This is a genomic window from Oceanobacillus luteolus (assembly GCF_023715655.1).
In the GTDB taxonomy this organism is placed as follows: domain Bacteria; phylum Bacillota; class Bacilli; order Bacillales; family Amphibacillaceae; genus Oceanobacillus; species Oceanobacillus luteolus.
In genome coordinates, this window is record NZ_JAMBON010000006.1 from 1 (window position 1) to 115,343 (window position 115,343).

General features: G+C 38.0%; 115 protein-coding genes, 2 tRNA genes, 1 pseudogene, 2 riboswitches and 1 other annotated feature. Of the genes and pseudogenes, 74 read left to right on the forward strand and 44 right to left on the reverse strand.

The features are described from left to right. Positions 1-230: 230 nt before the first annotated feature. From M3210_RS05995 to M3210_RS20375, 4 genes are all read left to right on the forward strand, one after another. Positions 231-1,430 (forward strand): ornithine--oxo-acid transaminase, encoded by a 1,200-nt coding sequence (locus M3210_RS05995; protein ID WP_251512435.1) that lies wholly within the window; start codon positions 231-233, stop codon positions 1,428-1,430. A 137-nt stretch (positions 1,431-1,567) separates the two neighbouring features. After that, complete coding sequence (rocF, locus tag M3210_RS06000; protein WP_251512437.1) at positions 1,568-2,467, forward strand: arginase; 900 nt, start codon at positions 1,568-1,570, stop codon at positions 2,465-2,467. A gap of 126 nt (positions 2,468-2,593) precedes the next feature. Further along, positions 2,594-2,774, forward strand: a riboswitch (Lysine riboswitch). Positions 2,775-2,863: 89 nt separating this feature from the next. Further along, positions 2,864-3,745: a 4-hydroxy-tetrahydrodipicolinate synthase gene (dapA, locus tag M3210_RS06005; protein ID WP_251512439.1), complete on the forward strand. Its 882-nt coding sequence runs from the start codon at positions 2,864-2,866 to the stop codon at positions 3,743-3,745. 174 nt (positions 3,746-3,919) lie between these two features. Then, on the forward strand, positions 3,920-5,173 hold the full coding sequence (locus tag M3210_RS20375) for a PcsB-like coiled-coil domain-containing protein (RefSeq protein ID WP_285853600.1): 1,254 nt from the start codon (positions 3,920-3,922) through the stop codon (positions 5,171-5,173). Between the two features lie 67 nt (positions 5,174-5,240). On the opposite strand, the gene M3210_RS06015 is transcribed toward M3210_RS20375, so the two are convergent. The 4 genes from M3210_RS06015 to M3210_RS06030 are packed head-to-tail and all read right to left on the reverse strand — an operon-like array spanning position 5,241 to position 8,731. Next, the gene (locus M3210_RS06015; protein ID WP_251512634.1) at positions 5,241-6,248 is read right to left on the reverse strand and encodes an SPFH domain-containing protein; all 1,008 of its coding nucleotides are present in this window, start codon (positions 6,246-6,248) and stop codon (positions 5,241-5,243) included. Positions 6,249-6,276: 28 nt separating this feature from the next. After that, a complete protein-coding gene (locus M3210_RS06020) occupies positions 6,277-7,059 on the reverse strand; it encodes a TPM domain-containing protein (RefSeq protein WP_251512441.1) in 783 nt (260 codons plus the stop codon). Then, a complete protein-coding gene (locus M3210_RS06025) occupies positions 7,059-8,090 on the reverse strand; it encodes a TFIIB-type zinc ribbon-containing protein (protein ID WP_251512443.1) in 1,032 nt (343 codons plus the stop codon). The genes M3210_RS06020 and M3210_RS06025 overlap by 1 nt, the downstream gene beginning before the upstream one ends. Before the next feature lie 14 nt (positions 8,091-8,104). After that, complete coding sequence (locus M3210_RS06030) at positions 8,105-8,731, reverse strand: PspA/IM30 family protein (RefSeq protein ID WP_251512445.1); 627 nt, start codon at positions 8,729-8,731, stop codon at positions 8,105-8,107. A gap of 204 nt (positions 8,732-8,935) precedes the next feature. Between M3210_RS06030 and M3210_RS06035 the strand changes: the two genes are divergently transcribed. The 3 genes from M3210_RS06035 (at position 8,936) to M3210_RS20575 (ending at position 11,260) form a co-directional block, all read left to right on the forward strand. Further along, positions 8,936-9,247, forward strand: a complete 312-nt coding sequence (locus tag M3210_RS06035; protein WP_251512447.1) for a hypothetical protein — start codon at positions 8,936-8,938, stop codon at positions 9,245-9,247. A 411-nt stretch (positions 9,248-9,658) separates the two neighbouring features. Beyond that, complete coding sequence (locus M3210_RS06040) at positions 9,659-10,561, forward strand: hydroxymethylglutaryl-CoA lyase (protein ID WP_251512449.1); 903 nt, start codon at positions 9,659-9,661, stop codon at positions 10,559-10,561. Positions 10,562-10,729: 168 nt separating this feature from the next. Next, positions 10,730-11,260, forward strand: coding sequence for a helix-turn-helix domain-containing protein (locus tag M3210_RS20575; protein ID WP_349774325.1), 531 nt, complete (start codon positions 10,730-10,732; stop codon positions 11,258-11,260). Between the two features lie 49 nt (positions 11,261-11,309). Here M3210_RS20575 and floT read toward each other — a convergent pair whose 3' ends face one another. The 5 genes from floT to M3210_RS06070 all read right to left on the reverse strand — a co-directional run bounded on the left by floT (position 11,310) and on the right by M3210_RS06070 (position 17,272). Beyond that, complete coding sequence (gene floT / locus M3210_RS06050) at positions 11,310-12,839, reverse strand: flotillin lipid rafts scaffold protein FloT (RefSeq protein WP_379596190.1); 1,530 nt, start codon at positions 12,837-12,839, stop codon at positions 11,310-11,312. 68 nt (positions 12,840-12,907) lie between these two features. Continuing rightward, positions 12,908-13,450 (reverse strand): NfeD family protein, encoded by a 543-nt coding sequence (locus M3210_RS06055; RefSeq protein ID WP_251512452.1) that lies wholly within the window; start codon positions 13,448-13,450, stop codon positions 12,908-12,910. Between the two features lie 268 nt (positions 13,451-13,718). Next, positions 13,719-14,393, reverse strand: a complete 675-nt coding sequence (locus M3210_RS06060; protein ID WP_251512454.1) for an RluA family pseudouridine synthase — start codon at positions 14,391-14,393, stop codon at positions 13,719-13,721. A 158-nt stretch (positions 14,394-14,551) separates the two neighbouring features. Next, positions 14,552-15,769, reverse strand: a complete 1,218-nt coding sequence (locus M3210_RS06065) for a CynX/NimT family MFS transporter (protein ID WP_251512456.1) — start codon at positions 15,767-15,769, stop codon at positions 14,552-14,554. Between the two features lie 60 nt (positions 15,770-15,829). Further along, positions 15,830-17,272, reverse strand: a complete 1,443-nt coding sequence (locus M3210_RS06070) for a SulP family inorganic anion transporter (protein ID WP_251512457.1) — start codon at positions 17,270-17,272, stop codon at positions 15,830-15,832. A gap of 327 nt (positions 17,273-17,599) precedes the next feature. Between M3210_RS06070 and M3210_RS06075 the strand changes: the two genes are divergently transcribed. Together M3210_RS06075 and M3210_RS06080 are read left to right on the forward strand one after the other, a co-directional pair. Continuing rightward, positions 17,600-18,157 carry a maltose acetyltransferase domain-containing protein gene (locus M3210_RS06075; protein ID WP_251512459.1) on the forward strand — a complete coding sequence of 186 codons (558 nt, stop codon included), beginning with the start codon at positions 17,600-17,602 and terminating at the stop codon, positions 18,155-18,157. A gap of 147 nt (positions 18,158-18,304) precedes the next feature. Next, positions 18,305-19,111: a DUF6612 family protein gene (locus M3210_RS06080; protein ID WP_251512461.1), complete on the forward strand. Its 807-nt coding sequence runs from the start codon at positions 18,305-18,307 to the stop codon at positions 19,109-19,111. A 91-nt stretch (positions 19,112-19,202) separates the two neighbouring features. On the opposite strand, the gene M3210_RS06085 is transcribed toward M3210_RS06080, so the two are convergent. The 8 genes from M3210_RS06085 to hmpA all read right to left on the reverse strand — a co-directional run bounded on the left by M3210_RS06085 (position 19,203) and on the right by hmpA (position 27,193). Next, positions 19,203-20,882: a putative bifunctional diguanylate cyclase/phosphodiesterase gene (locus M3210_RS06085; RefSeq protein WP_251512463.1), complete on the reverse strand. Its 1,680-nt coding sequence runs from the start codon at positions 20,880-20,882 to the stop codon at positions 19,203-19,205. A gap of 128 nt (positions 20,883-21,010) precedes the next feature. Next, on the reverse strand, positions 21,011-21,643 hold the full coding sequence (locus M3210_RS06090; RefSeq protein ID WP_251512465.1) for a peptidylprolyl isomerase: 633 nt from the start codon (positions 21,641-21,643) through the stop codon (positions 21,011-21,013). A gap of 81 nt (positions 21,644-21,724) precedes the next feature. Further along, positions 21,725-22,975, reverse strand: coding sequence for a DNA polymerase IV (locus M3210_RS06095; RefSeq protein WP_251512467.1), 1,251 nt, complete (start codon positions 22,973-22,975; stop codon positions 21,725-21,727). A 307-nt stretch (positions 22,976-23,282) separates the two neighbouring features. Next, complete coding sequence (locus M3210_RS06100) at positions 23,283-23,843, reverse strand: pirin family protein (RefSeq protein ID WP_251512469.1); 561 nt, start codon at positions 23,841-23,843, stop codon at positions 23,283-23,285. Between the two features lie 90 nt (positions 23,844-23,933). Then, complete coding sequence (locus M3210_RS06105; protein WP_251512471.1) at positions 23,934-25,235, reverse strand: serine hydrolase; 1,302 nt, start codon at positions 25,233-25,235, stop codon at positions 23,934-23,936. 19 nt (positions 25,236-25,254) lie between these two features. After that, positions 25,255-25,560: a hypothetical protein gene (locus tag M3210_RS06110; protein ID WP_251512473.1), complete on the reverse strand. Its 306-nt coding sequence runs from the start codon at positions 25,558-25,560 to the stop codon at positions 25,255-25,257. Next, positions 25,557-25,787 (reverse strand): helix-turn-helix transcriptional regulator, encoded by a 231-nt coding sequence (locus M3210_RS06115; RefSeq protein WP_251512475.1) that lies wholly within the window; start codon positions 25,785-25,787, stop codon positions 25,557-25,559. Before M3210_RS06115 ends, M3210_RS06110 begins: the two co-directional genes overlap by 4 nt. A gap of 179 nt (positions 25,788-25,966) precedes the next feature. Continuing rightward, entirely contained in the window at positions 25,967-27,193 is a 1,227-nt protein-coding gene (gene hmpA, locus M3210_RS06120) for an NO-inducible flavohemoprotein (RefSeq protein ID WP_251512477.1), read from the reverse strand. A 270-nt stretch (positions 27,194-27,463) separates the two neighbouring features. Here hmpA and M3210_RS06125 point away from each other — a divergent pair, with 270 nt between their 5' ends. The 5 genes from M3210_RS06125 (at position 27,464) to M3210_RS06145 (ending at position 33,512) form a co-directional block, all read left to right on the forward strand. After that, complete coding sequence (locus M3210_RS06125; RefSeq protein ID WP_251512479.1) at positions 27,464-27,913, forward strand: RrF2 family transcriptional regulator; 450 nt, start codon at positions 27,464-27,466, stop codon at positions 27,911-27,913. Positions 27,914-27,932: 19 nt separating this feature from the next. Next, positions 27,933-30,107 carry a type IA DNA topoisomerase gene (locus M3210_RS06130; protein ID WP_251512480.1) on the forward strand — a complete coding sequence of 725 codons (2,175 nt, stop codon included), beginning with the start codon at positions 27,933-27,935 and terminating at the stop codon, positions 30,105-30,107. A 139-nt stretch (positions 30,108-30,246) separates the two neighbouring features. Further along, complete coding sequence (locus tag M3210_RS06135) at positions 30,247-30,969, forward strand: hypothetical protein (RefSeq protein WP_251512482.1); 723 nt, start codon at positions 30,247-30,249, stop codon at positions 30,967-30,969. Positions 30,970-31,163: 194 nt separating this feature from the next. Next, positions 31,164-32,372 (forward strand): NAD(P)/FAD-dependent oxidoreductase, encoded by a 1,209-nt coding sequence (locus tag M3210_RS06140; protein ID WP_251512483.1) that lies wholly within the window; start codon positions 31,164-31,166, stop codon positions 32,370-32,372. Positions 32,373-32,642: 270 nt separating this feature from the next. Further along, positions 32,643-33,512 (forward strand): VanW family protein, encoded by an 870-nt coding sequence (locus M3210_RS06145; protein WP_251512485.1) that lies wholly within the window; start codon positions 32,643-32,645, stop codon positions 33,510-33,512. Positions 33,513-33,612: 100 nt separating this feature from the next. On the opposite strand, the gene M3210_RS06150 is transcribed toward M3210_RS06145, so the two are convergent. Beyond that, positions 33,613-34,146, reverse strand: coding sequence for a YceI family protein (locus M3210_RS06150; RefSeq protein ID WP_251512487.1), 534 nt, complete (start codon positions 34,144-34,146; stop codon positions 33,613-33,615). Positions 34,147-34,407: 261 nt separating this feature from the next. Between M3210_RS06150 and M3210_RS06155 the strand changes: the two genes are divergently transcribed. From M3210_RS06155 to M3210_RS06165, 3 genes are all read left to right on the forward strand, one after another. After that, positions 34,408-36,186, forward strand: a complete 1,779-nt coding sequence (locus tag M3210_RS06155; RefSeq protein ID WP_251512489.1) for a M3 family oligoendopeptidase — start codon at positions 34,408-34,410, stop codon at positions 36,184-36,186. Positions 36,187-36,243: 57 nt separating this feature from the next. Further along, a riboswitch (TPP riboswitch) is annotated at positions 36,244-36,349 on the forward strand. Between the two features lie 92 nt (positions 36,350-36,441). After that, positions 36,442-37,017, forward strand: a complete 576-nt coding sequence (thiT, locus tag M3210_RS06160) for an energy-coupled thiamine transporter ThiT (RefSeq protein ID WP_251512491.1) — start codon at positions 36,442-36,444, stop codon at positions 37,015-37,017. 165 nt (positions 37,018-37,182) lie between these two features. Continuing rightward, a complete protein-coding gene (locus M3210_RS06165; protein WP_251512494.1) occupies positions 37,183-38,166 on the forward strand; it encodes a zinc-binding dehydrogenase in 984 nt (327 codons plus the stop codon). Positions 38,167-38,212: 46 nt separating this feature from the next. Here the strand turns inward: M3210_RS06165 and spoVAE are convergent, their stop codons facing one another. From spoVAE to M3210_RS06195, 6 genes are all read right to left on the reverse strand, one after another. After that, positions 38,213-38,563: a stage V sporulation protein AE gene (spoVAE, locus tag M3210_RS06170; RefSeq protein ID WP_251512496.1), complete on the reverse strand. Its 351-nt coding sequence runs from the start codon at positions 38,561-38,563 to the stop codon at positions 38,213-38,215. A 7-nt stretch (positions 38,564-38,570) separates the two neighbouring features. Next, positions 38,571-39,575 (reverse strand): stage V sporulation protein AD, encoded by a 1,005-nt coding sequence (gene spoVAD / locus M3210_RS06175; protein WP_251512498.1) that lies wholly within the window; start codon positions 39,573-39,575, stop codon positions 38,571-38,573. Between the two features lie 2 nt (positions 39,576-39,577). Then, positions 39,578-40,051: a stage V sporulation protein AC gene (gene spoVAC / locus M3210_RS06180; RefSeq protein ID WP_251512501.1), complete on the reverse strand. Its 474-nt coding sequence runs from the start codon at positions 40,049-40,051 to the stop codon at positions 39,578-39,580. A 25-nt stretch (positions 40,052-40,076) separates the two neighbouring features. Next, positions 40,077-40,526 carry a YhcN/YlaJ family sporulation lipoprotein gene (locus M3210_RS06185; RefSeq protein WP_251512503.1) on the reverse strand — a complete coding sequence of 150 codons (450 nt, stop codon included), beginning with the start codon at positions 40,524-40,526 and terminating at the stop codon, positions 40,077-40,079. A 160-nt stretch (positions 40,527-40,686) separates the two neighbouring features. Continuing rightward, positions 40,687-41,421 carry an oxygen-insensitive NADPH nitroreductase gene (gene nfsA / locus M3210_RS06190; RefSeq protein ID WP_251512504.1) on the reverse strand — a complete coding sequence of 245 codons (735 nt, stop codon included), beginning with the start codon at positions 41,419-41,421 and terminating at the stop codon, positions 40,687-40,689. A 23-nt stretch (positions 41,422-41,444) separates the two neighbouring features. Continuing rightward, complete coding sequence (locus M3210_RS06195) at positions 41,445-42,179, reverse strand: hypothetical protein (protein WP_251512505.1); 735 nt, start codon at positions 42,177-42,179, stop codon at positions 41,445-41,447. Positions 42,180-42,348: 169 nt separating this feature from the next. On the opposite strand from M3210_RS06195, the gene M3210_RS06200 reads away from it, so the two are divergent. Continuing rightward, positions 42,349-42,759, forward strand: a complete 411-nt coding sequence (locus tag M3210_RS06200) for a YwpF family protein (protein ID WP_251512506.1) — start codon at positions 42,349-42,351, stop codon at positions 42,757-42,759. 27 nt (positions 42,760-42,786) lie between these two features. Beyond that, positions 42,787-44,154, forward strand: a complete 1,368-nt coding sequence (locus M3210_RS06205) for a TrkH family potassium uptake protein (protein ID WP_251512507.1) — start codon at positions 42,787-42,789, stop codon at positions 44,152-44,154. A 77-nt stretch (positions 44,155-44,231) separates the two neighbouring features. On the opposite strand, the pseudogene M3210_RS20390 reads toward M3210_RS06205, so the two are convergent. The 4 genes and pseudogenes from M3210_RS20390 to lepB all read right to left on the reverse strand — a co-directional run. Further along, positions 44,232-44,309, reverse strand: a pseudogene (locus M3210_RS20390) (YjcZ family sporulation protein); the annotation flags it as partial. A gap of 144 nt (positions 44,310-44,453) precedes the next feature. After that, complete coding sequence (locus M3210_RS06215; RefSeq protein WP_251512509.1) at positions 44,454-45,590, reverse strand: S1C family serine protease; 1,137 nt, start codon at positions 45,588-45,590, stop codon at positions 44,454-44,456. Positions 45,591-45,622: 32 nt separating this feature from the next. Continuing rightward, on the reverse strand, positions 45,623-46,774 hold the full coding sequence (locus M3210_RS06220) for a zinc ribbon domain-containing protein (RefSeq protein WP_251512510.1): 1,152 nt from the start codon (positions 46,772-46,774) through the stop codon (positions 45,623-45,625). A 281-nt stretch (positions 46,775-47,055) separates the two neighbouring features. Continuing rightward, positions 47,056-47,577 carry a signal peptidase I gene (lepB, locus tag M3210_RS06225; RefSeq protein ID WP_251512511.1) on the reverse strand — a complete coding sequence of 174 codons (522 nt, stop codon included), beginning with the start codon at positions 47,575-47,577 and terminating at the stop codon, positions 47,056-47,058. Between the two features lie 417 nt (positions 47,578-47,994). On the opposite strand from lepB, the gene M3210_RS06230 reads away from it, so the two are divergent. Next, positions 47,995-48,165, forward strand: a complete 171-nt coding sequence (locus M3210_RS06230) for an FbpB family small basic protein (protein ID WP_251512512.1) — start codon at positions 47,995-47,997, stop codon at positions 48,163-48,165. 46 nt (positions 48,166-48,211) lie between these two features. On the opposite strand, the gene M3210_RS06235 is transcribed toward M3210_RS06230, so the two are convergent. Next, on the reverse strand, positions 48,212-49,114 hold the full coding sequence (locus M3210_RS06235) for a DMT family transporter (RefSeq protein WP_251512513.1): 903 nt from the start codon (positions 49,112-49,114) through the stop codon (positions 48,212-48,214). 129 nt (positions 49,115-49,243) lie between these two features. On the opposite strand from M3210_RS06235, the gene M3210_RS06240 reads away from it, so the two are divergent. After that, on the forward strand, positions 49,244-49,576 hold the full coding sequence (locus tag M3210_RS06240; RefSeq protein WP_251512514.1) for a hypothetical protein: 333 nt from the start codon (positions 49,244-49,246) through the stop codon (positions 49,574-49,576). Between the two features lie 68 nt (positions 49,577-49,644). On the opposite strand, the gene M3210_RS06245 is transcribed toward M3210_RS06240, so the two are convergent. The 3 genes from M3210_RS06245 to M3210_RS06255 form a co-directional block, all read right to left on the reverse strand. Continuing rightward, entirely contained in the window at positions 49,645-50,106 is a 462-nt protein-coding gene (locus M3210_RS06245; protein ID WP_251512515.1) for a YkyB family protein, read from the reverse strand. Between the two features lie 674 nt (positions 50,107-50,780). Then, positions 50,781-51,356, reverse strand: coding sequence for an SCO family protein (locus tag M3210_RS06250; protein WP_251512518.1), 576 nt, complete (start codon positions 51,354-51,356; stop codon positions 50,781-50,783). 102 nt (positions 51,357-51,458) lie between these two features. Next, positions 51,459-52,319: a metallophosphoesterase gene (locus tag M3210_RS06255; protein ID WP_251512521.1), complete on the reverse strand. Its 861-nt coding sequence runs from the start codon at positions 52,317-52,319 to the stop codon at positions 51,459-51,461. Between the two features lie 782 nt (positions 52,320-53,101). Here M3210_RS06255 and cbpB point away from each other — a divergent pair. The 4 genes from cbpB to M3210_RS06275 all read left to right on the forward strand — a co-directional run bounded on the left by cbpB (position 53,102) and on the right by M3210_RS06275 (position 58,153). After that, positions 53,102-53,551, forward strand: coding sequence for a cyclic-di-AMP-binding protein CbpB (gene cbpB, locus M3210_RS06260; protein WP_251512523.1), 450 nt, complete (start codon positions 53,102-53,104; stop codon positions 53,549-53,551). A 155-nt stretch (positions 53,552-53,706) separates the two neighbouring features. Continuing rightward, on the forward strand, positions 53,707-55,458 hold the full coding sequence (locus M3210_RS06265) for an ABC transporter ATP-binding protein (RefSeq protein ID WP_251512526.1): 1,752 nt from the start codon (positions 53,707-53,709) through the stop codon (positions 55,456-55,458). A gap of 14 nt (positions 55,459-55,472) precedes the next feature. Beyond that, positions 55,473-57,308: an ABC transporter ATP-binding protein gene (locus M3210_RS06270; protein WP_251512528.1), complete on the forward strand. Its 1,836-nt coding sequence runs from the start codon at positions 55,473-55,475 to the stop codon at positions 57,306-57,308. 182 nt (positions 57,309-57,490) lie between these two features. Continuing rightward, positions 57,491-58,153: a potassium channel family protein gene (locus M3210_RS06275; RefSeq protein ID WP_251512530.1), complete on the forward strand. Its 663-nt coding sequence runs from the start codon at positions 57,491-57,493 to the stop codon at positions 58,151-58,153. Positions 58,154-58,214: 61 nt separating this feature from the next. Here M3210_RS06275 and rnjA read toward each other — a convergent pair whose 3' ends face one another. The 3 genes from rnjA to def all read right to left on the reverse strand — a co-directional run bounded on the left by rnjA (position 58,215) and on the right by def (position 61,294). Next, on the reverse strand, positions 58,215-59,882 hold the full coding sequence (rnjA, locus tag M3210_RS06280) for a ribonuclease J1 (protein WP_251512531.1): 1,668 nt from the start codon (positions 59,880-59,882) through the stop codon (positions 58,215-58,217). 2 nt (positions 59,883-59,884) lie between these two features. After that, positions 59,885-60,094 carry a DNA-dependent RNA polymerase subunit epsilon gene (locus M3210_RS06285; protein ID WP_251512532.1) on the reverse strand — a complete coding sequence of 70 codons (210 nt, stop codon included), beginning with the start codon at positions 60,092-60,094 and terminating at the stop codon, positions 59,885-59,887. A 648-nt stretch (positions 60,095-60,742) separates the two neighbouring features. Continuing rightward, positions 60,743-61,294 carry a peptide deformylase gene (gene def / locus M3210_RS06290; protein WP_251512533.1) on the reverse strand — a complete coding sequence of 184 codons (552 nt, stop codon included), beginning with the start codon at positions 61,292-61,294 and terminating at the stop codon, positions 60,743-60,745. A 227-nt stretch (positions 61,295-61,521) separates the two neighbouring features. Here def and M3210_RS06295 point away from each other — a divergent pair, with 227 nt between their 5' ends. The 8 genes from M3210_RS06295 (at position 61,522) to M3210_RS06330 (ending at position 69,608) form a co-directional block, all read left to right on the forward strand. Continuing rightward, positions 61,522-62,184, forward strand: a complete 663-nt coding sequence (locus M3210_RS06295; protein WP_251512534.1) for a YkyA family protein — start codon at positions 61,522-61,524, stop codon at positions 62,182-62,184. Positions 62,185-62,607: 423 nt separating this feature from the next. After that, positions 62,608-63,651 carry a pyruvate dehydrogenase (acetyl-transferring) E1 component subunit alpha gene (pdhA, locus tag M3210_RS06300; RefSeq protein ID WP_251512638.1) on the forward strand — a complete coding sequence of 348 codons (1,044 nt, stop codon included), beginning with the start codon at positions 62,608-62,610 and terminating at the stop codon, positions 63,649-63,651. A 3-nt stretch (positions 63,652-63,654) separates the two neighbouring features. Further along, complete coding sequence (locus M3210_RS06305; protein ID WP_251512535.1) at positions 63,655-64,632, forward strand: alpha-ketoacid dehydrogenase subunit beta; 978 nt, start codon at positions 63,655-63,657, stop codon at positions 64,630-64,632. Between the two features lie 24 nt (positions 64,633-64,656). Next, positions 64,657-65,931, forward strand: a complete 1,275-nt coding sequence (locus tag M3210_RS06310) for a dihydrolipoamide acetyltransferase family protein (protein WP_251512536.1) — start codon at positions 64,657-64,659, stop codon at positions 65,929-65,931. 4 nt (positions 65,932-65,935) lie between these two features. Next, complete coding sequence (gene lpdA, locus M3210_RS06315; protein WP_251512537.1) at positions 65,936-67,342, forward strand: dihydrolipoyl dehydrogenase; 1,407 nt, start codon at positions 65,936-65,938, stop codon at positions 67,340-67,342. Between the two features lie 137 nt (positions 67,343-67,479). After that, complete coding sequence (locus tag M3210_RS06320) at positions 67,480-68,328, forward strand: polysaccharide deacetylase family protein (protein WP_251512538.1); 849 nt, start codon at positions 67,480-67,482, stop codon at positions 68,326-68,328. Positions 68,329-68,373: 45 nt separating this feature from the next. Next, the gene (locus M3210_RS06325) at positions 68,374-69,339 is read left to right on the forward strand and encodes an NAD(P)H-dependent flavin oxidoreductase (RefSeq protein WP_251512539.1); all 966 of its coding nucleotides are present in this window, start codon (positions 68,374-68,376) and stop codon (positions 69,337-69,339) included. Between the two features lie 2 nt (positions 69,340-69,341). Continuing rightward, entirely contained in the window at positions 69,342-69,608 is a 267-nt protein-coding gene (locus M3210_RS06330) for a UPF0223 family protein (protein ID WP_251512540.1), read from the forward strand. A gap of 27 nt (positions 69,609-69,635) precedes the next feature. On the opposite strand, the gene M3210_RS06335 is transcribed toward M3210_RS06330, so the two are convergent. Further along, positions 69,636-70,253, reverse strand: coding sequence for a YktB family protein (locus M3210_RS06335; protein ID WP_251512541.1), 618 nt, complete (start codon positions 70,251-70,253; stop codon positions 69,636-69,638). A gap of 222 nt (positions 70,254-70,475) precedes the next feature. Here M3210_RS06335 and M3210_RS06340 point away from each other — a divergent pair, with 222 nt between their 5' ends. After that, a complete protein-coding gene (locus M3210_RS06340; RefSeq protein ID WP_251512542.1) occupies positions 70,476-70,676 on the forward strand; it encodes a YkzI domain-containing protein in 201 nt (66 codons plus the stop codon). A gap of 132 nt (positions 70,677-70,808) precedes the next feature. Then, positions 70,809-71,615: an inositol monophosphatase family protein gene (locus M3210_RS06345; protein ID WP_251512543.1), complete on the forward strand. Its 807-nt coding sequence runs from the start codon at positions 70,809-70,811 to the stop codon at positions 71,613-71,615. A gap of 14 nt (positions 71,616-71,629) precedes the next feature. Here M3210_RS06345 and M3210_RS06350 read toward each other — a convergent pair whose 3' ends face one another. Then, on the reverse strand, positions 71,630-71,806 hold the full coding sequence (locus tag M3210_RS06350; protein WP_251512544.1) for a DUF5325 family protein: 177 nt from the start codon (positions 71,804-71,806) through the stop codon (positions 71,630-71,632). A 222-nt stretch (positions 71,807-72,028) separates the two neighbouring features. Next, positions 72,029-72,158 (forward strand) — a sequence feature (ribosomal protein L20 leader region). Positions 72,159-72,215: 57 nt separating this feature from the next. On the opposite strand from M3210_RS06350, the gene infC reads away from it, so the two are divergent. From infC to M3210_RS06375, 5 genes are all read left to right on the forward strand, one after another. Next, complete coding sequence (gene infC / locus M3210_RS06355) at positions 72,216-72,731, forward strand: translation initiation factor IF-3 (protein WP_349774326.1); 516 nt, start codon at positions 72,216-72,218, stop codon at positions 72,729-72,731. A gap of 43 nt (positions 72,732-72,774) precedes the next feature. Next, positions 72,775-72,966, forward strand: a complete 192-nt coding sequence (gene rpmI / locus M3210_RS06360) for a 50S ribosomal protein L35 (protein WP_251512546.1) — start codon at positions 72,775-72,777, stop codon at positions 72,964-72,966. A gap of 55 nt (positions 72,967-73,021) precedes the next feature. Further along, positions 73,022-73,381, forward strand: a complete 360-nt coding sequence (gene rplT / locus M3210_RS06365; protein ID WP_251512547.1) for a 50S ribosomal protein L20 — start codon at positions 73,022-73,024, stop codon at positions 73,379-73,381. Between the two features lie 585 nt (positions 73,382-73,966). Beyond that, positions 73,967-74,239, forward strand: a complete 273-nt coding sequence (locus tag M3210_RS06370) for a DUF1294 domain-containing protein (protein WP_251512548.1) — start codon at positions 73,967-73,969, stop codon at positions 74,237-74,239. 61 nt (positions 74,240-74,300) lie between these two features. Continuing rightward, positions 74,301-74,897 carry a TVP38/TMEM64 family protein gene (locus M3210_RS06375; protein WP_251512550.1) on the forward strand — a complete coding sequence of 199 codons (597 nt, stop codon included), beginning with the start codon at positions 74,301-74,303 and terminating at the stop codon, positions 74,895-74,897. Between the two features lie 29 nt (positions 74,898-74,926). On the opposite strand, the gene M3210_RS06380 is transcribed toward M3210_RS06375, so the two are convergent. Further along, positions 74,927-75,319 carry a sigma-w pathway protein ysdB gene (locus M3210_RS06380; RefSeq protein WP_251512551.1) on the reverse strand — a complete coding sequence of 131 codons (393 nt, stop codon included), beginning with the start codon at positions 75,317-75,319 and terminating at the stop codon, positions 74,927-74,929. A 109-nt stretch (positions 75,320-75,428) separates the two neighbouring features. Between M3210_RS06380 and M3210_RS06385 the strand changes: the two genes are divergently transcribed. Together M3210_RS06385 and M3210_RS06390 are read left to right on the forward strand one after the other, a co-directional pair. Further along, on the forward strand, positions 75,429-75,914 hold the full coding sequence (locus M3210_RS06385) for a dUTP diphosphatase (protein ID WP_251512552.1): 486 nt from the start codon (positions 75,429-75,431) through the stop codon (positions 75,912-75,914). Between the two features lie 80 nt (positions 75,915-75,994). Then, positions 75,995-77,080: a M42 family metallopeptidase gene (locus M3210_RS06390; protein ID WP_251512553.1), complete on the forward strand. Its 1,086-nt coding sequence runs from the start codon at positions 75,995-75,997 to the stop codon at positions 77,078-77,080. 44 nt (positions 77,081-77,124) lie between these two features. Here the strand turns inward: M3210_RS06390 and M3210_RS06395 are convergent, their stop codons facing one another. The 3 genes from M3210_RS06395 to sspI form a co-directional block, all read right to left on the reverse strand. Next, positions 77,125-77,748 (reverse strand): lytic transglycosylase domain-containing protein, encoded by a 624-nt coding sequence (locus M3210_RS06395; RefSeq protein ID WP_251512554.1) that lies wholly within the window; start codon positions 77,746-77,748, stop codon positions 77,125-77,127. A gap of 115 nt (positions 77,749-77,863) precedes the next feature. Next, positions 77,864-78,343, reverse strand: a complete 480-nt coding sequence (locus M3210_RS06400) for a DinB family protein (RefSeq protein ID WP_251512555.1) — start codon at positions 78,341-78,343, stop codon at positions 77,864-77,866. Between the two features lie 178 nt (positions 78,344-78,521). Beyond that, on the reverse strand, positions 78,522-78,746 hold the full coding sequence (gene sspI, locus M3210_RS06405) for a small acid-soluble spore protein SspI (RefSeq protein ID WP_251512556.1): 225 nt from the start codon (positions 78,744-78,746) through the stop codon (positions 78,522-78,524). Positions 78,747-78,834: 88 nt separating this feature from the next. Here sspI and M3210_RS06410 point away from each other — a divergent pair, with 88 nt between their 5' ends. The 15 genes from M3210_RS06410 (at position 78,835) to uvrC (ending at position 97,301) form a co-directional block, all read left to right on the forward strand. Then, a complete protein-coding gene (locus tag M3210_RS06410; protein ID WP_349774324.1) occupies positions 78,835-79,581 on the forward strand; it encodes a TrmH family RNA methyltransferase in 747 nt (248 codons plus the stop codon). 430 nt (positions 79,582-80,011) lie between these two features. Further along, a complete protein-coding gene (pheS, locus tag M3210_RS06415; RefSeq protein ID WP_251512557.1) occupies positions 80,012-81,046 on the forward strand; it encodes a phenylalanine--tRNA ligase subunit alpha in 1,035 nt (344 codons plus the stop codon). A gap of 13 nt (positions 81,047-81,059) precedes the next feature. Further along, positions 81,060-83,489 carry a phenylalanine--tRNA ligase subunit beta gene (gene pheT / locus M3210_RS06420; protein ID WP_251512558.1) on the forward strand — a complete coding sequence of 810 codons (2,430 nt, stop codon included), beginning with the start codon at positions 81,060-81,062 and terminating at the stop codon, positions 83,487-83,489. 202 nt (positions 83,490-83,691) lie between these two features. Continuing rightward, complete coding sequence (gene zapA, locus M3210_RS06425) at positions 83,692-83,955, forward strand: cell division protein ZapA (RefSeq protein WP_251512559.1); 264 nt, start codon at positions 83,692-83,694, stop codon at positions 83,953-83,955. Between the two features lie 3 nt (positions 83,956-83,958). Beyond that, positions 83,959-84,510, forward strand: a complete 552-nt coding sequence (locus M3210_RS06430) for a CvpA family protein (RefSeq protein ID WP_251512560.1) — start codon at positions 83,959-83,961, stop codon at positions 84,508-84,510. Positions 84,511-85,175: 665 nt separating this feature from the next. Continuing rightward, on the forward strand, positions 85,176-86,894 hold the full coding sequence (polX, locus tag M3210_RS06435) for a DNA polymerase/3'-5' exonuclease PolX (protein ID WP_251512561.1): 1,719 nt from the start codon (positions 85,176-85,178) through the stop codon (positions 86,892-86,894). 10 nt (positions 86,895-86,904) lie between these two features. Further along, the gene (locus M3210_RS06440) at positions 86,905-89,247 is read left to right on the forward strand and encodes an endonuclease MutS2 (RefSeq protein WP_251512562.1); all 2,343 of its coding nucleotides are present in this window, start codon (positions 86,905-86,907) and stop codon (positions 89,245-89,247) included. A 20-nt stretch (positions 89,248-89,267) separates the two neighbouring features. Continuing rightward, positions 89,268-89,678, forward strand: a complete 411-nt coding sequence (locus M3210_RS06445; RefSeq protein ID WP_251512563.1) for a DUF350 domain-containing protein — start codon at positions 89,268-89,270, stop codon at positions 89,676-89,678. Between the two features lie 194 nt (positions 89,679-89,872). After that, on the forward strand, positions 89,873-91,570 hold the full coding sequence (locus M3210_RS06450; RefSeq protein WP_251512564.1) for a long-chain-fatty-acid--CoA ligase: 1,698 nt from the start codon (positions 89,873-89,875) through the stop codon (positions 91,568-91,570). A 108-nt stretch (positions 91,571-91,678) separates the two neighbouring features. Further along, complete coding sequence (gene fadR, locus M3210_RS06455; RefSeq protein ID WP_251512566.1) at positions 91,679-92,263, forward strand: fatty acid metabolism transcriptional regulator FadR; 585 nt, start codon at positions 91,679-91,681, stop codon at positions 92,261-92,263. Between the two features lie 103 nt (positions 92,264-92,366). Continuing rightward, a complete protein-coding gene (locus M3210_RS06460) occupies positions 92,367-93,140 on the forward strand; it encodes an enoyl-CoA hydratase (RefSeq protein WP_379597457.1) in 774 nt (257 codons plus the stop codon). Positions 93,141-93,161: 21 nt separating this feature from the next. Next, complete coding sequence (locus M3210_RS06465; RefSeq protein WP_251512570.1) at positions 93,162-93,935, forward strand: electron transfer flavoprotein subunit beta/FixA family protein; 774 nt, start codon at positions 93,162-93,164, stop codon at positions 93,933-93,935. Between the two features lie 26 nt (positions 93,936-93,961). Further along, a complete protein-coding gene (locus tag M3210_RS06470) occupies positions 93,962-94,942 on the forward strand; it encodes an electron transfer flavoprotein subunit alpha/FixB family protein (protein WP_251512572.1) in 981 nt (326 codons plus the stop codon). Positions 94,943-95,089: 147 nt separating this feature from the next. Next, a complete protein-coding gene (trxA, locus tag M3210_RS06475) occupies positions 95,090-95,404 on the forward strand; it encodes a thioredoxin (protein WP_251512575.1) in 315 nt (104 codons plus the stop codon). Positions 95,405-95,489: 85 nt separating this feature from the next. Then, positions 95,490-97,301, forward strand: a complete 1,812-nt coding sequence (uvrC, locus tag M3210_RS06480) for an excinuclease ABC subunit UvrC (protein WP_251512577.1) — start codon at positions 95,490-95,492, stop codon at positions 97,299-97,301. A gap of 55 nt (positions 97,302-97,356) precedes the next feature. Here the strand turns inward: uvrC and M3210_RS06485 are convergent, their stop codons facing one another. After that, on the reverse strand, positions 97,357-97,794 hold the full coding sequence (locus tag M3210_RS06485) for a DUF2507 domain-containing protein (RefSeq protein WP_251512579.1): 438 nt from the start codon (positions 97,792-97,794) through the stop codon (positions 97,357-97,359). Between the two features lie 466 nt (positions 97,795-98,260). Between M3210_RS06485 and M3210_RS06490 the strand changes: the two genes are divergently transcribed. The 4 genes from M3210_RS06490 to M3210_RS06505 all read left to right on the forward strand — a co-directional run bounded on the left by M3210_RS06490 (position 98,261) and on the right by M3210_RS06505 (position 101,982). Further along, a complete protein-coding gene (locus tag M3210_RS06490; protein ID WP_251512581.1) occupies positions 98,261-98,881 on the forward strand; it encodes a succinate dehydrogenase cytochrome b558 subunit in 621 nt (206 codons plus the stop codon). A 30-nt stretch (positions 98,882-98,911) separates the two neighbouring features. Continuing rightward, positions 98,912-100,663 carry a succinate dehydrogenase flavoprotein subunit gene (gene sdhA / locus M3210_RS06495; RefSeq protein ID WP_251512584.1) on the forward strand — a complete coding sequence of 584 codons (1,752 nt, stop codon included), beginning with the start codon at positions 98,912-98,914 and terminating at the stop codon, positions 100,661-100,663. 16 nt (positions 100,664-100,679) lie between these two features. Then, the gene (gene sdhB / locus M3210_RS06500; RefSeq protein ID WP_251512585.1) at positions 100,680-101,444 is read left to right on the forward strand and encodes a succinate dehydrogenase iron-sulfur subunit; all 765 of its coding nucleotides are present in this window, start codon (positions 100,680-100,682) and stop codon (positions 101,442-101,444) included. 82 nt (positions 101,445-101,526) lie between these two features. Further along, positions 101,527-101,982: an acyl-CoA thioesterase gene (locus M3210_RS06505; RefSeq protein WP_251512586.1), complete on the forward strand. Its 456-nt coding sequence runs from the start codon at positions 101,527-101,529 to the stop codon at positions 101,980-101,982. A 53-nt stretch (positions 101,983-102,035) separates the two neighbouring features. On the opposite strand, the gene M3210_RS06510 is transcribed toward M3210_RS06505, so the two are convergent. Next, positions 102,036-102,260, reverse strand: a complete 225-nt coding sequence (locus M3210_RS06510; RefSeq protein ID WP_156857869.1) for a helix-turn-helix domain-containing protein — start codon at positions 102,258-102,260, stop codon at positions 102,036-102,038. Positions 102,261-102,555: 295 nt separating this feature from the next. Between M3210_RS06510 and M3210_RS06515 the strand changes: the two genes are divergently transcribed. The 13 genes from M3210_RS06515 (at position 102,556) to yihA (ending at position 114,769) form a co-directional block, all read left to right on the forward strand. After that, complete coding sequence (locus M3210_RS06515; RefSeq protein ID WP_251512588.1) at positions 102,556-103,014, forward strand: MarR family winged helix-turn-helix transcriptional regulator; 459 nt, start codon at positions 102,556-102,558, stop codon at positions 103,012-103,014. A 16-nt stretch (positions 103,015-103,030) separates the two neighbouring features. Next, the gene (gene racE, locus M3210_RS06520) at positions 103,031-103,846 is read left to right on the forward strand and encodes a glutamate racemase (RefSeq protein ID WP_251512590.1); all 816 of its coding nucleotides are present in this window, start codon (positions 103,031-103,033) and stop codon (positions 103,844-103,846) included. Between the two features lie 272 nt (positions 103,847-104,118). Further along, positions 104,119-105,189 (forward strand): GerMN domain-containing protein, encoded by a 1,071-nt coding sequence (locus M3210_RS06525; protein WP_251512593.1) that lies wholly within the window; start codon positions 104,119-104,121, stop codon positions 105,187-105,189. Between the two features lie 124 nt (positions 105,190-105,313). Next, entirely contained in the window at positions 105,314-106,081 is a 768-nt protein-coding gene (gene rph, locus M3210_RS06530; protein ID WP_251512595.1) for a ribonuclease PH, read from the forward strand. Further along, entirely contained in the window at positions 106,078-106,677 is a 600-nt protein-coding gene (locus M3210_RS06535) for an XTP/dITP diphosphatase (protein WP_251512597.1), read from the forward strand. The genes rph and M3210_RS06535 overlap by 4 nt, the downstream gene beginning before the upstream one ends. Before the next feature lie 47 nt (positions 106,678-106,724). After that, positions 106,725-107,234 carry a metallophosphoesterase gene (locus tag M3210_RS06540; RefSeq protein ID WP_251512599.1) on the forward strand — a complete coding sequence of 170 codons (510 nt, stop codon included), beginning with the start codon at positions 106,725-106,727 and terminating at the stop codon, positions 107,232-107,234. Positions 107,235-107,380: 146 nt separating this feature from the next. Then, positions 107,381-107,454: transfer RNA gene (locus M3210_RS06545), tRNA-Gly, on the forward strand. Between the two features lies 1 nt (position 107,455). Continuing rightward, positions 107,456-107,529, forward strand: a tRNA-Arg gene (locus M3210_RS06550). A 213-nt stretch (positions 107,530-107,742) separates the two neighbouring features. Further along, the gene (locus M3210_RS06555; RefSeq protein WP_251512601.1) at positions 107,743-108,711 is read left to right on the forward strand and encodes a tetratricopeptide repeat protein; all 969 of its coding nucleotides are present in this window, start codon (positions 107,743-107,745) and stop codon (positions 108,709-108,711) included. A 112-nt stretch (positions 108,712-108,823) separates the two neighbouring features. Next, positions 108,824-110,113: a trigger factor gene (tig, locus tag M3210_RS06560; protein ID WP_251512603.1), complete on the forward strand. Its 1,290-nt coding sequence runs from the start codon at positions 108,824-108,826 to the stop codon at positions 110,111-110,113. A gap of 260 nt (positions 110,114-110,373) precedes the next feature. Then, positions 110,374-111,651 (forward strand): ATP-dependent protease ATP-binding subunit ClpX, encoded by a 1,278-nt coding sequence (gene clpX, locus M3210_RS06565; RefSeq protein ID WP_251512605.1) that lies wholly within the window; start codon positions 110,374-110,376, stop codon positions 111,649-111,651. A gap of 219 nt (positions 111,652-111,870) precedes the next feature. Continuing rightward, positions 111,871-114,219: an endopeptidase La gene (gene lon / locus M3210_RS06570; RefSeq protein WP_251512608.1), complete on the forward strand. Its 2,349-nt coding sequence runs from the start codon at positions 111,871-111,873 to the stop codon at positions 114,217-114,219. Beyond that, entirely contained in the window at positions 114,188-114,769 is a 582-nt protein-coding gene (yihA, locus tag M3210_RS06575; protein WP_251512609.1) for a ribosome biogenesis GTP-binding protein YihA/YsxC, read from the forward strand. The genes lon and yihA overlap by 32 nt, the downstream gene beginning before the upstream one ends. Positions 114,770-114,824: 55 nt before the next feature. Here yihA and M3210_RS06580 read toward each other — a convergent pair whose 3' ends face one another. Next, complete coding sequence (locus M3210_RS06580) at positions 114,825-115,307, reverse strand: LiaI-LiaF-like domain-containing protein (protein WP_251512612.1); 483 nt, start codon at positions 115,305-115,307, stop codon at positions 114,825-114,827. Positions 115,308-115,343: the final 36 nt, after the last annotated feature.

Here is a 115,343-nt window from a genome sequence, read left to right on the forward strand (position 1 = left end):
AATTTTATCAAAAGGTGTCCTTTTTGTTTACTAAAATAACGATAGCAAAAAGCGTAGGGCCTACACATTTTTTGTGTGAACTCCTACGCCTTATTTTTTATTTACTGGGGTTTTGTCCCAGCCTCTTTCAATTCTTCAGAAGTTTTTCCTTCGATAATGATATATGATATAATTAAACAAAATTATCATTCTTTTTGAAAATGTATGTTAATACATAGGGGGATTGTCTTATGACGGTAAAAACAACGGATGATATCATTACATTAACGGAAAAATATGGTGCAGAGAATTACCATCCACTGCCTATTGTTATTTCCGAGGCTGAAGGAGTTTGGGTAACGGATCCAGAAGGAAACAAGTATATGGATATGCTTAGTGCCTATTCAGCATTAAACCAAGGACATCGACACCCAAAGATTATTCAAGCTTTAAAGGACCAGGCAGACAAAGTGACGCTGACTTCCCGAGCGTTCCATAATGATATATTGGGAAAGTGGACAGAAAGGGTAGCCAAACTAACGGGCAAAGATAAAGTATTACCGATGAACACCGGTGTTGAAGCAGTAGAAACTGCAATTAAAGCTGCACGCCGCTGGGCTTATGAGGTAAAAGGTGTAGCAGCTGATTCTGCAGAGGTCATTGCAGCAGATGGAAATTTCCATGGCCGTTCGATTAATTCCATATCATTATCTACAGACGAGACTGCGACGAAAAACTTTGGGCCATTCGTTCCTGGTATTATAAAAGTTCCCTTTGGCGATGCAGAAGAGATTCGCAAGGCAATTACTCCGAATACAGCAGCAGTGATAGTAGAGCCGATTCAAGGAGAAGCTGGTATTATTATACCTCCTGAAGGGTATTTACGAGAAATACGGCAGATTTGTGATGAGAATCAAGTATTGTTTGTTGCTGATGAAGTACAGACTGGATTAGCTCGTACCGGAAAGATGTTTGCCTGTGAATGGGAATCGATCGAACCAGATATTTATGTGATGGGTAAGGCTCTTGGAGGTGGTGTCATACCAGTCTCTGCAATTGCAGCCAACAAAGAAATAATGGATGTATTCACACCTGGTTCACATGGATCGACCTTTGGTGGCAATCCTTTAGCGTGTGCTGTTTCCATTGCAGCTATTGATGTTATTGAGGAAGAAAAATTGGTGGAAAAATCACAGCAACTTGGCGAGTATTTTGCAGAAGGTCTTAGAAAAATAAATAATTCTGACTTAGTAGAAGTTCGTGCCCGTGGTCTTTTCATAGGTGTGGAATTTAACCATCCTGTTAGAGAGTTTTGTGAAAAACTGAAATTAGAAGGAGTCCTCTGTAAAGAGACCCATGAGAATACAATTCGTTTTGCTCCACCACTCATCATCACAAAAGAGAACTTGGACTGGGCATTAGAGCGAATCTATAACGTGTTAAATAAATAGTAGAAAAAGGTAACGGAACATATACCACAGTTTTCTGACTGTGGTATTTTTTTATCCTATGACATGTAAATTGACAGTTTAATAGATTTAATGCAAATTATAAGAAAGATACATATTTTTTGGCAGGAGGAGTATACATGAAAAAAATATCGATTATTGGGATGCCGATGGATTTAGGGCAACTGAGACGTGGTGTAGATATGGGTCCAAGTGCCATTCGCTATGCCGACATCGTCGAGCGTCTTGAAAATAACGGTTTCCATGTAGATGATTTAGGTGATGTTCAAATTGGAAGAGATCGTTTGGAGACTGATCCACAAACGGGAATAAGGAACTTGACAGCTGTTGTAAAATCAAGTGAACAATTAATGGCAAAAGTCGAAGGGGTGATGAAGGCGAATTCATTTCCATTGATACTTGGTGGCGATCACAGTATTGCAATTGGAACATTAGCGGGTGTTACTAAATTTCGGAAGCGGTTAGGGGTTATTTGGTTTGATGCCCATGGGGATTTAAATACACCTGAAACATCGCCTTCTGGAAATATCCATGGAATGCCACTAGCCGCATCAATCGGATTAGGTGAAAAGAAGCTTACAGATATAGGTGGATTCACTCCAAAGGTTGAACCGGAAAATGTAGTGATCATTGGAGCGCGTTCATTAGATGAAGGTGAAAAGAACCTAATCAAAGAAAAAGGAATTAAAGTTTATACGATGCATGAAATCGATCGTGTTGGCATGTCATCGATAATTGAGGAGACCATTGCTTATTTTAGAAACAATGGAGTGGATGGGGTGCACCTATCATTTGATCTGGACGGTTTAGACCCTCTATATGCGCCTGGAGTTGGTACCCCAGTTGCAGGTGGTGTCACAACCCGAGAGGCACATTTGGCAATGGAATTATTAGCAGAATCACAGATGATCACTTCTGCTGAGTTTGTGGAAGTCAATCCGATTTTGGATGAACGGAATAAGACAGGACAACTGGCGGTTGATTTGGTCGGTTCATTGTTTGGTGAGCGAATCTTATAAATTATAGGCACAACCGAATTACTATTGACATAACATAGAGGGAAAGGGATAATCAGCTGCTACTGCTTGTTATTTTTCCCTATGTTTGTTATAGTAGGGTAACAATTAAATATCTCTTATTTCTTATAATAAGATAGAGGTTGCAAAGACCATCAGTACTTATGGGGAGGATGAATGAGATCCGTCGAACCATAAGGAAAGGGGAATTTGCCGAAGCAGAAGGAAACTCACTCTTCCCGATGCTGGGTCTATGTCGAAAAGATATAGATCTGTCATATAGGTAACTATATGGTGCGCTATCAGGCAGAAAGAACTAAAATGTTCAACAAGCAATAGCGGCCCACCGTTATTGCTTTTTATTTTGACTAGATATGAAAAGAAAGGGTTGTGAGTGACATGAATTTTGGAAGATTACTAACAGCGATGGTGACACCATTTGATGAACAAGGAGAAATCGACTATTCCAGAACTTCAGCTTTAATTGAACATTTAATAGCTACTGGTACGGATGGCTTAGTAGTAGCGGGTACTACCGGTGAATCGCCAACCTTAACGAGTAAGGAGAAAGTGGACTTATTCAATGTTGTTGTAAAAGAAGTAGATGGCAGGATTCCGGTACTCGCAGGAACGGGTTCAAACAACACAAGAGAAACAATTGAATTAACGAAAGAGGCAGAACAAGTTGGTGTAGACGGTATTATGCTCGTGACCCCTTATTATAATAAACCTTCGCAGCAGGGTTTATATGAGCATTTTAGCCAAATTGCAGCAAGTACTGCATTGCCCATTATGCTCTACAATATCCCAGGGAGAACATCTGTCAATATGACACCGGAAACAATCATTCGTTTAGCTGAAATTGAAAATATTGTATCCGTCAAGGAAGCAAGCGGAGATCTTGATGCAGCAGCAGAAATCATTCAAAAAACTGCGGATGACTTCAGTGTGTATAGCGGAGATGACGGCATGACGGTTCCAATGCTTGCAATCGGTGGAATGGGAGTAGTATCTGTTGCAGCCCATGTTATTGGTAATGAAATGAGGAGTATGATAAATAGCTTTTTAGCTGGTGAAAATGAACAAGCGGCAAAGCAGCATCGACGTATTCTACCGGTAATAGATGTCTTGTTCCAAGCACCTAGTCCTGCCCCTGTCAAGTCAGCATTGAATGAGGCGGGAATAGAGGTAGGCGGTGTACGTTTGCCATTAGTTGAGTTAACGGTAGACGAAAAGCAAAATCTAACTAATGTGATGGAAGAATTCAAGTCGGCAAATTGATTCTTTTAATAACAACTTCAGCCACGTATATATATAATATGCGTGGCTTTTGTCATTTTTTGTCTTGCGCTGAAATCTAATTGTAATATAAGCATAATCAAATTGTTATTTTCCAATGTTATACTTCATACCATAGATTCCTAACAAGAAATCTATGGAAATGGGGGAAAAAGTTTGCGGAAGAAAACTAGGATTTTTACCTTAATAGCTTCTCTAATTTTATTCCAATCAATATTTACAGTTGATGTCTTTGCTACGAATGGGGCTGAATTGGAAGAGATACAGAAAGAAAGAAAAGAAATAGAGAAAAATTTATCAGTACAAGAGCAAAGAATTAATGAATTATATGATGAGTTGCAAGCATTAAATGAAGAAGTCATCCGATTGGACGAGCTATTAAGTGAAAAACAAGCTAGGGTAGATGAAATTACATATGATATAGAAGTGACAATAGAAGAAATCTCTACCTTGCAAGAAGAAATTGAAGAATTAAAATTAAGCATTGAACAACGATTTGATATCTTAAAGGATAGAGCAGCATCGTATCAAAAGTCTGGTGGTCTAGTAAACTATATCGAAGTGCTCTTTGGTGCTAAAAGTTTTGGTGACTTCATCAGTCGTTTGACCGCTGTCAATCAAATTATGGATTCTGATACAAGTTTAATGGAAGAGCTTGAATCAGATATGGAATTAGTAGAATCTCATCAGATGACCAGAATGGAAAAGTTAGATGAATTGAATGCGATGCATGCCGAGCAAGAAGAAAAACTGGTAAGCATCGAAAAAGAGAAGCGTGTACAGGAAAATGCGCAAGAAGCTGTCGAAGCCAAACAACAAGAGTTGATTGCTTATGTAGAAGAGCTGGAGACTGAGGATAGTCAACTGAAATCAATGGAAGAAAAAGTGTTGGCAGATATTGCAGAAGCAGCTAAAAAAGAACGTGAGGAAAGAGAAAAACGTCGCTTAGCAGCGATTGAAAAACAAAAAGCGGAAGAAGCTAAAAAGGAAAAGCAAAAGGATGGCTCTAAGCTTGTTCAGGTTGCGAAAGTTGAACAAAAAGTTAGTAATGCAAAAAGTGACTCTTCCAAGCGATCCAGTAATGAATCGGCCAAGAATGTAAAAAAGGAAGAGAAGGCTGAGTCCAAAAGCTTCACCGTTACAGCAACTGCTTATACGGCTGATTGTAAAGGATGTTCCGGTGTAACAAGCACGGGAATTAACTTAAAAGATAATCCGGACGCAAAAGTAATTGCAGTTGATCCAGATGTCATCCCCTTACATTCACTTGTTTATGTGGAAGGCTATGGCTATGCTATAGCCGGGGATACAGGCAGTGCGATTCGAGGAAATAAAATTGATGTATTCCTCTCATCAGAAAAAGCCGCAAAAAATTGGGGCGTACGCAAAGTGAAAGTTACCATACAATAAAAAAACAAGTCAGCTTTACGCTGACTTGTTTTTTTCTATATTGATGCAACGAAACGTGAGAGATTTGTTATAATTTTTGTCCACAGTTCGGACAGAAATTGGCACCAGCGACTTTTTGGCCACAATTTGGACAGAAGTTTGGTTTGCTAGAATTACCGGAATTACCGGAATCCGGTGAAGCTGGGGCTTGTTTGGCTTGCTGCTGTTCCGTTCCTGGATCTTGATTTTGCTTCATATTTTTCATCATTTCGTTGGCTACATTCATGCCCATCATCATTCCGACCATATCAGAAGCGGTACCACTACTTTTCACTTTACCTGACGCAATACCATCGGTCATTTCTATTTGTTGGTATTTACTGACATCGCCAATCATACCGAGCGCTGCTGCTTTCTGAACTCTATCCTGAATTTCTTTAGGATAATTAAAGCTGCTGACATTGAATCCAGTGATTGTAAGTCCAAGATCATAGATTTCCATATCAAGATCTTCTTTAATACCTTGGGATATTTCGGAAGCGTTGATTTTCAGATTAAATAAATCCTTACCTTCTTTAACGATCCATTTCATCAATAATTGATCAAGTACGGATGTGATTCGAATTTTGACATCTTCTACTAAATAACGCTTCTTCACACCTGCAACATTCTCAATCAATCGCACATAATCATTCACCTTAAAATTAAACGTACCATTTGCACGAATAGGAATTCCACCTGGCATAGCAGGGGAAGGGGATGGAATATTAATCGGATTTTTTGTACCCCATTTTACAGTGAATTGTTTCGTGTTCACGAATAGAACTTCCACTCTTAGCCCAGTTCGAAAGCCAAATTTAAATCCTTTCAATGTAGAAAGGAAGGGAATGATTTCCGATTCAATGTTGTACTCTCCATCATCTTTGAAGATTCCTTCTATTTTTCCGTTATTAATAAAAATTGCATCTTGACCAGGACCAATCATCAAACGGCTTCCCCGTTTTATTTCTCGGTTCGGCCATTTCCAAAAGATCATATCGTCTCTAAATTCTTGCCATTCTACTATATCCGCTAATTGATTTCTAAAAAAAGACATCACTCTCATCCTTTCGATTTTTTTCCGTTTAAAATCCTCTTCTACCGCCACTATGTGATCTACCAGCGCCGGTGATTCCGCCACCACCGCCACGGAAACCACCTCCACCCCCGTTATTATTTGCAGATGGCTTTTTCCTTCTAGTTACGGTTTTTCTTAAATACCGATCCCGCTTACTGATTATTCTAGAGCTACTGCGATTTAAATAAGTTCCACTTGTTACGGTAACTCTTCCACCAGAAGTATAGGCCATTAAAAATACGATAATTGCTGCCAAGACAACTGCAACTGCAAGTTGGAAAAAGGTATTAAAAAAGACTGACTCTGGATTTACCCCAGGTCGAATATCTAAATATTCATCTGCTTTTTCAAAAAAGAGTTTGAATGCTTTATAATAGTCGCCCTGAGAGAAATAAGGCGTAACATGATCAAGAATCAATTCGATTCTTTCGTCATCAATATATTTTTCTGCGATACCAAATCCAGCAATATCTACCATACGAGAATCCATATCTATTGTGATGACGGCCATATTATCCTCTTGGCGATTAAATTCATCTTTTAATTCATCAGTAAAATCCTGCATATACTTCATAATTGTCTTCCCGTTAGTATCTTCTGTCGTTATGATGATAAAATCCGTATTCCATTCTTCAAAGTAGTTTGCTGCTTGCTTCTCTAATTCTTGCACTTGTTCATCTGTAAGCAGATCTGCGTGATCATAGATTCGCTGTACATCGGCAAGGGCAGGAGAGATTAATAGGAAAAATAGAAATGTAAACAAAATAGAAGTTTTCCATAAAAGTTTCATTAGAGAATGCCACCTCCCGTTACAATAAAGGAGATGATTTTCATCAGCAAGAACGATCCACCAGCAATTCCACCAAACCAGGCTGCAATTTTTCCTTTACTTAACGGAGGCTTCCCGACAACTTTCCCTGTTTGGCCGTTCATGGCAAAAATATGTTCTGATTGATCGTAATCATAGTATACCATCCAAACTGGGAGCATCGTGTAAAGACTTTTCCTGCTTTTTGTAGTGATGTTTTTATTTTTGTACCTTACAGATGTATAGCCGCTGACAGTGGAGCGGATGAAGTCGTCCAAAGGTTTATTCATTTTTTCCTTTACTCGGGGAAACAGTTCTTTTGCATCGTAATTATATTTTTCGGCAATGTAGCCGGCAAGGTAAGGGGTCTTAAAATCTTTAAGATCACTATATTGATAAGGTTCCAGTTTATCCATCAATTTGTCATCCATTTTCTCAGAAGCGTCCACCGGCACGCGGCTAAAATCAATTCGTAAATCTCGGTATACATCATAATATTTGGTTTCTGTATAAATATATTCCCCTCTTGAATACGTTCTAACTCGTGTTCCTACAGCATGAACCTTAGCTTCATTTTTTAAATCGTATAGCCAAAAAGGAACGTATATACCAGTTATCTTTTTAATACGACTTGCTGACATGAAGCCACGGGGAGTCAATAGCCCCTTGCGGCACCACTTGATAAAGGCTTCTTCTGCTTGGCGCTTGGAAATGGTAAAAGGAATGACGAGGGAGGGGGCAAGGATTCCTGATACACGGTCAGCTAGAACGACTGCAGCTCCACAAAAACTGCAACTGGTCGCTGTCGTATCGGCATCCGTCACGATGTTTGCGCCACAGTTATTACAATGATATTCCTTTGCTTCATCCTCTTCAAAAACGGTCTCGATAAATTCATCTGAAAAATCTTCAATATTGTCCTGCCTGCCACAATTCCCGCAGGAAAGGGCGCCGGATTCTGCATCAAAAGCCATATCACTCCCACAGTTCGGACATTTATAATGTATAACCATTTTTTATTCCCCCATTAGTTACTTTCCTGATCTTTATTCGGTATCAACTTACTGATCTCTGCATCAATATTTTCTATTTCTTTTGTTTGATTTCTAAGTTTAGCGAGAGCTTCAGCCTCATCTATTTTAAAATTCAATTCTTCCTCGTAACTGGAAAAGCCGCTTGAAACATGGGAATCACTAGTGTTTATTTTTTCCTGCTGGTTTAGTAATGCGGTTTTTTCTCTGATAGAATAGCTTCGTAATTCCAATTGTCTTAGATCCAGGGCTAACTTTTCTTCCAATAGTTTTAACTGTTTTGCATCAACGATAAGTTGGTTGTAGGTTGAGACTAATTCCAACTTTTTTGTTTCCAATTCTTCTTGTTTATTGGCAAACATCATTGCTTTTTCATAGTCACGCTCTTCAACCCGTTCCCGGTATCGTTCCAGCTTTCTAATTTCAGCTTCACATTCATCGACTGCTTGTTTAGCACGCTTAACATCCGATTCCAATGCATTCCGTTCAGAATTTACTGTTCGAAGGTCTAGATTAATGTCACGTAAGGTCTTTTGTACGATTTTATCAGGCTGTTTCATTACATCTAGGTGATGGTTTATATTTGCTTTCATTAACGTACTGAATCTGGATAATATCCCCATGGTCATCCTCCTCTGTTTTCGATTATCTTCAGTTTATCTTAATATATATTACTGGACAAATAAGAATTAGGTTTCATTTCAACAGAATGTCAAAAGAGTAAAATAATTTTACAGTTGTTATTGTTTTGTAAACCCTTCTTAAGATTTGTAATGGCTAATAAAGGATATACATGTATTAGAAAGCTAAGGAAAGGAATGAGTATGATGAAGAAAAAACTAACAATATTTGCTTCCACTTGTCTATTGTCGGGATTCCTTGTAGCTTGTTCAGATGGGGAAGAGCAAGAGCCAGAACAACCAATTGCACCGGATGTTCCTGAGGAGCAAGCTCCTCAAGACGGTAACGAAACAGATCCAGGAACAGAACCAGGTGGTGAATCAGGAACAGAACCTGGAACAGAACCAGGCGGTGAATCAGAAACAGAGCCAGGAACGGAACCAGGCGGTGAGTCAGGAACAGAACCAGGTACTGACCCAAGCACTGATTCCGAAACAGAAACTGACGAAGGATTATAATTCAAAACATTTAAATATGACGTTTCCCAAAAACGAACTCACTAACTCTGAGTTCGTTTTTTATTATTTTGATTTTATTGGATTTCTCAGAGCAGTATCCTTCATCACCGGAAACTGTAGCAAAGAATTCTATCAAAACCAGACCGAGAACAGTGTATGGATGGAAGTTCGTTAACACCGAAATAAGGAACAGTGTATGAATCGATTTATTTATCAAGTATGTCATCGACTAATTTTTTACAAATAAAATGATTGCATTATTTGAATATTTATTATATACTTTATTCAACAATGTTGAGTAAAAGTAAACTAGATTGAATTATTTATTATTTAAGTATTTTTTATAGAAAGCGCTTTGGAATATAGTCCTTAATTCAGTAGAATGCATACGATAGAATGGAGGGATAAGGAATGAGAAATTTACCGAGAGAAGTAATTATTAAGGAAGTCGGTCCCCGAGATGGATTGCAAAATGAAAAAGAGTGGATTCCTACTGATCAAAAGATTGCTTGGATTAATATGCTTTCCAATACAGGGGTAAGGGAGATTGAATACTCATCCTTTGTAAATCCAAAAATGATCCCAGCTTTGAAAGATGCAAGGGAAGTAGGACGTAAAATTAAACGGAATCCGAATGTAGTCTATTCTGCATTGGTCCCAAATATGAAGGGACTGGAATTTGCGTTAGAGGCTGGAATTGACGGGGCATCCGTGTTCATGTCAGCGAGTGAAATGCATAATCAAAAAAATATAAATAAATCCATTGCCGAAACGTATCCTGTACTTGAAGAAGTTATAAAAGAAGCTAAAGCAGTGGGAAAACGGGTCACGGGGTATGTTTCAACTGTTTTTGACTGTCCATATCAAGGGAAAATTACTCCAGAGCAGGTTCTTGAGGTTTGTCAGCGTTTAGTGGATGCTGGAGCAGATGATCTATCTTTAGGTGATACGATCGGTACTGCTGTACCGACCGATGTGGAAAAACTGCTAGAGGTTTTACTGAAACACTTTCCCAAAGAAAAATTAATTCTGCATTTCCATGATACAAGGGGGATGGCTATTGCAAATATCATGACTTCACTCCATTATGGGGTAACTCGTTTTGATGGATCGGTTGGAGGACTAGGTGGATGCCCTTACGCAAAAGGGGCGACGGGTAACGTAGATACAAATGATGTTTTATATCTTCTGCATGGAGTTGGAATACAGACAGGAATCAGCGAACGGAAGATGCAGCAGGCAGGCCTTTATATCCAAAATCTTCTAGGAAAACTGTTACCAAGCAGATCGTTAGCATATATATCGAACGCCTGATAGGTATAAAGCCATGTAGACAACCATTCATAGTTGTCTACATGGCTTTTACTTTGGAAATAGTCCCCGGTTCTTGACTTGAATCAGTCCCTAATATACGATTAATAACGAACATAGGAATTTAGAAGGGAATGAATATCGATAGATCTACATAATATTGGTAAGAAAATTAAACAAATTCGATTACGAAAAAAACTGACTCAACAACAAGTGGCTGATCAATGTGAGATATCAAAGAGTATGTTGTCAAAAATTGAAAACGGTCAAACTGCCGCTGCTGTAGCAACACTCTCAAAAATCAGCGATACGTTAGAAGTCCCACTTTCATGGATCCTCGATGAAGAAAAAGAAGAAGAGCTTATCATACAGAAGAAAAGTGAACGTCCATCTAAAGTAGGGGATGAATCCATGGGATATTCTTACGAGCTGCTTGCTAACCGGGCCCACTATAGCGGACTGGAACCAACGATTGTGCATGTCACTCCGAAAGAATTTAACAAGCGGACAGAAGGGTATACCCATTCACAGGATGAATTTATTTTTATCTTGGAAGGCTCCATTATCTTATTTTACAACGGAGAAAAGCATGTGATGGAAAAAGGAGATAGTGCGTATTTCCAAGGCCATAAACCACATTTATTTATGCCTGTGGACAACGAAGAAGCAAAAGTGCTTACATTATTTATTGATAAAGGATAGCCACGGAATGGTTCACATTTTTCATGAACCATTCCGTGGCTTTCAAGTTTTAGTCTGTTTTTTCTACCGTAGAAACCTCTTCTGTTTCTCGAGGGATCTTGATTGGTTGGTTAGCTTCCGGAAATGCTTGCTTACCAGCAATGCCCTCCAGTAATTCTTTTACATTAATACCAGATGTTTCTTTTAATGACTCTTGTAGAGTGGCCATCAAATTGGTTGCATAGCTGGATACTTTATTAGCACCACTATTGCCTTCGCTTCCTCCTGTATCAACGACAGTAATTTTGTCGATATTGCCAAGCGGACGAGCAATTTCTTTAGCATATTCAGGAAGCATTTTGATAACCATATCCAAAACTGCTGCCTCTCCAAACTGTTCGAAAGCTTCTGCGATTTTCTGTTTCGCTTCTGCCTCCGCAATACCTTTTAGACGAATGATTTCTGCTTCCGATTCCCCTTGAGCCTTTAGAGAATCTGCTTTTGCAAGACCATCGATCCGTACTTTTTCCGCTTCAGCTTTTGCTTGCGCTTCAATGCGGTATTTATGTGCATCTGCTTCAGCCATTTGTTTTGCTTTATCCGCAACGGCCGCTTGTTCAACAGAATAGCGGTCAGCATCTGCTTTTTTCTTCACTTCAGAGTCGTATTGTTTTTCACGACGCAGAATTTCTTTTTCTTCAAGTTCAATTTGTTTCTGTCTTTCGATAATCTTAATTTGCATTTCCTGTTCTGTAACTTGTTGCTTCGCTCTAGCAGTTTCATAGTCATAAGCTTGGTCAGCTCGGGCTCTTGCTATATCTTGTTCCCGGCGGAATTCTGCTACCTTCAATTGATTTTCTTTCTCTGCTTCCGCAATTTCAGTGGCACGTTCGAGTTCGGCTTTTTGGGCTTCCTTTGCAGCTTCCGCACGTTTGATACGTGTGTCTCTTTCAGCGTCTGCGGTAGCAATATCCGCATCTCGTTTTACTTGGGCAATTCGTGGTTTACCAAGGGATTCCAAGTAACCGTTAGAATCTCTTACTTCTTTAATTGTAAAGGATACAATAATAAGTCCCATTTTTGCCAAGTCTTGTGAAGCGACACGCTGTACTTCTTGAGAGAATTTATCCCGGTTCTTATAGATTTCCTCTACTGTCATGGAACCGAGTATGGAGCGGAGGTGTCCTTCTAGAACTTCTTTAGCTTCATATTCTCTGTCGGCGCGGGATTTACCTAAAAATTGTTCGGCAGCAGTTGCGATTTCATTGACCGAGCCGCCGATCTTAATAATTGCTGTACCGTCTGCCATTACAGGAACACCTTGTTCTGTATAGACTTCAGGAGTAGATACTTCAAGTTTACTGGATAATAAGCTTAAAGGACTTGCTTGTTGGAAAACTGGCAGAACGAAGGTACCGCCTCCACGGATGATTTTAATTTTATTTCCGGCTTCATCCGTATGTACATTTTTTCCACCTAGATAACTTCCCGTCACAATTAATGCTTCGTCAGGGCCCGCAGTACGATATCTCGTCGTGAAAATAGCAATAAAGGCAATAACTAAAAATACGACAATCGCCACTACAACCCAAATAGTCATGCTGATTGCATCGAACATTTTGTTTCCCCCTTATAGGTTTGTTTATTAAAATACTCTAGATGAGTAGATTAACCTGATTCCAGATCAAATCCGGTTTCATAAGGCACTACATACAGAACACCATTCTTTACTTCTATGACTAAGACACGCGTTCCTTCCTGAATCAACTCATTATCGTAACTTGCCGCAGGTTTGGAAATCGTACCACTTTTACTTTTGATTACAATCTCACCAAAACCATCCTCCGGAACAGATAAGATGATTTTTCCAACTCTGCCCTTCAAAGAATCTTCCGTATAACTTAATGATTCCTCTGCTGATTTCATAGGTATAAAGACGAAGATATTTAATACGGCAGCGAGAATGAATGCAAGAATAGAAGATATGATAATAATTACAATACTAGATAGAGAGGTAACAAGCTCTAAAATATATGCAGCTGCGGAAAAAAATGTTATAAAAGCTAAAATGAGTGCTGGATTAAGAAATGGAGATATTTCACCAAATACTTCAATAAAATCTCCGAAGAATAAATATAGTATGGTTAAAATCCCAGCGATGATCAAAACAAACAAGTAAATATTTTCAATAGGTGTACCAAATAATTCCATATCATCCCTCCTTTACCATTTAATTTCCTTAATCATAATACGGATGAACCTAGACATTGGTTTCATATTTTTTGAAAGTAATAATCTTTTTCTATTTTATGTTTTACATAAAGAAATATTGGATATTTTATACAGGTATTTTTGAAACAGAGGGGGAAGTGTTGTTATGAAATCTTTAAGTTATGTAAAGGGGGGTGAGATGAGTTTGTGGTGCGATTGCCATGAATAAAAGCTAGACAATCAAATTTAACATGATTGTCTAGCTCACTTATTTAATAAATAAATTCCATGGATATTCTTTTGGTGGAGAAGATTGAATCCGGATTTCCTCTTTTTTCGTAGGATGAGGAACAGCAAGTTCATTTGCCCATAAGGCTATCTGTTCACCTGGTTTGTTGACTTTATCCCCATATTTTTGATCTCCGTAGAGTGGGAGGTCGCGACTCGCCAGTTGTACCCTGATTTGATGTGGTCTTCCGGTATGGAGGTTGATGGAAAGCAGGCTCAGTCCATCCTTCGTTCCGATTAATTCGAAGTCCAGGATAGCCTTTTTAGCATCTTTATGAGTACTTGACGTCGTATATACTATATTTTCTTTTTTGTTTTTTACGAGATAATCTTCTAAACGAGCAGAATTCTTCTCTGGGGTCCCCCTTACAATCGCCAAATATTTTTTCTCCATCTGGTGTTTTCTTATCGTGTCTGAAAGGCGGGAAGCCGCTTTTGATGTTTTGGCAAAAACCATGACACCTCCAACAGGGCGATCCAACCGGTGGACCATTCCAGCATACACATTTCCAGGTTTATTATAGCGTGTCTTTATATCTTGTTTTACAAGTGTAAGTAAATCAGTATCTCCCGTCCGATCCGCTTGGACTGGAACATTTACTGGCTTGATGACAAATAACAAGTGGTTGTCTTCGTATAAAATTTTTAGATCCATGATTATATCCCTTTCAACGTTGTATTAGTTCATATCATAACATAAGTTAAGATGAACTTCTCTACTCGCAATTTCTATCTGTTTGAGGTTAGAGATTTAGAAAGAAAAAGGCATGCACGTCATATAAGACGAGCATGCCTCCCGACAATAGCCTAGAACTATTCATAAACATAACCTTCTTTGGAAACTAGGAAGCCAAAGATAGTAATAATTACTGCCGCAATCATAATAGCTATGGTTGGAATCATCCAGCTTCCTGATAAATCATAAAGAAAACCAATAAATATTGGTCCGAATGCTGCCAGGACATAACCTGCAGTTTGGGCCATACCGGAAAGTTCAGCAGCAGCATTAGAAGTCCTTGTCCGCAAAGAAAAGAGTGTTAATGCGAATGCGAAGTTACCAGATAGTGAAATTCCAATTAATACAATACAAATCACTGTAATGATAAAGTGACTGCTTATTAATAAGCCGCCGTAACCAACAAAACAAGAAAGGGTGAGAAATGCGACCATTCCTTTTAATGATTTTACTTTTTCGGCGAGAATAGGGACTAGAAAGCTTGCCGGCAACCCTATAAACTGTGTAAAGGATAACATCCACCCGGCCATTTCCGTTGTCATTCCGGTTGCATGTAGAATTTCAGGCAGCCAAGAAATCGTAACATAAAATAAGAAGGACTGTACCCCCATAAACCCAGCGATTTGCCATGCTAGTGGAGAGAGCCATATTTTTTTATGCGTAGCGTAAACATACTTCATTTCGCTTTCATCCGACGTTTTCGTCTTCTTATGTTTAGTACGTAGATAAATCCAGATGAGGATTGCAAGTAATACTGGAATTGCCCATATCAAAAGTGCCACTTGCCACCCAAGACCGAGATTTTCAGCGATTGGAATACTGATCCCAGATGAAATTGCAGCTATCACTCCCATTGTAGTCGTGTAAATTCCTGTCAAGACTCCTACTTTATGTGGAAATTTATCCTTGATTAAGCCTGGTAATAAAACATTTAAAATTGCAATTCCAAGTCCTGCAAATAAAGTGCCCGTAAATAGTAGAATAATAATAGAAGTCGTACGGGCACTAATACCGATTAAAAGTAAAACAAGACCAATTAACATTGCTCCTTCATACGTATAACGATTTCCTATTCTTGCCGCAAAGGGCGACATTATGGCAAACGCTATTAAAGGGAGACTCGTTAATAGACCAGCGCTCCAATTTGTAAGTCCAACATCATCCCTGATCATTCCGAGGAGTGGTCCCACTGCAGTTATTGCTGGTCTTAAATTGAATGAAATTGTAATAATTCCTGCAACCAACATAAACATATAGACCTTATTCGCATGTTCCAATTTTTCTTGTGTTGACATAAGATGTCTCCTTTCTATTAAGGAACGAGGAGAGAGACACGTAGTGAAACTGTGTCTCTCTTAAGTGCCGGTAACTTTTCTCTTTAATTCTGAACTAGCTTGGTTAATACCTCGATAGGTTACACTGATATTTTTTTCTCGATATTTTTCTTCTATCTTCTCTAACGCTGCTATTGCTGAAGTGTCCCACAAATGTGCTTCCGTCAAGTCAATAATAACTTGTTCAACATTGTCATCATAATTAAACTTTCCAGGGAAATCACTTACAGAAGCGAAGAAAAGTTGTCCTCTAATCGAATAAATCTTTGTTTGTTGTGCATCTAATAACTTTTCATTGATTTCAATTTTTGAAATCTTTGCCGCGAAAAATATTGCACTTAATAGAACACCGATAATTACACCGATAGCCAAGTTACTTGTAACGATTACGATTGCTACGGTTGTCACCATAACAATTGCATCTGTGATTGGAATCCGGTAGATGTTCCTTAGTGATGACCAATCAAATGTACTGATGGAAACCATAATCATAACTCCTGCAAGTGCCGCAAGTGGAATTTGTACGACTAATCCACCGAGTACAACGATTAAAAACATCAAAAATACTCCTGCTACAAGAGCGGATAATCTGCCACGTCCACCAGATTTTACATTGATAACAGACTGTCCTATCATCGCACAACCCGCCATTCCTCCGAAAAATCCTGCAACGATATTGGCGATCCCTTGACCACGACTTTCTTTATTTTTATCACTTGCTGTATCGGTCATATCATCTACTATATTTGCCGTAAGTAATGATTCAATTAATCCAACAATAGCGAGTGAGAAAGAGTAGGGTAGAATTATAATCAACGTTTCCAATGTGAAAGGAATATCGGGGAAGAAAAATGCTGGAAGCTTTTGTGTAATAGTTCCCATATCACCAACCGTACCTGTTTGAATCCCACCGTAGATGACAATCACCGTAATGACAACAATTGCAACTAGGGTAGATGGCACTGCTTTCGTCAATCTAGGCAAGAGATAAATAATTGCTAGTGTCAGCCCAACTAATACATACATTACCCATGATTCACCTGCAAAGTGGGGAAGTTGTGCCAAGAATATCATAATGGCTAAAGCATTCACAAAACCAATCATGACAGACTGAGGAACAAATTTCATGATCTTCGATAATTTTAAGGCTCCGAAAATAATCTGGATGATGCCTGTAAGAATGGTGGCAGCAAGTAAGTATTGTAATCCATAATCTGCTACGAGGTCGACCATCACTAATGCCATCGCTCCAGTTGCGGCAGAAATCATACCAGGTCTTCCGCCAACGAAAGCAATGACGACCGCAATACAAAATGATGCATACAATCCAACCATTGGATCGACCCCAGCAATAATCGAAAAAGCAATTGCTTCCGGAATTAAAGCTAAGGCTACTACAATTCCTGCAAGAATATCACCTCGAATATTTCCGAACCATTCTTCTTGCAATGTTTGAACTTTCAATTAATCACCTCTAATAAATTCTCAGTTGTTATAAATAGTAACCCTATAGCGAGAACTCGACTTTCACCATACAAATCATAGCATAAATGGGGAGAAACAAAAAATGACAAGGAAACGTTAACATCTTTGCTTCTTGTGGTTTTTCACTATTTTTCTATGATTTTCAACGTTTCTCTGATGATAAGTTGATTTTATCCATATACTCCGCTTGGCATTCATTTTTACAGCTGTTCAATTTGTCTAATTTAAGGTATACTTGGAACGATTTGTCAGAAATTAATTGGTAGATTCCATAGGATGGATTTATCAGAAAAAGGAGGGTGGAAAATGAAGAGTGAAAAGGAAAAGATGGTTGCTGGTCAATTATATAATCCTGAAGATCCACTTTTAAAAGAAGAGCGTCTGAGAGCAAGGCATTTAACAGGAGAGTACAATGTCACTTCACCACATGAGGATGAGAAGCGGATGGAAATCCTTAAACAGTTGTTTGGTGAAAGTGGTGAGAACACCTATATTGAACCGAGTTTTCGTTGTGATTATGGTTATAATATCCGACTCGGTAAAAACTTCTTTGCAAACTTTGACTGTGTATTCTTAGATGTCTGTGAGATAAAGATAGGAGATAACTGTTTATTAGGTCCTGGTGTACATATTTATACAGCATCTCATCCTGTTTCTGCAGTTGAACGGAATAGTGGGTTGGAGTATGGAAAAGCAGTATCCATTGGCCACAATGTATGGGTTGGGGGCAGAGCAGTTATTAATCCTGGTGTGACAATTGGTGATGGTGCAGTAATTGCGTCTGGTTCAATAGTTACTAAGGATGTTCCTGCCGGAGTCGTTGTTGGCGGAAATCCCGCGAGAATCATTAAATCAATTGAATGATTCTGATGTATTCTGGGGCTTCGGTTAAGTATCCATGGATTATTCTTAATTGGCATTTCCAAAAAGATATTATTATTGATGATTTTTTTGAAACCTTTTATGAAAAGTATCGTATAATCATGTAGGCAAACTTGAAAGGGGATTACAATGAAAAAAATTACAGTAGGAATTATGTTTATGCTCATTATGTTTTTAGCTGCATGTGGAGAAAGTGAAGATGCACAAGATGTATACCAAAAAGCGCTGGAAGCGGGAGAGAAGATAGAAAGTGCTGAGGTTGATATGACGATGAACCAAATCATCGAAGGAGACCCGGCGATGGGTTCTATGGAGATGGGGATGGATACGAAGACTGCGATGACGCTTGACCCGCTTACGATGCATCAAGCTGGTACGATTACAATGAATATGGATGGAATGAGTCTTGATAACGATATGGAAATGTATCTAACAAATACAGATCTTTATATGTATGAATCGATGAGTCAGACATGGATGAAGATGAGTAGTGACATGATGCCAATGGATCTAGCGAATATGGAACAAAATCCACAAGAACAGTTGGAAATGTTGGAATCATTTATTGATGAAATCGATTTTTCTGAAGAAGATGACTACTATGTATTTAAGTATGATGGGGATGGAGAAGAATTATTCGAACTTTCCCAGGAAATCATCAAAGAAAACTTTGGTGAAGGCGTTCTAGGAGATGCTGGAGTGGATATTGAAGAAGTGTTAGAAAATATGACAGTTCATTCCCTTTACTATGAAGTCCATATTGATAAGAAGACCTATGATACAAAGAAACTCATTACAAATATGGATTTGGATATAACGGCAGAAGGGGAAACTTTAAGTCTACAACAAGAAATGACTGCTACTTACACTGGTATAAATACAGTTGATGAGATTGAAGTTCCACAAGAAGTAATCGATGCAGCAGAAGAACTGTAAGATTAGGAATCTATCAATCTATATTATGGAGTGGTAAAAAAGCTCGGATTATTATAATCCGAGCTTTTATCCTGTCCAGTGGACATCATTCTTATTGGAGAGAGTAATAAAGTTCTTCTATTTTATCACTTTCGACGGGGCGGCTGAAAAAGTAACCTTGTCCCTCATGGCATTGTTGTTGTTTTAAGTATTTGAATTGATCACTGTTTTCAATGCCTTCTGCAATTACACGGAATTGCAAGTTCTTGCCCATGCTGATGATGGTGTTGACAATGATTTTTCCGTCCCTATCCAGATCATCAATAAAAGACTTATCAATTTTTAATGTGTCGATCGGCAGTTGTTTTAAGTAACTTAAAGAAGAATAGCCCGTACCGAAATCATCAATAGAAACTTTTACTCCTAAGTCTTGTAAATCATGCAGTTTTTTTGCTGAATCATCGATATCTAATAACGTGCCCTCTGTGATTTCCAATTCCAAATAGGAGGGATCGACTTCTGCTTTATGCAAGATTTTTTTCAAGTCGGCTACAAAGTAAGGATCTTGAAATTGAATTGGAGAGACGTTAACCGAAACACGTTGCAGGAATAATCCTTGCTCTTGCCAGCTTTTCATTTGTATACTCACGCTTTGAAGGATCCATTTGCCGACTGGTATGATAAGGCCGGTTTCTTCTAAAATTGGAATGAATTCTGCAGGAGAAATTCTTCCCAACAACCGATTATCCCAACGTAGTAAAGATTCAACACCAACGATCTTATTCGTCCTTAAATTGATCAGTGGTTGATAAACAAGTGAAAATTCATTGCGTTCCAATGCTTCGCGAATTTCAAGTTCGATCTGATAGGTACGTTCCAATTCTCTCTCTTGGTTATCGGTATGGAAATGGAATTGGTTTCTACCTTGTTTTTTTGCATGATACATCGCTGTATCAGCTTTTTTGATCAAGTTCTCAATAGATGGAATCTCCTCATCACCTGAAAAAGGAAAGCCTCTACTAATACCGATACTTGCTGTAACCAACAGCTCCAGATTATCAACACAAATTGGTTTACGGATTGCCGCAAGTAGTTGATTCAATTTGTTATTGATATCTTCCATCGATTGATTTTCCAAAAGAAGAATGAATTCTTCTCCATCATATCGGAAGATAAAATCTTTATCTTGGATGCATGCTTTGAGTCGTTCAGAAATGGTGATTAGTACTTGATCCCCGACATCATGTCCAAAATTATCATTAATTATTTTAAAGCGGTCAATATCAATAAAAAATACGGTTATCTCTTTGTCTGCTGCGTGATGGCAATCATTTATCCATCTCGTAATTTGGTTCCGATTAGGAAGGCTTGTTAATGGATCGACATAGGCCAATTTCTCTATCATTTGCTCATGTTCTTTTCTTTCTGTTATCTCGCGCTGAAGCAAAACATAGTGTTTGTCACCGGTAATCTTATTCATAATTGGTGAAATGGTGATATCGCTCCAATAATATGTACCGTCTTTCTTCTTTTGTTTCAACTCTCCAGCCCACTTTTTTTCGTCTTCGATGGTGTGGGTTAGATTTTCTGATATCTCACTTGTAAAAAAATTTCCAAATGAATTTCCAAGCATTTCTTCTTTAGCGTAGTTGGTGACTTCTGTAAACTTATCGTTGACATATTGAATATTTCCATGATAGTCGAAAACGACAATCATCATCATGTCATTGATTGCTTCCTCGATGTCATACTGTATTCTTTCTCTATAGGTTATTTTCACTATCTCATCCATATGACTTTCCTCGCTATTCGACTGGGTTTATGTCATGAAACTTTTTTGTAGTATAATTGTACTATACACCATACCTGCTGTCTGTGACAAATAAGTAAATATTTCATGTTCTTTAAGATTCATTCCGATTACTGGGTATCCGGTTCTGGGTAATTATAACCTTTTAAATCAACTTCCATTGATTGGATGGTTTGATCTTCATATGGCTTGTCCCTTTCATCCCGTTCGACCGAGACGATTGCATCTACAACCTCCATCCCTTCAATTACTTTACCAAAGCTCGCATATTCTCCATCTAAGTGGGGAGAGTCTTCTACCATAATAAAAAATTGCGAGCCTGCAGAATCTGGGGACTGTGATCTTGCCATCGATAGCACACCACGTTCATGGGCTAAATCATTTTCAAAACCATTGGAAGAAAATTCACCCGTAATAGAATATCCCGGACCACCTGTGCCATTTCCTTCAGGGTCACCGCCTTGAATCATGAAGCCAGGGATTACCCGATGAAAAATCAATCCGTCATAAAAGTCATCTTCAATTAATGAGATGAAGTTCGCAACTGTATTCGGTGCAATCTTCGGGTATAATTCTGCGATTATTTTTTCATTATTTTCCATTGTAATCGTGACAATTGGATTTTCTTCCACTTCATTTGGATAATCATTAGGATTGGAAGCTTCATTTTTTTCTGTCTCATTATTACAAGCCACTAAGAAAACGATAAACAGAAAAGTCATGAGTAAAAGTAATTTTTTCATGCTTTATCCTTCCTTTCTCTGTTTGAGGATTGAATCTGTGTTCATTATAGCATGGATTCTTTGAAAGGGTATTCTGGGACGTCATGCTTGATGGCCACCGATTTTTCTGCTGCGTTCAAGCAGAATTCCTGCTTCGGTGTAACTGGACGCACGTAGAATGGAAGTGGCACCATATTTATCACGGATGGCATCCATTACAAAGCCGATATTATTTTTCTTTAGCCGATTTTCAAATAAATCAAGCTGGATGTCACCGTAATCATAAAGATTGCCAAGAGTAACATAAACATGGCGGATGTTGCTTCTTCCGTCATAGAATTTTCGGAAGAGCTGCATACAGATTTCATGCATATCCATCGTTACATTTGTGGGCCGATCAATGCTCATGGAGCGGGAAAATCCGCCTCCGGTTTCTGATGAGTAGGAGATACCAAGGCTGATTGTTTTTCCAACTTGGTTTGCAGTTCTGGCACGACGGCAGACCTCCTCACATAAATCCAAAATACAGGTTGCGACTTCTTCCTTAGAGTAATCACGAAGCAGCGAAATTCCATGTCCAAATCCCTTTTGTTCAGTTTTGGTGAAATCACCATAAACTGGACTTAAATCAATACCCCAAGCATGCCAGTAAAGTTGTTCTCCCATAATCCCAAAGCGTTTTTTTAATTGATTCAAATCATAGCGGGCGAGCTGTCCCAAGGTGATAATTCCCATACGATTGAGATTGCGTTTCATTCTGCTGCCGATTCCCCAAATTTTCTCGATTGGGAAGGGCCAAAGTTTTGCTTTCACGTCTTCGTATTTACATTCTGCAATACCTTCCTTTTTTGCATGAAGGTCCATGACCACCTTGGCGAGGAATTTATTATCACCAATTCCGATGGAAGCAGTAAGCCCAAAGTTGTCTAAGATTTCATTTTTTATTTTCTCGGCAATTTCCCGTCGATTTCCAAAAAGACGTCCCAATCCGTTTACCGTTATCCAAACTTCATCAACGGAGTACTGGTGAATCGCTTCCTTTGGTGCATAATTATTAATTAATTTTGTGATTTCCAAGGAAACATGTAAATAATCAGCCATTCGTGCGGGAACAATATGAATGTTAGGGTCATCTGGAAGTTCAAAGTAGCGGCTCACATTACTAATACCATACTTTTCCTTTAAGGCAGGGGAAGCAGCGAGGACAATACTCCCGGGACGATTTAAGTCACCTACAACAGCAAGCATCGTTTTCATCGGATCAAGTCCGCGTTTTACCGCTTCAACACTGGCATAAAAAGAGCGCATATCTATACATAAAACGTCATTTCGCGGATAAGTTGAATAATCCATGTTGCTTTGCACCACCTGACAAGAACGTTTGTTCTATTATATGTAGTTTTTCAGAGGTTAGCAATGGAAAAATGAGGTAATGCGGGTGGAAAGCTTGATGGAACGGGAAAATTCACGGCAAAAAAATCCCACCTGATAAGGTGGGAAGTGAAGGTTATTCTATTCTTTTTGAATTCCACTGATTGTCCCGTCTAGAGTCATTGGCGCAGCCATATCAACAAAAAATAATACAACTGTTGCATCTGTCATTGCTGTAATTGGTGGGAGATCTTTTTCCAAGTCGGTGACAGCTTCATATTTTTCCAAGCTAAGCGAGAAACGGTTTTAGAGCTGGATAGCTTGGAATTTCCAATGTTTGGCTCGATTGTGGATGAGCATCGAGTATGAAGGCGTTTTGCCTTACGGTTAGTGGTGCATCACTGCTCTCGGGTCCAACCATCACATACCAATTTTCATTAGCAAGAGGCTTTTCATGAAATTGGATCGATGGCGGCAACCCGGAGGAGTGGGGACGCAGGAAAATTTGCAGCATTTCAATGTCTTCGCTTTTCGCTTTTTCCTCATGCCAAAAGCTTTCCCCTGCATTCATCATCATTAAACGTCCTTTTTTTATTGTATCTTCTAAGCCAGCTGAATCTCGGTGATAGGAAGTTCCTTTCAGTACATAACTTAAAATCTCATCATTTACGTGTTCATGCATTTTAATTGTTAAGCTTTTTTTCATAAAAGCGTGATCGATATTGGAAAGAGGGCCGAAACCGTAATCTTCCACATCATTTTTATGAATTTTCCCAGGGTGGATTCTTTTGATTGTAAAGTATCCTCTAAATGGAACTGTATGCTCTTTAGCATTTAGTTTTTGTAGCATATTTCTCCTCCCTTCTGAAAGACTGCTATTTACATAGATTATGGAGGAGAAGGGGAGGGCGGGCAAACAATCAGCATCTTACTTCATATCTCAGTTGAGTTCCTGTTTTACTTCTTCTCGATACGTTTCATTACCGATTATATTTCCTATAAAGGAATTCATGTTATGGCCAATCATGATATTTTCCCAAAGATTTAGCTGATCGGTGAATAATACAATCTCTGTTTTATTGCCGTCCAGGTCTTCGGCATAAAGTGCGTCATTTAAAATAAACGCGGTAGAACCACCTTTAGATCCGAAATGAGCGTAGACATCATGATTTGCTTCATTAAATTCCATCAGCCATTCCATTACGTCCCTCATGATTGCAGCAGCTTCAGTCGGCAATTCATCATTTGAAATAATGGCTAAAAGCCTGGCGTAATCACTTGCAGATGCCCCGGGTAAACGATCCGACCAAATTTTTTGAATGTCGAGCGGGTGTTTATAGAAATACGATTCGATATCAATGTCGCTGGCTTCCATCCGATTACTTAAATCTGTCGCCAACTCTCGATACCTTTCGATAGGCATAGCCTCAAGTGCTTCTATGATTTCATCTTTACTCGATTCATTGGCAATGTAGTCAGGGATGAGAAGTGGACTGACCATAGGATAAATCGGTTCATGGTCTGTTAGACCGAGGGAGTTTATCCTTTTGTTGATTTCAGAAACACCAAGAAGGTGCAGGAGGAATTCAGTGTTTGCATTGGAACTGTATGTGATCATTCCTTTTACGATTTCGTGTAATGTTACTTGATTTTCTTTTACTTTATTGTTTGCGCGAATGTCTTTTAACCATTCTTCATGGGCGTTCCCGTCTGTCCCTTTAAGGTAAAATTTGTTTAGTTCATCAAGGGAGATGAGTTGCTGACAGTCTAATAATCCTTCTTCAACTTGAAAAGCGTACTCAATAGCGATGGGGATTTTTACTGTACTGGCTAATGGCCGGACGATATCAGCCTGATACGAGATGATTTCTTCACCATTTCTTGCAACAAAGAGGGAAGTTGTATCTGGGTTGTTTTTCAGGTGGTTGAGTACATAATTAGGATTATCACGAAAGATGAAGGAGGCTGTAACAAAAAGAATTAAAACAATTCCCCCATATATGATTAACCTTTTCTTTGTATACGTTTTTTTGTCTAACAAAATAAACGCGATGAAGCCAAGAATTAGAGCCAGTATATAATTGACATGAAAGAGGAGTACAGCAATGATGATTGAAAACACAATGAAAATTGTAATCACTGCTTCTCGAATTTTTTCCTTGGAACGCTGTTTCTTACTCAGGAAAGGTAAAAGAGTTAGCACAACAATACCTGAGAGACCAATCCAAGCCCAACTAGTCAATATGAACACTCCCTTCTCATTAATAGATTCTTCTTAAGACAGTTAAAATAGTTGCATGGAGAATCATCAATCCTGAAATCAAGAACCAAATCACCAGTTTATATGTTTCATAATTCAAGTGTTGAATGTATTGATCATACATCTCAATTAAAAACCATCCAAGTGGAAGTAAAGGAAATATTATACCATATGATCTGTTCATAATACTTTTTCCGCGTTCATCTTTAGATTCTCTTCCAAATTCAAATTTTAAAGCATAGAAAATGGCAATAAAGAAAATGACTACATAGGTAAGACGTAAAGTGGTTAATAAAGCTTCCATCATTTATCATCCTCCAATTCATATTGAAAAACTTCTTGTAAATCAACATTGAAGAAAAGAGCAATATCAAACGCTAATTTCAAAGAGGGATTGTATCTGTTTTTCTCTAGGGAAATAATTGTTTGTCTACTTACACCCAATTGATCTGCAAGTTCCCGTTGCGATAACCCCCTTTCAGCTCTTAAAATAACAATCCTGTTGCTGATTTTTCTTTCTTGATTTAATGGCATATCATTCACCTCTTCTATTAATAAGTACCATATTTTTTACATAAGGTAAAGTATTTTTTACCAAAAGTATAAAATACTTTACTGATTATGGTATTGTATGCAGGATTAACATTAAAAATCCCATCCACTGTGCACTAAGGCAGTAGATGGGATTACCTTCATTCTTTTTTTTTATATCATTAATTAATAATATCCTCAGATGGTCCAAATATTTCAAAGTGGATATCCGTTTCAGCAACACCATAGTCTTTCAACATAAGATAAGCCGCACGCATAAATCCTTTAGGTCCACAGAAATAGTAAGCAGCATCAGGACCAGGTAGGACGGTTGAGAGCCATTCGGCATCTATGTGTCCTTTTTTATCATATTGATCATTTTCTTGAGGGGAAGCATATATCGTATAGTTAATGACGTTTTTATGAGCTTCAGTAATTTCTTTCACGCGGTCTTTCATCGCATGAACGTTACCGGAATTGGCTGCATGGATATAAATCACTTTACGATCCGGTTGTTCCTCGATGACTGATTCCAGCATACTCATCATCGGAGTAAGTCCAACCCCGCCACTCAGCAATACTAATGGCCTCGTATCTTTTTGATCTAACACAAACTCTCCAGCTGGAGCACTGATTGGTAGAATACTGCCTTCTTGAACCTTTTCATGCAAGAATGTAGAAACAATTCCTGCCGGATGTTCTGAAGTAGCATCTTCGCGTTTGACACTAATACGATAGTAGCCTTCACCAGGTGCACAAGATAAGCTGTATTGACGCATATGAGTGTATGGTTCGCCTTCAATTTCAGCTTTTACCGTAATATATTGTCCAGGCTCGTATGAAGGGAAAGGATTATCATCGGCCGGTTCTAAATAGAATGATGTAATTACATCACTTTCCACTACTTTTTTCGTCACTTTAAAGTCACGGAAATCGACCCATCCTCCAGTCCTATTTTTCGTTTCCTCGTACATTTCTTTTTCGACAGAAATAAAGACTTCAGCGATGACTCCGTATGCTTTTTCCCACGCCTGGATGATTTCCTCAGTAGCTGCATCTCCCAGTACATCTTTAATAGCAAGTAATAAATGTTTACCAACAATCGGATACTGTTCTGGTTTGATATTTAAACTTTTATGCTTATGGGCGATGGATACAACTTTTGGTAAAATCGCTTCCAAATTGTCGATATGTGCAGCAGCTGCATATACCGTATTCGCAAGCGCACGTGGTTGCTTTCCCTCGCGTTGATTCGTTTGGTTAAACACATTTTTCAATTCGGGGTGGTTTTCAAACATTAATTGATAGAATCGTTTAGTGATTTTCTCTCCATGTTCCTTTAATACTGGAACGGTTGCCTTAATAATTGTTCTTGTTTGTTCATCTAAACCTCTCGTAGCAGTTGTCATATGTCAAGCACTCCTTTTGAAAAATTAAAGATGTATTTTAAATACATCTTTATTGTATATTTAATTTAAACACTATCGCAATAGTAAAAATCTAAATTATGTTACAGATTTTCAACATAAATTTTATAAATTAAAATTGGACGGTAATCGCTTCAAACGAATATACGTTCCGTGGTATAATAAAGGCTAACGTAATGTTTCGTAGGTATGATTTGGTAATTTGACGTTTGCACAGATAAATTTTGAAGTAAAAAAAAGAGGAGAAAGTAAATGAATTTAAAGAAGTATACAGATTATGGCCTTAGGGTCCTTCTGTTTGCCGGCTTGAAATCGGATGGAGAACTTGCGAGCATTAAAGAAATCTCAGAAGTATACGATATTTCTACACATCATCTTGGAAAAATTGTACATGAACTGAACAAGCTAGGATTGCTTGAAACGATAAGAGGAAGAAATGGAGGTATCCGATTAGCGAAACCTCCCGAAGAAATAAATGTCGGACTTGTTGTACGCCAACTTGAAGATGACTTTGCTTTATTCGAATGTTTTGATAGAGGTCAAAATCATTGTGTGATTTCACCGGGATGCACATTGAAGCATGTTGTGAATAAAGCGCTGCATGCATTTTTTAAAGTGTTGGATGAATATACGTTGAAAGATTTGATCCACAATGAAAATGAACTTAAGGAATTGATGGGGATCAACAGATTAAGAGAGTAGTAGATGAGGAGGGGTATCTATGGGGATAAAATTAATTCTCGCAGAAAAACCATCGGTCGCAAAGAACATTGCTGATGCATTAAACATTAAAACGAAGAAAGATGGCTATTATGCTGGTAACGGTTATTTAATTACGTGGGCTTTTGGTCATTTGGTAGAATTATATGACGCAAAAGATTACGAACCAAAGATGCAGCGTTGGCGCATGAATTACTTTCCTTTTATTCCTGAGACATTCAAGTACAAAGTGAAAAGCAACCCACGTAATCGGCAGTCTGCCGATGCTGGTGCCGCTAAGCAATTGAGGGTCATTGAAAAATTAATCAACAATCCGGAAGTGGAAAGTATTATTTCAGCATGTGATTATGACCGGGAAGGACAGCTGATAGGGGATAGTATCATTTATCGCGGAGGAAAGCGTCCCGGGAAACCGGTATACCGTTTACTGCTTAATGAATGGACGCCGAATGAAGTGCAGACTGGATTGAATAAATTAAAACAAAATGATGAAATGAAGCCACTCCGAGATGCGGGAATCAGTAGGCAGTGGGCGGATTGGGTAATAGGGATCAACTTGACCTCCGTCACTACTTTAAAATATCAAAAAGGCAGTGGACAGGCGTTGAATGTTGGGCGGGTACTTCTTCCCACATTAAAAATCATTTATGACCGAGATAAAGAAATAGAAAACTTTAAGCCAGAAGATTATTATAAGCTGGTTGCGGTTTTTGAAACGGAAAAAGAAGATACGTATGAAGGAACCTATATAGTCGGGAAAGAAGACAAGTTTAAAAATAAAGCAGAACTGGAAAGAATACAGTCGGCGGTTGAAAACAAATCTGGTGTCGTCACCGATAAAAAGGTGGAAAAGAAAAAGGAATTCCCACCATTTCTCTTCAATCTATCTAATCTCCAAGGGTTTATCACCAACAAATATCAAGGCTGGACTTCTGATAAAGTTCTTAAAGTTGCCCAATCCTTATACGAGAAGAAATTGATTACGTATCCCCGGACTTCCAGTATCGCATTGGAAGAAAGTTTGGTTGGAAAGACGGCACATGTTTTAAAAATCCATAGTGAGGATTTACCTTATAAAGATGAGATTAAATTTATGAAGACAAGGCGGATTTTTAATAACGCAAAGGTTGAAAGCCATAGCGCCATTATTCCAACATATTTAAAACCGAAGCGATTGACCACTGACGAGAACATCGTATTTCAGGCAATAAAAAACCGTTTTATCATGCAATTTATGCCAATCGCTGAGTATGAAGAGACGAAACTGACGACAAAAGTATCAAATGCACCCATTGATGGAGTCTTTATGACTAAAGGAAGAGTGCAGCTCATAGAAGGTTGGAAAAAGGTGGAGAGTATCCAATCGAAGGATGTCTTATTGCCAAGGGTTGAGGTAAATGAACAAGTGACCATTGCAGAAACCAAATTGACCGATCATGTAACTAAACCACCGAAACAACATACGGAAAGAACGCTCCTTCGAGTGATGGAGACCTGCGGTAAAAATATAAAAGATGATAGTGAACTGGATGAGGAATTGCTCGGGAGTATCCTGACAGGATTCAGCATAGGTACACCTGCAACAAGGGCTGAAACTATTAAAAAGTTAAAGGATATTGGCTACATTACTGCGAAAGGAAAAAATCTTCAATGCACCGAGCTTGGCAGAAGAATGGTTGAAACATTTCCGGTGAAGAGTTTGTTTGATTTGGAATTTACGGGACGACTGGAAAAGGGGCTATCCGATATTCAGAAAGGGGAAGCCACGAGGAAAGACTTTCTCTCGCTTATTTTCCAGTTTACGAAGGATGCAGTGGAGACAATCAAACAGGATGAGGAGAAAACAATCCACGAGGTGACTAAACAAAAAGCTACAAATGAAGTGTTAGGAACCTGCCCTGCTTGTGGTGGAGAAGTGGCCGACAATTATAAAGCATTCAGCTGTAAAAATTGGAAGGACGGCTGTAAATTTGCGATTTGGAAAAATGATAAATTCTTAGCGACGATGCGGAAGAAACCGACAAAAACAATGGTCAAGCAAATCTTAAAGAATAACCAAACGTATGTTAAGGGACTTACAAGCAGGAATGGCAAGAAGTTTAATGCATATCTGTCTTATAAAAAGAAAGAGGGTACGGAGTACTATAGCTGGGAAATGGAATTTAATAAAAAATGAGCTAGAGGGCTGACGAAATTTATCATAAAATGATGAGAATAGGAATATTTTCTTAAAAACCATTGAAAAACCTCCTACTATAAGCTTACAATAGTTATAAAATATAAGCTGGAAAGATATAGTAAGGAGGGTAAGTGAGTTGAAGTCAAAAAAGCTCATCATTATTAACATCCTTGTATTTTTCATCTTCGTTAGTGTTGTGGGCATGGGAATTTACCAAGCGAACGCCAATCGCGATGAATTCGGAAAAATAGAAAGTAAAGATGTTGGAAATGAAGATCAGATGATAGAAGAAGAGAAAGAAGCAGAGGAATTAGAAATTGTCGAGAAAGAAATGAAGAATGAAGGACCTCAAGAGATTGTTGAAAAAGAAACGTTAAGTGCATTAGTATTGAAAGATAAAGAGAAGTTTGTTCTCCCTACAGGAAATGAAACAGATGATATTCTAATAGAAAGTTTAGAAGAAGCTGAAGAAGAAGGGGAAAGTAACGTAGATAAAAGTATTGAAAGCTCATCATCCAGTGGAACAGTGTCAACATCTAATAATATTGGTAATATTTCAAAAAAATCTAGTGAAAAAAATGAGTCAAAAAACAAGCCGTCGGATAAAGACACTCAAAGCGAGCGAAAGTCAAATACAAATAAACCAAAATCACCAGCAACTCCTAGGCCACCTAAGCAAACTAAACCAGTAGAACAGCCTAAGGTGCCGAAAGAATCAAAAGAACCAGAAAAGCCTGTCGTAACAGACCCTGAACCAGAACCAGAAAAACCCGTAGAGAAAGAGCCTGAACCGGAACCACCGGTTGAAGAAGAACCTGATCCAGGTGATAAAAAGGGAGGACTCCATAATAATGAATGAACATAAAAAATTATCCTCCTTAACAACTTAAAACGTTTACATTTATAGCTTAATGAATTAAAGTTTGCTATCATTGTATAGTAAGTTATATGATTATGAGTAGAAGCGTTCTTTCTCTACATATGTCATATGAAAATAGAAAAATCGCTAATACTATAACTACAGAAAAAATCAAAAGGGATGGTGTAATTCCAATGAACAAACCCAAAATCGTTGTCTTGGGCGCAGGCTATGCCGGATTGACGGCTACGAGAAAATTAGCTCAAAAACTGTCGCCTGAAGAAGCAGAGATAGTATTAATCAACAAGCATAATTACCATTACGAAGCAACTTGGTTACATGAAGTCGCAGCTGGTACGATCAATCACAACCAAGCACGCTATATGATTTCTGACGTTGTTAACCCGAAACGTGTACGTTTAATTTATGATACAGTTGTTGAAATTAAACAAGAAGAACAGCGTGTTGTTTTAGAGAACAGTGAAGTTGAATATGATTATCTTGTCGTTGCCTTAGGATGGGTAACAAACACGTTTGGTATTAAAGGAATGGAAGAAAATGCATTCTTCATTCAAGATATCGATAGTTCCCGTGTAATTCGCGAGCATATTGAATACAAATTCGCACAATATAGCAGTGGAGAATCTACTGACGAAAGTGACTTGACGGTATTAGTTGGTGGAGGTGGATTCACCGGTATTGAATTCGTTGGTGAATTAGCTGAAAAGATTCCTGAGCTATGTAAGAAATATGATATTCCACGCAATAAGGCAAGAATTATTAACGTAGAAGCGGCGCCATCTATCCTTCCAGTATTTGATGATGACCTTGTAGCTTATGCGAAAGAATCTCTAGAGGACCGTGGTGTCGAATTCCGGATCGGAGCAGCAATCTCTGAATGTACTCCAGAAGGTTTCGTTGTTGGGGACGATAAAGAATTGATTAAAGCAGGTACAAGTGTATGGACAGGTGGAGTTATGGGTAGTCCGGTACTTGAAAAATCAGGTTTTGAAGTCTTTAGAGGTAAAGTAAACGTAGATCCAGATCTTCGTGTGCCTGGCTCTGAGAATGTGTTCATTATCGGTGATTGTTCATGGACAATGAACCAAGAAACAGGCAAGCCTTATCCACCAACAGGCCAGTTGGCAACTCAAGAAGGTGCTTATGTGGGAGAAGCTCTTAAGAATCTCTTATATGGCCAACCACTTAATGGTTTTGTCTATATTGATAGAGGTACAGTTGCTTCACTAGGTTTCTCTGATGGAATTGGAAATATCCTATCAGGAACTAAATTGAGAGGTAAAGCAGCTGCAGCAATGAAGAAAGTTGTAGACGACCGTGCACTTCTGACAGTCGGGGGACCAAAAGCATTACTTAAAAAAGGTAAATTCCGTCCGTTTTAAATTGAATTTCTACTGAAAGTCCAATAATAAAGGAAAGAGGAGTAGATAATCCATGAAAAGAATTTGCAACCTTTTATTGCTACTAGCTGCAGCGGTGGTAGGATACCGAGTAGTGAGCGACATGATGGAAGATTCAAGAGACTTCCGTTAATACAATGAGTTTAAAAGTCATCTGATTTGATAAATCAGATGACTTTTTTAATTTGCTCTGACATGGTAATGAGGTATGTAATTATTCGAACTTAGCCATATTAAAACAGAGGTGATTCCATGCGTCACATGTTCATATGTTTTCTGCTTACTCTTTTTTTAAATTGCATTATTTTCATTCCGACGGATGTGAAATCTGAACAAAAAACGATTTTCCTTCAACAGGAGGAACTTAAATCTTATGCTCTTACCGAGTGGGAGCAAGGCTACATCAATTGGAATAAGTTAGATGAACTCTTGGAGCAATTACAAAGTGAAGTTAGTGAGCCTCCCAAAAATGCAACTTTAGGAGAAGGACTTCAAATAATAGAAGAAGATAGTGGTGTGAGTCTGGACCGAGCTGCTTTTACCATCAATTTTCTCGAAGCTTTTTATAAAGGGGAAGACAGCAGTATTCAAGTACCGAAGAAAACAGTGTATGCACGTGTAGATAAAGAAATGCTCAAGGAAATTACCCGGAAAAAACTTGGTTCGTATACGACATTTTATAATTCAACAAACAAAGAGCGATCTACGAACATCATGTTATCAGCAAAAGCTATGCATGGAACTGTTATTTTTCCTGGAGAAGTGTTTTCGTTCAATAAAACGGTAGGTGAACGAACAGAAAAGAGAGGATATAAAAAAGCCCCCGTAATTGTAAAAGGTGAATTTGCAGAAGATATTGGTGGAGGAATATGTCAAGTATCATCCACGCTTTTCAATGCCGTAGATTTAAGAGGAATTCAAATGATTGAACGATTTACACATAGCAGAAGTGTTCCTTATGTTCCGCCTGGTAGGGATGCGACGGTAAGTTGGTGGGGACCTGACTTTTCCTTTAAGAATTTATATAACGAACCGATTGTCATTACTGCGAGAGCAGCTTATGGGAGCTTGACCGTTGAAGTGTTTTCTTCAGAAACTGTAGAACACTTCCAAGATAAATAAATTGAAAAGCAGCATTTCCCACCTTATGGGAAATGCTGTTTTTTCTTGGTTAAGGCGTTGTTGATGAACGATTCATACAGCCTCAACAACCAAATGATTATTATTCTGCTTTATGAAGTTCAAGTTCAAAGTGGATTTTTACATCATCGGATACAAGTACTCCACCTGTTTCTACTGCAGCGTTCCATGTCAACCCAAATTCTTTACGGCTGATTGTAGTCTCCCCACTGAATCCAGCAACAATTCCACCACTCATTGGGTCTTTACTTTGACCTTCAAACGTAACGTCAAGTGTTACTTGTTTCGTATGACCGTTCATAGTAAGGTCACCAGTCACATCGTATTCGTTAGATCCTCTGCCTTTAATATCTGTTGCAATAAATGTGATCGTTGGATGCTCCTCCACATGGAAGAAATCTGCTGAACGAAGGTGATTGTCGCGATCTTCATTGCGCGTGTTGATACTTGCAGCATCAATTGTTACTTCAATTTGAGCACCTGTTAAGTCCTCAACATCTGCAACAATATTTGCATCGAATTTGTCAAAAGTACCTTTTGCTTTTGAAATCATCATATGCTTTACTGTAAATCCTACTTCACTATGTGCTAAATCTACTGTCCATTTTGTTGTCATGGTAAATCCCTCCAAAATATTTATTAAGTTAAAGTTTCCTTACGTGACTTACTTTATGTTACTTAGTATAAAATAATAATTCTATGATGTCAAGTGTTCTTAATTAAAATTAACTTATTTAAAATTAAATTTACAATCAAGTACTCTTACCATTCATTTACCACAATTTGTAAATGATTAATCGTTATTAAAAAGGATTTTAATAATGAAATACTTCAAATACTTCGTTATAATGAGGAAAATAGAAAGGGGAGAGATTACATGGGAGAATATATTCCGACGTGGGATCTGGAGTCTTTGTTTCCTGGGGGAAGCACATCAAAGGAATTTAAAGTTTATCTTGAAAATATCAACGAAGAAATAAAGGTATTATCTGACCAATTACGTCAACTGGATTCTGAGCGCAAGAATTTAGTTGAAGAAGTGGTTAGTTTTATACGTCAATTAGAGCATACCATGTTTCATTTTCGAGAAGCAGCAGCATTTATCAGCTGTCTTAGTGCTCAAGATGTAACGGATGAACATGCCAATACGCTTGTTTCCAAACGTGGAGCATTATCTGCTTCATTTCAAGGAGTTTTAACAAATGCCATGCAAAAGTTTGCTGCAATCCCCGAAGAAACATGGATTGAACTTGTAAAGCGGACAGAGTTAGCTGGAATTGAGTTTGTCATGAATGAATATCGCGACACTGCCAAGGATTTATTATCAACTGAACAAGAGTTGCTGATTAATGATTTGTCTGTTGATGGCTACCATGCGTGGAATCAAATGTATAGTACAATAGTAGGAAATATGAAAGTAGAAATAGAGGAGGATGGGGAAGTCAACAGCTACTCTATTGGTCAAGCATCCAATAAACTAACCGCTGAGGCACGTACAACAAGGAAGCATGTGTTTGAAAAATTGCAAGAGGCATGGGAGGACCAATCTTCACTATTTGCTCAAACACTTAACCATCTAGCGGGATTTCGATTACAAACTTATAAACATCGTAAATGGGAAAATGTTTTAAAAGAACCACTGAAGATTAACCGGATGAAGCAAGAAACTCTTGATGCGATGTGGTCCGCAATATCGAATAACAAACAGCCTTTTGTAGACTACTTACATAGAAAGGCAGAAATATTAGGTGTTGAAAAATTGAGTGTATACGATGTCGGAGCACCAATCGCAAATGACGTTAGACGATTCAGTTATACAGAAGGTGCAGATTTTATTATAGAGCAATTCCGCACTTTCAGTCCCAAAATGGCAGATTTTGCACAAATGGCATTTGAAAATCGTTGGATTGAAGCTGAGGACCGTGCAGGAAAGAGACCTGGAGGATTTTGCACAAGTTTTCCGGATAGTAGAGAAACGAGAATCTTTATGACTTATTCGGGGACATCTTCAAATATTTCTACATTAGCTCACGAACTTGGTCATGCTTATCATCAGCATGTGATGAATGATTTACATGGATTGAATCAACGCTACGCAATGAATGTGGCAGAGACCGCTTCAACATTTGCGGAAATGATTGTTGCAGATGCAACGATCGGGCAGGCGAAAACAAAGGAAGAAAAACAAGCATTATTGGAGGATAAGATTCAACGGAGCGTGGCATTTTTTATGAATATACATGCCCGTTACCTATTTGAATTAAACTTCTACAAAGAAAGGGAAAACGGTTTTGTACCAGCAGCTCGTCTTAATGAAATGATGGTGGAAGCGCAGAAAGAAGCATATCAAGATGCGCTGGATGAATACGATCCATATTTCTGGGCTTCAAAATTACATTTCCATATAACTACGACACCATTTTATAATTTTCCTTATACATTTGGTTATTTATTTAGCCTTGGAATTTATGCTCATGCGAAGGAGAAAGGTGGCAACTTTGAAGAAGAGTATATTGCTTTACTAAGGGACACTGGACGTATGTCAGTTGAAGACCTCGCGATGAAACACTTAGAAGCGGATATCACGAAAGAAGATTTTTGGGAAAGTGCTATCCGTTTATGCGCGCGGGATGTAAAGGAGTTTCTAGAGCTGTAAATTTGTAAGGGCTGTAGTTATAAGCTATAATACATGTAGACAAAAAAAGCAGAGTAAAAAGCCTGCCGGGGGAGCTTTTATAGCTGAGAGTGAGCATATTGATGCTCTGACCCTTTGAACCTGTTAGTTAATACTAGCGTAGGGATGGTGGTTTTTTGATGGATAAAAAGCAATGCGAGTCGGTACCATCAGGAACCTTCCCTTGGCATTGCTTTTTTTGTGTTCAAAATAATTGTTATAAAAGGGGAGCTTTCTTTGAAGTCTAATAAATTATTGTTTTTAATCGAAGTTTCGATATTTACAGCACTTGCCTTGTTATTAGACATCCTGCCGCTAGGATTTAAAATTTGGGCGCAGGGTGGATCGGTTTCTTTTGCAATGATTCCAGTTTTTATTATTGCCTTTCGATGGGGATTAAAGGGAGGATTGCTATCTGGATTTCTGTGGGGAATACTTCAGGTGGCTACGGGAAATGCCTATATTTTAACTCCGCTACAAGGGTTTATTGATTATGCAATTGCCTTCACTGTCATCGGATTTGCTGGTATTTTTGCAATGCAAGTTCAAGAGGCAGTGAAAGATGGTAAAGTAAAAACGTATTTGACTTATATTACAGCGGGTGTATTGTTAGGTTCCGGCTTACGTTTTTTAGCCCACTATATTGCAGGAATTGTGTTTTTCGGTTCGGCGATAGAGGGGCAGCCTGCTTGGCTTTATTCATTACTATATAACATGTCTTATATGTTCCCGTCGTTTGTTTTATCTACATTGATTGTGTTTTTCTTATTCCATAAACAACCACGGGCTTTGCTGAATCTGGCTTCCAATTAAATGAGGAATTACCGACTCGCATGTTACAAATCACTCTCTCCATCCATAATGATGGAGGGAGTTTTTAATTGAATCAAACTAATTGCTATTTTTGACAAAGTCCGTAATAATAGGTGTAAATTATCTGAATTAATATATATTTACATAAGGAAGAGGGGATCATGAATGAAAGCATTTGTATTGGAGTACGGTGAACTGAAGTTGAAAGACATGCCCAATCCTAAGCCGAAGGAAAATGAAATTGTTGTGAAGTTGAAGACAGCTGGTCTCAACCGGAGGGACCTATATATTCCAAATCGTATGGGAAGCGACAAAGAAGCATTAGTATTAGGTTCAGATGGTGCTGGGATAGTCGAAACGGTAGGGGAGGGAGTTACCCGATTCCAGCCTGGAGATGAGGTGATCATCAACCCATCATTAAATTGGTATGAAAATAGTGATGCACCACCAACGGGATTTGATATTTTAGGTATGCCTGACCATGGAACATTCGCTGAACAAATTGTCATTCATGAAGAGCAATTAGAGAAGAAGCCTGAGTATTTGTCCTGGGAGGAAGCCGGATCTCTGACGCTGGCAGCTCTAACCGGATATCGTGCTCTAGTTACAAAAGGACAAATAAAAGCGGGTGAAACGGTATTCATACCAGGAGCAAGCAGTGGTGTGAACACATTTATTATTCAATTCGCAAAAAGCATGGGGGCAAGAGTAATCGCTACCTCCCGAAGTGAAGATAAGCAGAAGCAGGCATTAGAAATAGGAGCTGATAAAGCTATTTCCACTGACAGTGATTGGTCTGAAGCGTTGAAAGAAGAAGAAATCGATCTCGTAATTGACAGTGTTGGTGCTGCAACTTTCAACCGTTCATTGAGTGTTTTGAAGCAAGGTGGCAGGATGGTCATCTATGGTGCAACAACGGAAGACGAAGTGGATATTAATTTAAGACAGTTCTTTTATGGCCAATATAAACTATTTGGATCAACTATGGGGAGCAGGGAAGAGTTACATGAGTTATTGGAACTGATGGAAAAACATGAAATTCGACCGGTTATCGATAAAGTGTTCAACCTTCAAGATGCCAAACAAGCTTTCGACCATTTAAATGTAAATAGTCAGTTTGGAAAAGTTGTATTATCTATAGAAGCATAACTAATGTGACCAGAAGGAATTCCTTTTGGTCACATATATTGTTCGTTTATGCTTTCGGCTTAAATAAGAGTGCACCGACCACACCGAAAATAATTGCGGCCGAAATCCCAGCACTTGTCACCTCGAACATACCAGTTACGACTCCAATTAATCCGTGTTTTTCTGCTTCTGCTAGAGCACCATGGACTAAGGAGTTTCCAAAACTCGTAATGGGCACGGTTACTCCAGCACCCGCAAAATCAATTAGGGGTTCATACCAACCCAATCCGTCTAAAATAGCACCAATAATTACGAGGGTTGTTAAGGTATGGGCTGGAGAAAGTTTAAATACATCAAACATGATTTGGCCGACAACACAAATTAGACCACCAACAACAAATGCCCAGAAAAAAATCATTTACAACTCACTCCATTTCAATTGAGACTGCGTGTGCGATACACGGAATGGAATCTTTTTGTAGAATGCTTAAAGGTGAATGCAGTGCCCCCGTAGCAACCATTAATATCTTTTTAAATTCACCTTGAATCATCCTTTTAAGAAAATGGCCATATGTTACAACTGCAGAACAAGCTGTACCGCTAGCCCCGGCTTGAACGGGTTGATCTTTACTATAAATGGTCATACCGCAATCTACATACTGATTATCCTGTAACGTAACGCCTTGTTGATTCAATAAATCAAAGGAAGTTTCCCTTCCGATTTTCCCTAAGTCTCCTGTTATGATTAAATCATAATACGAAGAATCCAAATTTCTATCCTGTAAATGTGCTTGAATGGTTTCTACCGCTGCAGGTGCCATTGCGCCTCCCATATTGAAAGGATCCGTTATTCCCATATCGACAATTTTTCCAACCGTAGCCGAAGTGACCGTGGGTCCGTGGCCGGTTTTACCTAGAAGCACACAACCTGCACCGGTAACTGTCCATTGAGATGTTGGTGGATTTTGTGCCCCATAATCATTCGGATAACGAAATTGTTTTTCAGCGGCAGCATGATGACTGGAAGTCCCAGTAATGATATAATCAGAAAACCCACCATCTATGAGAGCAGCTGACAAAGCTAATCCTTCTGCAGATGTAGCGCATGCGTTAAATAAACCAAGATACGGTAGATCGATTGTTTTGGCACTGAAAGTGGATGGGGTGATTTGGTTGATCAGGTCGCCACTTAGAAAAAGATTCACTTGTTCCTTCTCGATCGGGCTTTTTTGAATCGCTATTTCCATAGCTTCTTCCATTAGCCGTTGCTGTGCCTTTTCAAATGTTGATTCCTCCACCCACCCATCATCAAATAATTTATCAAAATCGTTTTTTAGAGGACCTTCTGCTTCAAATGGCCCTCCTGTTACACCAGTTGAAATGACTACTGGCTTTTTCTTGAATTCCCAAGTCTGGTTTCCAACTAACATATTTAAGAGCCTCCCAATTGAAGGAAAATCGTTTTAATAAGTGCAACGACGAATGCAGCAAATACACCGTAGACAATGACGGGTCCAGCAACTTTAAACATATTCGTACCAACACCGACAATAAATCCTTCTGTTCGATGTTCAATCGCTGATGAGATCACCGCGTTTCCGAACCCTGTAATGGGTACCGCAGAACCTGCACCTGCAAACTGTCCAATACGGTCATAAAGACCAAAACCAGTAAGTAACATGGTAATAAAAATAAGTGTTGCTGTAGTAGGGCTGCCTGCTGTTTGTTCAGTGAAATTAAAGAAATAAATATAAAAAGTAGTGATTAATTGGCCAATAAAACAAATGAAGCCGCCGACTAGGAATGCTTTGATGCAATTAAGTAATATGGGGCGCTTTGTTTCGCGCTTCTCTTCAAAGGATTGATATTGTTGAGCTTGTTGTTTCTGTTTTTTTTGATTAGCCACGTAAATCCACCTCTTGTACTTGTCATTAGGTTTGTTCTTTGGAAAGCTTTTGTATTCTTTCGAGTTCCTTGTTTAATTGTTTTTTTGATAACGCCCCGTTATCTAGCTGCTCTTCCAGTTTCCTTAGTTCTAAGATGATTTTTTGGTCTGTGGACAGCTCAATGTCTTGTTTTATTCCATTTGATTCAAGGATTTCTTTAAATGTCTTTCGCAATTCTTTTAATTGAAGGCGATCGTGTTGTTTCGGATCTACACCAATGACGAGCAATTTATCATTGTTAACAGCAAAAATTTCGTTAATTTCATGTTCATTTGCTATGAGACGTTTCGCCTGTTGACTAGCTTCTTGTTGATAGTTTGTAGATGTTTGGGTAATGGACACCCCACTATCGTTCGGTTTGTCCGAGCTGGTTGTGTTTGAACAACCACAAAGTAAAACGATGAAAAAGAGAAAAATTGTCGAAGTTCTTTTCAAAACAATCACATCTTTCTTCGTATGATAAAGATTAGTTAAATTGTAGGGGTACTTCAACTTACAGTTTTAGTATTAGAATTTGCAATGAAAATATACTTGGAAAATACTTCCTGCAAAAATAATCATAAAAAAATCAGGGGTATTTTTTTCCCCTGACATCTTAATGTTTATTGAAATTTTTCTTTTGTACGTATGCTGAAACATCCATCCGTGTCAGCACACTATATTTTTTGATCATTTGATTGGTCCAATTATCATCTCTGTTATTGCAATCACGTTTTTGGTAATAGTCGGAAAGAATTTCATCATATGCTTGAACAAATTCTTTCTTATCTTTATCATATGTATTTTCATGGAAAACTGCTTCAAAAGGTAAACGTGGCTTGATGTCTGGTTTATGATCAGGATGTCCAACTGCCAAACCGAATAGAGGGATGACATACTCCGGAAGCTGAAGAAGTTCATCTACACGGTTAATATCATTACGTAAACTACCTAAAAAGCAGGCACCTAAGCCCATTGATTCAGCAGCAATAACCATGTTCTGCGTTACTAATGCTGCATCCACAGTTGCTACAATAAACTGCTCTGTACTTTCCAGGTTCTTCCTGATATTTTCCTTTTCTTTATTTAATTTGGCGATACGACTTAAATCAGCACAGATAACGAATAAATAGCCATTGTTTTCCACATATTTCTGACCTGAAACTGCTCGTAATTCCTTTTTTAAATGTTCATCCGTTACTCCTATTACGGAATAAGCCATGACATTACTCGATGTTGACGCACGTTGACCAGCTTTAACAATCGTTCTTACTTCATCATTTGTTAATTTTTCAGATGTGAACTTACGAATGGATCGATGATTATGAAGTAATTGTATAGTTTCGTTCATTATTATTTCTCCCTTTCTGTTGTTTAGTCTGTTTGTAAATGGAATGTTTCTATAGTTTTTGAGTTCTCTTCGGCCACACTCCATGCATCCCAATATTCTTTGCTAGGCTCAATTAAATCTGGGTAGCTGATTGCGATGGAATCGTCACTTTGCCATTCAACACTAAGAATCGGAAATTTATAACCAAGCATATCTTTGTCCTTAGAATCATTTATGAGGGCTATTGATGACCAATTGGTAAGGTCAAATACAACGATATCACCAAGGGGAACTTCTTGTTCTCCTAGACGGCTAAACAGAATGGCAATTTTTGATTCATCTGGTGAGATAGTGAATGTTTCGTATCTCGCCATATCTGCAATAAGAATTGCAGATTTGCTTTTATCGGGATGTAAAATAAAATGTGAACAATGATTTTTATAGCAGGAAAACTGAAGTAAATAGAATTGCTGTAAAGCGACTTCATGTTTGTCCAGTTGCATTCCCTCAATCGCTTGTTGTGGATTTTTTTGAGCTTGTATAAACTCATGAAGAATCGGAATTTCCGTTATCGAAATGGACACAACTTCATCTTCAATCATAAATTCGAGAAAATCACCAATTTTCTCTGGTTCCTCATCACTCCATACATCAGAATCTTCCTCGTGGAATTCTTCTGCCTGACTTTTAGTCTCCACCTTCTGTAGAGGAATAGCAGAATCGTTTCCAGAGCAAGCTGTTAATACGAATAATAAAAGAATAAAGGCTATGACCCGCATGTTTACCCGCTCCCAGCTGTATAATGACATTACAATTGTACACCACTTTCAAATTTCCTGCATTTATCGTGATTTTCTTAAAATTATACAATCAGTCTATTCCTTTCATTTTCATTTGTACATATTTTTGATACACTTCAAGTAACAAAATATGCGGGGGAGAATGAGGATGAAGACGTTTAAATTAAAACAATTGCATATTGTCGATTTGGAATCAGATACATATGAATATACATCTGTTCCACTTCTTGATGGGTTGATCATCAATAGAGAAGATAATGAAAATCGTTGGTTGGTCGAGGCCTATGTGGAAGGTAGACAAATGCCCTACTTTCAAGACTTGAAAAGTAAATATGAGGAATTGATTATCCATGTAAGAATTACTACTGAATCCAATGAATTGGCTACATGCATTGCTTCTATTATTGGAATAAATAAAATTGGTGACCATATGAACGTCCTTCTATTGGGAAAAATGGTTGACAGACGAACTGCAAAATTGGAAAATGAATTAGTCAAGTTAACCAATGAAGGTTATAGGGGAGAGGAGCTTTTAAAAAAGTTTAAATCAGATCTCTAATTCGAATTAGCATAGGGGTATTTAATTATGAACAACAGATATGGAAGAATTCTCTGGTTAAACCGTTTAACACCAGTACAATTATTACTGCTTTTTTATATCGCTGCAGTAGCAGTTTCAACTATTTTACTTGCATTACCCCCTTCATATCAAGAGGGAGTCTCCATCCCATTTATCGATCTGTTATTTACTGCTGTCAGCGCGCTTAGCATAACGGGATTAAGCTCGATTTCCATCGTAGATACATTCAGTACGACGGGAATTATCTTTTTGACGATAATATTACATCTTGGCGCAGTTGGAGTCATGGCGATGAGTACATTGATTTGGCTGCTATTTGGGAAAAAGATTGGTCTGAATGAAAGAAGATTGATTATGACTGATCAAAATCAGACAAGTTTTGAAGGGATTGTCCGTTTAATAAAGGAAATTATCATCCTAATTCTGGTTGTTGAATTCATCTTTGTTCTCGTTCTGGGCACATATTTTTCACTTTATTACGGGATTCCGTTGCAAGAAGCATTTTTTCACGGCTATTTCAGCACGATTACTGCAATATCCAATGCGGGATTTGATCTGACTGGTGCATCGATGATTCCTTTTAAAAATGATTATTTTTATCAGCTGATCACTATCTTTTTAATTATTTTTGGGGCAATTGGCTTCCCTGTGTTAATTGAACTAAAGGAATACATATTATACAGACGGAAAAACAAGACAATTTTTCGTTTCACTTTGTTTTTTAAAGTGACGACAATTACATTCGGTGTACTAGTTTTTATAGGTACTATAGGTATATATATTTTCGATCGTAAAGATTTTTTCCAAAATATGATCTGGCACGAAGCTTTCTTTTACTCTCTATTCCAGTCCGTTACGACAAGGAGTGGTGGACTCGCTACACTGGATGTAAGCTTGTTATCAGAAGCGAATCAATTATTTTTGTCGTTTTTGATGTTTATCGGTGCTTCACCGAGCAGTGCTGGCGGTGGCATCAGAACGACTACTTTCGCCCTGTTGATCTTATTTATCTATTCATATATGCGAGGACAAAAGCATGTACGGATTTTTCAGAGGGAAGTGCATGAAGACGATATTAAAAAAGCGATGATCATCACTATGGGAGCAGGAATGTTTGTATTTGCATCAATTTTATTTGTATCGGCAATTGAGGAATTAACCTTAATGCAGATCCTATTTGAGGTCAGCTCTGCATTCGGTACAGTAGGCCTCTCTATGGGAATTACAGTAGAGCTCAGCGTCGCCAGTAAAATAGTGTTGATGATACTTATGTTTATTGGAAGGGTGGGGGTCATCACTTTCCTGCTTATGTTCCAACCAAAAGCCACAATGTCAAATATCCATTACCCTAAAGAGAGAATGATCATTGGCTAAATAGATAACATAAATTATTCGCTTATAAAACAAAATAGCTTGTGCATGAGGGTATATGCACAAGCTATCATTCTTTTTTAGTAGAAAAATGCTGCTCCGACGATAATAAGCAAGATAAAAAGCACGACGATTAGAGCGAAGTTATTATAACCGCCGTATCCGTAACCGCCGCCGCCATAGCATCCTCCGCCATATCCAAAGCCCATACGTTTCACCTCCCATATCTACAGTGTTACTATATGCAAATGGGGGAAAAACGTATAGACGAATACACAGAAAGTACAAGCTGTTACAAAAAATTAATTCGATATTTCTTTAATATTTGTTATCTTTAATTGATCATTTTCATACGAAAATGTAAACTGAAAGCTCTTCGACGTTGTCAGTTCATCCTCTTGGTTATCCTCACGTTTTATGATATCCACTTTTATTGTAGATTGAATTTGATTATTATCCAATAACTCACTGTCTGTATCTTTAATCCTCAAGTCAACAATGTGAATATAACGATTTCTGAAATCTGAATAAGAAGCGCTTTGTTGCAGTCCACTTCCAAGAAGTGAATAAGCACTAATATAGTCACGGATGGCTATGCTGTCCCAGAAGTACTCTGTAAGGTAAATTGCATCTTCTAATCCTTGCTCTTCATTTATCGTATTCACGATATCGGTTATGCTTGCGAAATTCAATTCATCATTTTTTGCCTGATTGGACCATTCTTTCACTTCATCGATTACTTCATGAACCGGTATACTAAATCCAATTAATCCATCTTGCGTACCTACTGAATTTATTCCAATAATTTCACCGGTCTCTCTATGAATGAGTGGCCCTCCGCTATTACCATGGGTAATCTGGGCAGAAATTTGGTATGCGTCGGAATAATTGTAACCATCTACTTCAAAATTGCGTTCTGTACCAGAAATGATCCCTAATGTAACTGTATTCTGAAAACCGTGAGGACTGCCTAGTGCAATCACTTCATCTCCAATCTCTGCTACTTCTTCTGAGAGGGGGAGTGGATCGCCATTGGCTAATTGGGGTACACGAATCACTGCAATATCAGTTACCTCACTTATACCTATAACAGCAGCAGGGTAAAATCTTGCATTTGCTGTTTTTACGTAAATTGCCTCTGCATGCTCAATAACATGGGCATTCGTAATAATATCACCTTTATCATTATATAAGAAACCAGATCCTGTAATAGTCTGATGTTCGTTATGCCCCTCAATTTGAATGACACTTTTTTCAGCTTCATGGATGATTGATTTTAAATCCAAACTACCGTTGTTTTCCTGTATAAGATTTATAACAGGTTGATTTACTGTAAGCTCATCAGCTTTCCAATCGGAATACATTTTTATCATAATGAATATCCCAAGCAGTAGGGAGGTGATGGATAATGCTATTGCGATAATGCTTCTTTGTTTCAATTCTTTTCACCTCATTATTCATGACCGTATTATTATTCGGTATACCATGTGATTTTTTTGACTTCCGCTGATATATCTGAACTTTTATCTTCTAGATCGAAGTGAGTGAATTCAAATCTTCCGTGTTCAGTTGGATAAAGAACATCCGGGAAAACATAAATCTCATTTGATAAAAATTCTTCTTCATTCCGGGATAGGGAGTATTCAACAAGAATAGAATTTATAGGTACTGTGGCATTACTTTTCACTTCACCTTTAATGACGATTTTTCCATCTTTATCATTTTCCACGTCAACAGAAACCAGTTCTATTGCATCGTTTTTGTTTATCTGATTTTCTTTATATGCTGTATCCATCGCTTGTTCCAGTCGCTCATTAATAGCTGATTCAAACGATAGCTTTTCTTTATTGATATTTGTCAGCAAGCTTTGTAGTTTTTCGGAATCTGGAGCATATTTTAAACCGTCTTCCGTAATCAATAATGCATCATTAAACTGCTTGTCATTCAATGCTTCACTTGCTTTTGAAAAGGTGTAATCAACCAGTTGTTCTCTTAATTGTAAAGCAATTTCATTTGCGTCAGGATGTTTTATTTCTTCCGCTTCCCAAATCAATATTCTAATTTCATCGATAGAAGGTGTCTGAGATAGTTTTGCCTGTAGCTCTTGAAGACGCACCAACGCCTGGAATTCATCAATTTTTTCTACCAGCGTACTTACAATTGAACCATGATAAGTGTTTAAGTTATTCTCTGCTTCGTGTATAAGTTCTAATGAATGATTATAATCTTCATTTTCTAAAGTTTGTTTAGCTTTATCCAACTGCTCTTCAATTCTTAGAGCATCTTTTGAGAATCGTAGGGCAATTTGAGCTTGGGTAAAGTCTTTTCTATGCTGAAGGGATTCTTGCAGCAATTCACCTGCTTTTTTATATTCCTCTTCAAGTAAAAGATTTTCAGCCTCATTATATAACTCCATTGCTTTTGCGGATTGATTATTTAAATAGAGATAAAAAACTCCAATAACTATAATTACAACAGCAACAGTAACAATAGGAAGAATCCACCACTTATTAAACTGTTTCGTATGAAGGCGTGATTCTATATCTGGGAGCGCCTTGCCACATTTTATACAATAGTGTTCATCCTGATTTACTTTAGTTCCACAATTCGGACAATAATACATGATATCACCTCCAACAATCTTTCATCATTTTATCACAATATACTTTATTTAGGAGAAAAAAATTGTTATGATAGAAGGGATGATAAGGTACATAGCATTAACTTTAATTAAAAATGTTTAATCATAACGTCTAGGGTGAGAGGGAGGATTTAAATGGAGACAATTTTTGCTGTAGTTCTTTTTGGAGTTCTTATTTTAAATATCGGATTTTGCATTTTGGATAATGAAAAATAGTCAATATAACAGGGCAGATCAACTAGTGACTGCCCTGTTTACTTTTATTATTCTGTACGTTCCCATTCGGTAAATGGGTAGATGATCAGTTCCGATTTACCGATTATTTCATCTCTGTGAATATAACCCAAACCATTCCTGCTATCCTTACTTATTGCACGGTTATCTCCCATAACAAAGTAACTGTTCTGAGGGACACGAATCGGGCCATACTCTCCTGTCTTACCACGGACTTCTTCGCTTAGAAACGTTTCTATATATCTTTCACCATTGATATATAATTCACTATTTCTTATTTCAATTATTTCTCCGGGTAATGCAATAATCCGTTTTACATAATTCTTATTTGGTTGCTGAATAATGATGATATCTCCACGCTTAGGCTCATCAATGAAGTAGACAATCTTATTAAAAATTAATCTCTCGCCATCTTCCAGTGTTGGTTCCATGCTATCTCCTTCAACTATAGACGTGGCGAAAATGAAGTTTTGTACAAAAAGTGCAATCACGATTGCAAGTACCATGGCTTTTAGCCACTGGATCCATTCATTTTTTTGTTTTGAAGCCAACTGATGCCACCCTTTTCTATTTCTCATTCATTTTTATACTAGCATATATGAAGGTCATAATCGATGATAATTACGTTAATTTATTCTATAGAATCATTTGTTTCTGTAAATTATGGGCAGAATTTCTTACCAGAATGTACTAGATTGCTCAAATAGAAACAAGAAATAAAGATAGAAACATCATGCGGAGCGTAAGACCTAAGTTAAAATATCCATGAAAGTGTTTGTTAAATTGCGCATAGTGCTTTTAAATGGGTGATTTATTTGAAAATTCAATGTAAATATCATATAATAAAAATGAAATATTAAATTTTCCTTTAATTTTGAACAAAAGTTCCGAAAATGTTCAAATAATTTCGATTAAAAAGAAGGAGAATTGGGTATAATAAAAATAGAATGTACAAAGGAGTGCGAAAAATGAGACCAAAACGTCTAAGTTTCGAACAACTAGTAAACCAAAATATTAGGGAATTACTAGATGATGAAAATAGTTTAAACCAGCTTGAAATGAGAATTGAGAAGAGGCATGAAGCTCTCACGCGGAAAAAACGTGATCAAGACGCTGAGTTCTACTCTAACGAAAGATAATATATAAAAAACGAAGGGAAGTGAATTCTTCCCTTCGTTTTTTATTTTATCCTGCTTTATCTATCATCGCAAGTTCTTTTTTACTATAAAGTTGAACGATGATTACTGCTCCGATGATACATAGCATTCCTATCATTTGAAAGATAGAGAATGGCTCTGTGAAGATGGTGATTCCTATCAAGGTTGCAACGACTGGTTCAATCGTTGTCAATATTGCAGCCTTAGATGCTTCTGTCTGATTTAATCCATAAGTATATACGATATATGCTACGGCAGTCGGCAATAAGCCTAAACCGAATGCATACATAAGTACCATAGGGTCCATCAACAATCCAGCTTTTTCTCTGTATGGAAAAAAGGGGATAAGAGCGATTGCTGCTGTTAGGAATGTAAATGTTGTGATCGAAAGACTGGAGTACTTTACTAATGCATATTTACTAAAGATACTATAAAGCGCGTATCCAATTCCTGAACCAATACCAAATATAATTGCTCCCACTTTAAAAGCATTTTTATCGAAGGGAATCAGCCCTACGACGAGACTAGTTCCGAATAAAGTAATGAAGAGAGAAAGGATTTTAACTCTCGTAAGGCTTTCCTTAAATAAAAAGAACGAAAAGATAGTTACAAACATTGGTCCGGTGTATAACAATGCCGTCGCAACTGGGATAGAAGAAATTTCAATAGCTGTGAACAAGCAATAGTTAAAGAATATAATACTGAAAATCCCAGTTCCAACAAAGTATTTAATATCAATAAGCTTATGTAGAGCAAGTTGTTTCGGTGCAGTAAGGAGTAAATATAGTACCAGGATCATTGCTGAACTCCATACTCTTAAGGTTACTACTTCCATTGGTGTAAAATTAAAGCCATAAAGATTTTTTACAAAGAACCCTATAGTCCCCCATAATGCCGCTCCAATTAGAATGCAAACAAAAGCTTTATTCAACTTGATCGCTGCCTTTCCAATAAGTTGTCTACTATTATAACATTATCAATTAATAAAAATGTATGGGAATGTTAAGAATTGGGAATAATTTAGAAGTAGAATGTTAAATTGTGGGTGGGGGTTCCTTTGATGGATGACTTCTTCACTAACTGGATTGTATTTCACCATCATTATATTTTTTTAATCGCTGGACTTTTATTTCTCGGTTGTGCGTTTGTATTGGCAAATCGATTGATAAAATGGGGCATGAAAACTGGTAGTGGATATCTGCTCAGCTTTGTCCTAGGTAGTCTTTTTTTTCTAAATCTCTTTTTCTTTATTTTAGTGATTGGAAATGAAGAAGCACAGGCAATAATATTTCTTCCATATCTATTGCAAATTATAGGTGTGTACGGTTTTCTATTAATTACTGTAAAAGGTTTTAAATCACTATATAAACGATTGATTAATAAAAAGGCGTGAACTTTGTTTCACGCCTTTTTAAATATGATTATTCAACTACTATCATACTAGGAGCTGAATCGGTGATCTTAATGCTTTTTCGTTGGTGGCCATTCCATTTTGCCAAGGGATGAAGGAGTATAGTAGGAAGATGAATAAGCGTGGCTCCTTTTCTGCCTAGTTACAGGCTTATAGTTGATATAAGGATACAATATACGCTTTGCCTGTGATAGTGACATCTTTGATTGGGGATTTCGATAGTTTTTATCTAATGACCCAAGATGTTCCAATTCCTTGAAGTCTTCTTTGGAAGGTGGGATGTGAAAATAATAATTAGCTACTTTTACAAGTAGAGTTGAATGTTGATTACTATATTTTGGCCTATCTGAGAAATGTAGTCCTATTTTTTCTGCGTGTTTCTCCCTCAGTAGTTTATTGATTGCTTCCTTTTTAATATAATATAAATGTTGTGGCTCAGGCGCTGTTTTTGCGTGCCGGTTTACTGTAAATATGGCTTGTGCTATTTCTTGCAGATCTATATCAGCACTCATATAGTCACTCCTTGCTTCACCTCTAATATAATTCTATCGTACCTTAAAGAAAGCGTTTAATCAATGGTAGAAATAGAATACTGATAAAATGAATTTAGGCTAATTGATTTCTTTTGTAGTTCCGCAGCCCCCCGATACACCTTCGCTTTCCGTGGGTGGCTGATAAGCCTCCGACGCACAGGATGTGCTAGTGCAGACGTTGCCACACGACGTGGCGTTCTTAGTCTGCCTCAGGCGTAAGCGCCTTGTGGGGTCTCACCAGCCTAGCGCTCCCACTGGAGTCTTCGGTGTATCGGGGGGCTGCTTTGAGCAAAACTTTTTGTGGAGCATTGAATAAAGTAATATATCGTTTACAATTATGCTTCAATGGACTTCATGTACGGAGCAATCCAGATAACTCGGAATCCTGTAAAAGTGGAGGTTAGAATGAGACCCCGTCCTGTGGCAATGTCTGGGGCTGAGATTCCTCGTCCTACCAAAAAGATTTACACTACCATTTCATTTACATCTGAGGCAACTTGCCGTCTGCGGAAAGAGAAGGGGCCTTGGACTACGGATTACAGCTAAAGGTTTTTCTTCTCAGTTCAGTATGTTAGCAATTTATATCGATTACTGTTGTTTTATTAAAAAATGGAAAGAAAAAAAGCATTTGTAGAAAATGCTTTTAGATGATGTTAATCATTATATATTTTTTTGATGTCGTTTAGGATTGTATCCATACTTTCAGATTTAACCCCGTCATAATGTTTTATAACTGTACCTTCAGGATTGACTAAATAGAATCTGGTTCCATGGGTCACTTGATCACTTTCTTCAGGTGCTTCGATTAAAGGGCTCTTAAAGTTTTTGATGGAAATCTCTTTAATGGTGTCGAAGTCATAACCTGTTAAGAAGTTCCAATTACTGAAATCAGCCTCATAACTTTCTCCATACTCTTTTAATACCTCTGGAGTGTCATAATTCGGATCAACAGTGAATGAAACTAATTGTATATCATCAAATCCTTCTTCAGCTAAACTATCCTGAAGAGTTTTCATATTATATGTCATTGGAAGACAGACAGTAGTACAGTTCGTAAAGACCATATCTGCAATCCAATAATTTCCCTTTAAGTCTTCGAGGCTGAATGGTTCATTGTCCTGATTCGTAAACTCAAAATCAATCATATCTTCGTTCATGTTTGTTTCAATTGCTTCCCCACAGCCGACTAGGAAAAGGGAGAGTGCCACGAATAATAGCAAGCGTTTCATGAAAGACAATCTTCCTTTCTGTATATATATAGCTCTGTATATTAAGTATAACACTTATCGAAAGAAGATTTTACTGGAGAGACCGTTCTTCATGTGAAAGCTTTATGACATTTTCGCATGTAGTGTATATTCGTGGATTTCTGGTTTACAAAATAACCTGTAGGGGAGTCTTGTCGTGCCGATTCCAGCATTTACGTAAAGCTCTAACTTATTATTTATAACATATTTACCGAGCACATACTTTTCAGCATAAAGAGGAGTGTATAAATGTCCAATGATTGGAAGTCGGACTTGCCCGCCGTGACTATGACCTGATAATTGTACATCAATTGGATAATGGACAGCCTCATCGGCAAAATCAGGTTCGTGGGCTAATAAAATGGTGAATAAATCAGGATTTGCTTGATGAAGTGCTGCTTGCAAATCTGGTTTACCAAGCATCATATCATCTATGCCAGCTAAAATAAGGGATTGATTTTGCTCGCTAATTTTAACGTGGCTGTTTTGCAGCAGTTTGAATCCCGAGCTTTCCATAATTGAGAATAAAGTTTCAGTCCCATATCCGCCATGATCGTGATTTCCGTAAATCCAATATTTACCCAAGGGGGCCTCTAATGGCTGAAGTGCATTAATGATTTCTGTATGATTATGGTCCTCCAAGTATTTTGGATTATCGATTAAATCACCAGTAAATACAATGATATCCGGGTTTCGGCTATTCATTAGATTTACAAGTTTTTTTAAATCCTTTACCGAATAATTAAAACCGAGATGGGTATCGGAAAATTGGAGGATTTTCTTGTTGTGAAACACAGAAGGTAGTTTATTGGAAAGTATTGCTTCTTTTCTTATCTCAAGGCTGGAGGGTTCAATTTCCCTACCGTAATAAATCGTCCCACCACTCAACCCTAATAAAGCCAGAGTAAAGGCACCAGCTCTTTTTAAAAAGGCGCGTCGGTTCATCTTGGTCAAACCTTTCTACAACAATCTTGACATAAAAAGTCAATGTTACCTAACGATTATAGCATGGATAATTAAAAACCGCGTATAGGAATGATCATTTTTTAAAATAACTTTTGAAGTGTTGTTATAATCTAAATTATCAGTTAAATTATTGACATTTAACCTAGAAACCGATATACTTTAGTCGAGTAAAGTGTAACGGTTTTTAAAACTCCTCAACGACAGGGTTGTAGAAGGAATGTATTCTATCTGGGGGACAGGGTATCCATTTTAATCTATTTGTTGATATATTTGAATTCAGCTTCAATATAAGTTTAATTATTCGTTAATTTGGGTATAGGAGAAAGTCAGTGTAATCCTTGCTTTGTATTTCTATAAAGTAAATGCTTCGAGTAAAGTATTCTTGAAGTAAATCCCGATTTAAAAGAAATACTTTTGGTAAAAATAGCCTTCACCATCATTAATAGGTATAATGATCATTGGGAAACTTGTACTATAGTCTAATTTACTACACGTTAGCTTAATTGGTACATATGCTCATAGTATAAGGAAATTTTTTTGATTAAAGAATTGTTGTCCGTGCAAATGTCCGTTGATTTGCACATCTCCACGATCCAGACTTCGTAATACCCATCACTTCTGTTACAATAGTTATAGATGACTGCTTAAAAAATAATAAATGGAATGAAATGGCAAGTTAATTTGTATCATACAAAGGACAAGATATAGGAAGCAACCCGATTAAAAATTTCGTTGTTTATTTTAATAAGGGGGTAATGTTGTTGAGTACTATGCAAGAAAGAGAAATACAGAATATCCTAGTAGAAGAATTAATGATCTCTTCAGAAAAGGTAGCTCACGTTCAACTAAACAATCCTTTAGAACATGCGTTGCTTGTATTGGTTAAATCAGGATACGCTGCAGTACCTGTACTGGATTCATCGTATAAGTTAGTTGGTATTATTGGAAAGACAGTAATTTTAAATGAGATATTGGGCCTCGAGCGCTTTGAAATTGAAAAGCTTTCTGATATGCGTGTACATGAAGTTATGAAGAGCGATATCCCTCGTATTACCAAGGAACATACATTATTGGATGGTCTAAATGCATTAATTGATCATGCATTTGTTTGTGTAGTCGATGAGGATGGCTACTTTGACGGAATATTAACTCGCAGAGCAATTTTAAAAGAGTTAAAGAAAGATTATTATATTAAAAATTACAAAAAATGAGTAGGTGTCCCTAACAGGACTTTTGTGAGACATAGGATTAATCCTATGTCTCATTTTTATTTTAAAAAATTTACCATAAAAATGAATTTATTATAGCTATTTATTTCGGTTTCCGTTATATTAATATATACTGATAATTTTGAAGGGGGAATTAAATGAAAACTTTTAAACGATTAAAAGAATTTTATTGGCCTCATAAGCACTACTTTCTATGGTCATTATTCTTCTTAATCATCCTTACCTGTATTACCGTTGCTTATCCGATTATTCTGCAAATAACCATTGATGAAGTTGTCATGCAAAATCAATATGAACTAATTATATATATTTCTTTCATATTTTTCGGCTTAATGTTAATTAAGGGAATCTCCACATTTTCATTTCAATATTTAAGTGAACTGTTTGGCATGACGTCTGTTTATCATTTGCGTAATGCTTTGTACCATAAACTGCAGGTTCTATCCTTTAAATACTACGATAATTCAAAAACAGGGGATATCATGTCGAGAATGACGGCCGATGTAGAAGGTTTTCGTTTCTTCTTATCTGCGGGGTTTGCAGAGTTGATCCGAATCATCCTTTTAATAGGTGTCAGTTTAAGTGTTATGTTTTATTACTCCATTCCGCTTGCAGTTGTAACGATGCTAGCGATGCCTTTCCTAGGGATGATTGTCTTTCGATTTGATAAACAGGTCCACCCTGCCTTCCGAAGTGTAAGAAAATCTTTTGGAAAATTGAATACAAGAGTGCAGGAGAATATTAGTGGAATGAATACCGTTAAGTCACTATCACGTGAAGACTTTGAGATTGGAAGATTTTCTTCTAGCAATGATGACTACCGACAGAATTACTTGAATACGGCTAAGTTATGGGCTAAATACTTTCCGTTAATGGAGTTTATCGGAAATATCGCAGTGGTGTCTCTGTTAGGTTTTGGTGGATATCTTGTCATCACAGAACGGTTGGCTTTAGGAGAGTTAGTCGCATTCTTCAGTCTTGTTTGGTATATACTTGGACCACTTATGAACCTTGGCTTCGTTGTGAATATGTTCTCGCAAGCTAAAGCGTCTGGAGAACGATTAATTGAAATTTTAGATAGAGAAGAGGACATCCTGGAAAATGAGCATGCCATTGATCGTCCAATTAAAGGCCATGTGACATTTAAAAATGTAACACTCCAATATGTAGAAGATGACGATGCAGCTTTAAAAAATATCAGTTTTGATGCTCCCCCTGGGAAAGTCATCGGATTGATTGGTGCTACAGGTTCCGGAAAAACAAGTATTACACAGCTGATCACTAGGTTCTACGAAGCAGAAGCTGGAGAAGTGCTTGTTGATGGTCTGCATGTTTCTGACTATAAACTTAAAACACTTCGGAGTCATATTGGTTTTGTTCTTCAGGAACCGTTTTTATTTTCCACATCAATACGTGAAAATATTGCTTATGGAAGGCCAGAAGTGACAGATGAACAAGTGCTTGCTGCTGCCAAACGTGCGCAAGCCCATGATTTTATTATGAAATTACCAAAGGGATACGATACGTTATTGGGAGAAAGAGGGATGGGGTTGTCTGGTGGTCAAAAGCAACGCATTGCTATTGCCCGTGCACTCTGTATCGACCCAAGCATATTAATCCTTGATGATGCCACTTCGGCTGTAGATATGGAAACTGAATTTAAGATCCAATCAGCTTTAAAAGAAGTGATGAACGGCAGAACATCATTTATCATTGCACACCGTATTTCATCCATTAAACATGCAGATGAGATATTAGTATTGGATAAGGGGGAAATAAAAGAACGTGGTAATCATGCTGAGTTATTGGAATTGAATGGAATCTATCGAAGAATATATGATATCCAATACCAAGATCGGGAAGAAATTATGGAAACTGTAAGTCATTAGGAGGAGGGGGAAAGATGTCCAACGCGAAAGTTGAGAAAAAGAGTTATTTAACTCGGTTTCATTACACGGTGGAACAGGTAATAGAAAAGCCTTTCAACTGGAAGCAGATGTTAAGGTTATTAACTTATCTAAAGCCATATTCGAAAAGCTATCTGCCGGCCGCAATCATCGCAATGCTTGTTTCGATGATTGTTCGTCTAACAGTTCCCGTATTAATTGGTAAAGTGGCGATAGATATTGCCATCTTTAATAAAGATACGAGTTTGTTGACTTGGCTCGTTGTGCTGATAGGTGTCTTATATGTATTAAACTATGTTGCAAATACTCTCCGAATTAGGTGGGTAAACAAACTTGGACAAAATGTCATTTATGATCTGCGGCATCATTTGTTCTCTCATGTACAACGGCTTTCGCATCGATTTTTCGATAATCGTTCAGCGGGATCCATACTAGTAAGAATTTTAAATGATATCAACTCTTTGCAGGAGCTGTTCACAAGTGGAATTATTAATTTATTAATGGATACACTTACGCTTGTTGGTATCATGGTCATCTTGTTTGTATTGAGTCCACAATTGGCTATTGCTGTTTTAATTGTAGTGCCAATTATGTTTTATATCTCAACAAGACTTAGAAGAAACATCCGACGTTCTTGGCAAGAAGTGCGTATTAATCAATCCAGAATGAACTCTCACCTAAATGAGGGGATACAAGGGATGAGAATAACCCAGTCCTTTTCTCAGGAAAATGAAAATGCAGAGTTCTTTGATGGAGTGAATAAAGGTTACTTTCATAGTTTTAGAAATGCAGCGAAGAAAAGTGCTTATTTCCGTCCATTTGTTGATATCAGCGATGCAGTAGGTACGATTATTTTAATTGCATTTGGTTCATATCTCATCTTGAAAGGTGAAGAAAACGGTGGGATTGCCATTGGGACTTTTGTGACCTTTGCTACTTTCACAGGAATGTTTTGGGAGCCCATTTCACGGTTAGGCCAAATGTATACTCAACTGTTGATGGCGATGGCATCGTCGGAGAGGATTTTTGAATTCCTTGATGAACAACCAAATGTCAAGGAAAAAAAGAATGCTCACCGTTTTGATGAAATGGAGGGACATATTGTTTTTGATAAGGTGCAATTTTCTTATGACAATGACCGGATTGCCCTCCATGATATATCGTTAAATATTAAAGCCGGTGAAACTATCGCGTTAGTGGGGCATACCGGTAGCGGGAAATCCACCATTGCGAATTTAATCAGCCGTTTTTATGATCCGACAAAAGGCTCGGTAAAGATTGATGGCAAGAATCTCTTAGATGTGGAGCTGGCAAGCTTACGAGAAAAAATTAGTGTTGTGTTACAGGATACATTTATCTTCTCGGGAACAATCATGGAAAATATTCGGTTCGGCCGGCCTAATGCAAGCGACGATGAAGTTATGGAAGCTGCTAAAGTTGTTGGTGCAGATGATTTTATAAAGCGGCTTTCCAATGGTTATTTTACAGAAGTAGAAGAGCGGGGGAACATTCTCTCAGCTGGAGAGCGTCAATTGTTATCTTTTGCAAGGGCGTTACTCGCCAATCCGCGTATCATTATATTAGATGAGGCAACAGCAAGTATTGATACCGAATCGGAAATAAAGATACAAAAAGCTTTGAAACGATTATTGAAGGGAAGAACATCCATCATCATCGCACATAGACTTTCCACGATCCGTGAAGCAGATAAAATTTTTGTGCTCGAAAATGGTAAAATATTAGAAAGTGGCAACCATCGATCTTTACTTGATAAAAAAGGCAAGTACTATGAATTAGTAAAATCCCAATTTACTATGCTTGATGCTAAATAGAGAAGGCGGGTGATTTCAAAATGAAATTACCCGTCTTTACTATTTTAAAAAATTTATTGTTATACGACCCAATATCCACTATTCACTAAATCAGCAGTTTGTTAAAAGTGAATCTATAATTATTTTGTTATTCGTCGCTTAAAAAGATATACTATTTTACATAAGATTCTGGAGGGATAGAGATGAGTAAAGATTTTGCGGTAATTGGTCTTGGGAGGTTCGGTGGTAGCATTTGTCGTGAGTTGAGCAAAGAAGGAAAACAAGTACTTGCGATCGATAGTGATGAAATGAAAGTAAATGAATTTAAAAATATTGTCTCTCACGCAGTCATCCTTGACTCAACCGATGAAGAGTCATTAAAGGAAATCGGCATTCAAAATTTTGAACATGTGATTGTTGCCATTGGAGAAAACCTTCAAGCAAGTATTTTGACAACAGTAATATTAACAGATTTAGGAGTAGAGAGAATAACCGTTAAGGCACAAAATGATTATCATGAAAAAATCTTGAGGAAACTTGGTGTCAATCGTATTGTCCATCCGGAGAGGGAAATGGGAAGAAGAATTGCTCACAATGTTATTTCCAACAATATCTTAGATTATCTCGATTTATCCGATGACCATAGTATTGTAGAAGTAAAAGCAGGAGTTAAAATGATAGGAAAGTCGTTACTGGAGTTAAATATACGCGCGAAGTATGGTTGCAATGTCGTTGCAATCAAAAGAGGGGAAGAGATTGAAGTCACGCCTAACCCGGAATATATTTTTGCACATGGAGATGTCCTCCTAGTAGTTGGAAAGGATAAAGACATCAATCGATTTGAAAGAAATCTTATTATTGATTAAATCAAAAAGCATTAGAAGTCAAAAATGACTACTAATGCTTTATTTGAATGCTTTATTTGAATTAAACTTCCATGATAATCGGCAATACCATAGGACGACGTTTTGTACGTTCGTATAAGAACGGTGCAATTGTATCTGTAATTTCATTCTTAATTTCGGACCATTGCGTCGTTTTCCGTTCCATTACCTTTGTTAGATGTTGTGTAACCAGTTCTTGAGCTTCTTTTATCAAGTCCTCGGACTCACGCATATATACGAAGCCGCGAGAAATAATATCAGGCCCAGCGGCAATCTTAAATTCTTTCATATTTATACTTACAACAACAATAACGAGTCCTTCTTCAGAAAGAATGCGGCGATCTCTAAGAACGATATTCCCGATGTCGCCAATTCCGCTGCCATCAATATAAATAGTGCCAGCAGGAATTTTTCCTGCTACCTCTGCTGTATCTTTGCCGAGCGCTAAAACATCCCCGTTATCGAGGGTAAAGCAGTTATCTAGTTCAACATCACAGTCAACTGCAAGTTTCACATGCTCCTTCAACATACGGTATTCACCGTGAATCGGCATGAAGTACTTAGGCTTCATTAAGCGAAGCATAAGTTTTTGTTCATCTTGGCTACCGTGTCCAGAGGTATGGACGTTGCTTAATTGTCCGTGTATTACTTCTGCTCCTGCACGGTAAAGTTTATTAATGATTCGGCCAACACTAATTGTATTTCCAGGGATTGGAGAAGAAGAAAATACAACTGTGTCACCAGGTATCAATTGGACTTGTTTGTGTGTACCATTCGCAATTCTAGAAAGTGCCGCCATCGCTTCCCCTTGGGATCCTGTACACAAGATGGTTACTTCATTAGCGGGAAGACGGTTAATTTGATTACTATCAACGAAGGTCTCTTTTGGTGCTTGAATATATCCAAGCTCCAGCCCTAAATTAATGGCATTTTCCATACTGCGGCCAAAAACAGCTACTTTTCTGTTGTGTTTCACAGCTGAATCAATGACTTGGCTCAATCGGAAAATATTCGAGGCAAAGGTAGCGAATATTAAACGCCCATCAACTCGGCTGAAAATATCGTTGATACTTTCACCAACGACTTTCTCAGACATGGTAAACCCTGGAACCTCACTGTTTGTACTATCTGATAACAAGCAAAGTACGCCTTCTTTACCTATTTCAGCCATTTTCGTAAGGTTAGCATGCTCTCCTACTGGAGTAAAGTCGAATTTATAATCTCCAGTATGGACAATATTCCCTGGAGGGGTTTTTACTACAATACCATAGGAATCAGGAATACTATGGGTAGTACGGAAAAAGCTTACAGAAGTTTTACGGAATTTAATAACATCATCTTCTTGAATCGTAATTAGCTTGGCATTTCTAAGCAAACCATGCTCTTCCAATTTGTTTCTTATCAAACCTAGAGCTAGTTTACCTCCATAAATCGGCACATTTATTTCACGCAACAAATAAGGGATTCCACCAATATGATCCTCATGTCCGTGTGTTATGAATAATCCTTTGATTTTATCTTGGTTTTGTACTAAATACGTATAGTCTGGAATGACATAATCAATCCCAAGAAGCTCGTCCTCTGGGAATTTAATTCCAGCATCGATGATAATGATTTCATCTTGAAATTGGACCGCATACGTATTTTTACCAATTTCACCGAGTCCGCCTAATGCAAAGACTGCGGTTTGGTCATTTTTAACAAACTTCATAATCAGACATTCTCCAATTTAAATTTCTCGGATTGTTTTTCATAATTTAGATGTGCCTCATCTAGTTCTTGGATGTATTCAATATTGTAATTTCGATCTTTTAGTTTATTGCGGACCTCTCGTACAGAGTCTGCTTCAATATATAAACTTTGTGTGCGTTCACGTACAGGTACTTCGTCTTCAAGTTCCTGATACAGTACTTTATATATCATATGATCTCTCCTAACAGTTTTTTTATTTCTTGGCGTTTCAAATAAGACATGCTGGGCGCACGGTTTTCGTGCGCTTAGCATGTACAAGTGATGTTATTTATCCTCCTGAATATTCCGTAGCATGCAAGAAGACTCTAGTTGATTCGGCTATAGAAATACAATTCTATTTATAAGTTGTAGGTACACGTCCTTTTTGACCTATAAAATCTTTCCAACGTTTCTTCAGCTTTTCTCTAAGGCGCTTTAACATGTTGACACACGTCTCCTTTCAAAAATTAAGAAAAGCAGCAAAAACATTTTTCCGATCCAATCCTCTTAAGTATATTATAGTACGAATGAGCAAAATTTGAAATGAAAATAGAGAAATAAAATTAAACGAGTTCTATTTTTCTTTATTATTTAACAGGAAAACCTTGGTATTGTTAAGTAAAATATTGGTTTCCTTTACGTTTGCTGCTTGCTAATTGTAGTTGTATTTTTTACCATTCACTATAATTTATGCATGAGCGCAAGGTAGTTTGCTTATGACTAATAAATGAAATTTGACTAGTGTAAGGGAGATTTCCAGGGAACGGTCTTTAATTTATCATGGGTGAAGATGATGAAACTGATCATCGATAAATTTTGTCAGAATAAAAAACCACTTGATTAATCAAGTGGTTTGGCGTTATCAGGGATATGAAATGGGTTTTCTTTATTAATATGATCATAGAACATGATTCCATTTAGATGATCAATTTCATGTTGAAAAACAATTGCTAAATAACCTTTTAATCGTAGTTTTACTGGATTATTGTCCATGTCGAAAGCTTTTACAGTAATTCTTGAGTATCGAGGAACATATCCTTCAATTTCACGGTCAACCGAAAGACAACCTTCACCTGTAGGTAAGAATGTCTTTTCTACGGAATGAGAGACGATTTTTGGGTTAACAAGTGCATATTCATGTACTTTCTCATTTTCATCTACGTAATAGACTGTGAACATCTGTTTTTCGACACCGAGTTGTGGCGCGGCGAGCCCTACACCTGCTCGTAATTTATATTTTTTTGCTATCTCTTCGTCCTGGCTATTTCTTAAGAAAGTAAGCATATCTTTCAAAAGTTGTTTTTCTTCTTCAGTAATAGGAATGTCGACTTGTTGAGCGACTTTTGTCAAGGAAGGGTGACCTTCACGAACAATATCCTTCATTGTAATCATATTTATTACTCCTTACTTTATTTTTTTCACGTACAACCAGAGGCACTTTGACCTTGAATTAGTCTGGTTGTTATAAACTATTTCTTGCTCTATCTTATCATATATGAAATAGTTATAGCATATCTTTTCTACTATATGGAATGTTTGAGTTTGGGCCTATCGAATTTAAGAGGCTTTATGATATACTCATTCCATAATTACGTTATGACTTTAGGAGGTAACAGTGGATGTCACGGAATAAAGTTTTACTTACAATTGGACTCTTCTTGATTATATTATCAGCGTGTAGTGGTGGAAGAGTAGAAGAACAAATACATTCCCATTTAGAGGAAACGGTCGTATTAGAACAGGAGTTTGAAGCTCAACAAAGTGATATCACGGAACTGGAAAAGCAGGAACAAGAAATCTATGCTCAAGTTATTGATTTAAGTATGGAAGAATTTGATGAGATTACCGAACTTTCACAGGAAGCGATTAAGATTATAGAGGAACGCAGTGAAAAAATTGACGCTGAACGAGAAAGTATTGTCAGTGCGAGAGAAGAGTTCGAGCAGATTGAAGGCCTCCTTGAAGATATTGAAGCAGAGAACGTACGAACTAAAGGGGAAGAAATGTATCAAACGATGGTTGCACGATATGACATTTATGACGAATTGTATGAAGCATATAAGGAATCCCTCAAACTAGAAAATGAACTTTATACGATGCTCCAAGAAGAAGGAGTAGAGCAACAGGAATTAAATGATCATATTGAGATGGTTAATGAAACATATGGAAAGATTTTGGACGCCAATGATGAATTTAATGAGCTGACGATAGAATACAATAACTTAAAGCAAGAATTCTATGAAGAGGCTGGTATAGAAGTAACCTTTGAAGGGGAAGATTAATAAGGACTTTATGCAATAAATATTTATTGCATAAAGTCCTTTTTGTTTAACAATTCTCCATAAATGGTATGGAGAGGTAAGGAGTGTTTTATCTGTACTAGTTATTATCGACTTTCTGTCATGAAACAGATACAGAAAAGAACGGTGTGTTACAACAGTAAAGAATGGTTAGGCTTACATGTTATATAATTCGCCTGAGTTAAAGTGTTTGACCTAAATGCGATTATGAGCTAGTATTTAGTAGTACACAGTTTGTACCAGTATTTTTTAGCGAAACTATATAACAGTTTCAAAAAAGGAGAACTGTGAAATAATATGGAAGAAGCAAATGGAAGTTCCCTGCTTCCAATCATAATAATCTATTTATAAGGAGAGGTGACCACCTTGAAACATGTATTAAAAGATGTGGAAAGCAAATTTGAAATGTTCCAGATTCTAAATGAAGATGGTGAAGTTGTTAATAAAGAGTTTATGCCGGATCTATCCGATGATGAGTTAAGAGAATTAATGCGTCGTATGGTATATACAAGAATTCTAGACCAACGTTCCATCGCTCTAAACCGTCAAGGAAGACTAGGTTTCTACGCACCAACGGCAGGACAAGAAGCTTCACAGTTAGGAAGTCATTTTGCTATTGAGAAAGAGGACTTCATCCTACCTGGCTACCGTGATGTGCCACAGCTAATTTGGCAAGGTCTGCCATTGTATCAAGCTTTCTTATTCTCTAAAGGACATTTTCATGGAAACCAATATACAGAGGAACTGCAAGCATTTGCTCCTCAAATTATTATCGGTGCACAATATGTACAAGCAGCCGGTGTTGCTTTAGGTATGAAGCTTCGTGGTAAGAAGAATGTTGCAATTACTTATACTGGTGATGGTGGAACATCTCAAGGGGATTTCTATGAAGGAATCAACTTTGCAGGTGCTTACCAAGCTCCGGCAATTTTCATCGTGCAGAATAACCGATTTGCTATTTCTGTACCAGTTGAAAAGCAAACTGCTGCAAAAACACTAGCACAGAAAGCTGTTGCTGCAGGAATTGAAGGTATTCAAGTTGATGGTATGGACGTGCTTGCAGTTTATGCGGCGACGAAGGATGCTCGTGATCGCGCAGTTAACGGTGAAGGTCCAACATTAATCGAGACAATGACCTATCGTTTCGGTCCACATACGATGTCAGGGGACGACCCGACTCGCTACCGTTCAGACGATCTTGATAAAGAATGGGAAAAGAAAGACCCACTTGTACGTTTCCGTAAATTCCTTGAAGGGAAAAAATTATGGAGCGAAGAAGATGAAAATAGAGTAATCGAAGAAGCGAAAGAGGATATTAAAGAAGCAATCAAGAAAGCTGACCAATATCCAAAACAAAAAGTTACTGATTTTATTAATTATATGAATGAAGAGCTCCCACTTAACTTACAGGAGCAGCTGAAAGAATATGAAGCAAAGGAGTCGAAATAAATCATGGCGCAAATGACAATGATTCAAGCAATTACAGATGCAATGCGTACTGAACTGAAAAATGATCCAAACGTACTTGTTTTCGGTGAAGACGTTGGACAAAATGGTGGAGTTTTCCGAGCGACAGAAGGTCTTCAAGCTGAGTTTGGAGAAGAGCGTGTATTTGACACCCCACTGGCTGAATCAGGTATCGGGGGGCTTGCAATTGGACTTGCCACTCAAGGATATCGTCCAGTCCCTGAAATTCAATTTTTCGGCTTCCTTTTTGAAGTAATGGATTCCATAGCTGGTCAGATGTCAAGAACACGTTTCCGTTCAGGTGGCACACATCACTCACCAATTACGGTTCGCGCTCCATTCGGTGGCGGTGTTCGTACACCAGAACTTCATGCGGACTCGTTAGAAGGATTGGTTGCACAGACACCAGGTCTTAAAGTTGTAATCCCATCTACTCCATATGAAGCAAAAGGGTTATTGATTTCTGCAATTCGTGATAATGATCCAGTTGTTTTCTTGGAGCATATGAAACTTTATCGTTCCTTCCGTGAAGAAGTACCAGAGGAAGAATATACGATTCCAATAGGAAAAGCAGCTGTGAAAAGAGAAGGTAAGGATGTTACATTGATTGCATACGGTGCAATGGTACATGCTGCCCTGAAAGCGGCGGATGAACTTGCCGAAGATGGAATTGAAGCTGAGGTTATCGATCTTCGTACAGTATCTCCGGTAGATTATGAGACAATCATCACTTCCGTTGAGAAGACAAATCGTGTAGTCGTTATACAAGAAGCGCAACGTCAAGCTGGAGTAGCAGCGGCTGTTGCGGCAGAAATCCAAGAAAGAGCTATTCTGCATTTAGAAGCGCCAGTGTTGCGTGTAACTGCACCAGACACTGTCTACCCATTTGCAGAAGCAGAAGAAGTATGGTTGCCAAACCATAAAGACATCGTTGAAAAAGTAAATCAAGTAATCAACTTCTAAAATTCGTACAGGAGGTAAAATAGTATGGCATTTGAATTTAAATTTCCAGACATCGGTGAAGGTATAGCTGAAGGCGAGATTGTCAAGTGGTTCGTTGCTGAAGGCGATGAAGTGAAAGAAGACGATGTTCTCGTTGAAGTGCAAAATGATAAAGCGGTAGTTGAAATTCCTTCTCCAGTAGATGGCACAATCAAAAAAATATATGTTCAAGAAGGGGAAGTAGCAAACGTAGGTAATGTGTTTGTTACGATTGACGCAGAAGGTTACGAGTCGGATGAAAGTGATGAAACTGAAGCGTCTAAAGAACCGGAAGAACAGAAAGAAGAAGTTCAAGAGAAGAAAGAAGCACAGTCAGCTGACAACCAAGAAGATAGCGAGACAAATCGTGTCATTGCTATGCCTTCTGTAAGGAAATATGCTCGTGAAAAAGAAGTTAATATTAAGGAAGTAACAGGAACAGGAAAAAATGGCCGAATTCTTAAAGAGGATATTGACGCTTTCTTAAGTGGTGATACTCAACCTGAGGCAGTAACTGAAGAAAAAGTTGAAGAAACTGTAACAACAGCTGAAAAAGAAATCGTTGCACCACAAGGAGCATATCCAGAAACTCGTGAAAAAATGTCATCCATCCGAAAAGCAATTGCTAAAGCAATGGTCAATTCGAAAACAAAAGCACCACATGTTACGTTAATGGACGAAATCGATGTTACAGAACTTGTTGCGCATCGTAAGAAATTCAAAGCTATTGCTGCGGAACAAGATGTGAAACTAACTTATCTTCCATATGTAGTGAAAGCATTGATTTCTGCGTCTAAAAAATATCCGATTATTAATTCTTCAATCGATGAAGAGACGGATGAAATTGTCCAGAAGCATTACTATAACATTGGAATTGCTGCAGACACGGACAGAGGATTACTCGTACCTGTTGTTAAGGATGCAGACAGAAAATCTATCTTTGAAATCTCAGCAGAAATCAACTCCTTGGCAGAAAAAGCTAGAGATGGTAAACTGAAACCTGAAGAGATGTCAGGAGCCTCAAACACGATTTCGAATATTGGTTCTGCTGGTGGTCAATGGTTCACACCAGTACTCAACTATCCTGAGGCGGTAATTTTAGGAATTGGTAGAATTGCTGAGAAGCCAATTGTCCGTAATGGAGAAGTTGTTGTTGCTCCAGTACTTGCGTTATCTTTAAGCTTTGATCATCGTATCGTTGATGGTGCAACCGCACAACTTGCAATGAACCAAATTAAACGGATACTACATGATCCACAATTAATAATGATGGAGGCGTAAGAATATGGTAGTAGGAGATTTTCCAGTAGAAGTAGACACACTTGTTGTAGGAGCTGGTCCTGGAGGATACGTTGCTGCAATCCGTGCTGCACAGCTTGGTCAAAAAGTAACTATCGTTGACAAAGGTGCTTTAGGCGGAGTTTGCTTGAACGTAGGATGTATTCCTTCTAAAGCTTTAATTTCTGCAGGACATAAAGCTGCAGAAGCCCAAGGGATTGATGAACTTGGTATAAAAGCAGAGAATGTTTCCGTTGATTTCTCCAAAGTTCAAGAATGGAAAGATTCTATCGTAAATAAACTTACTTCCGGTGTTGAAGGCTTACTGAAAGGTAATAAGGTGGACATCGTAAGTGGCGAAGCTTACTTCGTAGATGCCAATACTGCTAAAGTAATGGATGATAAAAGCTCGCAGACTTATAAATTCAAAAACTGTATTATCGCGACTGGTTCAAGTCCAATCGAAATCCCGAGCTTTAAGTTTTCTGAGCGTGTTTTAGATTCAACAGGTGCTCTGAATTTGAAAGAAGTTCCTGAGAAGCTTGTTGTTATTGGCGGCGGGTACGTTGGAAGTGAACTCGGATCTGTGTATGCGAATTTTGGTACTGAAGTAACTTTCCTAGAAGGAACGAAAGATATTCTAGGTGGATTCGAAAAACAAATGACACAACTTGTGAAGAAACGCCTTAAGAAAAAAGGTGCAACAATTGTTACAGAAGCGATGGCAAAAGGTGTAGAGGAAACAAAAAATGGTGTGAAAGTAACGTATGAAGTTAAAGGTAAGGAAGAAACTGTTGAAGCTGATTACGTACTTGTCACTGTGGGACGCAGACCAAACACTTCAGAAATCGGCTTAGAACAAGTTGGTATTGAACTTGACGATAGAGGTCTTATCAAGACTGACAAACAATGCCGTACTTCTGTTGATAATATCTACGCAATCGGTGATGTTACAGCAGGACCTCAGCTTGCCCACAAAGCTTCTTATGAAGGTAAAATTGCAGCAGAAGCAATCAGCGGTGAGAAATCTGAGATTGACTATATCGGTATTCCAGCAGTTGCCTTTACAGATCCAGAGCTAGCGACAGTTGGTTTGACTGAACAAGAAGCAAAAGATAAAGGATACAAAGTTAAAGTAGGTAAATTCCCATTCGGCGCAAATGGACGTGCTCTATCACTAGGCAGCACGGATGGTTTCTTGAAACTGATCACACGTGAAGAAGATGGACTTGTACTTGGCGGTCAAATCGCTGGTCCTAATGCGAGTGACATGATTTCAGAAATCGCCCTTGCTGTTGAGGCCGGCATGACTGCAGAAGACATTGCGCTAACGATTCACCCACACCCAACATTAGGTGAAATCACAATGGAAGCAGCAGAAGTTGCGCTCGGAAAACCAATTCATATGTTATAAAATAGTTTTTAAAATGGTGGCTATATATATTAGCCGCCATTTTTTTATGACAGTTTAGTAGTTTGATATGGCTTTTCATTGTCATCATATTTTATCACTACTATAATTGAAGCAAATAGACACCAGGAGGATGCAAAATGAGAAAATTCATCATCATCACACTTATTGCAATGCTTTTTATCTCAGCGTGTAACGGTGAAAATGAGCAAGAGGAAACAGTTAAAAATAGTTCTAAGGAGCATGAGTCGGAAGAACAGGAAGAGGAGATGCCGGCTGAGGACGCTGTTCAGGGTACTGAGGGTGCATCAATAGACCCGGAATATTATATTTCAGATGATGCGACAGTCGTCCCTATAACAAAAGATGTCAATGAAAAAGTTGTACTTTTAACGTTTGATGATGGGCCTCACACCTATTCATTGGAAATAGCTGAAACTTTGAAGAAGTTGGATGCCAATGCAATATTCTTTGTAAATGGACATTATCTTGATACTCCAGAAGAGGAGGAAGCACTGAAACAACTTCACGAAATGGGGTTTTTAATAGGAAACCATACATATAATCATCCATTACTAACAGATATTTCAGAGGATGAGCAGCGTGAAGAAATCGTAAAACTAAGTGATCGAGTTGAAGAAATCATCGGGGAGAGACCTAAATTTTTCCGGGCACCAAATGGAATGAATACAGATTTTTCCGAGCAAGTTGCAGCTGAAGAAGAAATGGTGTTGATGAATTGGACTTACGGTTATGATTATTTTCAACCCTATATGGATGCCGATAAACTGGCAGAAGCCATGATAACAGGGGAAGGCCCTGAAGTTGGTGTTTCGTATTCTTTATTAAAGCCTGGAGCAAATTTATTGATGCACGATCGGGAGTGGACAAATGAAGCGCTTGAGCGAATTGTAAACGGGCTTCGAGAACAAGGCTATGAAATTGTGGATCCGAATCTCATTAGGTTGTTAAATGAGGAAAGTGAATGATTTCAATTTGTTAACATTTTAATACAGAGAAAGGGGAAAGTGAAGATGGTTTTTGAAACAAGAGTAACAAAACTGCTTGATATTAAGTACCCGATTATACAAGGAGGGCTGGCTTACCTAGCGTATGCTGATTTGGCTGCAGCAGTATCCAATGCAGGAGGGCTCGGTCAAATAACTGCGATGACTCTTCCTTCACCTGATGCGTTGAGGAAAGAAGTCAGGAAAGTAAGAACCTTGACAGACAAGCCGTTTGGAGTAAATTATGCGATAGGACAACATGGCAGACCGTTTGAAGAGATGGTGAATGTAGCTATAGAGGAACAGGTCCCTGCTATATCTGTTACAGGCGGGAATCCTAAAGGTGTACTTGACATGGTCCAAGGGCATAATATAAAGAAACTTGTGCTTGTTGCTGCTCGGAGACAAGCGGTAAAGGCAGAAGAGTTAGGGGCAGATGCCGTCATGGTCGTTGGTCAAGATGGAGGTGGACATTTGGGGCGAAGTGATGTTGGTACCCTTGTTCTTACTCCACAGGTAGTTGACTCTGTTTCCATACCTGTTATCGCCTCTGGAGGTATCGCAGATGGTAGAGGACTTATGGCTGCTTTCAGTTTGGGAGCAGAAGGAATAGAAATGGGAACGCGTTTTATTGCGACTAAAGAATGTCATGCACATGATAATTATAAACAAGCAATACTTGATGCTGATGAAAATAGTACGACTGTAATTAAGCGTTCCATTGGTGCGCCTGCCCGTGCTTTAATAGGACCATGGACAGATAAAATATTAGAAATAGAAGAAAAAAATCTTGGTTATGAGTCGTTAAAAGATTACATTAGCGGAAAATTCAATCAGAAATATATTCTTGAAGGAAACGATGCTGAAGGATTTGGTTGGGCAGGCCAGTCTGTTGCGAGAATCAATGAAATCCTTCCAGTCGAAGAATTAATTCAAATGATTATTCGAGAGGCAAATCAAATACGCGAAAAATGGGCTAAAGTTGAGGTGTAAAAATGAGTTATTCTTATCCTTTCGATGAATCCTGGTCTAAACAGGAAATCATCGATGTTGTTAATTTCTTTTCTTTAATTGAGAAGGCTTATGAACATCAGGTGTCGAGGGAAGATTTGTTGACGGTTTACCGCCGTTTTAAAGAAATCGTTCCATCGAAAAGTGAGGAAAAGCAGTTGTTTGCTGAGTTCAATAAATCCTCAGGCTACACACCATATCAAGTGATAAAGAAAGCAAGAGATTCTCAAAGTAAAACGATAAAAATGTAAAAGGGAAGCTGAATGCAGTTTCCCTTTTTAACGTTCTTTTAATGCCAATTGGTATAGTGGTATCAAATCGTCGTACGTTGACTTTACCGTATCTAATAGCTTCTCTCCATCTTTTATTCGCGCATCATCTTTATCCAAATTCCTTCCAATCAGGAACTCTGCTTTCTTCACATCACGAAAACGTTCTAGGTGTGAGTAATCTAAATCGCTCAGCGGGATGGAGTCTTTTTTCATGTGATCAAGGGATATTACAAAGTCTTCCGGAAGACTTTTGATGACGTCAAATTGTTCGATGAAAGCCTCTGCTATTTTACTTTTGTTTGGTAATTCGTAAATAAGTGCAAGCCAAATAAATAGGCGATCATCAAACAGACCAACTTGAAAATGCGGATGTTTTTTATAACCTCTCTTATTATCGCAGATAGCAAGCCAAGTATCGTTTGGTGGATTTACCGTTCTTCGGGCATGTTTCGCTATATGTAAATAAACTTCATTACCTAATTTCATGGAAAGGTCATCAGCAAGTTCTGTACCAATTTCTTGGAACTTTGGTTGAATTCTAGTTTGTATTGCTTCCATTCTTGCATCAAGACCATCTATTAAAAACGTATCGAAATCTTCTTTATTAAACCCCGTGAATTTCATTCTATCCATCCTTTCTACTAATTTATAATAATTATTATTAAGCTAATATGTTCATTTGTCAACGGATAGGCACTAAGTAAGAGTTCCATTTATGTTTAAATGGGCTTCATTTTGGGTAAAGCTATTTCTAAGAAGATAGCTAAAAAATAGACGAACTTCCTTCAAAAATATTCATAAACTAAAGTAAAGTCATACGTTAGCACTTAGAAAGGTGTGATGAAGGTGAAATATCTAATGCAGGCAATTGAAAAACAAGAAGCAAAATTAAAGTTACCGGTCATTCGAATGGAAATAGATTACGAACTAATGAATCTTTATGATGCCATGCAAGCGGAAGATAAGACGGGAATCATCAAGGCCAAACAACGACTTAGCGAACTGCGTCATCAATTAATTGAAATTACTGAGGATGAAGATGAGTAACTGCTAATAGGACTTCGTATTTATTCGGGTATCGGGTCACGATGGTCTAATAAATGCGAAGTCCTTTTGCTGTAAATATAATCCAATGTTTTGGTACAATTATATAAGTGGCACTAAATGGGGGAATAATAGATGATAGACGACAAAAGAAACAGTATATATCTCAATGCTAGAGCGTGGGTTTTGGAAGCGGGACAACAGATTAGAAACCAAATTAATGAGCCGAGGATCATTGGGACAAAGTCAAACCCTAATGATCTTGTGACAGAGATGGATAAACAAATTGAGGCCTTTCTGGTTGGGAAGATTAAAGAAACATATCCTGAACACTGTATTATCGGGGAAGAGGGTTATGGTGATGAATTAACTTCATTGGAAGGCACGGTTTGGATCATTGACCCAATTGACGGGACAATGAACTTTGTCCATCAACGGAAAAATTTCGCCATCTCAGTTGGTGTTTTTCAGGATGGTGTAGGTGAAATTGGGTTAATATATGATGTGATGTCTGATGTGCTCTATCATGCGAAGCGCTCAGAAGGTGCTTACAAAAATGAGGAAAAGCTTTCGGCTCTAAATGAGGATTTGAAGTTTGAAGAATCGTTGTTAGGTATGAACCATTATTTCCTCTGTCAAAATCGTATGGTGGATGAGGGAGTCATGCAACAGCTCATTCGTGCTGTGCGAGGAAGTAGGACATATGGATCTGCTGCATTGGAATTCGCATATGTAGCAGAAGGAATTATTGATGGATACTTATCAATGCGTTTGGCACCTTGGGATATCGCTGCAGGCATTGTGATTGTAAATGAGGTTGGCGGAATTTCAACAAACCTTGATGGTAAACCACTAAATTTACTAGAAATTAATAGTTTATTGACATGCAATCCACAAATTCAAGAGCAGTTGCTCACCTATATTAAGAAAGGAAGAAAGTGACTGTTCGGGTTCAGTCACTTTCGTTTTCTTTTTAATGAAATTCCATACCCCATCAATGCAAAACCGAGCAGAAGAAATAGGATAATCAACCAGATATTCCGCAAGGCAATTGCAAATCCTACTCCAAAGAACATAGCAACAACTAATAATGCTAATAAAAATAAAGGCCAATTGATTTCTTTCATATTCATACCATCCACCTCGATTTATCTAACATTTGTAGTATATAGTAAACTATTAAAATCTTCAAAGATAAGGAAGATAGCAGTTTGCATGTTAGAATGACCTATGATAAGATGGACAAGTAGCTAAAGGTGGTTGAACATAGCGCTTTATTGAATTTCAAATTGGAATGTTGACATGTTTATCTATCCGTGCTATACTTTAAAAGTTGAATCAATTTAATATGATCTGAAGACAAGTAGAAGCACCCGCTTCTCACCTGATCGACGCCGATGTGCAGTTGACTGGTTCCTGATAAGTTTGTTCTTAAATGATGGGGAGACGTGTGGGTGCATTGTGTACCGACACTTTTTTTATGTGAGTAATAATATATTGTCTAAATGATCAGTAACAAAAATTATTTGGAGGTGGCTAGAGATTAGCAAAGATAATTTAGTTAATGAGAGGATTCGCGCTAGAGAGGTGCGTCTAATCGATTCCAATGGTGATCAACTTGGTGTTAAGTCGCATAAAGAGGCGATGCAAATAGCCCAAACGAGAAATCTGGATTTAGTGTTAGTGGCTCCGAATGCGAAACCGCCAGTTGCCCGAATCATGGATTATGGAAAATTCCGTTTCGAAATGCAGAAGAGGGAAAAGGAAGCACGTAAAAAACAGAAAGTCATTAATGTGAAAGAAGTGCGCCTTACACCTGGAATTGGTGACCATGATTTTGAAACAAAACTAAAAAATGCTAGAAAATTTATTGAAAAAGGCGATAAAGTCAAGGTTGCAGTTCGCTTCCGAGGTAGAGCAATCACTCATAAAGAGTTAGGACGTGAAGTTCTCGACCGCTTTGCTGAAGAAGTAAAAGATATTGCAACAGTTGAGCAAAAGCCTAAAATGGAAGGCCGTAATATGTTTATGATGGTTGCCCCATTAAGCGAAAAATAATCACAGCAATAACTGTTTAATTTTACTTTAGGAGGAATTTAGCATGCCAAAGATGAAAACCCACAAAGGGTCACAAAAACGTTTTAAGAGAACTGGATCTGGAAAAATTAAAAGATCTCATGCATATACAAGTCACTTATTTGCGAACAAATCTCAAAAACAAAAACGTAAACTACGTAAAGGTGCAATGGTTTCTGCAGGAGACCAACGTCGCATCGACTCCATGATTCCTTAAGTTGTGGAGAAACTGAAATAAATCGGATTAGAATTGTACTAGGAGGGAATTTAAAATGGCACGTGTAAAAGGTGGAACAGTAACACGTAAGCGTCGTAAACGCGTACTTAAATTAGCAAAAGGTTATTATGGTTCAAAAGGTAATTTATTTAAAGTTGCAAAACAACAAGTAATGAAATCAGGTCAATATGCATATCGTGACCGCAGACAGAAAAAACGTGATTTCCGTAAATTATGGATCGCACGTATTAACGCTGCTGCACGTATGAACGATATTTCATATAGCAAATTAATGCACGGTCTAAAATTAGCTGGCATTGATATTAACCGTAAAATGCTTTCTGAACTTGCAATCAGTGACGCACAAGCATTTACACAACTAACTGATAAAGCTAAAGAAGCTCTAAGCAAATAATTCAAAGGTCAAGTTCCATTTAATTGGAATTTGACCTTTTTTAATTAGGATATTTATGATGTTGATACAAAGTTCTAATCTTTGGAATTGAAAGAGGACACTTCTATCCAATGTTCGCAGTCCAAATACCTCTCGCTTTCCGCGGGCGGCCGGCAAGCCTCCTCACGAGCAAGCTCGCTGCGGGGTCTCGCCTGGCCTTTACTCCCGCAGGAGTCTCGAGGTATTTGGACTGCTCCATGCTATACGTTTTTTAAGCTCAGCGGATTTTGTTTAATAAAAATGACTGTCTACTTCCGTGAAATTTAAATAAACCACTATGAGTTATTCAATAAATTGGAACCATGATCCAAATATGTTTTCACTGGAAGCAGCCCCCGATACACCGAAGACTCCTTCGGGAGGATAGTCATCGATGAGACCCCGCAGAGCGATAGCCCGAGGAGGCTCATCAGCCGCCTTAGGATGCGCGAAGGTGTATCGGGGGATGCGAGCCTCGGGAAGAAAGTGTCTTCAATCTATTTAAATATTATCTTAAGTAATTTGTTTATGATAAACTAAGAAAATAACAGAAAAAGGAGCTTTATGATGAATGATTCGATTCTTTTATTTGTGATTGCTGTAAATGTGTTTACGTTATTCCTAATGAGGATAGATAAACAAAAAGCAATAAAAGGACAGTATCGGATCCCGGAGAGGACATTCTTTTTATTATCCTTTTTAGGTGGAGCCATCGGTACTTTTTTAGGGATGAAACTATTTCGACATAAAACAAAACATAAGAGATTCACAATTGGTATACCGGTCTTAATTATTTGGAATGCTTTTGCATTTATCTACATAATCAGCAATGTGGCATAATCTAGACAGAGTCCGTCATATAGATAAGTATCAAATTGAATACGAAGGAAGGAGGAGAGGCATGGAGGCGTTGGGAGCGAATCTTCTCACCTATGTGGAAATTGGAGGTTTATTCGCACCGCTGTTATTTATTTGCTTTCATTTGCTGAGGCCGTTATTTTTCATTCCCGTCGTGTTCATTTGTATATCTGGCGGGGTTATTTTTGGACCTGTTGCCGGCAGTTTGTACTCATTGGTAGGTATTACATTATCAAGTATCTTGTTTTATGGAATGTATACGAAAATGCCAAAAGCAATGCAAAGAATCCTTCGGTTGAAACAGCGTATTATCGGTGAAAATAAAGCGTTCACCAGGTCACAAATTATCTTGCTGCGATTAGTGCCATTTATTCATTTTCATTTATTATCCCTTTGCCTAATAGAGATTTCATCCAGTTTTAGAGATTACACAAAAGCCTCCGTATTATCAAATATCCCCTTAGCATTTGTCTACACATCCATTGGTGGAACGATATCTAATTTATCTCCATACATGATTACCGCATTATTGGCCCTGTTATTACTGTTCCTTTATTTATTGCGTAGAAGAGAAATTATTATTAAATGGCAAGACTTTTTCTCTATAGAAAATGCAAAACACACATCAATCAAAGCTTGATGTGTGTTTTTTTCATATGGAGACTTGCACTAATCTATCGGTGTCAGGACTAGCTTGCTGATCGGATGCTTCCATTCAATTTTTGCATATGGATACCGGATAAGTAATTCATTTTCTAAGAAATACAAATCTTCTCTCGTGATTCCATTTAACTCAATAGAATTAGACACAGTAATATGGATATTAGTCACTTCAAAAGAGTTTTCTGCAACTCCTACATATTTTTCTCCTTCAAACGCGCAGCCTTTATATACGAAGCGTAGATTTTTTTTACTATTGCCCTGTTCATCATAAAGATAAAATTGTTTTAAATCCTTCGCAATCCGCATTTTTCTTTCTGGACTTCTTAGGTATTCAACCCATGTATAAACAAGGAGAATAATTGCAAGCAGAATAAGAATACGAAATAATAGTACAAGCATGTGTGATCGTCTCCTTACTTGTTATCTAGTTCCACTACGAATTAGGGGATAGAAAGGTTTCACTTTTATAAAAAAAACATGCTACAATGATAAAAATGAGGTGTATATAATGAACTGGGAAAAACTTTATTCCATGCAGAAAGAACTTGATACTTACATACTTGAAAATCATGATTTAAGAGATAGGGACTTATTTAATGAAAAGTACTTAGCATTTCTTGTTGAGTTAGGTGAACTTGCCAATGAAACGCGCTGTTTTAAGTATTGGAGTACAAAAAAATCTAGTGAAAGACAAGAAATTCTTGCAGAATACGTGGATGGTATTCACTTTTTATTATCTATCGGTTTAGATACTGGTTACCAGATTAAACAACTGGATTCAAAGGGTAAAGAAAATACAGCTACAGAACAGTTTAATGAGGTGTTTTCGATTGGGGCATTGTTTAAACAACAGCCTACCTTCCAAAACTATGAAAATTTATTCGAGGAATATATTAACCTTGGAGAAGTCCTCGGATTTACAAAGAGAGAAGTATATGAAGCGTATGTCAAAAAGAATGAAATTAACTTTGAACGACAAGACAAAGGTTACTAATATAAAAATTTTTTCATTTTTGATATTTCTCTGATATAGGTTTATACTAGTGGAGGATTAAGAAGAGAGGATGTACAATTATGGCAAAATTAGATGAGACATTGACGATGTTGAAAGATTTGACAGATGCTAATGGAATTCCTGGTAATGAAAGAGAAGTGCGGGAAGTCTTTGAAAAGTATATTACTCCTTATGCAGATGAAGTGACAACAGATAACCTAGGTAGTTCTATTGCGAAAAAAGTAGGCGATGAAAATGGACCTAAAATAATGGTCGCGGGTCACTTGGATGAAATTGGGTTTATGGTAACACGTATTGATGACAAAGGGTTTGTATATTTCCAAACGGTTGGTGGCTGGTGGAATCAAGTAATGCTTGCCCAACGGGTGACAATCATGGGCTCGAAAGGGAATGTTACAGGTGTCATCGGCTCTAAACCACCTCATGTACTTTCGCCGGAAGCTCGTAAAAAACCATATGAAATCAAAAATATGTTCATTGATATTGGAGCTTCAAGTAAGGAAGAAGCAGAAGAGTTCGGTGTATTACCAGGACAATCAGTCGTACCATACTTCGAGTTCACTCCATTAAAAAATGAGAAGATGTTAATGGCTAAAGCTTGGGATAACCGGATAGGTTTGGCGATTGCGATTGAGGTTTTAAAACAACTTAAAGATGTTGATCATCCTAACGTAGTTTATGGAGTAGGTACAATTCAGGAAGAGGTTGGTCTCCGCGGTGCGAGAACTTCTGCTCACCAAATTGAACCGGATATCGGATTCGGAGTCGATGTAGGGATTGCTGGTGATACACCTGGTATTTCTTCTCACGAAGCGGATAGTAAACTAGGTAAAGGCCCGCAAATCGTTCTTTATGATGCTTCTATGGTTTCCCATAAAGGCTTACGTGATTTAGTTGTAAAAACAGCGGATGAAAATGAGATTCCATATCAGTACACATCGATTGCTGGTGGAGGGACAGATTCAGGTGCAATCCACTTAACAGCAAATGGAGTACCATCATTGTCTATTACAGTGGCAACTCGTTATATCCATTCCCATGCTGGTATTCTGCACCGGGATGATTTTGAAAATGCGGTTAAATTAATCGTGGAAGTAATTAAAAAGCTTGATAGAGATACGGTAAAAGAGTTAATTTTAGCATAAAACAAGTAGAAAAAGCAAGGTGGTTCAGCACCTTGCTTTTTCTACTATGCTAAATAACTATTCATAACCTTTGATACATAATTTCTTGTTTCTGAAAATGGCGGTATACCTTGATATTTATCGACATTTCCTGGTCCGGCATTATAGGCGGCAAGAGCCAGCTCAATATTTTGATTATAGCGATTAAGCATCTGTCTTAAATATTTGGTTCCCCCAAGAATATTCTCACGAGGATCAAATGAATTCACAACACCTAATCCTCGAGCGGTGGTGGGCATCAACTGCATTAAACCTTGAGCTCCAGAAGAACTTGTCGCGTTAGGATTGAAGCTGGATTCCGCTTTAATCACACTGTATATGAGGCTTTTATCGACCTTATACTTTTCACTGGCTTCATTAATATAATCGTCAAAATCAGTTGATTTTTGAGTGCTCACTTGAGTCGGATAGTAGGTTGGCTGGATATAATTCAACTGCATGGGCTTCATAGTAGTGTTTTGCGTCATGCTTGAATGATTCATTATATTAGCTTGGTTAATCTTTTCTTGAAGCAGTTGTTTAAAAGCAAGTTCTGCAAACGAAGCTGTGGACTTTGTCCTGGAAGGACTTGAAGTCATTGTTTGTAATACTTGGAACTGCATAACCTGTTGTAAATCTCTGATTTCCATGAGAGTCATCCCTACCTTTTCTACTAACCATTTTACTAGTTATTAGAAAGAAGTTCAATGCTTCGTGACAAAAGCCTTACAGAAATAAGTCTGTAAGGCTTTATTTTAAATGAATCTATTTTCCTAAATCTTCTTTTGTCGGTCCCATGACTCCCGGAACTTTAAGTCCTGCTTGGCGGAGCAGTACCGTCATTTGCCCACGATGGTGAGTTTGATGGTCTATTAACGTCCGAAGTATTTCTCCTCGAGCAGTCGGTCTTCCGTGTTGGTCTACTTCTTCAATCAGACTTGCATCGTTAAACTCTTTCCTTACAAGCTCGCTTAATTCACTGCTGACCGCTTGATAGCCGTTTACAATTTCGCTGGCAGTTGCTGGAACGCTCTGTCCATTATCTGGATTCGTAAGATCTAGTTTTAAAAGACCCGCAAAGTAAACTGGTGCAGTAGTGAGATGCCATCCGAGCCAGCCTAGAGTATTATGACCTTCTACAATCGCTTGATTCAACGATTCGTCTGTCATAGCCTCCAATACTTTTAATGTCCCATTACTTGCCGATGTCCAATCATTAATAAAGTCGTCTACTTTTCTGTACATATAAATAACCCCTTTCGTTTTTTTGTTGATTTACCACCAGTTTATCATGAATATTTCATATGTTGAAATCCAAGAAATTAAAAAAACTAACAATCATTGATTTTCTCAATAATTGTTAGCTTTTATTCCTTGTCAAGGAAATGTACAGTAAGATTTGCTCATTATATGGTTTCTCACTTTACCCTTGTGCAGCTGCTTCTTTTACTCCAGACTCTAAGCTTTCTACCATTTCTTGTTTCATCTCTTCGTCAGCTTGTTGCCAAATTAATTCGAACAACACACCTAATCCAGGGAGCATTTTTTCTTCTCCATTTTGGATGGCATCAACAATTGTAGCTTCCAGCTGAGATTGGTCATTTGTAGAAATGTTGCTGAGTATCGCTTTTCGTAAATTTAAATCCATAAAATTTTCCTCCTTGATTCGTAATCATTAGGATTAGTTTGACCGATTGATGATAAAGTATGTATGATAATAAAAAAAGAGTCAGAGGATGAAGACGTTGATTACATCGTTAACAAATGAAAAAGTGAAATATTGGCGAAAACTGCATAAGAAAAAAGGAAGAAAAGAAAATAAAGTATTTCTAGTCGAAGGTCTCCATTTGATCGAAGAAGCTTGGAATAGTAAACAAGTTATTATAGAAATCATTGCAGAAGAAACAGTTGAATTGCCAAGATGGAGTGGAAATATACCGGTAGAACGGGTTTCAAAACAGGTGTTTGAACATATTTCTCAAACGATGACACCACAAGGAATCGCAGCAGTTGTACAAATTCAGCCACAACGGGAAATGAAAGGTAATCAATTTGTCTTACTCGATGCCATTCAAGACCCAGGAAATTTGGGCACAATCATTCGAACCGCTGACGCGGCTGGTATGGATGCTGTTATTTTAGGAAAGGGTACTGTAGATATATTCAACGATAAAGTTGTTCGGGCGACTCAGGGATCGCTGTTTCATATCCCGATTTATGAAGCGGATTTAGTGCATAAAGTGGATGAGCTCCAAAAAGGTGGGTTCGACATATGGGCAACTGCTCTGGAAAAAGCAGACTACTATCATGAAGTAGAGGTGCCTGATAAGGTTGCAATCATTTTGGGGAATGAAGGTGCTGGAGTACATCCGGATTTAATTGAGCTTGCCGATAAGCGAATCAAGATACCCATTTATGGTAAAGCAGAATCGTTAAATGTCAGCATTGCAGCAGGTATTCTGATGTATCATATCAAACAATAGGCTTGCAAGCTTGTTGCAAATTATCTATAATACATTTAGTGATAAATAATAACAATAAAAATATTTTAAAGCATTGAAGGAGCTCGGTTGTATTCACAGCAACATTACAGGGAAGAAATGTCCTAGACTGTAAACATTTCTAATGTTGGAATATGACCAATTCACTCTGGAGCTGGCACTAGGACCTTGCACATTTGCAAGTAAAAGTGAATCCGGATTTTTGTCCGTTATCAAAATGGAGTTGGACAGTTATATGACTGTCAACAAGGGTGGTACCGCGATCAATAGCCTCGTCCCTTTTCAGGGATGGGGCTTTTTTGTGTTTAACTGAGCTTCAAGAACGGCTATTACACTGTCTGTCCATTTTGTAAATCTGACGAGCATCACTGCTTTTTTATTTTAATTGGGTTAAATAAAGGAGGAATTTGTAATGAAGGAACAGTTGGAAGCACTCCAGCAAGAGGCGTTGGCAAAAATTAATGACGTAAATGAAATGAAAAACCTTCAGGATATCCGTGTAGCTTATTTAGGCAAGAAAGGTTCTATCACAAAAGTTTTAAAAGGAATGGGAAAACTTTCTCCAGAAGAACGCCCGGTAATTGGGGAGGTTGCTAATAATGTACGCAATGCGATTACAGAAGCGGTCGAAGAGAAAGCAGCTGAACTTGAAGAAATTGCGTTAAATAAGCAATTGGAAGAAGAAACCATTGATGTGACTCTTCCTGGTCGAAAGGTCAATGTTGGTGGGCCGCATCTATTGACCAGCATTGTTGAAGAAATTGAAGACTTGTTTATAGGAATGGGGTATGAAGTGAAAGAAGGTCCTGAAGTAGAAACGGACTATTATAATTTTGAAGCATTAAATTTACCGAAAGACCATCCAGCTCGTGATATGCAGGATTCGTTTTATATCACAAATGAATTATTGCTACGTACCCACACTTCCCCTGTACAAGCGCGTACGATGGAAGCCTATAAGGGTCAAAAACCTTTCAAGATGATCTGCCCTGGAAAAGTGTATCGACGGGATAGTGACGATGCAACGCATTCACATCAATTCACTCAAATTGAAGGACTGCTTGTCGATAAGAACGTTCGCATGAGTGATTTAAAAGGAACTCTCGATAAGTTTGCTAAACATATGTTTGGTGAAGACCGTGAAATCCGTTTACGCCCAAGTTTCTTCCCGTTCACAGAACCATCTGTTGAAATGGATATATCTTGTAAGGTGTGTAACGGCGAAGGTTGCAGCATTTGTAAAGGGACAGGATGGATTGAAATTCTAGGCGGCGGTATGGTTCATCCGAAGGTTCTAGAGATGGGAGGATATGACCCTAAGGTATATAGTGGATTTGCATTTGGAATGGGACCAGAAAGAATTGCCATGTTGAAATACGGTGTTAGTGATATTCGGAGTTTCTATACGAATGATATCCGTTTCTTAAAACAATACCATCACGCTTAAGGAGGAAATGACAGTGTACGTATCCTATAATTGGTTGAACCAATATGTTGACTTGGGAGGAATATCTCCTGAAAAACTAGCTGAGAAAATTACAAAATCTGGAATTGAAATAGAAGGAATTGAATATTTTGGTGAAAAAGTTACGGATGTAGTGGTAGGTCATGTCTTATCATGCGAACAACATCCGAATGCAGACAAGTTAAGTCTTTGCCAAGTGGACGTTGGAACGGAAACGTTACAAATCGTATGCGGGGCTCCAAATGTCGCTGAAGGACAGAAGGTGGCAGTCGCGAAGCCAGGAGCAGTTTTACCAGGTGGTTTTAAGATTAAAAAAGTAAAACTGCGTGGTGTAGAATCGAATGGTATGATTTGTTCTCTCCAAGAGTTGGGTGTAAAAGAGAAGTTTGTTCCACAAGAGTTTGTAGACGGTATTTATATTTTCCAGGATGATGTTGAGATTGGGCAAGATGTCACGCCATTACTGAATCTAAATGATGCTGTACTTGAGCTTGATGTTCTTGCAAACCGCGCTGATGCATTAAGTATGCTTGGAGTGGCCTATGAGGTGGCTGCTATCCTTGATAAACCTGTCGATTTGCCGACAGAAACCACAAATAGTAATGAATCTGAGGATGCTAAAGACTATATTTCGGTTGAAGTGGAGGCAAATGACCTCAACAAATACTATAGTGCTTTTATCATTAAGGATGTTGTAATTAAGCCATCACCACTTTGGATGCAAAATTATTTATTGGCAGCGGGTATCCGTCCAATCAACAATGTCGTTGATATAACGAATTATGTTCTGTTGGAATATGGCCAGCCACTGCATGCATTTGATTATGATAAATTTGCATCGGATAAAGTACTTGTACGTCGTGCAAATGATGGCGAAGGGATCGTAACACTAGACGGACAAACTAGAAAGCTTAGCAATGATGACCTTGTTATTACGAATGGTTTGGTACCGACAGCACTTGCTGGTGTAATGGGAGGTTTGGATTCTGAGGTTACAGATGAAACCTCAACCATCTTGCTAGAGGCAGCTTACTTCGATGGCACTACAGTTAGAAGGACTGTTAAGAAAACCGGTTTACGTAGTGAATCAAGTACACGATTTGAAAAGGGAGTAGATCCTGAACGCGTAAAAAGAGCTGGATTAAGAGCTTGTTACCTATTAGAGAAATATGCTGAGGGTAAAGTGCTTCAAGGTGTTAGTGAATATGATGATCTTGATTACTCAGAAAAAACAGTCGTCATTGAAACGAATCATGTTAATAACCGACTGGGCTCTTCCATTTCAGATGATGAAATAGCTGCTATTTTATCAAGGTTGCAATTTTCATTTGAACAAGATGGATCCGAGTTTACGATTCATGTTCCGACAAGAAGGCAAGATATTTCGATATTTGAAGATATGCTAGAAGAAATTGCAAGAATCTACGGGTATGATCACTTACCATTTACGTTGCCTGAAGGAACTGGCCAAGTTGGTGCTTTAACTGAATATCAACAATTGAAGCGTAAAATTAGAGCTTATCTGCAAGGTGTCGGTCTAATGGAAAACCGAACATATTCCCTAATCAGTGAACATGACGTAAATAAATTGATTAGCCCTGAAATTCGTGAACAGAACCCGGTTCCTATTGCGCTTGCCAAGCCGATGAGTGAAGATCACAAATACCTTCGTTTGAGTATTTTACCTGGTTTAGTCCGTTCATTAACATACAATCTGGCAAGGAATCATGCAGATGTTGCATATTATGAAACAGGTGCTGTCTACATCTCAAAGGAAGAGAAGATTACGAAACAGCCACAGGAGAATTTACGAGTCGCTGGTGCTGTCACGGGTAACTGGGTGGATCATAAGTGGCAAGGTGAAGTAAAGCCAGTAGACTTCTACGTAGTAAAAGGAATTGTGGAAGGGTTATTTGAACAATTAAAATTAACAGTGAAATTTGAGCAAGCTAAATTAGAAGATATGCATCCAGGGCGAACCGCAGTCATTAAGTTAGAGGATCAAGTTGTGGGCTTTCTCGGTCAACTACACCCGATTCTCGCCAAAGAGGCTGATTTGAAAGAAACATACGTATTTGATATCAATCTTGATTCAGCACTCGAGGCTTATGAGAATGAGCCAAGCTACGTTGAGATTCCTAAATATCCAGCGATTTCCAGAGATATTGCATTTATCTTAGATAAGAGCACTTCTGCGGGTGATGTAAAGAATCTAATTGAAAGTGTTGGCGCACCATTGGTTCAATCCGTTGAAATATTTGATTTGTATGAAGGTGAACACTTAGAAACTGGTAAGAAGTCAATCGCTTATCATCTCGTTTATCAAGATCCAGAGAAGACGTTAAAAGACGAAGAGGTTGAAGCTTCATATCAAGAAATTGTCAAGGCTGTCGAAAGTCAATTCAATGGTTATGTCAGATCGTAAAGGATCCTGCGTTGTTGCTGCATGTCATGTGGCAACAACGCTTTTTTCTACATGTTTGAAGTGTTTTTTTATGCGTATATGTAAACGAAGAATCCTGGAAAACATGATATTTACTATAGGCTATACCGTAAAAATACTTCTTTTTACAAACAAATAATGATATGATAAATGGTAGTAATTTTGGCGGGGGGATCAGAACAGCATGACAGAACCTGATAAAAATAGAATTACCGTAGAAATATATAATAAAACCTATACCATAATGGGTGATGAACCAGCTAGTCATGTGAAGCTAGTTGCTGATCTTGTCGATCAGAAAATGAATGAGATCAGACGCCATAATGGACATTTAGATACTACAAGACTTGCAGTACTGACAGCAGTTAATACAATGAACGACTATGTGAAATTAAAAGCTGATTACGCTAAATTGGTAGGGTCGATCAAGAGGAAAGAGGATAAGTAGCTGATGCTTGATTTAATATTATTTATCTTATTATTATTTGGTCTGTTTATTGGACTTAATCGAGGATTTATATTGCAATTCTTTCATTTAATTGGATTCATTACGGCTTTTATTGTTGCTGCGATGTATTATGGAAAGCTTGCAGAAGAGTTGAAATTATGGATTCCATATCAGGAGCTGACCAACCATGAATTGTGGCCCGACTTCTTACAAATGCTGCCTGTGGAATCTGCTTTTTACAGTATTGTATCGTTTGCAATCATATTTTTCGTCGTAAAAATAATCCTTCAAATTGTTGCGACTATGCTTGACTTTGTTGCTGCCATTCCAGTAATCAAATCAGTCAATAAAATATTAGGCGCAGCTTTAGGATTTTTGGAAATTTATCTAATCGCATTTGTTATTTTATTTGTACTTGCATTAACACCAGTTGAAACTATTCAGACATTGATTAACGATTCTTCCATTGCAATATTCATGCTGGAAAAAACACCATATTTCTCAGACAAACTGTTTGAACTAATCCAAACATATGTTATGGATAATCAAAACTAAATAAGTAACTTATTTACATACTTATACAAGATGTTAACTAGCTAATTGAATAGCAAAGAAGTCAATCCTGATCCCCAGTCCAAGTATTTCTAGTTTTCCTAATTAACCTCGCGGTGCTAGGCGACGGGGGCTCACTTTGGACTGTTCTCTTGAAGGAGTCTCGAGGTATTTGACTGGACCCAGACGATAGTAAATTGGACGTTGGGTGTTTTATTTTTAATAACAGATATAATGTTTTATAGGTATGAATAGTATTTCCCGGATATTGCGAATGTATATGCAAAAAATGGTATGCAATGAACCAGCTAATAGTTCTCCTCGGAGCAGCCCCCGATACACCGGAGACTCCTGTGGGAGCGAAGGCATCGGTGAGACCCCGCAAGGCGCGTGCGCCTGAGGCAGACTAAAACCGCCACGTCCTGTGGCAACGTCTGCACTAGCACGTTCTGTGCGTCAGAGGCTCACCAGCCGCCCACAGAAAGCGAAGGTGTATCGGGGGCTGCGAATCCAGAGAGGATACTAAATTCATGTCATATAATTCTTCAACAGATATAAACATAGATCAATTCGTCGTATTAGTATTACTACTCGATTTCATTTACAATAGTAGTAACAATACCGGATCGGTCTTTTTTTAGGTAAAAAATATTAAGCAGGTGAGTGTTTTGGCGATTAATAAAAAAGATGTCATAAAATTATTGGAACAGATTGCAATTTATCTTGAACTGAAAGGAGACAATCCATTTAAGATAAGTGCATATCGTAGAGCTGCTCAGAGTTTGGAAACAGACGAACGCTCATTGGATGAGATTGATGATGTAACAAAAATAAAAGGCATTGGAAAAGGAACAGGAGCAATCATTAATGAATACATAATGGAAGGCAGATCGTCAGAACTTGAACAACTCCAAAAAGAAATTCCAGCAGGTCTGATACCATTACTACAACTGCCAGGACTTGGCGGAAAGAAATTATCCAAGTTATATAAAGAACTGAATGTTATTGATGCAAACAGTTTAAAGGCTGCATGTGAAAATGGAGAAGTTGAAAAGCTCGCAGGCTTTGGTCCTAAAACTGTGAAAAATATTTTGACCGCTTTAGAGGAAGTGGGTAAACGCCCTGAACGTTTATCCATAGCAATCATGCTACCTGTTGCGGAAAAAATCGAGCAATTTTTATCAAATATAGAAAGCATCAAACGCTATTCCATTGCGGGTAGCTTGCGCCGAATGAAAGAGACGGTAAGGGATATTGATTTCATCATTTCTACAGATAACCCTGAGGAAGTAAGGGATGAGTTGTTATTACTTCCTACCATTAAGGAAATCATTGCTAAAGGTGAGACCAAAGTATCTGTTACCTTGGAAGAAGTATATGACATCAATGTAGATTTTCGAATCGTTAAGGATGATGAATTCACAACTACCTTACATCACTTTACTGGTTCAAAGGAACATAATGTCGCGATGCGCCAGCTTGCAAAATCCCGAGGAGAAAAAATTAGTGAGTATGGAGTAGAGGTGGAAGACACTAAAGAAGTCTTGACATTTACTGATGAGCAAGCATTCTTTGAACATTTTGATCTTCATTACATCCCTCCGGAGATTAGGGAAGATGCTGGAGAACTTAAACTATTTAAGGATAAACAAGAATTTATTGAACTCTCGGATATTCGTGGAGATTTGCATATGCATACAACTTGGAGTGATGGAGCACAAAGTTTAGAAGAAATGGTGCGCAAAGCAATTGAGAAAAAATACGATTACATTGCGATTACAGATCACTCCAAATTTTTACGAGTTGCAAATGGTTTAGATGAAGATCGTTTACGAAAACAACGAGAAGAAATTGAAATTCTCAATGAGAAGTATCCAGAGATTCAAATTTTTGCAGGTGTGGAAATGGATATCCTACCTGATGGTTCACTTGATTTTCATGATTCGTTTTTAAAAGAGATGGATTTTGTCATAGCTTCTATTCATTCGAGCTTCAATCAAAGTGAAGATAAAATTATGGAGCGGTTATATACTGCATTGGAAAATCCCTATGTACATTTAATAGCTCACCCAACTGGAAGACTTCTAGGACGTCGCGACGGTTATCGGGTAAATATAGAAAAACTGATTGAAAAAGCGAAAGAAACAGATACTGCCTTAGAGATTAATGCTAACCCGAATCGATTGGATCTTGCTTCCTATTACGCAAAGCAAGCGCAAGAAGCAGGTGTGAAACTTGCTATCAACACAGATGCACATAGCTACGAAACTTTGAGGTTTATGAAATATGGTGTGAGTACTGCTAAGAGAGGTTGGATTAAAAAAGATACAGTGTTAAATACGATGCCTCTCACTGAAATCAAAGAATTCCTAGGTAGAAATAAATAGAGGTGGATTTATGAACCAACGTGTACTTCAAGTACTTGAATATAATAAAATAATTGATAAATTGATTGAGCAAGCTGAGACTTCTATTGGAAAGGAAGAAACAAGCAGGGTCGTCCCTGAGATAGAACTTTCCAAAGTAAATGTATTGCAAGAAGAAACCGATGAAGCTGTTCAAATTCTACGCCTAAATAAAGCAATTCCGTTTGGTGGCATACGTGATGTACGAGAAAGCCTGAAGCGTAGTGTCATTGGTGGTGTGCTAACTGCATCAGAATGTTTAGATATTGCTAATACGGTTTATGGTGGCAGACAAGTGAAGAACTTTATTACTGGTCTCGAAGAAGAGTTACCAATTCTGAAAGATTTAGTGGATGATATCGCCTCCTTGAGGGAATTAGAACAAGCTATTAGACGTTGCATTGATGATAATGGAGAAGTGTTAGACAATGCCTCCAGTAAATTAAGAAGCATCCGTTCTCAAATCCGAGCATTTGAAGCAAATGTACGAGAAAAGCTAGAAAGTTATACGAGAAGTCATAGTAAAATGCTCTCTGATGCAATTGTAACTATCCGAAATGATCGCTATGTATTACCTGTGAAGCAAGAATATCGAGCTCAGATTGGTGGAATTGTACATGACCAATCTTCTTCAGGACAGACACTATTCATGGAACCAAGAGCAGTTGTAGATTTAAACAATAAACTTCAGCAGGCAGTTCTAAATGAAAGGCAAGAGATTGAAAGGATTCTATCCGAATTATCTGTTCAAATTGCTGAGGTTGAACATGCGCTTACGTATAACTTGGATATTTTAGCTAAGATTGATGTTATTCATGCAAGAGCAAAGCTAGCTATGAAAATGAAAGCTAGTAAACCAACTATGAATGATTCTGGTGTAATAAAAATGAAACAAGCCCGCCATCCGCTTATTCCGGAAGATGAGGTGGTCGCCAATGATATTGAAATTGGTGAGGATTATACTGCGATAGTTATTACTGGTCCAAATACAGGTGGAAAGACTGTAACCCTAAAAATGGTGGGACTCTGCACCTTAATGGCACAATCCGGTCTCCAAATACCAGCATTTGATGATTGCCAACTGGCTGTTTTCGAAGAAGTTTTTGCGGATATAGGGGATGAACAGTCCATTGAACAAAACTTAAGTACATTTTCATCTCATATGAAAAATATAGTTTCGATAATGGAACATGTTAACGAAAAGTCTCTCGTCCTCTTTGATGAGCTTGGCTCCGGAACAGATCCAAGTGAAGGAGCGGCACTCGCCATGGCGATTTTAGACGAAGTTATCGATCGGAAAGCAAGGGTAATAGCAACCACCCACTACCCGGAATTGAAGGCATATGGATATAATCGTGAAAATGTAGTCAATGCATCGGTAGAATTTGATGTAGAATCTCTTCAGCCAACATATCGTTTGCTTATCGGGGTACCGGGAAGAAGTAATGCATTCGATATCTCCAGACGATTAGGATTGCGACCTGAAATAATAGATTATGCAAAAAGCTTGGTTGGTGTAGATTCCAAGAGTGTTGAAAATATGATAGCTTCTCTGGAAAAATCTAAAATCGCTGCAGAAAGGCAGTATGAAGAAGCATATCAAACCTTGCTAGAAAGCGAAAGACTTAGAAAAGAAATTGAAAAAGAATGGCAAACATTCGAGCAGAAAAAAGCAGAACTCTTTAGGAAAGCAGAGGAAAAGGCTGAAAAAGCTCTTATTCAAGCACGTGAAGAAGCCGAGATTATTGTTAATGAAATCCGGCAAATGAAGAATAATACCGCATTGAAAGAACACGAATGGATCGAAGCGAAAAAAATGCTGGAGGAAGCGCAACCGCATTTAAACAAAAAATCCAAGGCAACATCTGAAAATCAAAATGATGAAAAAGGGTCTCTTACTCCGGGTGATGAGATCAAATTATTGACAGTCAACCAGCAAGGAGTTGTTCTTGAGAAGTTAAGTGATTCAGAATACTTGATTCAAGTGGGAATTATGAAGGTAAAGGCTAAACGTAAAGATCTGCAATATATTGGAAAACAGAAGCTAGAAACAGAAAGAGTTGTCACAACCATTAGGGGCTCAAGTCACCGCGTAAAAACAGAGCTCGATCTACGGGGAGAACGATACGAGGATGCCATTCATCTATTGGAAAAATATATTGATGATTGTTTGATTGCCGGGTATTCCCAAGTAACAATCATTCATGGTAAAGGTACCGGAGCACTTCGTACAGGTGTACAAACTTTTGTTAAAAACCATCCTGCGATTTCGTCAGCAAGACCTGGTGGCAGTGGTGAAGGTGGTAGTGGTGTTACCGTCTTGGAGTTGAAATAGTATAACTGGAGGATGTTAACATGGAGGGATTTTGGGACCATATTATTGTGGTAACAGCTGCACGTTACAGTGTTGTTGTGCTATGTACGTTTATTTTTCTAGCTATATTTGAACTTGTCACATCGTATAAAAATTGGGAAGAAATCCGTAAAGGAAATGTAGCCGTAGCAATGGCCACAGGTGGGAAAATCTTTGGCATTGCTACGATTTTCCGGTATTCCATCGAACATAACGATTCTATGCTGCAAATGATTGGCTGGGGAACCTTAGGTTTTATCCTTTTATTGTTTGCCTATTTCATTTTTGAATTTCTATTGCCAACGATTAAAGTTGATGAGGAAATAGGAAAAGGGAATATTGCTGTTGGTTTATTGTCGATGGTTTTTTCTATTGGGATTTCTTTTGTAATTGGTGCAAGCATTACTTTTTAAGGAGGAGACAGCGTGGTATTTGAGCGATTAGCAAAGATTTTGTTCGGAGTAGCGATTGTATTTTTACTTGTTGGTGTATACTATATCTTTAATTGACAAATACAATAATTTTTTCTTGAAAAAGATAAATAAAATTTCTAAAAATAGAAATTACTCGGTATAATGGTTATAGTATATACAAAGGAGGAGATGATTTGGAAGCTGTGAAGAAATGGTACGATAATTATCCAAAGGAGATTCCCAAAAGCATTCCGTACGATGAGAAGCCTTTATATGCTTACCTTGAAGAAACTGCTTCTCGGTACCCAGAAAAGAAAGCGCTTCATTTTATGGGTAAAGAAATGTCCTACGCTGAGCTTTCTGACCAAGCGAAAAAGTTTGCCAATTATTTGCAATCGCTCGGAGTAGAAAAGGATGATAAAGTCGCAATTATGTTACCGAACTGTCCCCAAGCAGTCATTAGTTATTATGGGATACTAATGGCTGGCGCTATTGTAGTGCAAACTAATCCACTATATACAGAAAGGGAGTTGGAGTATCAGGTTAATGACTCGGAAGCAAAAGTCATCATTTGTTTGGATATTTTAGTTCCACGAGTCAGTAAGGTACAGAAAAAATCTAATCTGGAACACAAAATTGTAACCGCTATCAAAGATTACTTGCCATTTCCTAAAAACTTGATTTATCCGTATATCCAAAAGCGTGAATACAATATGGTCGTAAAAGTGGAGCAAAGCAAAGATACACATGTGTGGGAAAATATTATGAAAACGGCTGATTCGAATTACGTAAAAAGAGATATTAACCCGAAAGAAGACCTGGCACTCTTACAATATACAGGTGGAACAACCGGGTTTCCGAAAGGTGTTATGTTAACTCATTATAATTTGGTGGCTAATCTTCAAATGAGCGAAGCGTGGTTATATAAATCTAAACCTGGAGAGGAAACTGTACTTGCTGTGCTTCCTTTTTTCCATGTCTATGGTATGACAACTGTAATGAATTTCGGAATCAAGCAAGCTTCGAAAATTATTCTGATGCCTAAGTTCAATCCTGAGGATGTACTAAAAGTTATTGATAAGCAGAAACCAACACTGTTTCCGGGTGCTCCAACGATTTACATTGGACTGCTAAATCATCCAGATTTAAAGAAATATGATCTATCTTCCATTAAGGCATGTCTAAGCGGGTCGGCACCATTACCGATTGAAGTTCAAGAACAGTTTGAGAAGATCAGTGGTGGTAGATTAGTGGAGGGTTATGGACTGACCGAAACATCTCCAGTTACCCATGCTAATCCAGTATGGGAGAAACGAATAAATGGGAGTATAGGATTGCCTTGGCCAGATACAGATGCAAAAGTTGTAAGAGCAGGTACGGATGAAGAAGCAGACATTGGCGAAGTTGGCGAAATAGCTGTAAAAGGTCCGCAGGTCATGAAGGGCTATTGGAATAATCCAGAGGAAACGGAAAATGTATTGCGTGATGGCTGGTTCTATACTGGTGATATGGGATATATGGACGAAGAAGGTTACTTCTATATAGTTGATCGAAAGAAAGACATGATTATCGCAGGTGGTTATAATATTTATCCACGAGAAGTCGAAGAGGTTCTTTTTGAACATCCGGCAATCCAAGAAGTGGCTGTCGTGGGAGTTCCAGATCCATATCGCGGAGAAACAGTAAAAGCGTTTGTCGTTGTAAAAGAAGGGAAACAAGTAACAGAAGATGAATTAAATAGTTTTTGCCGTGAGAATCTTGCTGCTTATAAGGTTCCACGCAGTTACGAATATCGTGAGGAGCTTCCCAAAACTGTAGTTGGAAAGATTTTAAGAAGGCAATTGATAGAAGAAGAGGTGAAGAAACAGGAAGACCAATTGATTTCTGAATAATATTTGATCATGTATTAAAATGATTGACAGATAAGTAAGAAACTTATAAAATGGAAATATGAATGAATGGTCATTCATATTTCCGTTCTACTTATTAAGGAGAAAAAGATGAAAAGTAATAAACCGAAGTATCAACAAATAATTGAAGCTGCAGTGAAAGTTATTGCAGAAAATGGATATCATGCTTCTCAAGTTTCAAAGATTGCAAAGGAAGCGGGAGTAGCTGATGGAACGATATATCTTTATTTTAAAAACAAAGAGGATGTACTCGTTTCAGTTTTTGAAGAAAAAATGGGACAGTTCATTGATAAGATTGCTAAGGCGACTAGTGAACAAAGTGATGCTGAAAGTAAATTGAGGGTCCTCATCAATATGCATTTTTCCCAACTAGAAGAAAATCCAGACCTTGCGATAGTTACTCAACTTGAGCTTCGACAATCAAACTATACATTGAGGATGCAAATTAATAACGTATTAAAGGCTTACTTGACTGTGATAGATGAAGTCATTGCAGAAGGAATAAATAATAAGCAATTTCGCGATGACATCAATCCTGCGCTTATCCGGCAAATGATTTTCGGAACGTTGGATGAAGTGGTTACAAATTGGATCATGAAAGACAGAAAATATAAATTAGGTGATCAAGCGGAAGAAGTTCATAAATTTTTAAAACAAGGGTTGAAGTTAATTTAATTAATTTGTAGGGTAGTTGAACAGAAAAACAAATAGATTTTTATAGTTAATATTTTCAATATAATTGTTTTTCGATTAATATAGAATTCAAGGGGGGATGGCATTGAGTACAATTGTTCTGAATGTAGAAAACCATATCGCGTATTTGACGATTCAGAGTCCACCGGCAAATGCGCTCTCAAGTCAAATCATTAAGGACTTGAATGAGCTTCTGGATCAAATTGAGGAAAATCCAACAGTGAAAGCGATTGTCCTTCACGGTGAGGGACGTTTCTTTTCCGCTGGAGCTGATATTAAAGAGTTCACTTCTTTGCAAGCGCATTCAGACTATGAAAAGCTGGCTAAAAATGGACAAAGGGTGTTTCAAAGATTAGAAGATTTCAAGATACCTGTAATCGCGGCCATTCACGGAGCAGCATTGGGTGGAGGATTGGAACTTGCCATGGCTTGCCATATGCGAGTCGTAGCTGAGAACGCCAAAATTGGCTTACCAGAATTAAATTTGGGAATCATACCTGGCTTTGCTGGCACTCAACGATTACCACGATATGTTGGTCCTGCTAAAGCATATGAAATGATATTGACAGGTGAACCAATTTCGGGTGAGGAAGCAGTTGCTTTCGGACTGGCTAATCAAGCTGTTCACGAAGAAAAAGTATTAGAAGCAGCTACTCAACTAGCTGTGAAAATTGCGGCAAAAAGTAGGCCTACCATCAATCAAGTCATGGAACTTGTGAATTATAGCCGCTCCGATAAATTCTTGAAAGGTGTCGAAGCGGAGGCACAAGCATTTGGAAAAGTGTTTGGTACCGAAGATGCTAAAGAAGGCGTTCAGGCCTTTATTGAAAAGAGAAAACCTAAATTTATTGATAAATAATAGGCTGAGGAGGACTCAATTATGAACATTTACGTGTTATTAAAAAAGACATTTGACACAGAGGAGAAGATTAATCTTCACGATGGTAGGATTGATGATGATGGAGCAGAATTCATCATCAATCCTTATGATGAATATGCAGTAGAAGAAGCTATCAAACAAAGAGATGAACATGGTGGAGAAGTTATAGTCGTAACAATTGGTGATGAGGATTCCGAAAAACAGTTACGGACGGCATTAGCTATGGGAGCCGATAAAGCTGTTCTCATCAATACGGAGGAAGACCTTGAAGATGGTGATCAATATACAACAGCTAAAATTCTAGAAGCGTATTTTGAAGATAAAGAAGTTGATCTTATTTTAGCTGGTAATGTTGCGATTGATGAAGCCAGTGGACAAGTGGGGCCAAGGTTGGCTGAAGCGCTTGGTATACCATATGTAACTACTATCACTAACTTAACCATTGATGGGGAAGATGTAAGTATTGAAAAGGATGTAGAAGGGGATGTAGAAAGGATAGAAACAACCTTGCCTCTACTCGTTACTTGCCAACAAGGTTTAAATGAACCGCGTTACCCATCACTTCCGGGGATTATGAAAGCAAAGAAAAAACCATTGGAAGAATTAGAGCTGGATGATCTTGATTTAGACGAAGATGACGTAGAACCGAAAACAAAAACAATTGAGGTCTTTCTACCTCCTGCGAAAGAGGCGGGAAGAGTTCTTGAAGGTGATGTTCAAGATCAAGTCAAAGAATTAGTTTCCTTATTGAAAAACGAGAAGAAAGTACTATAAACGGAAATCATAGAGAGAGGGGAAGAGTGATGAGTAAATTATTAGTTATCGCAGAAGGTAGAGATGGTGCTTTACGTAATGTCTCATTCGAAGCAATTGCAGCTGCAAAAAAGATTAAATCGGATGCTGAGATTGTTGGCGTTGTCTTGGGAAAAGATGACCTGGAAGATAAAGCAAATGAACTGATTTACCATGGTGCTGACCGTGTTGTTACAATTGCTCATGAGAAGTTGCAAAACTATACTTCAGAAGGTTATGGTCAGGCAGTGCTCGCAATTGTTAATGATGAATCACCAGACGGAATTGTCATGGGTCATACATCGATCGGAAAGGATTTAACTCCAAAACTTGCTGCGAAATTGGATACAGGTCTTGTATCCGATGTAGTTGATATTGAAGTGAATGGAGACCGGGTGGAATATACGAGACCAATATACTCAGGAAAAGCCTTTGAAAAGAAAATCATTACAGACGGTTTGACCTTTGTAACGATCCGTCCGAACAACATTCCAATCCTCGACCGAGATGAGTCAAGAAGTGGTGATATAACGACAAAAGAAGTCGATGTTGCCGATATTCGTACAATTGTTAAAGATGTAGTTCGAAAAGCAAGTAAAGGTGTTGACTTATCGGAAGCGCGAGTAGTAGTCGCAGGTGGTCGAGGTGTTAAAAGTGCAGATGGTTTTAAGCCGTTATATGAATTGGCGGAAGTTTTAGGTGGAGCGGTTGGAGCGTCCCGAGGAGCGTGTGACGCTGAATACTGTGACTATTCGTTGCAAATTGGTCAAACCGGTAAAGTCGTTACTCCAGATCTCTATATCGCAGTAGGTATTTCAGGAGCAATTCAGCATCTTGCTGGAATGTCCAACTCAAAAGTAATTGTTGCGATTAACAAAGACCCAGAAGCGAATATTTTTAATATCGCTGATTATGGTATTATAGGGGATTTGTTTGAAGTTATTCCGCTATTGATAGAGGAGATTAAAGCAGTAACCGTAGAAGCCTAATCTATTCTGCATTATTTCCTGGACAAAGAGAGTTCTTGTCTGTTTTATCCCTCTTTTATATGAATAAGCAAATCATTAGGAAGTAAATAATAACGGTGATATACTCTTATAAAGTAAGCTGATTTTCTATAAAGGAGGAAATATTTTATGGCAATTGAAAATGTAACAGATCAAAGTTTCGCTGAAGCAACTTCTGAAGGCTTAGTACTAGCTGATTTTTGGGCACCTTGGTGTGGACCTTGTAAAATGATCGCTCCAGTACTTGAAGAAATTGATGGCGAAATGTCTGATAAAGTGAAAATCGTTAAGTTGGATGTAGACGAAAACCAAGAAACTGCAAGCAAATTTGGAGTAATGAGCATTCCAACTTTATTATTATTTAAAGATGGCGAAGTTGTTGACCAAGTAATCGGCTTCCAGCCAAAAGAAGCATTAACGAATTTAATTAACAAACATGCTTAATTCGTGTAAAATTAAATAGTCGAGAATTTAAAATCCCTTGTTGCATCAGAACAAGGGATTTTTAAACTTAAAGGAATGATTGAGTATGAACGAAATCATAAAAAGAAAGCTAGAAATACTCCCGGTCAATCCCGGCTGTTATCTCATGAAAGATAAGCATGGAACGGTCATTTATGTCGGTAAATCAAAGATGCTCCGTAATCGTGTACGTTCCTATTTTACAGGAGCACATGATAGAAAAACCCAACGACTTGTACAGGAAATAGTCGATTTCGAGTATTTCGTCACATCGTCTGAATTAGAGGCGCTTATCTTAGAGATGAATCTCATAAAAAAATATGATCCCAAATATAACGTAATGCTGAAGGACGATAAATCGTATCCATATTTAAAAATAACCAATGAAAGACATCCACGTTTACTAATAACAAGGAAAGTGAAAAAGGACAAAGGTAAATATTTTGGCCCGTATCCGAATGTCATTGCGGCAAGAGAAACGAAAAAGTTGTTAGATCGGATGTATCCTTTACGTAAATGCAATAATCCACCAGGAAGACCTTGTTTATACTATCATATGCATCAATGTCTTGCTTGTAGTGAGAATCCTCCAAAAAAAGATGATTATGCGGAAATCGTACAAGAAATCAGTTCATTTTTACAAGGTGGATTTAAAGATATAAAAGAAAAACTAAAAAATAAAATGTTTAAGGCTAGTGAAGCACTTAATTTTGAAAGAGCAAAGGAATTACGTGACCAAATCCAGCATATCGAGATAGTCATGGAAAAACAAAAGATGACAATGACTGACCGGACAGATCGTGATATTTTCGGTTTCACCTATGATAAAGGATGGATGTGTATTCAAGTTTTCTTTATGAGACAAGGAAAACTAATTGAACGGAATGTAAGCCACTTTCCAATTTATGATGATCCTGAAGAAGCATTCCTCAGTTATATTGGTAGATTCTACCTCCATCAAAATCACTTGAAACCGAAAGAGATACTTTTACCGATTGGGACCAAGCGAGAATTGGTTAGTGAGTTGTTGGGAGTTCAAGCTCTAACCCCACTTCGAGGCAGAAAGAAAGAATTAGTGGAATTGGCGACAAAAAATGCAAAAATCGCATTAGAGGAGAAGTTCCTGCTTATAGAAAGAGATGAGGAAAGAACAATCGTCGCAACTGAAAAACTCGGTGAGATACTCAACATTGAGACTCCTCATCGAATTGAAGCCTTTGATAACTCCAACATACAAGGAACGGATCCAGTATCCGCCATGATTGTATTTGTCGATGGTCGACCTAGTAAAAAGGATTACCGTAAATATAAGATACGGACTGTAGAAGGACCTGATGATTATGAAACGATGCGAGAGGTGATCCGTAGAAGATATTCAAGGGTATTGAAGGAAGGTTTACCGTTGCCAGATTTGATTATCGTTGACGGGGGTAAAGGACAGATCAGCGCTGCAACAGATGTTCTGGAAAATGAATTAGCATTGGATATTCCAATTGCGGGTCTTGTAAAAGATGATAGACATAAAACAAGTGAATTGTTATATGGTTCTCCTCCACAAATAGTACCTTTAGAAAGGCAATCGCATGAGTTTTATCTTGTGCAGCGTATACAGGATGAGGTGCACCGTTTTGCTATTTCATTTCATCGAAACCTTCGAAGTAAAGGATTATTCCAATCAGCTCTTGATGGAATTCCGGGTGTCGGGGAAAAGCGCAAGAAACTATTATTACGACATTTTAAATCTATGAAAGAAATGAAGATGGCTAGTGTAGAGGATATTACAAAACTAGGCATTCCCTCCAATACAGCGATGGAGATTATTAAACATTTGAATGAATCAGATGCTGTTGAAACAGGCGATACCAAACCGACACCATGAAGGATGCGCACTACTTTTGAATGATCAAAAAGCAGTGCGCATTTTTTCATGAATCTTAATTTGTATAAAGTACGGAAAATTGAACTTGATGAATGCGCTGATTGATTTCTTCTCTACATTCACATTCAACGCCTTCAACACGTTGCATAGCTTCCGCCAAAAATCCCGCTTCCAAACGGAAATCCGCATTGAAAGGACCTTTGAGACGTAACACGACTGAGTCTGAAAGTAAGTGGAAAATCTTTTCTTTTTTCTTTTCTTTTACTAACTCTAATTTACCTAGGCCTAATGTATCAAAAATAACTGTGATATCATCTATGGATTCCATCTCAAATTTACGAGCCAGATTTCTACCTATGAAATATAAAAGGGTAGGTGATTCTTCCCCTAAAAGGTCGGGTAGCGCTATATAGCGTAGCACATCAAAACCCGCTCCTGCAGTATGTAAATCTTCCAGTTTGGAAATGGGTATGTTACTTGGCTGTTTTTTCATTTACGTCACCCTCTCGTATATAATCTTTTCTATTATACAATATAAATGGATTGCAGGTTAATTTGTCTTTTGAAATAAGTATCGCTTTTGTTTCCTGACACTCCACAAACAGTAAGTATGATTGGTCTGCAATTCTTTACCGTTTTTTTGAATTGTATTTGCCGAAATCTTCTATCAATCTAGTCTTATTATGTATCGTTTGATTTAATTTCGCAATGGCAATATTTAGAGTTGGCAAAGGTTGGAAATTAAATAATTGTAGGTTTATAGTAGATTCTGAATGAAAGTGTTCTACAGTGAATAATTTAAATTAAATCGTTTTCTTGACGGTTTATCAACTTAGAAGTACAATAAATGTGTTGTAATTTTGTATCATTTTGAGGGAAGTTGAAGAATTTTAAATTAAAGTTACCCTTAAAAATGATCACTCTATATGAAACTATTAAAACTACAAGGGGGGAAAAACATGGCGGGGCAACGTGATTTTTATTGGAGAAGGTTACATTCATTGCTGGGTGTTGTTCCAATTGGAATTTTCTTAGTTCAGCACTTGGTGATTAACCACTTTGCCGTGTATGGAGAAGAAAGCTTTAATAAAGCAGCAGGATTTATGGCAGGGCTTCCATTTGTGATACTTTTGGAAATCTTTGTGATTTATCTGCCTATTCTTTATCATGCAGTATTAGGGGTGTACATAGCATTTACTGCAAATAATAATGTAGCGAGATTTGGATTTTTCCGTAACTGGATGTTTAAGCTTCAACGCTTAACAGGTCTGATTACCATTGTATTTATTGCATGGCATGTATGGGAAACACGTGTTCAAATAGGGCTTGGCAACGCAGATTTAGACTACAGCCTGATGGAAGGAATTCTTTCCAGCCCATTCATGTTCTGGTTCTATGTAATTGGTGTTGTTGCTGCGGTGTTCCATTTTGCAAACGGCCTATGGAGCTTCTTTGTAACATGGGGTATCACACAAACACCTAAATCACAACGTGTAATGACTTATGTAGCACTCTTCATCTTTTTTGCAGTAAGCTACATCGGTGTTAGAACATTAATTCAATTTGCTTATGGTGTGTAAGAGTAGTAAATAGGGGAGTGAGTCAATTATATGAGTAATCGTAAAGTTGCTGTTGTTGGTGGGGGTCTTGCAGGTTTAATGGCTACCATTAAAGCAGCTGAAGCAGGTGTAAAAGTAGATTTATTTTCAATTGTTCCTGTAAAACGTTCTCACTCTGTATGTGCCCAAGGTGGAATCAATGGAGCGGTTAATACGAAAGGTGAAGGGGATTCACCAATGCTTCATTTTGATGACACAGTATACGGTGGAGACTTCTTAGCTAACCAGCCACAAGTAAAGGCGATGTGTGAGGCGGCTCCGGGAATTATACATATGTTTGACCGGATGGGAGTTATGTTTAACCGTACACCTGAGGGTCTACTTGATTTTAGACGTTTTGGTGGTACGCAAATGCACCGTACTGCATTTGCAGGGGCTACTACAGGACAACAATTATTATATGCTCTAGATGAACAGGTGCGTCGTTATGAAGTTGAGGGGTTAGTAACGAAGTATGAGGGATGGGAATTCCTTTCAGCTGTAATCGATGATGCAGGAATAGGCCGAGGAATTGTAGCTCAGAATATTAAATCACATGAGATCAGAGCTTTCCGTTCGGATGCGACAATTTTTGCTACAGGTGGACCTGGTATTATATTCGGTAAATCTACTAACTCGATGATCAATACTGGTTCTGCAGCAAGTGCGCTTTATCAGCAAGGTGTAAAATATGCAAATGGAGAGTTCATTCAAATTCACCCAACTGCAATTCCAGGAGATGACAAACTACGTCTTATGAGTGAATCTGCCCGTGGTGAGGGTGGACGAGTTTGGACGTATAAAGATGGAGAACCTTGGTACTTCCTTGAAGAAAAATATCCTGCTTATGGAAACCTTGTACCTCGTGACATTGCAACACGAGAAATCTTTGACGTGTGTGTAAACCAGAAGCTTGGAATCAATGGAGAAAACATGGTTTACCTTGATTTATCTCATAAAGATCCAAAAGAGCTTGATATTAAGCTTGGTGGAATTATAGAAATCTATGAAAAGTTCGTTGGTGAAGACCCGCGTAAAGTTCCTATGAAAATCTTCCCGGCTGTTCATTATTCTATGGGTGGACTATGGATTGATGAAACTCAAATGACGAATATACCAGGGATTTTTGCAGCGGGAGAGGCTGATTATTCACAGCACGGAGCTAACCGTCTGGGGGCCAACTCATTGCTTTCTGCCATTTATGGTGGTTCAGTTGCTGGTCCGAAAGCAATCGAATATATCGATGGCTTAAAAACTCATGCAGATGATGTGGCAGATAGTTTGTTTGAACAGGCAGTACTGAAAGAACAAGAACAATTCGATGAGATGTTAGCTATGGACGGTACTGAAAATGCTTATGCCATTCATAAAGAACTTGGAGAATGGATGACAGATAATGTTACCGTTGTACGTGAAAATGCTAAATTATTGAAGACTGATGAAAAAATCCAAGAATTACTAGAACGCTGGGAAAACATTAATATTGGTGATACTTCTCGTTGGAGTAACCAAGGTGTCATGTTTACTCGTCAATTGAAAAATATGTTGCATCTTGCACGTGTAATTACAATTGGAGCCTATAAACGTGACGAAAGCCGTGGCGCTCACTACAAACCAGAATTTCCTGAGCGTAATGATGAAGATTTCCTGAAGACAACAATAGCAGAATTTGATACGAAGAATGAAGAACCGGTCATTAGCTACGAAGATGTTGATGTGTCACTCATCAAACCAAGAAAACGTGACTACACAACAGTAAACTAAGAGGGGGAGAATACAGATGGCTGAACATAGTACAGTTGAGTTTATAATAACTCGTCAGGACAGTCCCGACTCTAAGCCCTATGAAGAGACGTTTCATGTTCCATACCGTAAAAATATGAACGTCATTTCCGCATTAATGGAAATTCAAAAAAATCCGGTAACTGCAGATGGCAAGGAAACAACACCGGTTGCTTGGGAAATGAGTTGTTTAGAAGAAGTTTGTGGTGCTTGTTCCATGGTGATCAATGGAACGCCTCGACAATCTTGTGCCGCGTTGGTTGACCAGTTAGAGCAACCAATTCGTTTAGAACCGATGTCGACATTTCCGGTTGTACGTGATTTAATTGTTGATCGTGAACGTATGTTTGATGCATTGAAGCAAGTGAAGGCATGGATTCCTCTTGATGGAACGCATGATCTTGGGCCAGGTCCAAGAATGCCTGAAAACAAACGTCAATGGGCGTATGAACTATCTAAATGTATGACTTGTGGTGTATGTCTCGAAGCTTGCCCAAATGTGAATGACAAATCAGACTTCATTGGTCCGGCTGCTCTTTCACAAGCTCGTTTATTCAACTCACATCCAACAGGTGCAATGCATGCGAGCGAGCGCTTAGAAGGATTGATGGGTGAAGGGGGCATAGCAGGTTGCGGTAACTCGCAAAACTGTGTGCAAGTTTGTCCAAAAGGTATTCCACTTACCACTTCCATTGCAGCGATGAACCGTGCAACGAATCTTCACGCATTCAGAAGCTTCTTTGGTAGTGATGAAGCACTATAATGAATAGTATTACTTGAAAGTATTAAAATGGTCCTTTCCAATGTTGGTAAGGGCCATTTGGCTTAGTTGGGAGGAAAGTGTAATGAAATCGATCGATTATATTCATGACTTTGAACAGTGGCAGTCAGGCTTTTCATTTTCACTACCAATTAAAGTACGTTTCTCAGAAACAGACTTATATGGGCATGTTAACAATACATCTGTCTTTATATATTTTGAAGAAGCCCGTATCGAGTATCTGAATAGCCTCGGTTTATTTAAAGAACTTGGGCAAGACGAACTCGGTTTTGTTGTGGCTGATTTACAATGTAATTATCTGCGTCAGATGTATTTCAATGAGATTATTCATTTTTATGTAAAGGTGGAATCAGTTGGTAATACGTCATTTGATATCCACTACATGGCTAAGAACGAAAAAGGTGAAATTACATTAACAGGGAGAGGCCGATTAGTTACGATTGATTTGATAAAACAGAAACCACAAATCATCCCTGCTGCCATGAGGATTGTACTAGAAGCTGAAATGAAAAAACAATAACTAGAGGAAAAAAAGGAACAAACCGACTTTCCGAAGTAGAAAGTCGGTTTTTATTAAAGCTTAAGTTCTCCCATACGGAGAAGCTCCACTACTGCCTGTGATCGCCCCTTTACCCCTAACTTCTGCATCGCATTTGAAATATGGTTACGTACCGTTTTTTCTGAGATGAATAGTTTCTGGGCAATTTCTTTTGTTGTCATGTCTTGTACAAGCAGTTCAAATACTTCCTTTTCTCGCTTCGTTAATAATTGCTTCGGTTTATAGTTGCTGTCCTTCAAATTGATAACCCCTCCTTGCTCTTGATAGAGCTGCTTTTTGAAGGGAATTATTTAGTCATTATAGCTTATGAAAGGTTTACGATTTAGTGCGTAATAAATCACCCAATTTGTTGGAACTTTAATCGTTAGTCTTGATGAGGAGAAAGTTAGTCCAGCTTTGAAGTTCTTAAAATAATCGTTATACTTATTTACTATGTATGTAATAAAAATTTGTTATACTAATCTAGAGTATGGATAAAACAACGATAAGTTTTAAATACTTAGCAAGACTTGTACAAAAGTAGGAGGATACTATATGGAGCATAACAAAACATCACCAGAATCAATCGTTAAGATTGAAAAAAGGTTGAGATATATATCGGGAATGATTAAACAGAATGGAAGGAAAATCCTACATAATTACCCAATTACTTCTCCACAATTTGTTGCTTTACAATGGCTGTTGGAGGAAGGGGATTTAACTATTGGTGAGCTTTCTAATAGAATCAGTCTTGCATTCAGTACGACGACTGATTTAGTCGATCGGATGGAAAAGAATGACCTTGTTGAACGGATAAGAGATGAGAAGGATCGACGAGTGGTGAGAATTCATCTATTGGAAAAAGGAAAAGTAATTATTCATGAGGTTATTGAAAAACGACAAGAATATTTACAAGAAGTATTACAGGGGTTCGATGTAGAGCAAGCAGCTACATTAAATCATCTGCTTGATTTATTATACAACCGTATGAAAGAAGTAAACAAGAAATCTTAAAAAGGCGGAAGAGAAAGTGAATAGACCGATTGGAGTAATTGATTCAGGTGTAGGAGGTTTAACCGTTCTACAAGAAATGATGCGGCAGCTGCCGAGGGAAAAACTTATTTATCTTGGCGATACTAAGCGTTGTCCTTATGGACCAAGATCCAAAGAGGAGGTCCAAAAGTTCACTTGGGAAATGGTGGACTTTTTACTGGAAAAAGAAATTAAATTGCTGGTGATAGCTTGTAATACGGCTACAGCGTTTACAATAGAAGATTTGAAAAATAAGTTGGATATTCCTGTGATCGGTGTTATTAATCCAGGTGCTAGAGCGGCTATTAAAGCTACAAAAAATCATCATATTGGAATCATTGGGACAGAGGGAACGGTGAAAAGTGGAGCTTATCCAGAGGCTTTAGAACGTATAAACCCTAAAATACATGTAAAGGCGTTAGCATGTCCACCATTTGTTCCAATGGTGGAAAGAGGAATCTTTGCTGGAGATGAAGCGAAAGAAACGGTAGAGAAGACTCTTAAGCCATTAAAGAGTCTTAAAAATTTAGATACATTAATTTTAGGTTGTACACATTATCCATTATTAAAGCCAATTATCCAACAGGTGGTCGGTGATAATGTAACCGTAATTTCTTCAAGTGAAGAAACCGCTAGGGAAACAAGTGCTGTTTTGGAGATTGAACAGTTACAAAATAAAACTGGCTACCACCCTGTCCACGAAATATATTCAACCGGAGACATGGAGCTCTTCGATAAAATAGCCCAGCAGATTTTTATAAATGGGAAATACAAAGAACTTATCATAAAATCAGCAGAAATCGAAAAAGATTAGCCCATATAAGGCTAATCTTTTTTCTTGGTTTAACAAACAATTTAAATAGACTGTAGAATTGGATTCAGGATACTTTCTTTCCGTCCGCAGCCCTCCGCGGAAAGCTAGAGGTATTTGGACTGCGGACTTCCAGTAGAGGTTCTTCTTAATTCAATAATTTAAGAGTTAGTATTAAATGTTCAACTGAAATAAGTTATTTTTTTGAAGAAGGTCTATTTTTGAGGGATAGCTCGTATATATTGTAGTACAAACCATCGTAGGGGGGTTATTGCATGAAAGCGAGTCGAATAATTTTACCTGGAGTATGTGCTTCCATCTTATTACTATCAGCCTGTTTCCAAGGGGAACAGTCATCCATTGAAATCGATCCACCTAACAATGCAGAAGCAGTTAATGATACAACAGGTAATGAAACGGAGGAAGTTAAAGCTGAAGAGGAGGGTAGCGAAGCAGATGTACTCGAAACAACTGCACGTCAACTATATTTAATAGATGCAAACGGTATGGTTGCTTCGCAAATCCTGGAATTACCACTCCTTGAATCTAGAGAGGTGGCTACACAAGTATTAGAATACTTAGTTGTAGATGGTCCAGTCACTGAAGTGCTTCCTAATGGATTCCGAGCGGTTTTACCTGCTGGAACAGAAGTACTTGGGGTGAATCTCCTTGAAGATGGGACGATGATTGTGGATTTGTCTGAGGAATTCAAGGAATATGCCGCAGAGGATGAAGTGAAAATCCTTGAATCCATTACACATACTCTAACTCAATTTGAGAATGTGGACCGCGTCCAACTTTGGGTAAATGGACATCCACTGGATGAAATGCCAGTGAATGGCACACCAATTGGTAAAGGGTATTCAAAGGCGAATGGAATTAATGTTGTTCATACCGATACAATTGACTTTATCAACAGTGAAGCAATAACCATGTATTATCCGGTGAGTTATCAAGAAAACCAATATTATATCCCGGTTACTCAATATGTTGAGGCTGGTGATGAAGAAAAATATGAATCTATCGTAACTTCACTACTTGATGGACCTGGTTTTCTGACGAATGTATTGCATGTCTTTAACGACGAAACGATGTTGGTTGACGAACCGACAATTGCCGATGGTGTATTGGAGCTTACATTTAATGAAGCGATCCTAGAAGATAGTGAACAATCCATTATTGCAGATGAAGTAATCGAAACTCTTGTAAGGACTCTAACCGCTCAAGATGGAGTGGATGCTGTCGACATCAAAGTGGAAGACAGGGAACAGGTTAATAATGAGAACGGTGAAGCTTACACTGAGCCAGTAACAGCAGACAGCTTTCTTCCTTCGGACAAACTCTAGAATTTTAAAACCAGCAGTAATTGGACTGCTGGTTTTTTTGTGATTAAAATAGTCCTTGGTTTCGTAATTTTTCTTTAGAGAAAAGTATGGTAAGCTAGGTTTGATGAATGAGGAGGACGTAACTATGAGAAAAGATGGAAGAACAACAAACGAACTTAGACCAATTAAAATTACAACAGATTATATTATGCATCCAGAAGGGTCAGTATTAATAGAGGTAGGCAATACGAAAGTAATCTGTAATGCAAGTATAGAAGATCGGGTACCGCCTTTTATGAGAGGTCAAGGGAAAGGATGGATAACCGCTGAATACTCTATGCTACCGAGAGCTACAGAACAAAGAAATATTCGTGAATCGTCTAAGGGAAAAGTATCAGGTAGAACGATGGAAATACAGAGATTGATAGGTAGGGCATTACGATCTGTAGTAGACCTTGAGAGTTTTGGAGAGCGTACGGTATGGGTGGACTGTGATGTTATTCAAGCAGATGGAGGAACTAGAACGGCTTCGATAACTGGCGCATTTGTCGCTGTAGCACTCGCTTTTGGAGTTCTGCTGAAGAACAAAAAAATCAATCAATTGCCAGTAAAAGATTATTTGGCTGCAATCTCGGTTGGAGTTATGTCGACAGAACATGAGGTTATTGATTTAAACTATGAAGAAGATGCGGAAGCGAGAGTTGACATGAATATCGTTATGACAGGAAATGGAGAATTTGTTGAAATACAGGGGACAGGCGAAGAAGCAACCTTTTCCAAAGAACAGTTGTTTAGCATGCTTGATTTAGCTGACCGAGGAATTCAGCAACTATTTGACATCCAAAAAGAAGCGTTAGGCGAACTAGGTGAATTGATTGGAAGTGAAAGGCAAAGCAAGGGAGCATACGAATGAAGAAAATATTGATTGCGACTAGAAACAAAGGAAAAGTAAGAGAGTTCCGAGATTTTTTTCTTAAATATGATATTGAAGTGGAATCATTACTTGATATTCAGCAGGACCTTCCAGAGGTAGAAGAAACAGGGAAGACTTTTGAGGAGAATGCGGCAATTAAAGCTGAACAAATCGCTGAAATATTAAAAGTCCCGGTATTAGCAGATGATTCAGGGTTGATGGTTGATGCGTTAAATGGGGCACCGGGTATCTATTCTGCAAGATATGCAGGTGAAGGAAAAAGCGATGAAGATAATAATCGGAAACTATTAAAAGAATTGTATCAAGTTCCCAAAGGTGAACGTTCTGCTCGCTTTGTCTGCGTCCTTGCCATTGCAATCCCTGGGGAAGAAACCACTTTCTACAGAGGAGAGTGTGAAGGTGAAATAGGCACTGAACCTAAAGGAATTAATGGGTTTGGTTATGATCCCCTTTTTATTCCGAACGATTATGAGCAAACGATGGCTGAACTTGATCCTTCCGAGAAGAATAAAATCAGTCACCGGAGTCATGCGATTAGAAAATTGGAAAGTTGGGAAAAAATCATTAAAGGCTAAAGTAGGAATTATGTTTAAACCTCGAGGAAGGAGATGTGAGTGGAGACATGACAAAGGTTTTAATTCTCAGTGATAGCCACGGACTAACAGATGAATTATCAGAAATTAAAGCAAGGCATCAAGTAGATTACCGAATTCATTGTGGAGATTCTGAGCTAGATATAGATGCAGGTTCACTAGAAGGGTTTTATAAAGTGGCCGGCAATTGTGACTTTGACAATCGTTATCCTGGTGAACAAGTTTTAGAGCTGGGAGGATTGAAGTTTTTGGTCGTACATGGTCATTTACATAAAGTGAATCATGGACTTATGACCCTGTCTCTTCGTGCAAAAGAGGTAAATGCTGATGTAATATGTTTTGGACATACTCACCAAGCTGGTGTGGTGAGTGAAGGAGAGCAGCTGTTCATCAATCCTGGAAGCATATTACAACCAAGAGGTAATATAAAAGAAAAAACATATGCGATCCTTACTTGGAACTCAATTGATGATTTGACAGTCAAATTTTATAAGTTGAATGGTGAACCATACGAAGCTTTGGGTTACAGTACAAAATAATTTTTGAAAGCTTGCCGGGAGGAATCCCTGGGCAAGCTTTCAAATTAATTGTTGACATTTCTATAAAAAATGCATATAATAATTCTTGTCCGCTCTAAATAAACTATTGATACATAATCTGTTAAAATTTAATAATTACACATCATGCGGGTGTAGTTTAGTGGTAAAACCTCAGCCTTCCAAGCTGATGATGAGGGTTCGATTCCCTTCACCCGCTCCATGTCCCGGTAGCTCAGCTGGATAGAGCAACAGACTTCTAATCTGTAGGTCGCAGGTTCGAATCCTGCTCGGGACGCTTTGACAACAAAGAGAAACCTAACTTGTTTTAGGTTTCTCTTTTGTATTATGATAAGATAGAATATAATTTCATAATATTCATAAGCTTAACCAAATGATACGTTTATCTTAATCTGAAACAGGGTATGTTTCATATCCAGAGGAAAGGGTAAAACTACATATCAGCTAATGTATTAATGAATTAATGTAAGGAGGAGGTGGATGAGCAAGAATGAAGTCAGGGAATGTCATTCTTTTTCCAAAATGGCAAAAGATATTAGAGGAAGAAAGTATTGCGGCAATTAAAGAAAAGAAGTTTGATGAAGCGCTGGATAAATTAAATGATCTATTAAGTTATCAAGTGAAAAACCATGATATCTATACCGGGAAGTTAATCTGTTTGATGGAGTTAGAACGGTTTGATGAAGCGCAAGAGTTGTGTGAGGCGCTTATTGAGGAAAAAGATAAGTACTATTATCAATATATACATATTTATTTAACACTGCTTTTTCAGACTAATCAATACGAAAATCTAATGGAAATTGTTGAAGATGAGTTGGAGAAAGGTAAGGTACCCAGCCATCTTAAAGAGTCTTTTAACCAACTTTATTCCATGAGTGAGAAATTGTCTTTAAGTGTAATTACAGAGCGTTCTAATTTATATTTGGAAGAGTTGTATGATGCGGTAAATCAAGACAATCATATGGAGCAATGGCGTTTAATCCACAAATTGAGAAAAATGGGCACTGCACTGAATGAAAAAGTAGCATCATTGCTTGTAAATGATCATGTACATCCTTTGAATAAATCAGCGATTGTCCTCTGGATGAAACAGCAAAATATATCGAAACCAGTAGAAATACATAAATTCGGGATAGAGATGAAAGTGATTCCTAATGAAACGCCGGATATGAAACAGAGTATCATTGCTGATCATATTGAAAATCGTATAAGTGAAGTTGAACAAAGTAATCCATCATTATATAGTGTGATGGAGACATTATTGGGGCATTTCCTCTATGTAATGTATCCAATTACCCCTCCTGTGGAGGATGCTGATTATATTGCAGAAGCTTTACATACTATCGGTAATGAATATTTAAATATGGAAGTACCACCTATTGAAGATGAAAACATCAAAAAATATATTCAAGAGATTAAAACTGCAGATATTCTCTATGCGAGCATTATCGATGATTAGTTATTAATGCTTGAAAGACCAATGAATTATGATATAATGAGATGGTTGTAAAAATTGATAACGTCAAATTTATGTTTTAGTTTGAACAATAGATATGTTGGAGGTAATTAAGATGACAGTTAAATGGGAAAAACAAGAAGGAAACAAAGGAACACTTACATTTGAAGTGTCAGCTGAAGAGTTTGACAAAGCATTGGACCAAGCTTTCAAAAAAGTAGTGAAAGATGTTCAACTACCAGGATTCCGTAAAGGAAGAATTCCACGCGGGTTATTCGAAAAACGCTTTGGTGTAGAATCACTTTATCAAGATGCTGTAGATATCGTTCTACCTGAAGCATACACAAAAGCGATTGATGAAGCGGATATCTTCCCGATCGATCAACCGAGTGTGGATATTGAACAAATTGAAAAAGGTAAAACTTTAATTTTCAAAGCTGAAGTGGAAGTTAAACCGGAAGTTACTTTAGGCGATTATAAAGGACTTGAAGTGGAAGAAGAATCTGTAGAAGTTACAGATGAAGATGTTGAAAAAGAATTAGAATCACTTCGTGAACAGCATGCAGAACTAATCGTAAAAGAAGACGGAGAAGTTAAAGAAGGCGATACAGTCGTCATCGATTTTGAAGGTTTCACAGATGGGGAAGCTTTTGAAGGTGGAAAAGGCGAAAACCATAACCTTGAAATTGGTTCTGGACAATTCATTCCAGGTTTTGAAGAGCAACTGGTTGGCAAGAAGTCTGGAGAAGAAACTGAAGTGGAAGTAACTTTCCCTGAAGAATACCATTCTGAAGAGCTTGCTGGTAAAGAAGCTACATTCAAAGTAACTATTCACGAAATTAAGACAAAAGAACTTCCTGAATTGGATGATGAGTTCGCTAAAGACGTTGACGATGAAGTAGAAACATTGGAAGCATTAAAAGCGAAGAAGAAAGAGCAATTGACTGAGCAGAAAAAACAAGCTGCAGATACAGCTAAACGTGAAAAATTGATTGAACAAGCATCGGAAAAGGTTGAAGTTGAAATCCCTGAAGTAATGGTGGAAAACGAATTGGATCAAATGCTTTCTGAATTCGAACAACGCCTACAAATGCAAGGAATGACATTGGAGATGTACTCTCAATTCTCTGGTCAAGATGAAGATGCTCTAAAAGAACAAATGAAAGAGGATGCTGCAAAACGCGTGAAGACAAGTCTTACACTTGAAGCAATCGCTGATGCAGAAAACCTTGAAGCAACAGAAGAAGATGTGAATCAAGAGCTTGAAAACATGGCAGGAATGTACGGTGTTGATAAAGAACAGCTAGTTCAAATTCTAGGTGGAAACACAGAAACTATTAAAAACGATCTAAAAATAAGAAAAGCTATAGACTTCCTAGTGGAGCATAGCAAAACAGCAAACTAATCGTTCAAATCAAACAACAAGACAACTACAAGGTGCGATTTCCCTCGCACCTTGTTTCTATATACTTGGATATGAACGGATATAATTTAAGATTTTATTGACTTAAGAGTTGTCATCTGACATATAGATAAGTAATGTGATATTATTCAAGTAGGTGCAATGTATAAGGTTTATTGTTTTGTTTTTTAATATGTATCTGATATGATGGCTATAATTAAATTAGGAAATATCATTTTCTTATGAACTATAGGGGTGAAAAAATGTTTAAATTCAATGATGAAAAGGGACAATTGAAATGCTCCTTTTGCGGGAAAAATCAAGAACAGGTTCGCAAATTAGTAGCTGGACCTGGTGTCTATATATGTGATGAGTGTATTGTATTATGTACGGAAATTGTTGAAGAAGAACTTGGTTCTGAAGATGCAATGGAACTTACAGAAATTCCCAAGCCAAAAGAGATCTGTGAAATTTTAGATGACTATGTAATTGGACAAGATCAAGCGAAGAAAAGCCTTTCCGTAGCCGTCTATAATCACTATAAACGCATCAACTCGATCAGCAAATCCGATGACGTTGAGCTTGCAAAAAGTAATATCGCCCTCATTGGTCCTACAGGGAGCGGTAAAACTTTATTAGCTCAAACACTGGCACGTATTATTAATGTACCTTTTGCGATGGCTGATGCTACTTCACTTACTGAAGCTGGTTATGTTGGAGAAGATGTGGAGAATATTCTTCTTAAACTGATTCAAGCTGCAGATTATGATGTTGAGAAGGCTGAAAAGGGAATCATTTATATTGATGAAATTGATAAAGTCGCAAGAAAATCAGAAAATCCTTCCATTACAAGAGACGTATCTGGAGAAGGGGTACAACAAGCGCTATTGAAAATTCTCGAAGGAACTGTGGCAAGTGTGCCACCACAAGGTGGACGTAAACATCCACATCAAGAATTTATTCAGATCGATACGACAAATATCTTATTTATTGTTGGTGGAGCATTTGATGGCATTGACCAAGTCATCAAGCGCCGTCTTGGTAAAAAGGTAATTGGATTCGGTGCAAATGAGAGACAAGATGACCTGGACATGGGTGCACTTTTATCCAGAATCCTACCAGAAGACTTGCTCCGTTATGGATTGATTCCAGAATTTATTGGACGTATTCCAGTAATTGCTAGCTTGACTCCGTTAGATGAGGAGGCACTGGTACAAATCCTTACGAAGCCGAAGAACGCATTAGTGAAGCAATATCAAAAGTTATTTGAGATGGACGATGTGGAATTGGAAATCGAGGACGCAGCATTAGTTGAAATTGCCAAGAAGGCAATTGAAAGGAAAACAGGTGCTCGTGGTCTACGCTCTATCATAGAAGGTATTATGCTTGATGTGATGTTTGAGCTTCCTTCACGTGAAGATATTGCGAAATGTGTAATTACTGCAGAAACCGTTAAAGAGGAAAACGGTAACCCGAAATTGGTTTTCCGAGACGGTACAGTCGTTGAAGGTAAAAAGAAATTACCAAAAGAAAGTGCATAACTCTGTGTAAGTGACAGATGTAACTGATATAATGGAGACCAGCTGTTTGTGAAGCACTTCTGTGCTAGTTTACAGGCAGTATGTCTCCTTTTCTTTTTGTATTAATAAGGGAATAGGGAATACTAATTGCTACTAAAAGTAAAAAGCATTATAATATTTTATTTAGAAATGGTGCTATGCACACTTTTGTTTGTACATAAAATATGGAGGTAGTTAAATATGGATACCAAAATTAATGAGATACCCCTCCTACCTTTACGAGGTTTAATTGTATTTCCATCTATGGTTCTGCATTTAGACGTAGGAAGAGACAAGTCCATTGCTGCTTTGGAACGTGCGATGCTTGATGATCAGTTTGTGTTCCTTGCTGCTCAGAAAAAAACAAGCATTGATGAGCCGAAAATAGAAGATATTTATCAGATTGGCACACTTGCAAAGGTGAAGCAAATGCTCAAGTTGCCTAACGGTACTCTACGTGTATTAGTAGAAGGGATAGACCGTTATGAAATTAGTCGTGTCATTGATATGGAGAATGAAATAACCGTTGAGATTGAAAAGTTGGAAGAAGTACATGGAGATAAAATGGAAGAGGAAGCTTTAATGCGCACCTTGCTTGCGCAGTTTGAACAATATACAAAGCTCTCCAGAAAAATTTCAAGTGAAACTTTTGAATCTGTTCGTGATATGGATCACCCAGGAAGGCTTGTGGATATTATCACTTCTCATTTGCCAATCAAGCTGAAAGAAAAACAAACATTATTGGAAATGACTAATATTCCGAATCGCCTTCATCATATCATCAAGTTGATTACGAACGAAAAGAAAGTTCTTGATATTGAAAAGAAAATTGGCCAACGTGTAAAGAGCTCTATGGAAAAGACGCAAAAGGAATATTATTTGCGTGAACAATTGAAAGCTATACAAAAAGAGCTTGGAGATCGTGATGGTAAATCAGGTGAGGTAGAAGAAATAAGAGAAAGAATCGATGAGTCCGACTTGCCGGAAAATATTCGGGAAGTCGCGCTTAAGGAGTTGGGCCGTTTTGAGAAAGTGCCTCAAAGTTCAGCTGAAAGCTCCGTCATCCGAAATTACTTGGAATGGCTGCTTACGCTTCCTTGGACGAAGCAAACCCAGGATACGATTGATATTAAGCAAGCAGAAGAGGTATTAAATGAGGGGCATTATGGTCTGGACGAGGTCAAGGAGCGGATTCTGGAATATCTAGCTGTTCAAAAACTTACTAATTCATTGAAAGGTCCGATTCTATGTCTAGTCGGTCCACCAGGAGTAGGGAAAACATCATTAGCAAGGTCTATTGCTCGTTCAGTAAATCGTAATTTTGTAAGGATTTCGCTCGGTGGAGTTCGAGATGAGGCAGAGATACGAGGTCATCGTAGGACTTATATTGGGGCGATGCCCGGACGAATTATTCAGGGGATGAAAAAAGCGGGGACAATTAATCCAGTGTTCTTACTGGATGAAATCGATAAGATGTCTAATGATTTCAGGGGAGATCCGTCTTCAGCGATGCTTGAAGTCCTTGATCCTGAACAAAATAACAGTTTTAGTGATCACTTTATTGAAGAAACTTATGATTTATCCAAAGTCTTGTTTGTCGCTACAGCAAATAATGTAGCTAGCATCCCTGGCCCGTTATTAGATCGTATGGAATTAATCTCTCTTTCTGGTTATACAGAGGTAGAAAAACTTCATATCGCTAAAGAGCATCTCTTACCGAAACAAATTAAAGAGAACGGATTGAAATCGGCAAACGTACAAATTAGAGACGAAGCTTTGCTACGAATTATCCGGAGATATACACGGGAAGCCGGTGTACGTGGACTGGAAAGGCAACTTGCAAAAGTTTGCCGGAAAGCAGCCAAAATCATTATTTCTGGCGAGAAGAAACGTGTTATTGTAACGGAAAAGAATTTAGAAGATTTACTTGATAAGCCGATTTATCGCTATGGCTTAATGGAAATAGAGGATCAGGTCGGTGCAGCGACAGGCCTAGCTTATACTTCAGCAGGTGGCGATATTTTATCGATAGAGGTTTCACATTATGCTGGTAAAGGTAAACTGACATTAACGGGTAAGCTCGGAGAAGTAATGCAGGAGTCAGCACAAGCGGCGTTCAGCTATATTCGTTCACGAGCTGAAGAATTGAATATCCCATCTGATTTCCATGAGAAAAATGATATTCATATTCATGTTCCTGAAGGAGCGACACCAAAGGACGGCCCGTCTGCAGGGATTACTATCGCGACTGCACTTGTTTCTTCCTTAACCGGGCGTGCGGTGAGAAAAGAAGTAGGAATGACAGGAGAAATAACACTTAGAGGAAGAGTACTGCCAATAGGTGGACTTAAAGAAAAATCGTTAAGTGCCCATCGAGCAGGACTAACGACAATTATCATACCTAAGGATAATGAAAAAGATATAGCATCCATACCAGAGAGTGTGAAGAAAAATTTAACGTTCATACCAGTAAACCATCTAGATGAAGTGCTGGAAATCGCGTTAGTGAGGGATAATGATGAAAATCAACCAAGCGGAAATCGTAATTAGTGCTGTAAGTGAGAAGCAATACCCAGATGAAGGATTGCCAGAAATTGCTCTAGCCGGCAGATCGAATGTTGGTAAATCTTCCTTTATCAATACAATAATTAATCGAAAAAATTTAGCCCGTACTTCACAAAAACCAGGGAAAACACAGACATTGAATTTTTATAAATTAAATGATGCTTTCTACTTTGTTGATGTACCTGGATACGGCTATGCAAAGGTTTCTAAAGCAGAACGGGAAAAATGGGGTAGAATGATGGATGAATACTTTCAAAAGCGAGAGACACTTCAAGCTGTTGTCCTTGTATGTGATATCCGCCATGAACCCACCGATGCTGATGTTCAAATGTACGATTATCTGAAGTATTATGAACTACCTGTTATAATTGTTGCGACAAAGCTTGATAAAATTAAAAAGTCAAAACATCAACAACATATCAAAAGAGTGAAAGATACGTTTGAAGTCGATGCAGAGGACATCATCATACCATTTTCCTCGGAAACCGGTGAGGGAAAAGACGAGGCTTGGCAAGCAATCAAGAAATATCTGTAAATGAAAACAGCCCCATCCGTTCAAGGAATAGGGGCTGTTGTCTTGAAGAATCGATTCATTTACCTTTCTTCAATAAAATGAATCCAAGAATAATCAATATCAATGGCCAGAATTTTTCTATCAACGAAAATAGGTCATAAATCCAATAGAAATAATGATTAAATTGTTGGGAATAAATTAAGAGGCCCCCAACGACTAGGAATATCAAACTATTTAGTAGTCCTGTTTTCGTTTTGAAATATCGAATCAGGAAAGCTAATCCAATGATCAATAAATAAATTCCCCAGTGATCTATCCAAAAAGGATAATGTTGCAAGCCGTGCAAATGAATTCCAATTCCGAGGATCAACACCCCTGTGAAAATATGTTCATAACTCCGGGAACGGTAACTATGGATTAAAAATGCCAACCCAATTATGATCAATAAGGTCTGCCAGGAATAAAAGTCTGTAATTATTGGAAGTTTTAGTTCCCTTAAAAGAAAGAATACCCCGATTCCAATTAGAATGTAGGCAAATAAAGGATTTTGTTTCTTCATATATTGCTCTCCCTTGATTGTTTATATTTTGATAGT

What these genes read in the sequence shown, in the direction of transcription:
- M3210_RS06275 (WP_251512530.1), top strand. Translation starts at nt 57,491, where the DNA reads ATGAGTAAAGATTTTGCGGTAATTGGTCTTGGGAGGTTCGGTGGTAGC.
- M3210_RS06195 (WP_251512505.1), bottom strand. Translation starts at nt 42,179, where the DNA reads ATGCGGGTCATAGCCTTTATTCTTTTATTATTCGTATTAACAGCTTGC.
- clpX (WP_251512605.1), top strand. Translation starts at nt 110,374, where the DNA reads ATGTTTAAATTCAATGATGAAAAGGGACAATTGAAATGCTCCTTTTGC.
- M3210_RS06040 (WP_251512449.1), top strand. Translation starts at nt 9,659, where the DNA reads ATGAGAAATTTACCGAGAGAAGTAATTATTAAGGAAGTCGGTCCCCGA.
- M3210_RS06065 (WP_251512456.1), bottom strand. Translation starts at nt 15,769, where the DNA reads ATGTCAACACAAGAAAAATTGGAACATGCGAATAAGGTCTATATGTTT.
- M3210_RS06030 (WP_251512445.1), bottom strand. Translation starts at nt 8,731, where the DNA reads ATGGGGATATTATCCAGATTCAGTACGTTAATGAAAGCAAATATAAAC.
- M3210_RS06015 (WP_251512634.1), bottom strand. Translation starts at nt 6,248, where the DNA reads ATGTCTTTTTTTAGAAATCAATTAGCGGATATAGTAGAATGGCAAGAA.
- M3210_RS06320 (WP_251512538.1), top strand. Translation starts at nt 67,480, where the DNA reads ATGAGAAAATTCATCATCATCACACTTATTGCAATGCTTTTTATCTCA.
- M3210_RS06205 (WP_251512507.1), top strand. Translation starts at nt 42,787, where the DNA reads ATGAACAACAGATATGGAAGAATTCTCTGGTTAAACCGTTTAACACCA.
- M3210_RS06200 (WP_251512506.1), top strand. Translation starts at nt 42,349, where the DNA reads ATGAAGACGTTTAAATTAAAACAATTGCATATTGTCGATTTGGAATCA.
- M3210_RS06250 (WP_251512518.1), bottom strand. Translation starts at nt 51,356, where the DNA reads ATGAAACGCTTGCTATTATTCGTGGCACTCTCCCTTTTCCTAGTCGGC.
- tig (WP_251512603.1), top strand. Translation starts at nt 108,824, where the DNA reads ATGACAGTTAAATGGGAAAAACAAGAAGGAAACAAAGGAACACTTACA.
- M3210_RS06285 (WP_251512532.1), bottom strand. Translation starts at nt 60,094, where the DNA reads ATGATATATAAAGTACTGTATCAGGAACTTGAAGACGAAGTACCTGTA.
- M3210_RS06240 (WP_251512514.1), top strand. Translation starts at nt 49,244, where the DNA reads ATGGATGACTTCTTCACTAACTGGATTGTATTTCACCATCATTATATT.
- M3210_RS06155 (WP_251512489.1), top strand. Translation starts at nt 34,408, where the DNA reads ATGGGAGAATATATTCCGACGTGGGATCTGGAGTCTTTGTTTCCTGGG.
- M3210_RS06410 (WP_349774324.1), top strand. Translation starts at nt 78,835, where the DNA reads ATGAAGACGTTGATTACATCGTTAACAAATGAAAAAGTGAAATATTGG.
- M3210_RS06390 (WP_251512553.1), top strand. Translation starts at nt 75,995, where the DNA reads ATGGCAAAATTAGATGAGACATTGACGATGTTGAAAGATTTGACAGAT.
- M3210_RS06395 (WP_251512554.1), bottom strand. Translation starts at nt 77,748, where the DNA reads ATGGAAATCAGAGATTTACAACAGGTTATGCAGTTCCAAGTATTACAA.
- M3210_RS06100 (WP_251512469.1), bottom strand. Translation starts at nt 23,843, where the DNA reads ATGCTACAAAAACTAAATGCTAAAGAGCATACAGTTCCATTTAGAGGA.
- M3210_RS06130 (WP_251512480.1), top strand. Translation starts at nt 27,933, where the DNA reads ATGGGGATAAAATTAATTCTCGCAGAAAAACCATCGGTCGCAAAGAAC.
- M3210_RS06305 (WP_251512535.1), top strand. Translation starts at nt 63,655, where the DNA reads ATGGCGCAAATGACAATGATTCAAGCAATTACAGATGCAATGCGTACT.
- M3210_RS06330 (WP_251512540.1), top strand. Translation starts at nt 69,342, where the DNA reads ATGAGTTATTCTTATCCTTTCGATGAATCCTGGTCTAAACAGGAAATC.
- lpdA (WP_251512537.1), top strand. Translation starts at nt 65,936, where the DNA reads ATGGTAGTAGGAGATTTTCCAGTAGAAGTAGACACACTTGTTGTAGGA.
- M3210_RS06430 (WP_251512560.1), top strand. Translation starts at nt 83,959, where the DNA reads ATGCTTGATTTAATATTATTTATCTTATTATTATTTGGTCTGTTTATT.
- M3210_RS06370 (WP_251512548.1), top strand. Translation starts at nt 73,967, where the DNA reads ATGAATGATTCGATTCTTTTATTTGTGATTGCTGTAAATGTGTTTACG.
- rpmI (WP_251512546.1), top strand. Translation starts at nt 72,775, where the DNA reads ATGCCAAAGATGAAAACCCACAAAGGGTCACAAAAACGTTTTAAGAGA.
- spoVAE (WP_251512496.1), bottom strand. Translation starts at nt 38,563, where the DNA reads ATGATTTTTTTCTGGGCATTTGTTGTTGGTGGTCTAATTTGTGTTGTC.
- M3210_RS06295 (WP_251512534.1), top strand. Translation starts at nt 61,522, where the DNA reads ATGTCACGGAATAAAGTTTTACTTACAATTGGACTCTTCTTGATTATA.
- rocF (WP_251512437.1), top strand. Translation starts at nt 1,568, where the DNA reads ATGAAAAAAATATCGATTATTGGGATGCCGATGGATTTAGGGCAACTG.
- M3210_RS06080 (WP_251512461.1), top strand. Translation starts at nt 18,305, where the DNA reads ATGAAAAAAATTACAGTAGGAATTATGTTTATGCTCATTATGTTTTTA.
- M3210_RS06145 (WP_251512485.1), top strand. Translation starts at nt 32,643, where the DNA reads ATGCGTCACATGTTCATATGTTTTCTGCTTACTCTTTTTTTAAATTGC.
- M3210_RS06515 (WP_251512588.1), top strand. Translation starts at nt 102,556, where the DNA reads ATGGAGCATAACAAAACATCACCAGAATCAATCGTTAAGATTGAAAAA.
- nfsA (WP_251512504.1), bottom strand. Translation starts at nt 41,421, where the DNA reads ATGAACGAAACTATACAATTACTTCATAATCATCGATCCATTCGTAAG.
- hmpA (WP_251512477.1), bottom strand. Translation starts at nt 27,193, where the DNA reads ATGACAACTGCTACGAGAGGTTTAGATGAACAAACAAGAACAATTATT.
- M3210_RS06580 (WP_251512612.1), bottom strand. Translation starts at nt 115,307, where the DNA reads ATGAAGAAACAAAATCCTTTATTTGCCTACATTCTAATTGGAATCGGG.
- M3210_RS06020 (WP_251512441.1), bottom strand. Translation starts at nt 7,059, where the DNA reads ATGAAACTTTTATGGAAAACTTCTATTTTGTTTACATTTCTATTTTTC.
- uvrC (WP_251512577.1), top strand. Translation starts at nt 95,490, where the DNA reads ATGAACGAAATCATAAAAAGAAAGCTAGAAATACTCCCGGTCAATCCC.
- M3210_RS06525 (WP_251512593.1), top strand. Translation starts at nt 104,119, where the DNA reads ATGAAAGCGAGTCGAATAATTTTACCTGGAGTATGTGCTTCCATCTTA.
- M3210_RS06085 (WP_251512463.1), bottom strand. Translation starts at nt 20,882, where the DNA reads ATGGATGAGATAGTGAAAATAACCTATAGAGAAAGAATACAGTATGAC.
- sdhB (WP_251512585.1), top strand. Translation starts at nt 100,680, where the DNA reads ATGGCTGAACATAGTACAGTTGAGTTTATAATAACTCGTCAGGACAGT.
- M3210_RS06075 (WP_251512459.1), top strand. Translation starts at nt 17,600, where the DNA reads ATGAAGAGTGAAAAGGAAAAGATGGTTGCTGGTCAATTATATAATCCT.
- M3210_RS06350 (WP_251512544.1), bottom strand. Translation starts at nt 71,806, where the DNA reads ATGAATATGAAAGAAATCAATTGGCCTTTATTTTTATTAGCATTATTA.
- M3210_RS06115 (WP_251512475.1), bottom strand. Translation starts at nt 25,787, where the DNA reads ATGCCATTAAATCAAGAAAGAAAAATCAGCAACAGGATTGTTATTTTA.
- spoVAD (WP_251512498.1), bottom strand. Translation starts at nt 39,575, where the DNA reads ATGTTAGTTGGAAACCAGACTTGGGAATTCAAGAAAAAGCCAGTAGTC.
- fadR (WP_251512566.1), top strand. Translation starts at nt 91,679, where the DNA reads ATGAAAAGTAATAAACCGAAGTATCAACAAATAATTGAAGCTGCAGTG.
- M3210_RS06535 (WP_251512597.1), top strand. Translation starts at nt 106,078, where the DNA reads ATGAAGAAAATATTGATTGCGACTAGAAACAAAGGAAAAGTAAGAGAG.
- M3210_RS06230 (WP_251512512.1), top strand. Translation starts at nt 47,995, where the DNA reads ATGAGACCAAAACGTCTAAGTTTCGAACAACTAGTAAACCAAAATATT.
- M3210_RS06055 (WP_251512452.1), bottom strand. Translation starts at nt 13,450, where the DNA reads ATGGAATTATTTGGTACACCTATTGAAAATATTTACTTGTTTGTTTTG.
- yihA (WP_251512609.1), top strand. Translation starts at nt 114,188, where the DNA reads ATGAAAATCAACCAAGCGGAAATCGTAATTAGTGCTGTAAGTGAGAAG.
- sspI (WP_251512556.1), bottom strand. Translation starts at nt 78,746, where the DNA reads ATGGATTTAAATTTACGAAAAGCGATACTCAGCAACATTTCTACAAAT.
- M3210_RS06140 (WP_251512483.1), top strand. Translation starts at nt 31,164, where the DNA reads ATGAACAAACCCAAAATCGTTGTCTTGGGCGCAGGCTATGCCGGATTG.
- lon (WP_251512608.1), top strand. Translation starts at nt 111,871, where the DNA reads ATGGATACCAAAATTAATGAGATACCCCTCCTACCTTTACGAGGTTTA.
- M3210_RS06445 (WP_251512563.1), top strand. Translation starts at nt 89,268, where the DNA reads ATGGAGGGATTTTGGGACCATATTATTGTGGTAACAGCTGCACGTTAC.
- M3210_RS06505 (WP_251512586.1), top strand. Translation starts at nt 101,527, where the DNA reads ATGAAATCGATCGATTATATTCATGACTTTGAACAGTGGCAGTCAGGC.
- M3210_RS06485 (WP_251512579.1), bottom strand. Translation starts at nt 97,794, where the DNA reads ATGAAAAAACAGCCAAGTAACATACCCATTTCCAAACTGGAAGATTTA.
- floT (WP_379596190.1), bottom strand. Translation starts at nt 12,839, where the DNA reads ATGACTATTTGGGTTGTAGTGGCGATTGTCGTATTTTTAGTTATTGCC.
- M3210_RS06265 (WP_251512526.1), top strand. Translation starts at nt 53,707, where the DNA reads ATGAAAACTTTTAAACGATTAAAAGAATTTTATTGGCCTCATAAGCAC.
- M3210_RS06095 (WP_251512467.1), bottom strand. Translation starts at nt 22,975, where the DNA reads ATGGATTATTCAACTTATCCGCGAAATGACGTTTTATGTATAGATATG.
- pheS (WP_251512557.1), top strand. Translation starts at nt 80,012, where the DNA reads ATGAAGGAACAGTTGGAAGCACTCCAGCAAGAGGCGTTGGCAAAAATT.
- zapA (WP_251512559.1), top strand. Translation starts at nt 83,692, where the DNA reads ATGACAGAACCTGATAAAAATAGAATTACCGTAGAAATATATAATAAA.
- M3210_RS06125 (WP_251512479.1), top strand. Translation starts at nt 27,464, where the DNA reads ATGAATTTAAAGAAGTATACAGATTATGGCCTTAGGGTCCTTCTGTTT.
- M3210_RS06310 (WP_251512536.1), top strand. Translation starts at nt 64,657, where the DNA reads ATGGCATTTGAATTTAAATTTCCAGACATCGGTGAAGGTATAGCTGAA.
- M3210_RS06025 (WP_251512443.1), bottom strand. Translation starts at nt 8,090, where the DNA reads ATGGTTATACATTATAAATGTCCGAACTGTGGGAGTGATATGGCTTTT.
- M3210_RS06060 (WP_251512454.1), bottom strand. Translation starts at nt 14,393, where the DNA reads ATGGATCTAAAAATTTTATACGAAGACAACCACTTGTTATTTGTCATC.
- trxA (WP_251512575.1), top strand. Translation starts at nt 95,090, where the DNA reads ATGGCAATTGAAAATGTAACAGATCAAAGTTTCGCTGAAGCAACTTCT.
- M3210_RS06110 (WP_251512473.1), bottom strand. Translation starts at nt 25,560, where the DNA reads ATGATGGAAGCTTTATTAACCACTTTACGTCTTACCTATGTAGTCATT.
- M3210_RS06380 (WP_251512551.1), bottom strand. Translation starts at nt 75,319, where the DNA reads ATGCTTGTACTATTATTTCGTATTCTTATTCTGCTTGCAATTATTCTC.
- M3210_RS06335 (WP_251512541.1), bottom strand. Translation starts at nt 70,253, where the DNA reads ATGAAATTCACGGGGTTTAATAAAGAAGATTTCGATACGTTTTTAATA.
- M3210_RS06165 (WP_251512494.1), top strand. Translation starts at nt 37,183, where the DNA reads ATGAAAGCATTTGTATTGGAGTACGGTGAACTGAAGTTGAAAGACATG.
- M3210_RS06345 (WP_251512543.1), top strand. Translation starts at nt 70,809, where the DNA reads ATGATAGACGACAAAAGAAACAGTATATATCTCAATGCTAGAGCGTGG.
- M3210_RS06035 (WP_251512447.1), top strand. Translation starts at nt 8,936, where the DNA reads ATGAAGAAAAAACTAACAATATTTGCTTCCACTTGTCTATTGTCGGGA.
- rplT (WP_251512547.1), top strand. Translation starts at nt 73,022, where the DNA reads ATGGCACGTGTAAAAGGTGGAACAGTAACACGTAAGCGTCGTAAACGC.
- M3210_RS06150 (WP_251512487.1), bottom strand. Translation starts at nt 34,146, where the DNA reads ATGACAACAAAATGGACAGTAGATTTAGCACATAGTGAAGTAGGATTT.
- M3210_RS06400 (WP_251512555.1), bottom strand. Translation starts at nt 78,343, where the DNA reads ATGTACAGAAAAGTAGACGACTTTATTAATGATTGGACATCGGCAAGT.
- M3210_RS06325 (WP_251512539.1), top strand. Translation starts at nt 68,374, where the DNA reads ATGGTTTTTGAAACAAGAGTAACAAAACTGCTTGATATTAAGTACCCG.
- M3210_RS06555 (WP_251512601.1), top strand. Translation starts at nt 107,743, where the DNA reads ATGAAGTCAGGGAATGTCATTCTTTTTCCAAAATGGCAAAAGATATTA.
- sdhA (WP_251512584.1), top strand. Translation starts at nt 98,912, where the DNA reads ATGAGTAATCGTAAAGTTGCTGTTGTTGGTGGGGGTCTTGCAGGTTTA.
- M3210_RS06255 (WP_251512521.1), bottom strand. Translation starts at nt 52,319, where the DNA reads ATGAACCGACGCGCCTTTTTAAAAAGAGCTGGTGCCTTTACTCTGGCT.
- M3210_RS06270 (WP_251512528.1), top strand. Translation starts at nt 55,473, where the DNA reads ATGTCCAACGCGAAAGTTGAGAAAAAGAGTTATTTAACTCGGTTTCAT.
- M3210_RS06465 (WP_251512570.1), top strand. Translation starts at nt 93,162, where the DNA reads ATGAACATTTACGTGTTATTAAAAAAGACATTTGACACAGAGGAGAAG.
- M3210_RS06220 (WP_251512510.1), bottom strand. Translation starts at nt 46,774, where the DNA reads ATGTATTATTGTCCGAATTGTGGAACTAAAGTAAATCAGGATGAACAC.
- M3210_RS05995 (WP_251512435.1), top strand. Translation starts at nt 231, where the DNA reads ATGACGGTAAAAACAACGGATGATATCATTACATTAACGGAAAAATAT.
- rnjA (WP_251512531.1), bottom strand. Translation starts at nt 59,882, where the DNA reads ATGAAGTTTGTTAAAAATGACCAAACCGCAGTCTTTGCATTAGGCGGA.
- M3210_RS06090 (WP_251512465.1), bottom strand. Translation starts at nt 21,643, where the DNA reads ATGAAAAAATTACTTTTACTCATGACTTTTCTGTTTATCGTTTTCTTA.
- M3210_RS06490 (WP_251512581.1), top strand. Translation starts at nt 98,261, where the DNA reads ATGGCGGGGCAACGTGATTTTTATTGGAGAAGGTTACATTCATTGCTG.
- dapA (WP_251512439.1), top strand. Translation starts at nt 2,864, where the DNA reads ATGAATTTTGGAAGATTACTAACAGCGATGGTGACACCATTTGATGAA.
- M3210_RS06440 (WP_251512562.1), top strand. Translation starts at nt 86,905, where the DNA reads ATGAACCAACGTGTACTTCAAGTACTTGAATATAATAAAATAATTGAT.
- M3210_RS06385 (WP_251512552.1), top strand. Translation starts at nt 75,429, where the DNA reads ATGAACTGGGAAAAACTTTATTCCATGCAGAAAGAACTTGATACTTAC.
- def (WP_251512533.1), bottom strand. Translation starts at nt 61,294, where the DNA reads ATGATTACAATGAAGGATATTGTTCGTGAAGGTCACCCTTCCTTGACA.
- rph (WP_251512595.1), top strand. Translation starts at nt 105,314, where the DNA reads ATGAGAAAAGATGGAAGAACAACAAACGAACTTAGACCAATTAAAATT.
- M3210_RS06375 (WP_251512550.1), top strand. Translation starts at nt 74,301, where the DNA reads ATGGAGGCGTTGGGAGCGAATCTTCTCACCTATGTGGAAATTGGAGGT.
- M3210_RS06245 (WP_251512515.1), bottom strand. Translation starts at nt 50,106, where the DNA reads ATGAGTGCTGATATAGATCTGCAAGAAATAGCACAAGCCATATTTACA.
- pdhA (WP_251512638.1), top strand. Translation starts at nt 62,608, where the DNA reads ATGTTCCAGATTCTAAATGAAGATGGTGAAGTTGTTAATAAAGAGTTT.
- M3210_RS06540 (WP_251512599.1), top strand. Translation starts at nt 106,725, where the DNA reads ATGACAAAGGTTTTAATTCTCAGTGATAGCCACGGACTAACAGATGAA.